A 115,343-nucleotide genomic window follows, 5' to 3' on the forward strand; every position below is an offset into this window, starting at 1 on the left:
TCAAAGGTCATCCTGTGCAATATCTGCGTGAAAGGCTCACGGCAGAAGGTGTTTCCACTTGCAAAGCCATACAGCAAGCAACACAGAGCCGCCGCATGAAAGTGGCGGGTGTTGTCACTGTGCGCCAACGCCCGGGCAGCGCGAAGGGTGTTGTGTTTCTCACCATCGAAGACGAAACCGGCATTGCCAATATTGTCGTCTGGCCGAAGATCATGAAGACCTTCCGCCGTGAGGTGATGGGCGCACGGCTCATCCTGATTAATGGGCAGGTTCAGCGCAGCCCGGAGGGCGTCGTGCATCTGGTTGCATCAAAGCTGGAAGATCGTTCAGCGGCTCTTATCGAAATGAGTGGGCGCGAACCGCAAAGGCTCATTGCGCCCTCACAGACGACCGCACGTCACCCACGGAATGTGAAGATCATGCCTAACTCACGCGACTTTCATTAGGATTGAGGTTCACGTTCCGACAACAAACACCGCACAGTAATGGAGTGCTGCACCGACCACGACAAAGCCGTGCCAGATCGCATTCTGAAACCGTAACCGTTCCCAGACATGGAAGATAACACCCAGTGAATAGACCATACCTCCAGCGGCAATCAGCCAGAACACAGCCGGTGGCAACGATTGCACCATGGTGTCATAGATCATCACACCACTCCAGCCGAGCGCCAGATAAAGCAGGATCGACAGCCGGTCGAAACGTCCCGGCATGAAGAGTTTGAGCATGATACCAATAAAAGCCACCCCCCAGACAAAGAGCAGCAGCGGCACAGCCCTGTCACCCATATGCACTGCGAAAGGCGTATAGGTTCCGGCAATCAGCAGATAGATTGCAGAATGATCGAAGCGACGCAAAAACCATTTGGTCGGCGAAACAGGCCAGATATTATAAACAGCCGAGACACTAAGTGCTGCCAAGAGGCTTGCGAGATAGACCCCGGATGAAATCGACGTGGCCGCTGGCATATTCGGCAGGAAATAAATTAGCATCGCGATGGCACCGGCAAGTGCCAGCGTGACGCCCAACACATGAACGACACCATCGGCCCAAAGCTCCGCGCGGTCATATTTCCATTTGACTGAATAAGGCAGCCTTACATCCATCGCGCTTTTCCATGTTCACAAACCAAACTTGTGATGACATCAGATTGCAGCGTCAAGATGACAGCGTGTCGTTTGGTTTTTTACTGAGCGGCAGGCGCGAATGAAGCCTGAACAGGTGTAACGCCCGGCAGGGGCACAGCGTCGCCTTGTGGGAGAACTGCTGGTTCTACCGAAGTTGCGGCTGCCGCAACCGTTGGGCCATTGCGCTTCAGGCTACCGTCGAGACCAGTTTCCTGCAAAAGCCCCTTGCGCTTGGCATCGTAATAATAGCCGCGTGCATAATAACGGACTGCCTGACTTTCATCACCACCAGCCACCTTATAGGCACCCGACAGATAACGAACGGCATATTTCAGATTGGTCTCCGCATCGAGCAGCCCCTTGGGGTTGCCCTTATACCCCATACCGCGCGCAGTCGGATGGCTGATCTGCATCAGACCCCAGTAAGGACCGTTGCGCGCGCCGGGATTGAAGCGGCTTTCGCGATGCACCACGCGGCGCACCAGACGTTCCGGCACATCATAAGCAACCGAATATTTGGTAATCAGATCATCAAGACCTTCAGGTGCATGGTCCGGCGTTTCAAATGCCATACTGGTTGCAAGAGAAGCGGGCGACGTTGCGGCCTGCGCACTGGCAAAAGCAAGCATCGGTTCAGATTGTCCGCGAACACCCGGAATCGGTACAACCGATGGAAGCACGGGATTTTCAAGCGATGCAACGGTGTCCGTGCCCGGAGTGGCGTTCGCAGCCGCAACTGCTGTGGTGCCTGCGGCAGGGGTGACTGCGTCGCCGGTTGCCGTTGTCGCGGCGACAGTCGTGGCGGTCGCAGACGTTTCCGTTGGAGTGATCAGCGCGGTTTTTGCAGTCTTGCCATCATTTGTCGTGTTGCATGCACTCAATGCAAAAGCGCACCCAAATAGCAGCGCGCCTTTAAAGAGCGGAAGAACGAATGGTTTTGAAAAAGACTGAAATCGCATGATCAACCGACCCTATGAATCAAAATCTTGTTCGATGCGTTTTTCGAGTTCAACCAGATCGTCTGGCAAAGGCATACCTGTCGCTTTGAGCGTATTAAGCTTCTCGCGAACGATTTCACGAACCTCGTGAACGTCCTGCGGCTGGTTTACCATCTGCTCAAACAGCAGAGCGATCTCTGCCTTGATGTCCTCGAATGCCATAAGATCCTCTTGGCTTAACAGGCGCAAATAAGGCCCGGTTCAGTCAATATTCTTTCAATCGATGACAGTGATGTACCACGCTAAATGCGCAAAGCGGAAGCCCTGAAAGTCAGGCAAGCGTCAAAATGAATATTTCAACGCGTAACAGAGCCATGCTCCGGCTCATAGAATTCGCGGCAACATCGTGTCTATCGCATTGAATTCATGCGCAAAAATTCCAAAGTCATCAAAGCCGATCCCACCATTTGGATCAAACAGATAAATGCTCATCCAGATCAGCGCCACAGTCAGCACAATCGCCAGAATCGTCAAAAGCAGAAGGCGGCGACCGAGAGCGGCCTTGTAGCGCGCTCCCTCAGGTGGAATCTTATTCATCATCAATCGTCATTCGTGGCGTTCAAATCTTCAGGCGGTGTACCATGTTCCGGCGCAGCTGCAAGATAGCCCTGATGCACAAGTGCTTTTCGCAGAATCAGAATAATTGCCTCGGTCTGATTGATGCCTGGATGCGTCTCGTTGATGAAGCGCTCAAGGGCGTCATGAACGTCAGTCGGCAAATAAATACTCATCATTCCTCCGTGATCAGACGACTTTGACAATAATCGAACCAATGCCGCTCACAGCCCCCTCCAGCACGTCGCCGCGCTGAACTGCACCAACACCCGCAGGTGTGCCTGTATAAATAAGGTCGCCGGGTTGCAGTTCAAACAGTGACGAAAGATAGGAAATCGTCTCGGCAACCTTCCAGATCATCTGATTGAGATCGCCAGACTGGCGGGTTTCACCGTTGATTTTGAGCGAAATCTCAGCCGATTCGGGATGGCCAATTTCCGAAGCGGGCACGATGGCCGAGCACGGTGCGGAATGCTCAAACGCTTTTGCAACTTCCCATGGACGACCAGCTTTTTTGGCCACGGCCTGCAAATCGCGCCGTGTCATGTCGATACCCACCGCATAACCAAACACATGATCGAGCGCTGTTTCGACCGCAATATCCTTGCCGCCCGTTTTGAGTGCAACAACCAATTCTATCTCGTGATGGACATCTTCGGTCTTTGGCGGATACGGAAAGTCACCGCCATCAATCACCAGACTATCAGGGTTTTTCTGGAAGAAAAATGGCGGGTTACGAGTAGGATCGCCGCCCATTTCAATGGCGTGCTCAGCATAGTTCTGACCGACGCAATAAATGCGGTGCACAGGAAAGCGCGCTTCTGTTCCCCTAACCGGCACGTAAGGCTGCGGCGAAGGCTGAAAAACATAGTTAGTCATGAAAAGCTGATCCCGTGAAATGTAAATGAGGTTTTTATCATGCAGGCAAGAATCACCACCTGCAAGCCTTACCCGAGCAATTTTCCGTCATGAACTATGCCGTTTTGACAACGTAATTCGCATCGCGTGAGGATGAGACAACGAGTTTTGCATTCGGAATATCATTGGACAGTGCGCGTTCGCGTGCGGCATCGGGCGTATGCCCATGGTCAAGCCAGCGCTGAATAAGTCGGCGTTCAAGCTCGGCCAAAGGGACATCGAGAAAGATCGTCATATCGAAGAATGGCGCAAGTCGGGTCCACGGTTGCTGATTGAGCAGCAGATAATTGCCCTCGACCAGCAAAATCCGATGATCGGTACGCACGATAGACGCACCGGCACGCGCAAGGTCGAGTGTGCGGTCGAAAACCGGAATGACAACATCTTCCGATGAGTTTTTGAGACGCTCCAGAAGTGTGGCAAAGCCTTCGCAATCAAAGGTCGGAGGAGAGCCTTTGCGGCTGCGTAAGCCGCGCTCATCCAGAATCGCATTATCGAGATGAAAGCCATCCATCGGTACAATGACCGTTGGTCCTGACTCACCCTGATTGATTGCATCGCGGAGATATTCTGAAATCGTGGACTTTCCGGCTCCCGGAGGACCAGCGATGGCCACGATCAGTCGGGCATCCAATTGGGAAAGCGTTGATAGAATTTCAGCGGGCAGGCTTTCCGCTTGGAAAGGCTTCATATGGCGTCATCCGGAATGAAAAACAGAACTGTTTCTGCACAACAGCACACAGTTTGTTATTTTCAAACAATAAGTTTGATCTATCTTGTCTTGCAATGAGCGCAAAGACTGATCACTTGCTATTTCAAATCATTGAATCGAACGGGAAAAATATGACCGTCAAGACAGTTGCCACCACGCCCTTTCAGGATCAGCAGCCCGGTACATCGGGCCTGCGCAAGAAAGTGCCGGTTTTCCAGCAGCCCCATTATGCCGAAAATTTCATCCAGTCGGTTTTCGATGTGCTGGATGGTTTTGCGGGCAAGACCCTTGTGGTGGGCGGCGATGGACGCTTCTATAATCGCGAAGTGATCCAAAACGTCATCAAGATCGCAGCCGCCAATGGCTTTGGTCGCATCATGGTTGGTCAGGGGGGCATTTTGTCTACGCCTGCCGCTTCCAACATGATCCGCAAATACAAGGCTTTTGGTGGCCTCATTCTGTCAGCCAGCCACAATCCCGGTGGCCCGACCGAAGACTTCGGCATTAAATACAATATCGGCAATGGCGGTCCTGCGCCTGAAAAGATCACCGAAGCGATCTTTGCGCGCTCCAAGGTTATCGATCATTACAAGATCATTGAGGCCGCGAATGTTGACATCGATAAGCTCGGAACCTCCAAGATCGGCGACACCGAAATCGTGATCTTTGATCCGGTCACGGATTATGCCGAACTGATGGAAAGCCTGTTCGATTTTGACGCGATCCGCGCCATGATCAAAGACGGCTTTGCACTGAAATTCGACGCCATGCATGCGGTTACCGGACCTTATGCCAAGGAAATCTTTGAGCGCCGTCTTGGTGCGCCCGAAGGCAGCGTGATGAATTTCGTGCCGCTGCCTGATTTTGGCGGGCATCATCCCGACCCGAATCTCGTTTATGCCAAAGAGCTCTACGATCTGCTGATGTCGGATCATGCGCCGGATTTTGGTGCGGCGTCAGACGGTGATGGCGACCGCAATCTCATCATCGGACGCGGTATTTTTGTAACCCCTTCCGACTCACTGGCATTGCTTGCGGCCAACGCACATCTTGCACCCGGCTATAAGGATGGCATCAAAGGTATCGCCCGCTCCATGCCAACCAGTGCCGCAGCCGACCGTGTTGCAGAAAAGCTCGGCATCGGCATCTATGAAACGCCGACCGGCTGGAAGTTCTTCGGCAATCTGCTTGATCATGGCAAGGTTACGATCTGCGGTGAAGAAAGTTCCGGCACCGGCTCGGACCATGTGCGCGAAAAAGACGGGTTGTGGGCTGTCCTGCTCTGGCTCAACATTCTGGCCGTGCGCAAGGAAAGCGTGAAGTCAATTGTTGAGGAACATTGGGCTCGCTTTGGCCGCAACTATTATACCCGCCACGATTATGAAGCGGTTGATTCTGACATTGCAAAAAAGCTGGTTGCTGATCTGCGTGGCAAGCTCGGAAGCCTGCCGGGGACAAGCGTGAACGGTCTGAAAATCGAAAAGGCCGATGATTTCGCCTATCACGATCCAATTGATCATTCGGTCAGCGAACATCAAGGGATCCGCATCTATTTTGAAGGCGGTGCACGTGTTGTTCTGCGTTTATCGGGGACAGGTACATCAGGCGCAACTATCCGCATCTATATCGAGCGCTATGAATCCGATACCGCCAAGCACAATCTCGACACGCAGGAAACGCTGGCAGTGCTGATTGATGCTGCTGAGCAAATTGCTGAGGTCAAAAAGCGCAGCGGACGGACTGAGCCAAGCGTCATCACATAATGAAAAGGGCCCTCACGGGCCTCAGACTGCTGACAAACCCGTCGATTTTTTTGGCGGGTTTTTGGTGTTTTGGGAGTGCGTGTTCAGATGGTGTTTTCGGGGCTGGGTGGGCGGAGTTTGAAGTGGGCTTGAGAGCCCTCATCCCCAGGCTGGTTTTGGGGGGGTCGTCATCGCCATTGCGATCTTCCTGATATTCTGGGCGCTCGCTGCAAGCAGGCATTGCCATCTGACCTGGATGAGACCGCGAAAGAGGCATAGCGGTGCCCGTGTAGCTGTTTGGCATCGGCAAACGAGCGTTCGACCGTCTCTTTGCGCCGCTTGTAGATCACCTTGCCCCACGTCGTCTTGCGGTTCATGTCGGTGCGCTCTCGGGCATCAGCTCAGACATGCCGGGTAATGGTCCGCTCCGCCTTGGCGTTTGCGGTGCACGATGCCAGAAGCGGGCAGTCGCAGCACACTGACGGGTCCGAGCGGTAGTGCTTGTAGCCGTTGCGGTCGGTGGTGGCGTAGCTGAGTAACTGGCCTTGAGGGCAGCGATAACCGTCCGCCTCGGGCTCGTAGACGAATTTCGATTTGGCGACCATCCCCTCTTTGGGCGGGGTCGGCCTGCGATAGCCGGTCACGCCGAGGATTTGCCTGCCCTCCAGACCTCTGGCCCCTCCAGACCTCTAGCAATGCCTGCCGTGGCATAGCCGGCATCCAGACCGACTGCGCCGACAGTGAATTCGAAGCGTTCACGCTGCCGGTCCAATCGTTCGAGATAGACGATGGAGTCATGCACATTGGCTGGCGTCACATAGGTATCAGTGATTATGGCATGGCGGCCATCGACCGTGCGGTGATCGAGATAAAAGAAACCCTTAGGCTTACCGTCGCGGACCATGTAACCGCTATCGGGATCGGTACGACTGACCTTGGTTTCCTTCACCTCAGCTTCGCGTTCCTTGTCCTTCAACGGCTTCTGGCCGTGCGCCACACGCTCGGCCTCAATCGCCCGGTCGAGATCGGCCCAGTAGTCGGCTCGCGACTTCTTCAGCATCACCAGATCGTACTTGCCCTTGTTGGCATTGGCCTTCAGATGGGTCGAATCCGTATAGAGCACCGTGCCATCCACCAGGCCATGGCGGATCGCCTGCTCCACGATCGCATCGAAGATGTCCTGCGCCACGGACGTGTCGTTGAAGCGGCGGCGACGGTTCTGGGAAAGCGTCGAGGCCTCGAAGACCGGGTCCGTCAGCTTCATGCGCAAGAACCACCGATAGGCGACATTCACCTCGATCTCGCGCACCAACTGACGCTCCGAGCGCACCCCGAACAGGTAGCCGATGAACAGCGCCTTGAACATCAGCGTCGGATCGAGCGGCGGCCGACCGTTGTCGGCGCAGTAGAGCCTCGCGACGCGATCATGAATGAAGGAGAAGTCGATCACCGCGTCGATCTTGCGAAGCAGGTGATCCTTCGGCACCAGGCTATCTAGTGTCACCATCTCGAGAGCCGTCTGTTCGGGAGCGGGTTTCTTCAACATGGCCCAGAGAATCATAAACCCCCAGCTCGCGCCAGGGGTTTGTCAGCAGTCTGATGCTCCCCAAAAGGGAGCATTTTTCTTTCAGATCAGGCGGCTTCTTTGAAAGGCACGCCTGCCAGTTGGGCAAGATGACCGCCAAGGTCAGTGCCTGCGCCTGCTGCATTGATGGTGTCAAAATAATCATGCCAGCCTGTTGCAGTGATTCCGGCCAGAAGCATGTCGAGAGCGGCTTCATCCGGGAAACGCCAGATGGCAAAGAAGCTCTGCTCGGGAGCGTAAGGCTTGGTGGTATCAACTGGACCCAAGGCCAAAGCTTCAACGCCCAGTGCTGCGAGACCGCCCATGCCTGCACCGACTTTTTCAAAGAAAGCCTGCCTGCCTTGCGCATCGAGCGTCAGCCAACTTGTCTTGGGTGAGTAAAGTTCGGCGAGGTAATAAGTCATGACAAGTCCCTTAGGGTTTCACTGATTTTAAAAGACTGGCCTGCATCGGTCCGGCTCCAGACGCGGCGCAAAAGGGTGCTCAGCAGTTGCTGTTCGCCGGTTGAAAGATCGCTCATCAGGCCCGCGATCCAGGCGGTATGTTGATCAAAAAGCTCTTGTGCCAATCGCGCACCTTCGGGTGTAAGCCTGACTGTGAGCTTGCGGCGATCCTGCGTATCTGCATGACGGGTGAGAAAGCCATCACGTTCCAGCCCGTCGAGAAGGCCGGTAATGGTGGCGCGCGTCACGCCAGCGCGTTCCGACAGCTCGTGTGGCGACAGGCCGTCAGTTGCATTCTGCAACAAAAACAGCAGCACAAACTTGCCTTCGGAAAGCTTGTGGGGGCCGAGCCTGTTCGCGCAGTCGCGATCAATGGCTGCAGCCAGCGACAGGATTTCAAAACAGGCCTTCAACGCGCCGGTTGAGGGAGCGTTGCGGCGTTCCAATTCGCCCAGAAGGGCATGATGCTTTTGCTCAATAATTTCCATACGGCGACATATAATACGGTGCCGTATTAAATGCAAGTGGTTTAAGCAGAGGGGGTAGGTGGTGGGTCTTGATTGAGTGGAATATACGATTTATATATGTTTCATATATTGGTGATAGAATAGAATTATGGGTATCGTAAAAATCAGCGACGAACTGCACGAAGAACTGCGCAAGGCGAGTGACGTTATGTGCCGTTCGATCAATGCGCAGGCAGAATACTGGATGAAGATCGGTATGCTGGCGCAGGCTAACCCTGAACTCTCGTTCAATGAAATCGTGCAGATGCAGTTGCGCGCCGCCCATCTGGAAATTCCGATTCTGGCGGTTCAGTCATCATGATCAAGACACAGGCTGAAGTGGAAAAGATGGCGGCTTCGGGCGCGCTGCTGGCGTCTGTCTTCACGCTTCTCGACAACACGCCACTTGTTGGCATGAGTACCATGCAGGTCAATGATCTGGTCGAGGATTATATCACCCACGAGTTGCGGGCGCGTCCGGCCAGCAAGGGGCAATATGATTTTCCCTATGTGCTCAATGCCTCAAGCAATGAAGTTGTCTGCCACGGTATGCCGTCCAATGACGAAATCATCGCCAATGGCGAGATCATCAATTTCGACATTACGCTGGAGAAGGACGGCTATATCGCTGATTCCGGCAAGACCTATATGATTGGTGATGTGGCTCCGTTCGCTTCACGTCTGGTGCGTGTGACCTATGAAGCGCTGTGGAAGGGCATCGCCGCTGTACGACCCGGTGCAACGCTGGGCGACATTGGTTATGCCATTGAGCGTCACGCAAAGCGTCATGATTATAGCGTGGTGCGTGAATATTGCGGCCATGGCATTGGCCGTGAAATGCATGAAGAGCCGCAGGTTCTGCACTTTGGCAAGCCGGGCACAGGGGCTCGTCTGCGTGAAGGCATGGTGTTCACCATCGAGCCAATGCTCAATCAGGGCACAGCCAAGGTAAAGACCGAAAAAGACGGTTGGACCGTGGTGACGCGTGATGGAAAATTGTCAGCGCAGTTTGAGCATACGGTGGCTGTAACGTCGAATGGCGTGCGGGTGCTGACCTTACGTCCCGGCGAAGAAAAGATGCTTGGCTCTATCAGTCATGCGGTATGATGATCACCCGATTTTACCTGCCAGCAAAAGGATAAACATAATCGTTACGCCGATACTCATTCCGCTTGCCAGAATTGTTCCTAAGATTACCGGCACGAGTTTCTGGAACGAAACATAGGGCGAGATTTCCAGTTGAAAATTCGACCGGATTTTTTCGGGCGTAAGACAGGTTATCTCGTAATCGCCAGCTGCTGAACATTCAAAATTGCCAAGCACATGCGAAGCGTAGCCGCGCATATCCGTGCATTTGACGCTGAGCAGAGAACGGCTGGTAGAACGATAGGCGACAGCTGCGCCGCTTGGCTGTGACTTGATTGCAAATTGCGTTGAGAAATAAGCGATGCCTGTGACAATCGTCAGCGGCGGAAAAACGATACTGAGTGTGTATCGTCCGGCGTTTGGCAAATGAACGACATGTGGCTGGCCATCGGCTTTAAAGCGATGACGGACTGTTGGCATGATAATGCCCCAAAGGACAGAAATGCACCGTACCAGTAGAAATAGGCCGAGCAGAATGCAAAGAGGCATCGCAAGATAAAGAAACACGGCCCAGGCTCCGTTTCGTTCTTGAAAAGAAAAAGCCCGCCGGGAGGCGGGCTTTTATCTTTATCCTATCGGCTTAGCGACGGTCGCGTGCAGCCAATGTGCGCAGACGAAGCGCATTGAGCTTGATGAAGCCGGCTGCGTCCTTCTGGTCATAAGCGCCCTGATCGTCTTCGAATGTCACGAGCTTGTCGGAATAGAGCGACTTGTCCGATTCACGACCGGTCACAATCACATTGCCCTTATAGAGCTTAAGCGTGACTTCACCTTCGACGTGGCGCTGGCTGAGGTCGATTGCAGCCTGCAACATTTCGCGTTCTGGCGAGAACCAGAAGCCGTAATAGATAAGTTCTGCATAGCGTGGCATCAGCTCATCTTTCAGATGTGCTGCACCACGGTCGAGCGTGATCGATTCGATGGCGCGGTGTGCAGCCAGCAGGATCGTGCCGCCTGGTGTTTCATAAACGCCGCGGGATTTCATGCCAACGAAGCGGTTTTCAACGAGGTCAAGACGACCAATACCGTTGTCACGGCCATAATCATTGAGCTTGGCAAGCAGCGTTGCAGGCGACAGACGTTCGCCATTGATCGAAACCGCATCACCCTTTTCAAAGCCAATCTTGATGATGGTTGGTGTGTCTGGTGCGGTTTCTGGCGAAATCGTGCGCATATGCACATATTCCGGTGCTTCGATTGCCGGATCTTCCAGAACCTTGCCTTCGGATGAGGAGTGCAGCAGGTTTGCGTCAACCGAGAACGGCGCTTCGCCCTTCTTGTCTTTCGCAACAGGGATCTGGTGCTGTTCAGCAAATTCGAGCAGATGTGTACGGCTCTTGAACGACCAGTCGCGCCATGGAGCGATGATCTTGATGTCGGGGTTCAGTGCATAAGCAGAAAGCTCGAAGCGAACCTGATCATTGCCCTTGCCGGTCGCGCCGTGTGCAATCGCATCAGCGCCGGTTTTCTTGGCGATATCAATCAGGTGCTTGGAGATCAGCGGACGGGCAATCGACGTGCCGAGCAGATAGACGCCTTCATAGACAGCGTTGGCGCGGAACATTGGGAAGACGAAATCGCGCACGAATTCTTCGCGCACATCCTCAACGAAGATTTCCTTGATACCGAGCATTTCCGCTTTCTTGCGTGCTGGTTCAAGCTCTTCGCCCTGACCGAGATCGGCGGTAAAGGTAACGACTTCTGCATTAAGCTCAGTCTGCAACCATTTCAGGATGATTGAGGTGTCGAGACCGCCCGAATAGGCAAGAACGACCTTTTTAACGTCTTTCAGCTTGCTCATAGTTCACTTCCGTCTGATGCGATGAAGGCTTGTTGCAAGTCTTTTATCAGTTGCGAAGCCGCGTGCAACCCGGATGGCTATCTCTTATCAAAAATCCTATGGCGGCTTATCTGAATTCGCGTTAGCTTGCCGCGAATTTCTGGAGTCTCTTTCGATGTCTTTTCTGACAAACCTGACTTTCATTCCTGAATGGACCATCTTCGTTCAGTTCGTGATTGCCACTGCCATTTTATCCATCACACCGGGCCCGGACATGACGCTGTTCGTTGGTCGTGCTTTGTCTGAAGGCAAGGCCGCTGGTTTTGCCTGCATGGCAGGGGCCAGCACGGGCATCGTCATCCATACAAGCATGGTGGCGCTCGGCCTGTCCGCGCTGATCCTTGCGTCTCCGGCAGCTTTTACGGTCTTGAAAGTGGTGGGCGCTGTCTATCTTGTCTGGCTTGCCGTGCAGGCAATCCGCAAAGGCTCAGCCTTTTCGCCGGAAAAGAATGGCGGGAAGAAGCATACGCTGGTTCAGAACTGGGCTACAGGGCTTGGCATTAATCTGCTCAATCCGAAGATCATCCTGTTCAACATGACCTTCCTGCCGCAGTTTGTCTCGGCCAGTGATCCGCATGCGATGGGAAAACTGTTCTTCCTCGGCCTGTCCTTCATTCCACTGGCACTGCCTTTCACCATTCCTATGGTCGTTGCAGCGGACAAATTTGCGGGTCTTCTTAAGAAGAACCCGACTGTGACGCGAATTGTGGACTGGCTTTTTGCAGGCGTGTTCTCAGCCTTTGCGCTGAAAATACTGACCGCGCAGGCAAAGTAAAATCATTGAGCCGGGCGGGCTAAAAAACGCCCGGCATTGCGCCCGGCAATCAGCCAATAAACAAACCCGCCCACGATTCCTGAACAGGCAAAAGCGCCCGTCAAAAGAATGATGCCAGCGTCGATCGGCTGGTCATTGACGGTGAAAATTGATCCCGCTCCTATAGCAATCAGTCCGATAATCAGACCGCCGATGGAATAGGGCAGCGATGATTTCCAGCCGCGAACTTCGCTGACCACAATCAACGCCAGTGCCGGGAAAAAGCTGAAACCGCCCGCCATAACAGCAAGCACCGGCCCGCCCACAAGCACCGCAGCGTAAAAGCCAGTCATATCCCAGCCATTACGAATTTCAGTGAACACATCCTCAAAAAATGGGTCCGACAGTGCATAGCCGAGGACGTCAACCTGGCTATACAGAATAGCCGCCAGAAAAAATCCAGCGGCCAGAACGGCGATGCAATAGCCGAAAACAATAACGGCAAAACGCATGATGTAATCGAATGTATCGGTCACCCGTGCTTCATCTCCGTTAGTTATTCTCCATGCCCGGCGATCATCATGGCTTCGAGTGCCAGACGCTCGGTCTTGCGCATACGCTCTGATTCCGATTTCAGCTGACCGCATGCGGCCAGAATATCGCGACCGCGCGGTGTGCGGATTGGTGAAGCATAGCCTGCAGCATTCACATAATCGGCAAAGCGTTCAATATGCTCCCAATCCGAGCACTGGTAGTTGGTGCCGGGCCAAGGGTTGAATGGGATCAGGTTGATCTTGGCCGGTATGCCCTTCAGAAGCTTCACAAGGAGCTTGGCATCTTCCATACTGTCATTGATGTCTTTGAGCATCACATATTCAAAGGTGATGCGCTTTGCATTCGACAGGCCTGGATATTCGCGGCAAGCTTTGAGAAGCTGTTCCAGCGGGTATTTCTTGTTGATCGGCACCAGAAGGTCGCGCAATTCATCACGCACTGCATGCAGCGAGATTGCCAGCATAACGCCGATTTCTTCGCCGGTGCGATAGATTTCAGGCACAACGCCAGAGGTCGAAAGCGTAATACGACGCTTGGAAAGCGCCAGCCCGTCGCCATCGGATGCAATCAGGAGAGCCTTCTTCACTTCCTCGAAGTTGTAAAGCGGTTCACCCATGCCCATCATCACGATGTTGGTGACTTTGCGGCCTTCAGCAGGCACGATAGCGCCGTCCGGTGTGTCGGTTTCCGGGAAATCGCCCAGCCGATCACGCGCAGTCAGCAGCTGCGCCAGAATTTCTTCCGATGTCAGATTGCGCACCAGCTTCTGCGTGCCCGTATGGCAGAACGAGCAGGTCAGCGTGCAGCCAACCTGTGAGGAAATGCAGAGCGTGCCACGGCCTTCTTCAGGAATATAGACACATTCGATTTCAACAGGGCGTCCAGCACCGCGTGGCGGAAAGCGGAACAGCCATTTGCGCGTTCCATCCTGCGAGATTTGCTCTTCAACCACTTCCGGGCGCGCAATGGTGAAATGCTGCGCCAAAAGAGCGCGCAGATCTTTGGAAATATTGCGCATATCGGCAAAATCGGAAACGCCGCGCACATAAAGCCAGTGCCAGAGCTGCGCAATACGCATCTTGACCTGCTTTGGCAAGACGCCAATCTTGATCAGCTCATCAGCCATTTCCTCACGCGACATGCCGATGAGCGACGGCTTTTGCTCCATATTTGCGCGCACATGGCGGGCAAGCTGGTCACGCGTATCATCAATGGTCAGGTCGAACGAAATGGACATATGTTTTCAACTGTTGAGGACGCCGCATAAAACGCGCCGGTAAACACGATCTGTTGCATGGATATATGGGCTCGTTCATCTGAAATGCGAGCCTGTTGCGCGCGCTCATAGCACACAATATTGCATCCGTCATCCCGCAGTCTGTCGCGGCAAACATGCATAAGTGAGGATACGACCTCAAAAGAAAAGCCGGAGCAAAGCCCCGGCTAAAGAGTTTAAAGCACACCCCGAAAAGTGGGAACCGGCTTTCGGGATGTGCGTAAAAGTAAAAAGTGACCGATTGGCTTATTTGCAATTCTGAATGGCTGCGAGTGCTGCCGAGATGCCTTTGAGCGAATAGGTGTAATTTGTCTTCGTGCCGCGTTTGGACTGTGCCTGTACTTTCATCTCCGCGCCGCCACGCATCGCTGCGATCAGCTGCGGCTCTTCTGCTGCATTTTCCATCCAACCGGACTTGCCATTCACGAACATCGTGAAATTGCGATTGCCCACGGTCACAGTAACCTTGGCATTTGCATTGGTGTTCAACTCATAGCCAGCCATGAACTGTGGCTCGAGGTTGACGTTTTGGCCCGGCTTCTTGCTCACGAGGAAAAAGTTATCGCCATGATCAACATTGGCGGGTGCTTTCTGAGTCGGAACGGACAGGACATAGCAAACCTTGCCATTGGCAGACTGGTAGCTGTATGCGCCCCAAGCGTCGAACTGCTTAATCTGGGTCGGTGTCTGGGCGAGTGCTGAGCCTGCCATTGCAATCGTGAACACCGAAGCCGCGACGATCGATTTTCCAAGCATGATTTTTTACCGGTTCTCTTTCGTTTGCTTCAAAGTCGAATATCGGGATGTCGCCGTTCAACACGCCGCCCCGTTTGATGACCCTTAATGTGCCTTAATCAGGGTTACCAAACGGTGAAGTTTTGAAAGAAAACTTGAACGAGTGGGCCGAGGCCCAAAACCTGTTAATTTGACGGACATGGCACCTGAAATGACAAGAGCTGCGAGGAGAGACGTGAAGAGCGGGGTGTTTCCCCCGGTCAAGCGGCTCGACATAGCAGATCGCCAGTCATTTCGGTGTCCGGAGGATGTGACCCATCCGCCCGGCTACTTTGTCAAAGAAGCTCGAAAATGAACCACATTTCCTTCGCTTCTTCTCCTCGTATCCAAACGGATGGCCTCACACCATTTCCGTCAAATTAACAGGTTCTGGGCCTTAACCCCCACGATCCCGTTGCCAAGTTCAATGAAAAGAAAGCGGCAAGAGTTTGTCATATCGCGTCAATTCCCGATCAGCGATGTATTCTACCGTAACAAATTTGTGAAACAGACTAAGCGGCTTCGCCGTCGTCACGCATTGCATCGCGGGCTGCAATTCTATGCGCAGGCGTTATGTGTGTGCGTACAGCAGTCAGTGCTGCCATTAGAACGGCAACATCGTCGGTAAAACCAATCCCCACCAGCATGTCGGGAATAATGTCAAACGGCAGCACGAAATAGGCAAGTGCTGCCATCAGCGTCATGCGAACCCGAGTCGGGGTCTTTTCATCCAGCGCGCAATAATAAGCCGCAACAACTTCGTCCATGAAAGGCACCATCCGACCAGCACGACGTGCAGTCTTCCAGAACCCCTTTTTCACACGTTCGCTACGCTTTTCGTGGTCGCGCTCACTTCCGGGGGCTAGGATATCATCAATCTTGGTGCGATCCATAGTCAGTACTCCTGTCAGCCAGAGAGAGGGCTGTCACCACAAGAAGATGGGATTATTTCTCGTCATTTTCAAGTTTTCTACCCGATGAGGCAGCGGTAGCCCCTGCCAAAACCATCAGCTTCACCACGCCTCCCAAATCACCGGATTATGTATTTGCCCTCTTGGGGCTGAACACGATCTGATGGAGTGGAGCTATTCAATGCATTTAACTGGTTATGGCGAAAACTTTGTGCGCAGTGACCGGTCGAGCCAGTTCTATCGCGGACATCAACTTGCAGCAGCACAGGATATTGGTGATCAGGTCGATATCGATGTGAAAGACGGCATTTGTTATGACATCACGGCCTATATGCGCTTCCTGCTTGGAGCTGGCATTTCCGAGCACACTTTACGCGGCACATCAGGGCAGAACTGGATACCGTTATTAAATTTCCGGGCTGGCGAATTGTGGAATGGCTATTCATCGCTGCCCTATGGGCGCGCCATCGGCTTTTACGATGTAAGAGCGGGCCACATTTTCCATTCGGCCGTTTCGGTCGGAGATGTGTTTATTCGCAGTATAAAGGGCGGGGAACTCGGCCAACATTGGAGTGATCGCGTTGATCTGACCAAAGCACTGCCATACATCGCGAGAAACCGCGACGGCAGTTTCAATTTTCAGAAAAAGACGATTTTCGTTTATATTTCAAAGGTGTAAATGCGTTAAGCGATCGCATTCATTTTGCGCGCAAGCTTAATGTCTAGTTCCGTAATGCCGTTCTCGCTATGCGTTGAAAGTGTCACATCAACACGATTATAAACATTGAACCATTCCGGGTGATGGTCGAGTTTTTCGGCATAAAGCGCTGCCCGCGCCATAAATCCAAAAGCGGCATTGAAGTCTTTGAACTTGAAACTCTTGCTGATTGCATCTCGGTCATCAAGCTTGTGCCAGCCTTCAAGCTCGCTGAGAGCTTGTTTCAGTTCTTCTTCTGTCAGCCTGTTGCGTGCCATCACATTTCGCCTATGTTGCGGTTCTGATTATAACTTATCATAGCCGCGAGAGTTCCGTGACCCAATCAGCCCCAACCAGTATTCTGTTCGTCTGTGCAGGCAATATCTGCCGTTCTCCGCTTGCAGAAGGCGTGATGGCGCAGGTTCTGGCTGAGCGGCGCATTGATCATGTGCTGATCGATTCGGCAGGCACGAATGGCTACCACACCGGCGAAGAACCAGACGAACGCTCCATCCGGGTTGCTGCAAAGCATGGCCTTGATATTTCTGAACAATCTTGCCGCCAGTTGACTGCAAGTGATTTCACCCGCTTTGATCTCATTCTTGGGATGGATCGTTACAATATGCGCATGATTGCGCAGCGTCAGCCTGCGAACACAACCGCGCGTATCGGACTTTTCACCGAAATAGCAGAGGGCAAAGCGGTGGAAATCCCCGATCCTTATTATGGAAATATCGGGGATTTCGAGCAGGTTTACCGGATGGTGCTTGCCTCTTCAAAGGCGTTGGCCGACCAGTTCTGGCGTGATGCAGGCACCAAAGGCCAGGCTTCTTCGACTATGTAAGGACCGCCACCCACAGAATCGCGCGATGACATCAGTACGAAGCGACCCACCTTAAACGGCATTGTCGAGAAATTGCCGCGGGACGAGAGATATTGCACGACATCCTCAATGCGTGGATTTTTTAACCGTGCCAAAGTCACATGGGGTGTGAATTTGCGTGGATCGGCGGGAATTCGAAGCCGCTGGCAAATACGCTCAATTTCCCCTTGCAATGCGTTGAGTTCAGGCGAGGGGGACACAGCCGCATAGATGCTGTGCGGTTTTTTTGAACCAAAAGCATCGACTCCGGACAGATTGAGCATGAATTCGGGACGTCGTACACGATCCAGTGCATTGGCAACTTCGTCGGCCACATGGCCTTCCACATCTCCAATAAAACGCAGAGTTATGTGGTAGTTTTCGACATCAATCCAGCGTGCGCCTGGGAGGCCGCCTCGTAATAACGAAAGCGAAAGCGCTGCGTCGCGCGGGATTTCGAGGGCAGTAAAGAGACGCGGCATTGAGCATCCTCCTCGAACGGTTCTGAGCCAGAGCGTCGTGTGGCTTGAGCCACGGGAGGACGCTCTGAGTTAGAGTGCCTGTGCATCGATCAGCAAAAAAACGAATCTCTTTTTCCTCATCAATGTATTTCTCAGCGAATCATTCTTCGCCCTCTTGGGCAAGCTGTTTATGCTTGACGATTGTGTCAGCCGCCCGATGTCCCCGTCTTTTGTTCCGCTTCGAGGACTTTTTCGATTGTTGGCATGAAATTGCTGACCATGATTTCCACGCCCTTTTCATTCGGGTGCATGCCGTCTTCGAGCTGCAACTGCTTTTGTGCAGCAACTCCATCAAGGAAAAATGGATACAGCGGCACGCCATATTTTTGCGCAAGCTTCGGATAGATCGGGTTGAACTTGTCGGCATAATCTTTGCCCATATTGGGCGGGGCGATCATGCCAGCGAGAATCACCGATATGCCGCGTGTTTTGAGACGCGAGAGCATTTCATCAAGGTTCTTCTCGGTAATGTCGGGTGCAATCCCACGCAGCGCGTCATTGGCTCCGAGTTCCAGAATAACGAGATCTGTACCATCGGGAATAGACCAGTCGATGCGCGCCAGACCGCCGGTCGTGGTGTCGCCTGACACGCCAGCATTCTCAATGCTCACCTCATATCCTTTGTCATCGAGCGCTTTTTCAAGTTGCTGTGGGAAGGCGGCATTTGAAGGCAGAAGATAGCCCGCCATAAGACTGTCGCCGAAGCCAACAATTTTGAAGGGTGCCAGCTGTTCGGTTGGCAATGCGTCTTCAAGCCCCGTAGGTTCTTCCTGCGCACGCGCAGCGGTAGCGATAAAAGACGCAGCTACGACAAAAATCGATAACCAAACCATGATCGAGTGTTTGAAACGCATCGTTAGCAACCCATATCTAGCTAATTGGTGGTGGATCCACCTACATGATTCCTTCTTGCGCAAAACAAGATCATTTTTGTGACGCGCTTTGGCTCTTAATATTCATATAGGAAGAAAAACGCGTGACGGAACAGGTGACTTCGCTAAATCATGGCCCGATCATCGAGCTAGAGAATGTTCATCTGACTCTGGGACATGCGGCATCATCCGTGCATGTGCTCAAAGGCGTCTCGCTATCAATTGTCCAAGGTAAGTCTGTCGGCATCGTTGGTCCGTCAGGATCGGGCAAGTCCACACTGTTGATGGTGCTGGCTGGCCTTGAGCATATCGACCGAGGCATGGTGAAAATCGCGGGCGAAATCATAAGCCAAATGACCGAGGATCAGGCAGCTGCATTTCGCGGCGCCAATATCGGGATTGTCTTCCAGTCCTTCCACCTCATTCCAAACATGACGGCACTGGAAAATGTCGCCGTGCCGCTTGAGCTTGCAGGCCGCAGAGATGCGTTTGAAGTTGCCGAACGCGAATTGCGTGCTGTTGGCCTTGGTGAGCGTCTTACGCATTATCCATCGGAGCTCTCGGGTGGTGAGCAGCAGCGCGTGGCAATTGCCCGTGCACTTGCGCCAAGCCCTAAAATCCTGATTGCCGATGAACCGACCGGTAATCTCGATACGGCAACTGGTCGCCAAATTGCTGATCTTTTGTTTTCCAAACAGCGTGAGAATGGCCTGACCATGGTTCTTGTCACGCATGATCCCTCGCTTGCTGCTCGTTGCGATCAGGAAATTCCGGTGCGTTCAGGCCGCATTGAAGGGCCTTCGCAACAAGAGCCGGTCCTTGAAACAGCGGTGGCAGGCCGATGAGCAGGCTTGCTTCCTTCTCGCTCGCTCTGCGCTTTGCGCTGCGTGAAATGCGCGGCGGGCTTTCCGGCTTCTATATCTTTCTCGCCTGTATCGCGCTGGGTGTCGCTGCCATTGGTGGCGTGAATTCGGTTGCTCGCTCCGTCAGCACTGGCATTGCAGCCGAGGGACAGAGCATTCTTGGTGGCGACGTGAGCTTTGCGCTTAACCAGCGCGAAGCAAGCGCTGAGGAGCGCGCTTTCATCGACAGCCAAGGCAAGGTCGCCGAAAGTGCTACCATGCGCTCCATGGCGCGTCTGCCGGATGGGTCGGATCAGTCGCTGGTCGAAGTGAAGGCGGTTGATGCTGTCTATCCGCTTTATGGCACGTTGAAAGTAGTACCTGAGCTTTCGCTTGATGACATGACGAAACAGCAGGACGGAGCCTACGGTGCCGCTGTCAGTCAGGATTTCCTCAATCGTATGGGTGTTCAGCTTGGAACGAAAGTGCTGCTTGGTTCTCAAATTTTTGAGCTGCGGGCGCTGATCGAAAGCGAACCTGACCTTCTGTCATCGGGCTTTAATTTTGCGCCGCGTTTTCTGGTTTCGATGGATGGCCTTCGCGCGTCTGGCCTGATCCAGCCCGGAAGCCTCGTTGATCATATCTACAAGGTGGCTTTGCCTGATGGCGTGTCCGATTCTGCAATCGCGCAATTGCGCGAACGCGCTACCGCCGACTTCCCCGACGCTGGCTGGAACATTCGTTCGCGCAACAATGCAGCACCGGCATTGACTGCCAATATTGAACGTTTTTCGCAGTTTCTCACGCTGGTCGGCCTGACCGCCTTAATCGTCGGCGGCGTTGGTGTCGCGAATGCCGTGCGTGCCTATCTTGATGGCAAGCGTGGCGTGATTGCGACGTTTAAATCGCTCGGCGCACCGGCGCGTTTTGCTGTGCTGGTCTATCTGGTGCAGATCATGGTCATCGGTTTGATTGGCATCCTGCTTGGTCTGGTGCTTGCCGCGATCATTCCGTATGCCGCCGCTTGGGCGCTTGCCAATTATTTGCCCGTTGCGGGTGGCGGTGGTTTCTTCCCGCAAGCGCTTGCTCTGGCGGCGGTCTTTGGGCTGATCACAACGCTTGCCTTTGCCATTATCCCGCTTGGCCGGGCGCGAAACATTCCAGCGACTGCACTGTTCCGCGAACAGGGGTTTGAGCAACGCGGATTGCCGCCATTTTTCTATCTGGCGCTTGCGGTTCTGCTGATTGCTGCTCTTGCAGGGCTCGCGCTTTACGTCGCTTATGATCGACGAATCGCTGCGATCTTCATCGTCTCATCCATTGCTGCCTTTGGTGTTTTGCGGCTGGTCGCGGATGGGATCCGCTGGCTGGCGCGTCGTGCGCCGCGTACACGCTCAACCGCCTTTCGTCTGGCGATTGGCAATATCTATCGCCCCGGCGCACTAACCCCTTCTGTTGTGCTTTCGCTTGGTCTCGGCCTCACGCTGATGGTGGCGATTGCGCTGATCGACGGTAATCTGCGTCGTCAGGTGACGGAGAATATCCCTGCACAAGCGCCGGACTTCTTCTTTGTCGATATTCAGAACAACGACATTGACGATTTCACCAAGCTTGTGAGCGGCATTGTGCCGGATGGCAAACTTACCTCCGGCCCGATGCTGCGCGGTCGTATCGTTGCTTTTAACGGCACCAATGTTCGTGACATGACCATTCCGCCGGAGGCTGCATGGGTGCTGCGCGGTGATCGTGGCATTACCTTTGCCGACAAAGTTCCTGAAAACTCGACGCTGACCGAGGGCGAATGGTGGCCGGAAAATTACTCCGGCGAGCCGCTTGTTTCTTTCGCAGAGCGTGAAGGCAAAGAGCTTGGGCTGAAGCTTGGCGATACGGTTACTGTCAATGTGCTTGGCCGTAATATCAATGCCAAGATTGCAAGCTTCCGGCAGTTGCAATGGGAAACATTGGCGATGAATTTCGTCATGGTGTTCTCGCCCAACACGTTTGCCGGTGCGCCTGCCACATGGCTTGCCACGCTGACTATTCCTGATGGTCAGAAGAATTTGGCTCCCGATGTTTTGCGGCAGGTTACAAAAACATGGCCAGCCATTACCACTGTGAGTGTGACGGATGCGCTTGATGTGGCGAATGATCTGATCAGCCAGCTTGCAACGGCAATACGCGCGGCAGCTTCGATTGCGCTTGCAGCTTCAGTGTTGGTGCTGGGCGGTGCTCTGGCTGCGGGTAACCGCGCCCGTGTTCACGACGCAGTGGTCTTGAAAACGCTGGGCGCCACGCGTGGCACGCTGATCAGCGCCTATATCATCGAATATATGCTGCTGGGTCTTGCAACGGCGGTCTTTGCGCTGGTCGCGGGCGGTGTCGCCGGTTGGTATGTGGTGGTGGAAGTGATGAAGCTCAAAGCACAGTTCCTGCCAGATGTTGCACTGATGACGGTTGGTGTCGCTCTGGTGCTGACTGTCGGTTTTGGTCTGGCAGGTACATGGCGTGTGCTGGGTCAGAAGCCTGCAAATGTGCTTCGGACCTTATGAAGCATTTGTAATGTGGAAGCTTAAAATCGCTTAAGCCTTTGGATCGCATGGATAATGCGATCCGTATTTCAACCAGCATTATCACGATTTTTTTCAAGTAGTACTTGTGTGAGAGGTTTAAAATCCCCATAATAAAACGCAGGCATGCTGGGGTCCCGCCAGCGGCGCCTGGGAGCGGCTCGAAATGAGCCTGACCTCGACACCGGACGGGACAACGCAAAAGGATTTAAGTCATGGCTGACTTTCGCAATATTCAGGCACAGCAGAGGCCGGTAGGTGGCGCTCGGGTTGGTGCCGACATCGATCAGGGGCTCCGCAGCTATATGCTCGGCGTCTACAATATGATGGCAATTGGTCTGGTTGTTACCGGCCTTGCTGCATTGGCTGTTTCATCGCTGGCCGTTACAACCGATCCGTCTGCAGCGGTTGCGCAGATGGCAAACGGCAAGATGCTTACTGCACTTGGTGCTGCTCTTTACACATCGCCGCTGCGCTGGGTTGTTATGCTCGCGCCGCTCGCAGCCGTATTCTTCCTGAGCTTCCGTATTGAACGTCTGTCGGTTTCGACCGCAAGCGCCGTTTTCTGGGGCTACGCAGCGCTCGTCGGTCTGTCGCTGTCGTCGATCTTTCTGGTTTACACTGGTCAGAGCATCGTTCGCACCTTCTTCGTGACCGCTGCTTCTTTCGGCGCGCTCTCGCTCTATGGTTACACAACCAAGCGTGATCTGTCGGCAATGGGCTCGTTCCTGATGATGGGTCTATTCGGCCTGATCATCGCTTCTGTCGTTAACATTTTCCTCGGCTCCACCGCGCTGCAGTTTGCAATCTCGGTGATCGGCGTTCTGATCTTCGCAGGTTTGACCGCTTACGACACACAGTCGATCAAGGAAATGTACTTTGAAGGAGATTCTGCGGATTCGCAGGGCCGTAAGGTTGTTATGGGCGCGCTGCGTCTGTACCTCGACTTCATCAACATGTTCATGTTCCTGCTTCAGTTCATGGGCAACCGTGACTAATCACTTCGGAATAGAATGATGAGAAAGGGCAGCGGAAACGCTGCCCTTTTTGCTTTTCAAACGGGATACTTGGAGTCATGTTACAGCTGGTAATTTCAAACTGAGTCCCGTCCTTTCAACATGCCCCTTATTCGCGATTTCAAATTCACCGACATTGAAGCCATCACGACAATCTATACAGAGGCTGTGCTGAACGGCTCAGGTTCTTATGATATCGAGCCGCCGACACTTGAAGACATGACGCGCCGTTTCGCGAGCTTTGTCGAACAGGGCTTTCCAATTCTGGTTGCCGAAGAAAACGGGCTGGTTCTGGGCTATGCCTATATCAGCTATTTCCGCACTCGCCCGGCTTATCGCTGGCTTGCGGAGGATTCGATCTATATCGCACCCGATGCGAAGGGGAAGGGCGTCGGCAAGCTTCTGCTTGGTGAACTCATCAAACGCGCAACAGCGCTCGGCTTCCGCCAGTTGCTGGCAGTGGTTGGTGATGGCGAGCATAATATTGGCTCAGTAAAGCTGCATGAGAGCCTTGGCTATGTCCATTGTGGCCGCATTCAGGGTTCGGGCTTCAAGCATGGTCGTTGGCTCGATACGGTGCTTATGCAGTTGCCGCTCAATGGCGGCTGTTTGGTTGAACCCGGACCGATGCCGCTGACTGAATAAAAGCGCATCCCAAAAAGTGCGAAGCGGTTTTTGGATAAGATGCGCGTCAAAAAGAGCAGCATCCCAAAAAGTGCGAAGCGGTTTTTGGCTGAGATGCCTTCCTTAATTGCCTACGAGCTTCAGGCTTTTATCGAAAACGCGCAGCACGCGTTCAAGTTCGTGTCCGCGTTTCATAATCAGCCCGCTCGCAGCAATAACAGAATAAACGCCCTGTTTCTGCGCAAGCTTTGGGTTTTTCTCAACACGAAACAACGGAACTTCGCTGGCGCGCCGAAAGATGGAGAAAACCGCTCTGTCAGCAAGGTGGTCGATTGCATAATCGCGCCACGCGCCTGTCGCGACCATGCGACCATAAATATTGAGGATTTTTCCCAGTTCGTGCCTGTCAAAACGAACCGTCGGCGATTGCGGACGTGATGGGCCAAGAGGGATTACTTTTGGCGTTGCCGATATAGGAGAAATGGGTTGCGATGATTGATCTTCATTCGCAGCGCTTGGAATATCCATTGTGTTCCTTTCATCGCGGAATGGGTCGTGAAGGGAATGAGCAAGCGGCAATATCTTGCTTCAGAGTGCTATGGTGATGCTTTTATTAAATCATTGCAAGGTTGTGTTTGTAGGCTAGCGCTCACTCTCTGATTGGTCTATACAAACCACATCCCAATTAGTTGTATATTAGCCGATCACGAAAAGAGAATGTCTGTTCTCAATGGTGATTGCTGGCCACATTTTGGCCTTGTCAAATTCGCATTCCGGCCCGATTCTGTGGCATATATTAGCGCGTTGCCTGAGACGGTTCGGTCCGGGTATGTCCGACCCCAAGCCCCCCGCCCAAAGGACTGCCCGAACCGAACCAACCTCTGACGGCTAGCTGTTCAGACAGCGGCGACATTTCCCGAAATGACAAAGTAATGTTATACGCTGATACGTCACGCTTTGAGGTCAAAGAGCCAGCGAATTTTTCTGCTTGAAGATTGCTGCACCGTGAATAGGCCCAAGAGCCTTTTCACTGTTGCTTTCCTGCAAAAGGACCGCGCAACCGCTCACGTCCTTCCGGGTGAGTTCCGACGCTGGCAGCTCGATTTTCAGCGCTTTGCCATCCCACATGCCGATTGTGTTGATGTCTGTCACGCTATTGCGATAGGTAACAGACTGACCGGCGTTTTCGCCTTTGTCGATCGGGATTGTCACCGAATCGCGCAGATAAAACATCACAATGTGCACAGGCTTTTCCGGCTTTTCACCGGCTGCAATCTCAATCGAAAGACGGCCGTCATCCAGTTTAGTGATCGAAACGGGTACATTGAGCTTGTTGTCTGTGAGATGTGCTTTCACGACTTCAGCGTCATTGCCGTTCATTTCAGCAACACCATTGACGATTGCCTGCGGTGTATAAACCATCTTCGCATTGAATGAATTGCGATAGGCATTCTGGCGGTCAGTATTATCCTGAGAGGCAAGCGTATCGCGCCATCCCATATAATCCCAGTAATTGACGTGAAACGACAGCGCCAGAACGTTTGGATCATCCGCATAGGATGCCAGATTCTTGTCGGCCTGCGGGCAGGATTTGCAGCCCTGGCTGGTATAAAGCTCAAGTACCGATGTGCGCGTACTGCTGTCCTGTGCCTTTGCAGCACCACTCATTGACAGGCATCCAGTGAACGCCATCCCCAGTGCAGCACAAACACAACGCAGACCGGGAGCGCACTCGTCGGAAAGCCATGTATATGTCCCATTGAAAGGGGAGTGGAAGGTCACTTTGGTTTCATCCTGTTATAATTGACGCTGACATCTATTATGTAGGAATTGCGACGATCAATAGGAAGTCACGTTGCAGTGAGTTTTGTCGCAGTTTTTGTCATATGGGTGTTTCGTTTATCCCACGCTTGGGCTTGCTTGCGATAAGTGTGGCTCACGCACAATTATACAACGACGGGACTGAGAGAATATGAGGGCGAGTTTAAGAGAAAAGGCCATCGCTATTTGCGATGAAAAAATCGCGAAGAAGGGCGAGACCGTCGGCATTTTCTTTTATGCATTCTTTGCCAATAAGAACTCAGACCCAGACCTGCTTATGGAAGCAGCGGAATGGTGGATTAAAACCCATAAGCTCGATCACTTTGAAAAAGCTCTCAAAATCAGGGAAATGATTCGTTCGGGGCTATAAATGGAAAAGCCGCCGGAATTCTCCAGCGGCCTTTTTGTTTTATAAACGCGCTGATTAAGCAGCGAGATCACGCAGAACGGTCTGCAAAATACCGCCATTCTTCATGTAGTCGAGCTCGTCCAGCGTATCGATACGGCAGATCAGTGGAACCTTCTTCACGGTGCCATCGGCATAGGTGATCGAAGCTTCAACCTTCTGGCGTGGGCGCACATCGGCAAGGCCTTCGATAGAGACGATTTCGTCACCCTTCAGACCGAGCGTCTGCCAGCTTGTGCCTTCTTCAAATACAAATGGCACAATGCCCATGCCAACGAGGTTGGAGCGGTGGATACGCTCAAACGACTGCGCAATCACGGCCTTCACACCAAGCAGATTGGTGCCTTTTGCAGCCCAGTCACGCGACGACCCATTGCCATATTCGACACCTGCAAAGATGACGAGTGGAACACCCTCGGCCTTATACTGCATAGCAGCATCATAGATCGAGGTTTCTTCCTTCGACGGATAGTGAATGGTGTAACCACCTTCACGTCCGTTTTCGCCCAGCATGTGATTGCGAATACGGATATTGGCGAAGGTGCCGCGCATCATCACTTCATGGTTGCCACGACGCGTGCCGTACTGGTTGAAGTCGGCAATGCCGACGCCGTGGTCAAGCAGATACTTGCCAGCAGGCGACTGGGCCTTGATGGAACCGGCAGGCGAGATGTGGTCGGTCGTGATCTTGTCGCCGAAAAGACCGAGCACCCGTGCGCCCTTAACATCTGCAATCGTGCCAGCCGACTTGCCCATGCCGACAAAGTATGGCGGGTTCTGCACATAGGTCGAATTGTCATCCCATGCATAGGTTTGACCAGCAGGCACCTGTACGGCTTGCCAGTTTTCGTCGCCCTTGAACACATCCGCATATTTTTCAGAGAAGACTTTGCGGGTTACGTTCTTGGCAATGAAATCCTGAATCTCAGCCGATGACGGCCAGATGTCACGCAGGAATACCGGATTGCCATCCTTGTCTTCGCCAAGAGGCTCCTTGGTCAGGTCTTTTGTAACCGTACCTGCAAGCGCGTGGGCAACAACCAGCGGCGGCGAAGCCAGATAGTTTGCCTGAACGTCAGGCGAAACACGGCCTTCAAAGTTACGGTTGCCGGAAAGGACGGCTGCCGCAATCAGACCTTTTTCATTGATGGTCTTGGAGATTGGAGCAGGCAAAGGACCGGAGTTACCGATACAGGTCGTGCAGCCGAAACCAACAAGGTTGAAACCAAGCGCATCCAGATCCTTCTGAAGACCAGCCGATTCAAGATAGGCGGCAACAACCTGAGAGCCGGGCGCAAGCGAGGTCTTGACCCAAGGCTTTGTCTTCAGACCCTTGGCAACAGCATTGCGTGCCAGAAGACCGGCAGCAATCAGCACACTCGGGTTCGAGGTGTTGGTACATGACGTAATCGCAGCAATTGCCACATCGCCATGGCCGAGATCATAGTCTTCACCTTCAACCGGATAGCGCGTGGTCTGGCCGGATGTCTTTTTGTATTCGGTTTCAAGCGAGGTTGCGAAACCCGATCCGATGTTTTCCAGTGCGATGCGGCCTTCAGGACGCTTCGGACCAGCCATCGATGGGACAACGTCACCCATGTCGAGTTCAAGAATGTCAGTGAACACTGGATCTTCTGATCCGGCTTCACGCCACATGCCCTGTGCACGCGAATAGGCCTCAACAAGCGCGATGCGGTCTTCTTCGCGACCGGTCGTGTTCATGTAGTTGAGCGTCTCTTTATCGATCGGGAAGAAGCCGCAAGTCGCACCATATTCCGGGCCCATATTTGCAATGGTCGCGCGATCAGCCAGCGTCATGTTTTCGAGGCCTTCGCCGAAGAATTCGACAAACTTGCCGACAACGCCCTTCTTGCGCAGCATTTGCGTAACGGTGAGTACGAGATCGGTTGCAGTCACGCCTTCTTTGACCTTGCCGGTCAGGCGGAAGCCGATGACTTCCGGCAGCAGCATGGAAACCGGCTGGCCGAGCATTGCGGCTTCCGCTTCAATGCCGCCAACACCCCAGCCAAGAACGCCAAGGCCATTGACCATGGTGGTGTGGGAATCGGTGCCGACGCAGGTATCCGGATAGGCGAGAGTCACGCCGTCTTCTTCTTTGGTCCAGACGGCCTGTGCCAGATATTCGAGGTTCACCTGATGGCAGATGCCGGTGCCCGGAGGAACAACACGGAAGTTCTTGAATGCCTGCTGGCCCCACTTGAGGAAGCGATAGCGTTCGCCATTGCGCTGATACTCGAGATCCACATTGGCCTTGAATGCATTGGGATTGCCAAATTCATCAACGATAACCGAGTGATCGATCACGAGATCGACAGGAACGAGCGGATTGATTTTCTCAGGGTCGCCGCCAAGCGCCTTGAGCCCGTCGCGCATGGCTGCAAGATCGACAACGGCTGGAACGCCGGTGAAGTCCTGCATCAATACGCGGGCAGGGCGATAAGCGATTTCAGCACCCGCTGAACCGCGATCTGTGAGCCATGCTGCAACGGCTTCGATATCCGACTTCTTGACGGAGCGGTCATCTTCAAAGCGCAACAGGTTCTCAAGCAGAACCTTCATGGAAAATGGAAGTTTGGAAATGCCCTTGAGACCGTTCTTTTCGGCTTCGGTCAAGCTGTAATAGACATAGTCCTTACCGTTAACGGTGAGGGTTTTGCGGCTTTTGAAACTATCGATGTTAGACACTTTAGTTCGTCCTCATGCTACTGGCCGGAAAACCAGGACGAACGCCTAAGCTTGCGTTTCAAGGACGCGCCAAGGTGCGGGTGCAGTCATTTCCGCTGTCCGTCCCGAAACCTGTGCTCTTGCAAGCGCCCAGTGTTTGAGATCGGCCAAAATTTGTTTCCACACCGACCGCTGGCATGGTAACTCTGATATAGGGAGTTTCTTATAACGATTCCAGACAGATTATCGTGAACGTCATCCCTTGCGGCAAAATGTTACGTTATCCCGGTCGGCTTTGTCAGGTTGACCCTAGGAGAGAATATGCGGCTTGGGGCCGAAAATCTGACGGGTGAACGTGGTGGCGAGACGATCTTCGCAAACCTCTCTTTTGAATTATTATCTGGCGAAGCACTGATTGTTACGGGTCCGAATGGTTCGGGAAAATCCACGCTGCTGCGGATCATCTGCGGATTGCTTGCGCCTGAATACGGCAAGATCACGCTCGTTGAAGCCCAAACCACGCTTCCCGTTCAGGCAGCGTCCCATTATCTCGGACACCAGAATGCAATGAAGCCCGCTTTGAGTGTGCGTGAAAATCTGCTGTTCTGGAAAAAGTTTAATGGAGCAGCGGCACTCGATATTGATGAAGCGCTGGAGGCGGTCGGTTTGCCAGGCGTTGAAAATCTGCCGTTTGGCTATCTTTCGACGGGTCAAAAGCGTCGCGTTTCCATCGCAAAACTGTTGATCAGCCACCGTCCGCTCTGGATTGTCGATGAGCCGACTGCTGGCCTTGATAAGGCATCCGAGGCGCGCTTCGCAGAACTGATGCGAAACCATATGCGTGACGGCGGCATGGTGATTGCAGCAACACATATTCCACTCGGCCTCGAAGGTGTAAAAACGCTCGACATGGCGCAATATTCGCCCGAGGTCGCGTGATGCTGGCACTGTTTCTGAGAGATTTGCGGTTGAGTTTCCGTGCTGGCGGCGGCGCGCTGATCGGCATCCTGTTCTTTCTGGCGGTGATTTCGGTGATGCCGTTTGGCGTCGGACCTGATCTTAATCTGCTATCGCGCATTGGCCCGGCCATGCTGTGGATCGGCGCTTTGCTGGCGACACTTCTTGGCCTCGACCGGCTGTTTCAGGCAGATCGCGATGATGGTTCACTCGATCTGCTGCTCATCGGCGCAGACCGGCACATGCTGGCTTTCACAGTTTTTGTGAAATGCTTTGCCCATTGGGTAGCGAGCGTTTTGCCGCTGGTGATAGCTTCGTCCTTGCTGGGACTCTTCATGAATATGGACGCGACGGCAACGGCCGCAACCACGCTCACACTTCTGGTTGGAACGCCTGCAATCGCCTTTATCGGCGCAGTGGGTGCCGCCCTTGCGGTCGCTCTTCCACGCGGCGGTTTGCTGGTTTCGGTGATCGTGTTGCCGCTAACCATTCCAGTGCTCATTTTCGGCGTGTCTGCTTCTTATGGCGCGACAGATGCTGTGGCACCTTTCTTTGCACCGTTTCTTATTCTCTGCGCACTGACTTTATTCTTTGCAGTTTTGGGGCCGATCGCTGCGGCAGCTGCACTAAAAACGTCAGCGGATTGAGCATGATCCCGAAAAGTGGGAACCGGTTTTTGGGCCAGATCATGCTCGGCAGAGTGTCGCAGTTGATTGCGGTCAATTGAACGGCTTAACGCGTCAGGTATAAGTGTAAGTCATGACGAATGAGATTGCGAAAACCACAAGCTGGCTTGATCTGGCAAACCCCACGCGCTTTCTTGGCTTTGCAGGCCGGATTCTGCCGTGGCTGGCTATCCTTTCAGCGCTATTTCTGGCTGCAGGGCTATATATGGTTTTCCTTTCGCCTGATGACTATCAGCAGGGGTTGACGGTCCGCATCATGTATATCCATGTGCCTTTCGCATGGCTTTCCATGATGTGCTATTCGATCATGGCAATCTCGGCGCTGGGTACACTGGTCTGGCGTCATCCGCTGGCCGATGTCTCCATTCGTGCAGCCGCGCCTTTGGGAGCGGTGTTCACAGCATTGGCACTTGCAACTGGCTCGCTCTGGGGCAAACCGATGTGGGGTACATGGTGGGTGTGGGACGCGCGCCTAACCTCCGTGTTTGTGCTGTTCCTGATGTATCTTGGCATTATCGCGTTGTCGCGCGCTATGGATGATCCGGCAAAAAGCGCCAAGCCGGTTGCTGTGCTTACACTGGTTGGCTTCATCAATATTCCGATCATCAAATTCTCGGTCGACTGGTGGAACACATTGCATCAGCCCGCTTCGGTGTTCCGCATGGATGGTCCGACCATTGACGGCTCCATGCTGCGCCCTCTTTTTGTGATGGCCATTGGTTTCACACTGCTGTTTTTGACCTTGCATATGATGGCCATGCGCAATGAAATCTGGCGTCGCCGCGTGGCAATGATGAAAAAGCTTGCCGCACGCAATGCAGATCGCAGCCGCCTGAAAAGAGAGCGCTCTGACGCGCAAGGGGAGGCTGTACAATGAGCCATTTTGCTTATGTGATGACGTCTTACGGGATTGCGGCAGCAGCCATTGCTATAACGATTGGCTGGATACTGATTGATCAGCGTATCCAGAAAAGCGAGCTGAAGCGGATTGAGGCGAAGGGCGTGCGCCGCCGTTCAGACAAAGCATCCGGTTCTGCACAATGACTGAAGCGACAAAGAAACGCGCAACCTGGGTTGCGCTGCTGCCGTTGATAATTTTCGTCGGTCTTGCTGCAATTTTTGCGGTGCAGCTTTTATCCGGCAAAGACAACACGACCATTCCGTCCGCACTGATCGGCAAGGATGCCCCACAAACCAATCTCCCGCCCGTGGAAGGTCTTTTGCAGGACGGCACACCTGTGCCGGGCCTTAACAGTGAAGACTTCAAGGGCAAGCTCACACTGGTCAATGTGTGGGGATCATGGTGCGTTCCATGTCGTCAGGAGCATCCGATGTTGATGGAAATCGCCAAGGACAAGCGCATCCGGGTGGTGGGCCTGAATTACAAGGATCAGCCCGAAAACGCTCGCCGTTTCTTGGGCGATCTCGGCAATCCATTTGCCGCAGTCGGCGCCGACCGCGCCGGACGCTCAGCTATTGAATGGGGCGTCTACGGCGTACCTGAAACCTTCCTCGTCAATGCCGAAGGAAAGATCGTCTACAAGCATGTCGGGCCATTCACGCCGGAGTCGGTCAAGAATGACCTGATGCCTGCGGTGGTAAAAGCATTAAATAATACGCATTAAATAAATTTGTATTTTGAAATTCTGTATTATGTAACAGTTTTATTGCGTTGATTTTTTATTATATTTCATTTTGTTATTTATAATAAAAAGGTCAATTGTTATGAATGTTTTCAAGTATGCGTTTACAATATTCTTTTTTTCGATGGCAGGTATGTCTTACGGATCTAATAATATTTATGGTTATTTTCCTCCAAACGATCACGGAAATTATATAAATTTGAATTATTTTTACAATACACAAGCTCCTGAGAGTAATTTACTTATTATTGAAAGTCGCTTTAAATTTGACAAAATTGACGTATCTCCACGTTGAACAAGGTTTGTTGCAACGCAGTTTTATCTATCTTCAAACTTGCCTGGTGTAAGTGGCGGAGGGGCGATGTATATGGGAGTAAATCCTACTCAGAAATCGCAAAACTACCCCGGTCAGGTTCACTTTTCCTACTTTGGAAATAGCGAAGGAACCACGATGAGTAAGAACTGTAACAAAGGCGCGGATAATGGCGATGGAATTTCTTGCGCAATTAATTTGCATACGAACGAAGGTTACACGTATAAATTGAATAGTATTGTTTGGGAAAATTCTCAATCAAATACAATTGTTACTGGTTTAGTCGAAGTTTTCGATGAGAAAGGGGTTAGTTTAGTTAAAAAAACAATTGGAGAGATTTCATTTCCTCAGGGTGGCTTACTGCTTTCGAGCCCTATCACGTGGGTCGAAGGAACAGCAGATCCTTGTGATCAAGTATCCGATACAAAAATTACATTTTATCCATTGAGTGTAAGGAATGTAAACGATAAGTTTGGTAACAAAGGAACTTATCAACTTGCTATGAAAGATCCAGTTAACAATGCATGCGGCGTAAAAACTTGGGCCGCGCCTGACGGTATTGGCACGACTATGGAATATCCTGCAACCCGATAACACGATCAGAAGTAAAGGGCTATCTTGCCCTTTACTTCACCTTTATTCAATCAGGCAGTTTCCGCACTGCACCCTTGGCAGCACTGGTTGCCATGGAAGCGTAGGCTTTCAGGGCCGTTGAAATCTTGCGCTTGCGCTGTTCCAGTGGCTTCCAGCCTGTTTCATTCTGCTCGGCACGGCGTTGGGCCAGCGTTGCATCATCAACAGCCAGATGGATCGTGCGGTTTGGAATATCGATATCGATGATATCGCCTTCACGCACCAGACCGATCGTGCCGCCTTCAGCTGCTTCCGGCGAAACGTGACCAATCGAAAGACCCGATGAGCCACCCGAGAAACGTCCGTCGGTGATCAGCGCGCAAGCCTTACCCAGACCCTTCGACTTGAGGTAGCTGGTCGGATAGAGCATTTCCTGCATACCTGGACCGCCACGCGGACCTTCATAGCGGATCAGCACAATGTCGCCAGCCTTGATCTTGCCGTTCAGAATGCCGAGCACGGCCGTGTCCTGGCTTTCAAAAATGCGGGCAGGGCCGGAGAATTTCAGGATGGAATCATCCACGCCTGCCGTCTTCACGATGCAGCCATCTTCTGCGAGATTGCCGTAAAGAACCGCCAGACCACCATCCTGACTAAACGCATGTTCTTTCGAGCGGATAACGCCCGTTTCACGGTTCGTATCAACGCTGTCAAAGCGGCGTTCCTGAGAGAAGGCCACCTGTGTGGGTACTCCGCCCGGTGCAGCCGAATAGAACTTATGCACCATTTCGCTGTTGGTACGGGTCACGTCCCAATGATCAAGCGCCTTGCCCATGCTTTCGCTGTGCACGGTTGGCAGGTCAGTATTGATCAGGCCTGCCTTGTCGAGCTGGCCGAGAATGCCCATGATGCCGCCGGCACGATGGACGTCTTCCATGTGAACTGTGTTGTTGGCGGGTGCGACCTTGCACAGAACCGGTACACGACGCGACAGGCGATCAATGTCCGCCATGGTAAAGTCGATTTCAGCTTCCTGTGCAGCAGCAAGAAGATGCAGAACCGTGTTGGTCGATCCGCCCATGGCAATATCGAGTGTCATGGCGTTTTCAAATGCCGGGAAGCTTGCGATCGAGCGTGGTAGCACGCTTTCATCGTTCTGCTCATAATAACGGCGCGCAAGATCGACAACCAGATGACCAGCTTCGACAAAGAGACGCTTGCGGTCGGCATGCGTTGCGAGCGTTGACCCGTTGCCCGGTAACGACAGACCAAGCGCTTCGGTCAGGCAGTTCATCGAGTTGGCTGTGAACATGCCTGAGCACGAACCGCAGGTCGGGCAGGCGGAGCGTTCAATCGCCTTGACTTGATCGTCTGTATAATGATCGTCAGCCGCTGCAACCATAGCATCCACGAGATCGAGCTTCTTGACCTGATCGTCCCAGATAACCTTACCGGCTTCCATCGGGCCGCCCGACACGAAAACCACCGGGATATTAAGACGCAGCGATGCCATCAGCATGCCGGGCGTGATCTTGTCACAGTTGGAAATGCAGACCATCGCATCGGCACAATGGGCATTGACCATATATTCGACCGAGTCGGCGATCAATTCACGCGATGGTAGCGAATAGAGCATGCCGTCATGGCCCATCGCGATACCGTCATCGACTGCAATGGTGTTGAATTCCTTGGCCACGCCACCCGCGCTTTCGATTTCGCGCGCGACAAGCTGGCCCAAGTCTTTCAGATGCACATGGCCCGGTACAAACTGCGTGAATGAGTTCACCACAGCAATAATCGGCTTGCCAAAATCCTCATCTTTCATGCCGGTGGCGCGCCATAGGCCGCGCGCGCCAGCCATATTGCGGCCGTGGGTGGTAGTACGCGAACGATAAGGAGGCATTTTCAAACCTTTTAGGAACTGTTCTAACTTTCAAGTCGGTATGACAGAACCTTTTCCGCAGAGCAAAGCGCAAATTGCCCCAGAGACTGCACTGGCGCACTATTTTGAAGGCACGTTGCATTCCACGGAAGATTCAGGCGCGCAATGAAAATTGCAGACACCGACGCAGTTAATCTAACATAAAATTGATATAATGCAAAAGATTTAAAGCTTTAAACGTAAGGAAATTTCTTAAAGCTCATTTGGTGCAAAGGCCATGGCATCATCGAGCAGCGCATTTGCGGTTTTCATCCGCTGTTCCGCAGCCAGACGAAACTCTTGCGGCAAGCGGTCAGGGTGGTTCTGTGCTGCAAAACTGCGTCTCAAGCGTTGTAGCTCAATACGCTTCATGTTGGAATGAAGACCGAGCTCTGCGCTTATCTGTGATGAGGACTGATGTTTCATACGCTGTGTGAGTTCGACATTTTGTTGATCGGGAGCGACAGCGTTATGGATAGTGTTTTCGACATCAAACAGATCAGGGCGCCCCGAAGATGCGTTCAAAGGATTCAAATCAGCTGCAAATATCGCTGAAGCACACCTTGCCTGGGTGTCACGTGATAACGCGTCCTCAATCTCAGCTGGCTCTGTCTGTTTAAGAACAGTCGCGAAGTCGGGAAAAAGACCACGCATTACAGACGTTGAGCCATTTGAGGTGATAAGGCCGACGCCAACGCACGCGTCAACACATATGGCGGTACTGGCTTATGAAAAACAGGTACTTCGGGATACCGCGACGAGAGATGTGGCGGAAATCCACCACCGGTGTGAATAACGACGAAAACGTTGCGGCTCTTCAACCTGTCAAGAATAGGTTCAAGATCACCGTCGGCCAAATTTACATCAAGAATTGCAGCATCAACATCTTGTTTGTTGATAAGATCAATTGCCTGTTTAACTGTGCCTACGGGGCCGACAACAGTGCCGTTGGCATCTTCCACAGTAGCGGCTACGTCAAGAGCGACGAAAATTTCGTCCTCAACGACCAGTATCCGCCTTTGTTCGAGATTGTCCATCGTCTTTCCAATGTCGCTTTCTGTTTAGTTTTCAGTAAACCCGTTTGCGCGGGCTATCACAGAAACAATGCGCAAGGACACAGGGAGGTTCCCTGAGCAAAAAGTATAACCCTTGAATGGTGAATCAAATCTTTACTGCGCGCGATGCTGACGATCTGTCATTTATACAAATCGCCAAAGCTTGCTTCGTAGCGCTAAAACGCTGTGAAGGTGAGTGTGGTGAGCGAGCGCACAATGTGCGGAATATTCAACACATTTTCATTGATGAACTTGCCGATATCGTCGCCTTCTTTCACATAAATTTTTGCCAGAAGATCATACTCTCCGCTGGTGGAATAAAGCTCTGATACGATCTCACGCTTATACAAAATATCTGCAACGTCATATGTCTTGCCAGGCGCGCATTGCAATTGCAGGAACACAGGTTTCATATTTCTTCCTTTCGCCAACGGCCAGCCAAGATCGACCAGCATTGTTGGCTCGTTATCTCGACTGGTTTCAAGCATGGCCATATAGCTTAAATTAAGTGCGTTTGATAGTTTTCAGCTTGCTGGTTGATTTACTGAATTGTGTTTTTAACCGATGAGAGAGATAAGATTTTATGGATGTCGAGATAAGAAAATAATTGATGCTTTATGTACTGCCAGCCGTTCTTATTGTTTTTTCATTGGCCTTTGTCATCGTTTGGGGCATCGATAGACGGCGCACTTATCTGTTGTGGTGCGCCCTGTGCTTTTCCTTCATCGGTTTAGCTATGCTTTCACAGCTGGTTGATATTCCGGCTGATGATGCCTTCAACACAATGTTGACAGCGACCATCTATGTCTTGGGTATCTTGGCAGGCGGACATGGTATTCTTCAGAGATCTGGCCTCCGCATTCCTTTTTGGTTCTGCAGTGCCAGTCTCGTTTGTATTTTTAGTGGCGTCGTCTATTTCCTATATGTCTCACCGAGCCTGATTGGCCGGGTATATGTTGTTAATTTTGGTCTTGCTTTCATGATCTTGACGATCGTGTGGTTTTTGAGACGTCTAATAAAGGGAACGACTGCCGATAGAGTGACGCTCGGCATGCTCCTCCTCGTTGCTTTACAGTTTTTCCCACGGACTTTGCTGACAGCTCATTCTGTTTCCGGTGAAACGGCAATCGATTTTGCCTTTACGCCGTTTTGGCAATGGACTGTATTTTCAACAGCAGTTGCATCGCTGATCGCCGGATTGGTGTTGTTCGCGGCCGTTGGTGCTGATCGCTTGAGCGAACTCGCGCATGAACGCGACAGTGATCCGCTAACAGGTCTGCTCAATCGTCGCGGGTTTGAAGAGCGTATGCGGGCGGCCGAGCGCAGCAATCTTTCCGGGTGGATTGTTGCTTGTGACATTGATCATTTTAAAACGATCAACGATCTCCATGGCCATGCAGTGGGCGATGCTGTGTTGAAAGAGTTTTCAGATATTCTTCAATCTTATTCTGGTGATCGCAATTTAACGGCGCGTATCGGAGGTGAAGAGTTTATTCTTTATCTCGACGATATGCCTTCCGATGAAGCCTTAGCTCTGGTGGAGACAATTCGCGAAACTGTGAATAATCGACAATTTGCGCGTTTGTCGGCAGATGAGCGTGTTACGTGTAGCTTCGGCGCTGCTAAGCTCGACAGTCAGGGGCATTTCTGGAAGACGGTCGAAGCGGCGGACAAGATTTTGTATGCTGCCAAGGAAGCAGGAAGGAACCGAACGTTCTTTGGACCATGATACTGTTTAATGTACTAAGTAATTTATTGATAAAAGTTTTTTCGATAACAATGATGTGAGTGTCGACGAAGACCCACAAAAATATGCTAGTATGGCGAACGCAAAATTCGTATCATTTTGAAGCAGTTCTCTGAGCGAATTTCGGGTTCGAAGCCATACTCGTAAACTTGTGAATCCCGTGTGGTTTACGGATTTGTAGCATACCCATTCAAAATTAAAAAAAGTGAGTTTCTTGGAGTCCAATGAATTTTCTATCCATCTTGTTTTCCCGTTTGACCGCGACAGGTCTTTTCTCTCTCTGCACTCTATCACTCGTCGTTTCTCTCAATGCTCCCTCTGTGGCAATGACTGCGCTCGAAAAAGCGCAGCTTGAGAAGCTTGATCCTTCAACACGTCTTGAGCAGCGCTGTGATGTCGAGGCAATGGAACAGATCAGCCGTGATGTGCGAAAGTTATCGGTCGATAAGGTGCTGGCTTATGCCTTTTCTGATCCGCTTACCGGTAAAAACTCTATCAAGGCCAATGGTGCAGCCTTCCGCAGTGGCGAGCATTGGTACAAGCTCGCATTTGTCTGCAAGACTGCTGATGATCATATCAGCATCACGTCCTTCGATTATGAAATTGGCGACGAAGTTCCACAGAATCAATGGGACAAGCATTACCTCGTCCCCTGATGAGATTTTATTCTTCATTATTGTCTGCGCGGCAGGCTGCGAGTATCGTCACTTCCTTCGCTGAATCATCAGCTTCAAGATGCGTTAAAACAGCCTTTCCGTCTTTTTCATTCCAGCGATAGCTGTCCTGTTCATCCATAGCGACATATTTTTTCAATGCATCGTGCCATTGCAGTGCAACCATTTTTCCCTCGGCATCGAGCACTGCAAAGGCTGGCTCTTCACCGGCATGGATATAGGTGACCGGAACGACGACACCGCGTTCACAAATATAGTCAGTTCTAAAAACTGAATCACGGCTGATCGTCTGGGCCAAAACGGGTCCGGCGGTCAGAAAAGCCGCACAAAATGCGATGATCATGTGTTGAATTTTACGTTTCATGATGACCTCTGCTGTCATGTGAGTTTTATGCCAGTCGCATTGTAATATGGCGATATTTTATTGTGGTTTAAGAAAGCCGTTTCACGGTTAAGCGCACAAGTACCGAAAACCAATAAAATTAAAATTTTCAATATTCTAATGGAACCGAAATCACGGTCGCCCGTTGTAAGTCTGCTGGTCATTAGATCGGCAGGGGCCCGGAAGAAATTTGCCCCCGCAATCCCAATCCGGGTCCCACTTTTTCAAGGTTGTAGTTCGATTTAAGAACACATTTCTCTTTCTTCATTCTATAAATGTTTCTTACCTCCACCCCCAACTATCGGGATGGATGGTTGGAAAATTATTCCTTACAGTCTAGTTTGATCGCTCAGAAATTTCGTACTGCGTTTGAATAACAGAATCCTTATGGCATCCTGTGAGACATGACCTCTGATATTCTTTGCGGAATGAAACGCGGAGAGGTGGACCCGAACATGTTGAAGAAAACATCAAAATTTTCATTCGCGCTTGCAGCTTTTGTTGGCACTGTGGCGCTTGCTGGCACCATTCAGGCCAGTCATGCCGATCAGACATTGCTGAACGTATCCTATGATCCTACACGAGAACTCTATAAGGATTATAATGCGGCCTTTGCCAAACATTGGAAAGACGAGACCGGCGAGACGGTCACGATACGGGCATCACACGGCGGCTCAGGCAAACAGGCCCGTTCCGTGATTGACGGTGTGAAGGCTGATGTGGTCACACTGGCACTGGAAAGCGATATTGACGCTATCGCCGAACATTCGGGCAAGATCGACAAGGATTGGCGCAAGCGGCTTCCTGATAATTCATCCCCTTACACGTCAACGATTGTTTTCCTTGTCCGCAAAGGCAATCCAAAAGGCCTCAAGGATTGGGGTGATCTGGTGAAGGATGGCGTCGAGGTTATCACGCCAAATCCTAAGACATCCGGCGGTGCGCGCTGGAATTATCTCGCGGCATGGGCATGGGCGCATAAAGAATATGGCGGCGATGAAGCCAAGATAAAGGAATATATCGGCGAACTCTTCCGTCATGTGCCGGTGCTTGATACGGGCGCACGCGGTTCCACCACGACCTTTGTGCAGCGTCAGTTGGGCGATGTGCTGCTGGCCTGGGAAAACGAAGCCTATCTTTCCGTTGCCGAATTTGGTGACGACGCCTTTGACATCGTCGTGCCGCCGCAATCCATTTTAGCAGAACCACCCGTGGCACTCGTTGACAAGAATGCTGATGCGAACGGGACGCGCAAGGTTGCAGAAGCTTATCTCGAATATCTCTATTCGCCGGAAGGCCAGGCGTTGGCTTCCAAGCATTTTTATCGCCCATCCAAGCCCGATGTTGTTCCTGCTGACCAGAAGCGTGAATTCCCGCAGTTGCAGCTTGTGACGATTGATGATCCAATCTTTGGCGGATGGGCTAAGGCGCAGCCCTATCATTTTGGTGACGGCGGAACATTCGATCAGATTTATAAGCCAGCAAAATAGGCAAGGTCAGTACGACCAATAAAAGGGAACATAACAATGTCTTCTCACCCTGCACCGGTCAGAGCAGGGTGGCATTTTAGAAAACCGAGCGTCATTCCGGGCTTTGGACTGACTCTCGGTTTTAGTGTCGCCTATTTGACTCTGCTTATTCTTATTCCGCTGGCAGCTTTGGTGCTGCGTTCCACTGATGTGGGCTTTGCAGGATTTTGGAAGATCGTGACGGATGCACGCACGGTGGCGGCGCTTGAAACAAGCTTCGGCACTGCTTTTATCGCAGCGCTGGTCAATGTGGTCTTTGGTGTCATTCTTGCATGGGTGCTGGTGCGCTATCGTTTTCCGGGGCGTCGGTTCATCGATGCCATTGTCGATATTCCCTTTGCACTCCCCACAGCCGTCGCTGGTATCGCGCTGGCCTCTATTTATGCGCCCAATGGCTGGATTGGCAGTCTGCTTGCGCCGTTTAATATAAAAATCGCCTTCTCTCGCGCTGGCATCGTCGTGGCACTGATCTTTATCGGTCTGCCATTCGTGGTACGCACTGTGCAGCCGATCATGGAAGAAATCAGCCGGGAGGTTGAAGAAGCGGCGGCCACTTTGGGCGCATCGCGCTTTCAGACCATCTGGCGCGTGCTGTTACCAAGCCTCCAGCCCGCCATTCTCACAGGCTTCGCACTGGCTTTTGCGCGTGGTGTTGGTGAATATGGTTCCGTCATTTTCATTGCCGGCAACACGCCTTATGTCTCCGAAATTACCCCGCTCCTGATTGTGATCCGACTGGAGGAATATGATTACGCGGGCGCAACCGCACTCGCGACTGTCATGCTGGCGCTGTCATTTGCCATGTTGCTGTTCATCAATCTGATCCAGTCGTGGACAAGAAAGAAGTACGGCTATGGCGTCTAACTCTTCCACGCGCAGCGCTGTGACCGAAAGTTTGCCGACGCGCATCATTCTCATCGGCATAGCCCTTCTGTTTCTTGCGCTTTTTCTGATCCTCCCAGTCATTGCTGTCTTTGTAGAGGCTTTCCGCAAAGGCACCGGCGAATATCTGGCGGCATTGGTTGAACCGGATGCGATTGCTGCGATTAAACTTACACTTCTGGTCGCCGTGATCTCCGTGCCGGTCAATCTGGTTTTTGGTGTCGCTGCTGCCTGGGCGATTGCCAAATTTGAGTTCAAGGGCAAGGCGCTTCTGACCACGCTGATTGATCTGCCATTTTCGATTTCGCCGGTGATTTCCGGTTTGGTGTTTGTGCTGCTTTTCGCGAGCCATGGCCTGATCGGCCCCTGGCTTGAAAGCCACAATATCCAAATTCTTTTTGCCGTCCCCGGAATTGTTCTGGCAACCTTGTTTGTAACATTTCCCTTTGTGGCACGCGAATTGATCCCGCTTATGCAGGAACAGGGCAGCGGTGATGAAGAAGCGGCCATTTCGCTGGGCGCGAATGGCTGGCAGACCTTTCGCTACGTTACCCTGCCCAATATCAAATGGGGCCTTCTCTACGGCGTCCTGCTTTGTAATGCGCGTGCGATGGGCGAATTTGGGGCGGTTTCGGTGGTGTCAGGGCATATTCGCGGTCTGACCAACACCATGCCGCTGCATGTCGAAATTCTCTATAACGAGTATAACTTCGTTGCGGCCTTTGCCGTGGCATCGCTGCTGGCCTTGCTGGCTCTCGTGACACTGGCGGTTAAAGCGTTTCTGGAGTTGCGCTATGGCGATGAACTGGCTGGCAGTAACGGGCATTAACACTTAGATTAGATACAAGAGAATAAGCCGCCCGGTTTTGTTGACCAGTGGCGGTAGGGGAAAGGATCTGGAATGGAAGTTCGTGTCGCCGGTGTGCGTAAAGAGTTTGCTCGCTTTCCGGCATTGCATAATGTTTCGCTTGATATTCGCTCATCCGAGTTGATTGCTTTGCTTGGACCGTCTGGCTCCGGCAAGACAACTTTGCTGCGCCTGATTGCTGGTCTGGAAAAGCCAACTGATGGCGCCATTTATTTTGGTGATGAAGATGCCTCGCACAAAAGCGTGCAGGAGCGGAATGTCGGTTTCGTGTTTCAGCATTATGCGCTGTTTCGCCATATGACGGTTGCCGACAATATCGGCTTTGGCCTTAAGGTTCGTCCAAGCCGCACGCGCCCCGAAAGTGCAGAAATCCGCCGCCGCGCGCTTGAGCTTCTTGATCTCGTGCAGCTCAAAGGCCTCGAAAACCGCTACCCGTCTCAGCTCTCTGGTGGTCAGCGTCAGCGCGTCGCTCTTGCCCGCGCCATGGCGATTGAGCCGAAGGTGTTGTTGCTCGATGAGCCTTTTGGCGCGCTTGATGCGCAGGTGCGCAAAGAGCTGCGCCGCTGGTTGCGCGAAATTCACGACAAGACCGGCCATACCACTGTTTTCGTGACGCATGATCAGGACGAAGCCCTTGAGCTGGCCGACCGGGTTGTTGTTATGAGCCAGGGGCGTATCGAGCAGATCGGCACGCCGGATGAGGTCTACGACAATCCGAACTCGCCGTTTGTTTACGGCTTCATAGGCGAATCGAGCACTTTGCCCGTGCGCATTGAGAATGGTGAAGTCTGGCTTGCAGATCGTAATATTGGCCTCAGGGTCGAGAACAAGGCTGACGGCGAAGCACAGCTTTTCTTCCGTCCGCATGAAGTTGAACTGCTTGATGGTTGCGGCGGTTGTATCGCTGGTACTGTGATTGCGAGCCGCAGATCAGGCGGCAAGCGCCGTGTCGAATTGGAAATCGGTGGTGCGCGAGAGCGGGTTGAAATTGAAATCCCTGCCGAACATCCTGCGTCGGAAAAAAGTCGCATCGCCTTTCGTCCGCGTTATTGGAAGGTTTTTGGCCGCGAAGACGCTGAAAATGCATCAAATGTACTCAATAAGGCTTCATAAATCTGCCGCGCAGCCGATTTATTCTCTCAAATCATCATCCGCATCCTGAAGGGGGTGCGGATGTTTTTGTATTTGGTACAGTCTTGCTCGTTCTCTAAGCATTGCTAAGAACTTAGACTCTGAGTGGTATTATTTTTATTTTCAGTATGTTAGAGTTGTGGAAACCGCATATTTCATAACGCAACATTACCAATGGGAAAGATTTGTGCGTTGCGATTTAACCGATTTGAATATCAGCACAATCCGTCGTCGTATTTTGGTCAAATGATACAGACATTCAGGGAACCGATTATGGATACTGTCGTTTTCTGAACTGAGCCTAGTATTCACCCGCCGTATTCAACTCATTTCCTCCCGAAAGGCTGTTAAGGCACATGCCGGAATTGTCTTCTTCGCCGTCAAATTCATCCATCGTCGATCGCAAGACTTCGGATCAAATTCCGCCAGAGCAACCTTCTCCTATACGAGCTCTTTATAAAAGCGACGATGAGCTGCGCGAACTCGCTGCATCTGTCGCGCGGGGGGATGAGCTGCCATTGCCCGGCTATCAGTCCTTCGAATTTGATGAGCGCTTGTCCGAAAACGGCAAGCTTATATTGCATGCCTATCGTTCGTCGGATGCGGCATCGCGCGCAGGCGAAACCATCACTCCGGCGGCACAATGGCTGCTCGATAACCACTATCAGGTGGATAAGACGGCGCAGCAAACCCGACGCGATTTGCCCCGTAAGTTTATCCGGCAGTTGCCGACCTATGCCGCACAGAAAAATATGCCGCGCATTTTTGCGCTCGCTTGGCTTTATGTCGCGCATACAGACAGTAATTTTTCGCTCAAATCGCTGACAGCGCTTGTGCAGGGGTTCCAGACGGTCGAGCCGCTCAAGATTGGTGAATTGTGGGCACTGCCATCGGCTGTGCGCTATTTCCTGATTGAGAATGTGCGCCGTTTGGCGCTGCGTGTTGATCGCGCACGCAATATGCGCAATCTCGCCAACACCGCAGCTGACCGCATTGTAACTGCTTCCGACGCGTCGGAACTGGAGACGGTTCTTGCGCAATATTCGCAGGCCGCCCGCGATAGCACTTTTGCTACGCATCTGCTTTATCGTCTGCGCAGCGCTTCCACCGATACTTCCGCTGCTTCCCTATGGCTTGAGCGCATCCTCGAGCAGGAAGGCAGCAACGCCGAAGATGCGATTGTCGAAGAACATGCCCGCCAGTCCACTGGCGGCGTCACGATGGGAAATGCGATCACAAGCCTCAAGCGCATTGACGATATTGACTGGGAAACATGGTTTGAAACAGTCAACGAAGTCGATGCGATCCTGCGTGATCATAGCGATTTCGAACTGCTCGATTTCCGCTCGCGCAATGCCTATCGTGTAACGATTGAAAAGCTCGCTCGCTATTCGAACATGAGCGAAATCGACATCACCTGGGCAGCGCTCAAACTGGCGGAGCAGAGCAAGGTCGATGACGACCAGCCCGAAGGCAAAGGCTCTATCGCCTATTATCTGTCTGGAGATGGCCGCGAAGAACTTGAAAAAATTTGCGGCTATAAAGCGCCTTTCGGTACGAAAGCTCTTCGTTTTTATCGCGGTCTTGGCTTGCTGGGTCTGTTTGTGCCGACTGCGATCTTCACCGTTATCATTCTGGGAATCGTACATTACTGCATGATGAAGGCGGGCCTTTCGGCTGATCTGCGTACGCTTTTCACCCTGCTTGCACTGTTCCCGGCGATGGATGCCTCCTACTCGCTGTTCAACGCGCTTGTGCCGCGCTTCGTGGCACCGACGCGCCTTATCGGGTTTGAATATAAGGAAGGTCTGCCTGCCGAGGCGCGTACGCTCGTTGCCGTGCCGACTCTGATCACATCGCGTGATTCCATTGACGAGCAGATCCGCAATCTGGAAGTCCATTATCTGACCAATCCGCGTGGTGAGATTTATTTCGCCCTGGTGAGTGACTGGACAGATGCGAAGCAGGAAATCACGCCTGCTGACATGGAAATCTATGAATATGCGCGTGAAGAAATCGCCAAGCTCAACGAGCACTATACCGGCGATGATCAGCCGCGTTTCTTCCTGCTTCACCGCCGCCGCCTTTACAATGAGAAGCAGGGCTGCTGGATGGGCTGGGAGCGCAAGCGTGGCAAACTGCATGAGCTGAACCTTTTGCTGCGTGGCGATCAGGATACAAGCTATTTCCCAGCTGATGCACGTCTGCCAAAAGACATCAAATATGTGATGACGCTTGATGCTGATACGCGTCTGACACCGGAATCGGTCACCCATCTGGTCGGCAAGCTCAGCCATCCGCTGAACCGACCTGTTTTTGATGAGAAGACGGGCCGTGTTGTGCGCGGTTACGGTATTTTGCAGCCGCGCGTTACGCCATCACTCACGACCGGCGATGAAGCCTCGTTCCTCCAGCGCGTTTTTTCCGTCAATCGCGGTATCGACCCTTACGTCTTTGCTGTTTCGGATACGTATCAGGATCTGCTTGGCGAAGGCACTTTCACGGGTAAGGGTCTCTACGACATCGATGCTTTTGAAAGAGCGCTGAAAAATCGCGTTCCTGAAAATACACTTCTCAGCCATGATCTTCTCGAGGGCGGCTACGCCCGGGCGGCCCTTGTCAGCGACGTTGAAGTCGTTGAAGATTATCCGACTGGATATAATGTTGATGTTTCGCGCCACCATCGCTGGGCGCGTGGCGACTGGCAGCTTTTGCCGTGGCTGTTTTCGACACGCCGGGCTGTGAGCAACGTTACACGCTGGAAAATGATCGACAATCTGCGTCGTTCGCTCTCCCCTATTATGTGGTTGCTTGCATCTGTCGTTGGTTGGACCATTCTGCCGATCGGTGTCGCCGCTGTCTGGCAGGCATTTTTGATCCTCAGCATGTTTGTGGCGCCAACTTTGGGCATCGTCACCAACCTTATTCCGTCGAATATGGATTATTCGCTGAAAGGGCATGCGCAATCAGTCCTGACAGATATTGCGCTCGGGACAGCAGATGTTGCACTGCGGACCACCTTTATAGCCCATTCGGCATTTCTGATGGCTGACGCCATTGCACGCACGATCTATCGTCTTTTCGTCTCGCATCGCGATCTGCTGGAATGGAAAACAGCAGCGCAGGCGAAATCGTCGCCGGATACGTTGCTCTATTATTTCCAGCTCATGTGGCCTGCTATGGTCATTGCAGCTATTGCGCTTTTCATTCCGCTCGGTGCCGAAAGTCATGCAGCGCTTATCGCAGCGCCGTTTGCTGTTATCTGGTTTGCTTCGCCGCTGATTGCCTGGCTGGTCAGCCGTTCTGCGAAGCCGCAGGATACGCTCGAAGTTCTCTCCTCCGACAAGGCTGATCTGCGCCGCTATGCGCGTCGCACATGGCGCTATTTCGCTGAATTCGCCAATGAGGAAAACAACCATCTGCCGCCGGATAACTTTCAGGAGGACCCGGCACCGATCGTGGCACAGCGCACATCGCCCACCAATATCGGCGTCTATGTTTTGTCGGTCATCGCTGCGCGCGATTTCGGCTGGATCGGCTTTGACGAAACGCTTGAGCGCATCGAAAAGACTGTCACCACGCTTGAAAAGATGGAGAAATATCAGGGCCATCTCTACAACTGGTATGAAACAAATACGCTGACACCGATGCGTCCGCTCTATGTTTCTGCGGTTGATAGTGGCAATTTGGCTGGCCATCTTGTGACCCTTTCTTCGGCACTCGAAGAATGGGCGGAAGCGCCAAGCGTCTATGTGCAAGGCGATCTCGACGGCATTCTCGATGTGAATGACGTTCTTGAGGAAGCCATCGCACAGATTCCAGATGATCGCCGTATCCTGCGTCCGCTTCGTCGTCGTCTGGAAGAGCGGATTGCCAATTTCCGTCGCGCCGTTCGCACCATCAAAGAAGAGCCGGAAACCGCATCTTTCCGCACGATCAATCTGTCGCTTTTTGCGACCGATATTGTGCGCCTGATGGAAGAGCTCGACGGTGAGATTGAAACACCGGCAAGCGCTGAAGCCCGAGAATGGGCCAATATTCTCGTCGATACCTGCAAGGCGCACACGGACGATTCCGTTGGTGAACGCAACACAGACGATCTGCGTGAGCGTCTGCGCAATCTGGCAGGACGTTCGCGTCAGCTGGCATTCGACATGCAATTCGGCTTCCTTGAACGCAAGGAGCGTCGTCTTCTGTCCATCGGTTTCCGCGTACAGGAAAACGAACTGGACGAAAGCTGCTACGATCTTCTGGCTTCCGAAGCGCGTCTTGCAAGCCTGTTCGCCATCGCCAAGGGCGATGTTCCGGTTGAGCATTGGTTCAAACTCGGTCGCCTTCTGGTGCCCGTGGGCTGGAAAGGGGCTCTGCTCTCCTGGTCTGGCTCGATGTTTGAATATCTGATGCCACCGCTGGTCATGTCCGAGCCGCTTGGTTCGCTGCTTGATCAGACCAACAAGCTCGTGGTGCAGCGCCAGATCGATTATGCCACCTCGCGTGGTCTGCCATGGGGTATCTCGGAAGCTGCCTTCAATGCGCGTGACGCGCATATGAATTACCAGTATTCCAACTTTGGCGTGCCGGATCTCGGCCTCCAGCGTGGCCTGTCGCGCAATGCCGTTATCGCGCCTTATGCAAGCTTGCTTGCCGCGCAGTATCAGCCAGCCGCAGCCGTCGCGAACTTGAAGCGTCTGGCAAAGCTCGGTGCGCTGGGTCGCTATGGCTTCCACGATTCGGTAGACTTCACCCCATCGCGTGTGCGCGAAGGTGAAACCTGCGCGGTCGTGAAGAACTACTATGCTCACCACCACGGCATGTCGATTATCGCGGTCAACAACGTGATTTTCGAAGGCCGTATGCGTGAGCGTTTCCACTCCGACCCGGTGATCGAAGCAGCAGAACTGCTGTTGCAGGAAAAAGCACCGCGCGAAATCCCGATGATCTACGCCAAAACGGAAAATCCGATGCGTGTGGATTCGGGTGGCTTTGATGATGCCCCAATGCGGATCATTGATGAGCCATTCAAGGCACCGCGCACCACACATATGATGTCGAATGGCCAATATGCGCTCATGGTCACGGCCAATGGTTCCGGCTATAGCCGCTGGCACAATTGGGATATCACGCGTTTCCATGCCGATGCATCGGAAGATCTGCAAGGCAGTTTCCTGTTCCTGCGCGATATGGAAAGCGGCTACTGGTGGTCGGCGACCGGTGAACCAGTCCGCAACCCGGACGAAGAAACCAAGACTGTCTTCACCGAAGATAAGGCGGAGTTCTACAAGACCGCCGGTGATATCAAGACCGTTGTGGAAGTGATTGTGTCATCGCAATCCGATGGTGAAGGCCGCAGGCTCGACATCATCAACACGTCGGCGCGTGATCGCGTGATTGAAGTCACGTCCTATTCTGAACTGGTGCTGACCGACAGCGACAGCGATGCCGCTCACCCGGCATTTGCCAAGATGTTCGTTGAAACGGAAATCGCAGATAATGGCTCGACCATCTATGCGAAGCGTCGCAAACGTGCACCGTCCGACCCGGATATTCATGTCGCACATTTCGTTACAGATCTGTCCGGCTCAGTCCGTGAAACGGAGGTCGAAACCGACCGCCGTGCTTTCATCGGGCGTGGCCGTTCGCTGCGCGATGCGAGCGCCTTTGATGAAGGTGCAAAGTTCACTGGAAGTCAAGGTTGCGTACTCGATCCGATTGCATCTGTACGCACGCGTGTCCGCGTTCCTGCGCATAAGAAGGTCAGTCTGGTTTTCTGGACATTTGCGGGCGGTAGCCGCGACGCGGTGGAACATGCTGTTGCAACCCATCGTCATCCGGAAACTTTCGTTCGCGAATATTCGCTGTCATGGACGAGTTCGCAGGTGCAGCTTTACCATATCGGCATCAAGCCAGCGGAAGCAGCCGACTATCAGAAGGTTGCTGCCTATCTGCTCTATCCGGAGCGGACCATGCGTCAGCCGCCGGAAACCATCGCTGCGGGTCTTGGCAAACAGTCAGACCTCTGGCCGATGTCCATCTCGGGTGATTATCCGATTTTTGCACTGCGCATCGATAATGAAGCCGATCTCGACGTATTTCGTGGCGTCTTGCGCGCCCAGGAATACTGGCGCAGCAAGGGCCTCACGGTAGACGTTGTGGCGGTGAATGAACGCGCCTTCTCCTATGCGCAGGATACGCAACGCGCGATTGACTGGATCATCGAGGGCTTCCGCGCCCGTGGTGGTGGTCAGCCACATATTTTTGCTGTCCGTCGCGATCAGATGAGCGAGGAGAGCTATAATACGCTGCTTGCTTCCGCGCGTATCGTGATGCACGCCCAGAACGGCTCGCTTGCAGAACAGTTGCGCCGCAGTGAAGAACTGACCGTCGATCTGGCTGCGCGCGGCGATAGCAAGACTCCTGCCGTGCAGCAGGGGCTTGGCGCTGCCGGTCTTGCACCGGCGACAATCGAACGTGGCACCGAAGAACGCCGTCTGATTGCCAAGCCAAAGCCTGTTGTGCGTCCGGCACCAACCGGCGATGATCTCCAGTTCTGGAATGGGTACGGTGGTTTTGCACAGGATGGCAGCTATGTTGTGCGGATCAACAATCGCACGACCACGCCACATCCTTGGATCAACGTGATTGCCAATCCGAATTTCGGTTTCCATGTCTCGGCAGAAGGGTCAGCCTTCACCTGGGCAGGTAACAGCCGCGATTATCAGCTTACCCCTTGGGCGAATGATCCGGTCACAAATCGTCCGGGCGAAGCGATCTATATTCTCGACCGCGAAACCGGACGTAGCTTTGCGCCAACAGCAAGTGTGCTCCGTGATGAGGCCGTGACCTATGAAGCGCGTCACAGCCATGGCTACAGCACATTTGCTGCCCAGCATGGCGAACTGGCACTCGAACTCACCCATATTGTCGATGCTGAAAAGCCTGTGCGGCTTTCCCGTCTCACAATCACCAATAAGGGCCGTTCCAAGCGCAAGCTGCGTGCCTATGGCTATGTCGAATGGGTGCTGGGCAATGCCCGCGCCAAGAATGTGCCGTTCATCGTGCCTTCGCAGGATGAAGAACTGGGTGCACTCTTTGCAGGCAATCCATATCACCCGGACAAGTCTGGTCAGGTGGCTTTCTTTGCTGCGAGCGAAAAGCCACAATCTGTGACGGCTGATCGTGGCGAGTTTATCGGCTCGACCGGCTCGGTTGATCGTCCTGAAATCGTGCTGGCTGGCAAGACATTGTCCAACACGGTTGAAGCTGGTCGCGATCCGTGTGCGGCTCTGGCTATTGACGTAGAAGTGGGACCGGGCGAAAGCCGTGAAGTGGTGTTCCTGCTTGGTAATGCTGCCGATCAGCAGCAGGCAAAGGCGCTTGTCGCAGAAAGCCGCATGGCATCGTTTGAAGAAAAACTTGATGAGGCACGCAAACATTGGGAAGGCTTGTTCAATCGCGTACAGGTCAAGACACCCGATCCGGCATTCGATCTCCTGATTAATGGCTGGTTGCCCTATCAGGCGATTGCCTGCCGTATCTGGGCACGTGCAGCCTTCTATCAGGCCAGTGGTGCCTTTGGCTTCCGTGACCAGTTGCAGGATACGCTGTCGCTCCTGCTAATTGATCCTTCACTGGCTCGTGCGCAGATCCTTAATGCTGCTTCGCGTCAGTTCCCGGAAGGTGACGTGCAGCATTGGTGGCTGCCAGCAACTGGTGCCGGTGTTCGCACGCTGATCTCGGATGATGTGGTCTGGCTTGGTTATGGCACGTCGCTTTACGTGCAAACAACTGGCGATCATGCGATCCTTGATGAAAAGCTGGCGTTCCTGAAAGGCCGCTTGCTTGAAGAGGGTGAACATGACGCGTTCTTTGAGCCGGAAATTTCTGATCAAACCGTGAGCCTCTATGAGCATTGCGCGCTGGCGCTTGATCTTGCGATCAAACGCACTGGCAAGCATGGTCTGCCATTGATGCTCGGCGGCGACTGGAACGACGGCATGAATCTTGTTGGCGTGAAGGGCGAGGGCGAAAGCGTGTGGCTCGGCTGGTTCCTTGCTTACACATTGCGTCAGTTCATCCCGATTGCCGAATCCCGCAAGGATGCCCGCGCGCGAGCATGGGCTGACCATCTCGAAAGCCTGACCAAGGCGCTTGATCGCGATGGCTGGGATGGCGAATGGTATCGCCGCGGCTTCTTCGACAATGGTTCTCCACTTGGTTCAAAAGACAGCGACGAGTGCCAGATTGATGCGATTGCGCAATCGTGGAGCGTGTTGTCTGGCGTTGCCAATCCATCGCGTTCCGAGCAGGCCATGGCTTCGCTTGAAAAATACCTGCTCGATGATCAGGGTGAATTGCTGCGTCTCTTCACGCCGCCATTCGATAAAACAGTTCAGGAGCCGGGTTACATTAAGGGCTACCCGCCGGGCGTTCGCGAGAATGGCGGTCAATATACCCATGGTGCAACATGGGCCATTCTTGCACTCGCCCGTATGGGCAAGGCCAAGGAAGCATGGCGCCTGTTCTCGATGATAAGCCCGGTCAGCCACGGCCGCAATCCGGATGTCTATCGCGTTGAGCCTTACGTGATTGCAGCCGATATTTACTCGGTCGAGCCGCGTCGCGGACAGGGTGGCTGGACCTGGTACACGGGTTCCGCTGGCTGGTTCTATCGTGTGGCAACCGAAGGCATTCTTGGTGTGACCAAGCGCGGCGACCGTCTGCATCTTGATCCGGCCTTGCCGCCGGAGTGGGATGGCTATGAAGCAGAACTTCGCTTTGGTGCAGCGCTCTATCGTGTGAAGGTCGTTGTGGGTGGCGAAGAGAAGGGGATCAAGCTCAATGGTCTTAAGCTGGCCAATAGTGCCGAGGGTGTGCCGATTGAGCCTGACGGTGAACACGACATCATAGTAGAGCTTCCCAAATCTGAATGAAGCATTTAAAAAGGCGGGTGAAAAACCCGCCTTTCTTTCTGGCTGTAATCGCTTTGGGGGGATTATAGCCCATGCTCATGCAATGGAGGCCGCCATGGCCAAAACCGATATCGCGCGGCGCGTCTTTAACCACGCATGGAAGCTCGACCCGATTGTTCGCAGTCTGCTGGATACAGATTTCTACAAACTTCTGATGCTGCAGATGATCTGGGGGCTTTACCCCAAGGTGGACGCGACCTTCTCGCTGATCAATCGCACGACCTCTGTGCGCCTCGCAGACGAGATTGACGAAGGCGAGTTGCGCGCGCAGCTTGATCATGCGCGCACGCTTCGCTTTACCAAGAAAGAAATGATCTGGCTGGCGGGTAACAGCTTTTACGGTCGCAAGCAAATTTTCCAGCCCGAGTTTCTTAACTGGCTGCATGATTTCCAACTGCCGGAATATGATCTGCGCCGCAAGGACGGGCAGTATGAGCTGCATTTCCATGGTCCCTGGTCACACACCACCATGTGGGAAATTCCAGCACTCGCCATTATCAACGAACTTCGCTCGCGGGCGGCGATGAAAAACCTTGGGCCATTCTCGCTCGATGTTCTCTATGCGCGCGCTAAAGCCAAAATGTGGAGCAAGGTCGAGCGGCTGCGCGAATTGCCCGATCTCAAAATTTCCGATTTTGGCACCCGTCGCCGTCATTCGTTCCTGTGGCAGCGCTGGTGCGTTGAGGCGCTGAAAGAAGGCATTGGCGACGCCTTCACCGGCACAAGCAATGTGCTTCTTGCGATGGATAATGATTTGGAAGCGCTTGGCACCAATGCGCATGAATTGCCGATGGTGCTGGCAGCGCTTGCTAATACAGATGAAGAACTGCGCACAGCACCTTATCGCGTGTTGCAGGATTGGAACCGCTATTATGGCGGCAATCTTCTCATTGTTTTGCCCGATGCCTTTGGCACGGCTGCTTTCCTGCGCAATGCGCCGGACTGGGTTGCTGACTGGACAGGTTTCCGTCCTGATAGTGCGCCGCCGATTGAAGGTGGTGAACGGATTATCGAATGGTGGAAGTCGCGCGACAAAGACCCACGCGAAAAGCTGCTGATCTTCTCGGATGCGCTCGATGTCGATACGATTGAGGAAACCTATCGCCACTTTGAAGGCCGCGTGCGCATGAGCTTTGGCTGGGGCACCAACCTCACGAATGACTTTGCCGGATGCGCGCCGACAACGATCCATGGCCTTAAGGCCATATCGCTGGTTTGTAAGGTGATCGATGCCAATGGACGCCCGGCGGTCAAGCTTTCGGACAATCCGCAAAAGGCGACCGGCGATCCAAAAGAAGTGGAGCGCTATCTCAAATTCTTTGGTAATGAAGAGCGGGTGGAGCAGCTCGTCAAAGTCTAGAGCGCATCCCGAAAAGTGCGAAGCGGTTTTCGGAACAAGATGCGCGTTAAGACAAACAATTAAAACGCCGATCTGATTTAATCAGATCGGCGTTTTAATGAGCTGCGGTTTTACTATTCCATCAGGCGCGCTGTACCCGAAAGGCGGATTGATCCACCGCGTTCCAGACCGATATCTGCACGAAGATGACACGGTATTCCCATGTCTTCGCCCTGAAAGACTTCAATGGAGCCACCATGTGGCCAGCCCAGATCGCGTAAATAAGCTGCGAAAGCCGCAGTTGAAGCGCCGGTTGCAGGATCTTCATAGACGCCACCCGAGGCAAATGGATTGCGACTGTGGAAGCGTGTGGGCGTTTCGGCGTTTATCAGCAATATGGTTGTCCAGCCCTGACGGCTCATCAGAACGCGGCCGCGCTGCAAATCGTAATGCATGGCGGCAAGCTTTTCGCGTGAGCGCAAAGGCAGAACGATATGGTCGGCTCCGGCATGGATGAGTGCAGGCGGGATGCCCGGCACAAGATCATCTTTTTCATAATTGAAAAGCGCCAGCGCCTGTTCGATTTCCATATCGGTTGCAGCACGATTACGCGTTCCCGGTGATTGCAGGCTGGCGGCAAACAGCTCGCCTTCCTTGCGACCTTCCACGCTGATTTCGGTATTGTTAAGCTTCAGCGCAAAGCGTCCATCACCCTCACGCATTGCAAGTGCTGCACCCAGCGCAATTGTGGCATGGCCGCAGAACGGAATTTCCGTTTCCGGCGCAAAGTAGCGCACGCGAAAGCCTCCGGCTTCCGGCATGGCAAAGGCTGTTTCCGAAAAGCCAACATCCTTTGCAATTTTCTGCATGTCCTCGGCTGAGGGCATCTTCTCAGATATCATAACTCCGGCGGGATTACCGCCCTGATTGCCCTGCGAGAAGGCAGCTATACGCAAGACGTTCAATGATTGTCCCTCGCTTGAATTCGATTCTCTTTCGCCCTCGTCCAATAGAAGGCGCTAAATGATTGAGGTCAAGGGCAGGGACGTGTCCGTTCACACGCTAGTTCAATCTTTCATTTCCACCGCCCATGGCGGATTGGCTCCGGCGCGGGAAACCGTAACAGCTGCCGCTCGCACGCCGAGCGCGACGGCGGCATGGATCTGGTCTTCATCAAGACGTGCAACCGCTTCTTTGCTGAGAAGTCCCTGGTGATACAGGCTTGCGAGGATCCCCGCATTGACCGTATCGCCAGCGCCAACCGTATCTACCACATCGACTTTAACGCCGGGCACGCGAACAGTCGCCTTTGCCGTGTAGGCATCTGCACCATGGGGGCCTTTGGTGATGACAATCAGCTTTGGGCCACGTTCCAGCCAGCGTGATGCAATCTCGTCATGGCTCCCTTTTTCGCCAAACCAGTCCAGATCTTCATCGGAGAGCTTCACAATATCGGAAAGGGCAATCATGCGTTTCATCCGGGCAAGATGTTTTTCACGGTCCGCGATAAAGCTGGAGCGGATATTCGGATCCAGGAACATCACGCGGTTCTTGGCTTCCCGCGTCATCAACGCTTCATAGACACTCCCGCATGGCTCTGAAATCAGGCTGATGCAGCCAAAAAGCATGGCTTTGATCGCATCATTCATGGGCGGAATATCGCTTTCGGAGAGCATCCGCAGCGCTGTGTTCTCATCATAAAAGGCATAGCGGGCCTGTCCATCCACCAGTCGCACAAATGCGAGTGTCGTCGGGCGGTCCGAAATGGCGGAATAGGAATAATCGACGTTGGAGTGCGCAAGCGTGTCGCGCAGCACATCACCGAAAAAATCTGACGAAAGCCCGGAAAAGAAACCAGTCGGGACATTCAAACGACCAAGCGCAATAGCCGAATTGAAAACCGATCCACCGGCAAGTGGCAAAAAGGCTGTCTCGCCGGACGTTGTCTCGCGTGGCAGCATGTCAATCAGGGCTTCACCGCAGCATAGGATCATGGGTAAACTCGGCTGTTAAATCGATTGAAGAGTAAGATAAGCACAAAAGCGCGGTGTTATTCAACGCCGCGCTCTGGAAAATTATCACACGTGCTGGCCGCCATTGATATGAATTTCCGAACCCGTCACATAGGATGAAGCTTCGGAGCATAGATAATAGATTGTTTCTGCAACTTCTGAGGTTTTGCCAAGGCGACGCATCGGCAATTGCTCGACAAGCTTCTCTGTACCTGGTGACAGGATTGCAGTGTCGATTTCGCCGGGTGCAATCGCATTCACACGAATGCCATGCGGACCAAAATCCGAAGCCATTTCGCGGGTGAGCGCGGCAAGTGCTGCCTTTGAGGTGGCATAAGCGGTGCCAGCAAAAGGATGCACGCGGGATCCAGCAATGGAGGTCACATTGACGACCGAGCCTTGCGCGGATTCCAGTTCCTTGAACAGGCCGCGCGCCAGCATAATGGGCGCCATGAAATTCACCTGAAACACATCTCGCCACACGGCCATCGGTGTTTCAATCGAATTCAGCCGTTTTCCACCTTCTGCCTTTGGTGAAATACCGGCATTGTTGACGAGTGCATGCAATTTGCTGCCATTGGCCTCAAGGCGGCGACGGATTTCAGCAATGGCTTTGCCAACGTCTTCCTGATCCGCAAGATCAACCTTGATGTGATCTTCCGGTCCTGCGGGCCATGGACAGTTCTCAGCGAAATCCTGACGCGAACAGGTAATGACGCGCCAGCCAGCGCGTGAAAAACGTTTGACCGTTGCATGACCAATGCCACGGCTTGCCCCTGTCAACACAAGGGTTTTACGATCCAGGTCTGACTTGGGAGCATCAGACCGGGACGCATCGGTGTGGGAAGCTGTAGACATGAAAACCTCACTCTCAATCCTTGAATAGACTACAGCATCGGCCCAAAAATCGGAATCGATTTTTGGAAAGCACGATGCGTAATTTCAACAGCTTAGAGCGTCCTTTGTGCGCCCCGTTGGGCGCACGGCGCACTATACCGCTCAGGATTTCGAGCGGATTTAAACAAACAGGCAGTTAGCTGCTTCACTTGATCGCGATAAGGGCCGGTATTAACGGCCCTAAGAGAAGATCACTGCGAATTGCCCATGATGATATCGAGAAGCGTGGTTGAATCACGGTTCTGCTGCGGCTGCCCGCCAACATTTCCTGGAGGCAATGGTGCGCCATTGTCATTGACCGGATAATTGGCAGGTGTGCCGGGCTGCTGACCTTGCTGAACCGTATTACGGGCAGGGGAGTCGGGTGCTGGTGGCCAATAGCCATCATCGCCATTGCCAGCCAGTGGCTGTTCGCCATAGCCGCCTTGCGGAATCATACCCGGTTCATACGGATTGTTTGGATCGATGCCGTCGCTGCCGCCGGGGATGATGTTCTGAATGTCGTAATGGCCGGGAAGCTCGGCAACAGGCACGCCCTTGTGGGCTTCCTTCATAAAGGTTTTCCATGCGGCAACAGGCAATGTCGAGCCGAAGACGCGCTTCATACCCTTGCCGTCATCATTGCCGAACCAGACACCTGTGGTGAGATTGGCGGTGTAGCCAACAAACCATGCATCACGAAAATTCTGGCTGGTGCCGGTTTTGCCCGCGGCTGGCCAGCCGAAGGCGGCGCGTTTTGCCGTGCCGTCTTCCACTGTCCTGCGGAGCATCGCGTTCATCATGCCGACATTGCGTTCATCAATCACACGCGGGCCGATGCCATCCTGTCTTTGATAAAGAACTTTGCCGTCTGAATCGGTGATCCTTGTGATGAAATAGACCGGGGCCCGATAGCCGCCATTGGCGAATGGAACATAGGCATCAGTCAGTTCCAGAAGCGAGACTTCGGATGTGCCCAGTGCGAGCGAGGCATTGGGCTCCAGCTTCGACTGAACGCCGAGGCGATGGGCCGTGTCGATCACAGTCTGTGGGCCGACTTCCATCACGAGCTGTGCTGAAACGGAATTAAGCGAGTGGGACAATGCGGTCGCCAGCGTCACCTCACCCATATATTTGCCATTGTCGTTGCTTGGCGTCCATTTGCCAATCCGCACGGGCGCATCATTGCGTACAGAGTCCGGTGTGCGCCCCTGTTCCAGAGCCGTCAGATAAACGAAAGGCTTAAAAGATGATGCTGGCTGACGACGCGCATCGGTCACGCGATCAAACTGGCTGGCAGCATAATCATAACCACCAACCAATGCGCGTACTGCACCCGTACCATCGATCGAAACGAGCGCGCCCTGGCTCACATTCATCTTCTTGCCGTTTGCAGTAATTTGATCCTTGATCGCTTCTTCACCAGCACGCTGAAGGTTGAGATCGACAGTTGTTTCAACAGTGATGTCGGTTTTGGTCTCGCCGATGAGGGCCGGAATTTCGGCCACAACGCGGTCGGCAAAATAGTTTTCAGAACCCTGCCAGTAAGAGGCCGCACGTGCTGGTGGCTCGCTTTCCGCAATTGCCACCTGACGATCATCGATCATGCCTTCTTCACGCATGGCACCAAGCACAAGCTTGGCACGAGCGCTTGCTGCTTCCGGGTCGCGTGCGGGCGAGAGACGTGACGGTGCCTTGAGAAGACCGGCAAGGGTTGCCGCTTCCATCAGGTTCACATCCTTGGCCGACTTTCCGAAATAGCGGCGCGATGCGGCATCAACGCCGTAGGCACCCGACCCGAGATAAACGCGGTTGAGATACATCTCCAGTATCTGCTCTTTGGTGTATTTATGCTCAAGCCAGAGAGCGAGCATCACTTCCTGCACCTTGCGTTCCAGCGTACGGTCCGGTGAAAGGAACAGGTTCTTGGCAAGCTGCTGGGTCAGCGTTGATCCACCCTGCACGGCGCGGCCAGAGGTCACATTGGTCACAATTGCGCGCGCCAGACCAATTGGATCAATACCGAAATGTGACATGAAGCGGCGGTCTTCGATCGCCATGACGGCTTGCGGAATAAAAGGTGACATTTCATGCAGGCCCACTGCCTCACCGCCCGTTGTGCCACGATTGGCAATCAGATTGCCTCCGACATCAACGATACGCACATTTGGCGGACGATCGGGAATGCTCCAATCGGTCGTCGGTGGCATCTTGGCTGCGAAATAGACGAGCATACCGGCGAATGCGATCCCGCCCCAAAGGCCAAGCACCAGGCACCAGTAGAAGGCACGGCGAACGAAGCCAAAAAAGCCGCCGCGCTTTTTTGGCTTGCGGCGTGAACCACGCGGTTCGCGTTTCTCAGACTGCTTGCCGCTGCGCTGCGTTCTGGCCATGCGCTCCTCATCATCGACGCGAAACACGTCTTCTTCCTCTTCCTTTTTCGGCGCATTGCCGAAGGAAGGTTCGATACGTCCGTTTCTACCGTCTCGCGATGCCATATCTGCTTAAATCCACCCGCCTGCATATTTTTATGTTGTTTATCGCCTGAAGTGTAAATGCGGCAGTTTAAAGGGGAGTAAACTCAGCATTCACAAAAAAACAACGTTCCAACAGCGCAAAAAGAAAAGGCCCCGCAAATGCGAGGCCTTTCCAAAAAATGCTCTAATCAGATTAGAACTTGTATGCAACGCCGAGACGAATTTCGTTGGATTTGAACTTGTCACGAACAGTCGCGCTGTCGATTCCATCGCTGAATGTGAAGTCCTTACGACCGTAATCGGTGTAACGGTATTCGAGGCGAACAATTACGTTATCTGTTGCTGCATAATCAACGCCTGCACCAGCGGTCCAGCCGGTAAGGGTCTTGCTCTGCGAGCTGCTGAAGGCATCTGCATCGCCAGACGACGAAAGTGTATTCTTAACCTGACCGAAAGCTACACCACCAGCGATGTAAGGCAGGAAGCGATCAACTGCGTAACCAGCGCGGGCACGAACAGCACCCGACCAGCGCAGCTTGCTTTCGAGGCTGTCGGTTACAACGCCATCAGTTTCCGAGTAGCTGTCCTTGAGGTTGTTGTAGGTTACGTCACCGTCGATACCTAGAACAACGCTGTTGCCGAGATCGAAGTTGTAACCAGCATACAGACCACCGAGGAAGCCGTCTGGCTTGATGTTAATTGCACCAAATTCGCCGTCCTGGCTGAAACGCGACTTACCCCAGCCATAGCCAATCTGGCCACCGAGATATGCACCGTTCCATGTGAACGATGGTGCAACAACCACTGGAGCTGGTTCTTCGTAAACGATAGCATCAGCTGCCTGCGCGCCAGTTGCTGCAACAAGAGCTACGGTCGATGCGAGAAGAAGTGACTTGAGTTTCATAATAAACCTCATCAGGGGAAACGGGAAAATTCAATTCGTTGACCCTAATATAAGCGATCCCTCTTCAAAGTCTGTAGCAAGAAAGACACAGTCAGTTACTAGTCGCAAAAGTTGCGGTTTAGCGTGCGTTTACGCCAAAAAGCTGCTGCCTTTGGTTATCAAAGTATTAAATTTAGGACTTTAGCTGCCGAAAGTGAGGTTGCGAAAGCCATCTCGACGTTCGGTGGCGAGGTATTCTGATTGACGGAAATTACCCTATGTCTAGCGAACTGCACTGTTAGGCGATTTCGCCAGTAGATATTGATTGGGTTTTCACGACGTCATCATCGGCTTCAAACATGTGCGATGCGAGAATATCAATTTCATCGTTTCGCAGGAAGCAAAATACAGTTCGTAATTCTGTGTTAAGTTTCGAGATTTCTGAATCCAAGTGCTCCTTGTTTGGTGGTAAAGCATCTCGGGTAGGGCATTTCGGAAAAATAAAACCCACCCTAATATCACAATCTTACGGTGGGTGTTATTAGACTGGTCGAATAAGTTCGACTTAAAATTTGTATGCAACACCAAGGCGCAATTCATTCGTCTTGAATTCGTTTTTAAATTCGGTATTCGGGAGATAGAAACTATAATTTCCCTTGCCGTAGTCTGTATAGCGGTATTCCAGACGAAGAATGACGTTGTCGGTAGCTGCATAATCTATACCTGCGCCAGCAGTCCAACCTGTCAGGGTTTTGTTCTGGCCAGAATCGATTACAGAAGAACCAATTGCGTTTTTAATTTTTCCGAAAGCGACACCGCCAGCAATATACGGCATCAAACGATCAATCGCATAACCTGCGCGCGCACGAACGACTCCTGACAGGCGCATACGGCTTTCAAACGTTTCCGTGCCCTGCTTGGTTTCGGCGTTTAGATTATTATAGGTGACATCGCCGTCAATGCCGAGCACGACATTATTGCTCATGTCAAAATTGTAACCTGCATAAAGGCCACCAATAAAACCGCTTGGCTCAACTTTGTAGTAATTGTCCAGTGTAGATTTTGCCCAGCCATAGCCAACCTGGCCACCAATATATGCCCCGCCCCATGAAAATACCGGAGCGCTGATGACAGGAGCTGGCTCATGGTAGTTGATAGCATCAGCTGCATGGGCGCCCATTGCACCAACGAAAATGAAAGTCGATGCCAGAAAGATTGATTTAAGCTTCATGAAAAACCTCATCGGAGCAAAAAGAATAATCAAATACTGTTCTAGTTAGGCGTGTTTCTCGGGTTGTGTCTGTAGCAATAGGGTCACACTTAAGATTAAGTATTAAAAGTTGTATAAAAGACATTATTTTTTCTATTTTAAATTGTATTTCTGTATGGGTCATATCGCAATCCTGCGTCGCCCACCCAAACAGGATGTTCTTGCTGATGCGATTGCGATAAGCAGATGACCACGAAAACGGCGTTTGGAGCAAGAATGCGGGGCACGGACCGGACCTCAATGCGAATCGATTGGGTCGATATAGCCAAGGGGATCTGCATCATTTTTGTTGTCATGATGCATTCTACGCTGGGTGTGGAGAAGGCGGCGGATGCGCAAGGCTGGATGCATTATGTCGTCGCTTTTGCCAAGCCGTTTCGGATGCCGGACTTCTTTCTGATTTCCGGTCTGTTTTTGAGCCTCGTCATCGACCGGCCATGGCGGCGGTATCTCGACCGTAAGGTTGTGCATTTTCTCTATTTCTACATTCTCTGGCTGACGATCCAGTTTGCTTTCAAAGCACCGGGCATTGCCAGCGAGGCCGGAATTAGCGGTGTAATGGAAGCCTATCTCATGGCGTTTATTGAACCATTTGGCACGCTTTGGTTCATTTATATTTTGCCGGTTTTCTTTGTTGTGACGCGACTTTTGAAACGCGTGCCAGTCGGCGTGACTTTAGCTATGCTGGCAATTCTGGAAATCCTGCCTATCCATACGGGCTGGGTGATGATCGACGAATTCTGCGCGCGTTTCGTTTACTTCTTTGCAGGCTATGCCTTTGCGAAAGCGATTTTTCGCTTGGCAGACTGGTTGCGTCAACGCCCGCTTGTGGCGGTTGTTGGCCTTCTTATCTGGGGCTTTGTGGAATACAGGCTGGTCTTCATGCCCGTACCGGAAAGTCTTGCAACACTGATTACCCCTGCCGGTGATCTGCTGAATGGACGCGGGGCTGTGAGCGATCTGCCAATTATTGCGCTGGCTCTTGGTTTCGTGGGCGCATTGGCGATCATAGCGATTTCAGCGCTGATTAACCTCATGTCCGATAAAAACTGGCTGCATCGCGGTTTGAGCTGGCTGGGAGCCCATTCAATCGTCGTTTATCTGGCGTTCTTTTTGCCAATGGCGATTGCGCGAACTGTGCTGCTTAAAATTGACATCTTCGATGTCGGGACAGTTTCATTACTAACGACAGCAAGCGGCGTCATTGGGCCGGTTATTCTTTATGGGCTTATTCAATGGAGCGGCTATGGAAAATTCCTGTTTCGCCGTCCCGCATGGGCTTCTATCGAGCGCGAACCGGAAAAGAAAATGGCGGCTGACGCCGCCATTTAATAATTTACGCGTGAGCGAAAATATCCGTTTCAGGCCAGCCCATCAGATCAAGCTCTGAGCGGGTTGGCAGGAATTTGAAACAGGCTTCGGCTTGTTTGGTGCGGCCATCGCGCTCAAGGCGCTGTTCAAAAACTGCCTTCAAGCGATGCAGATAAAGAACGTCAGATGCCGCATATTCAAGCTGTGCCTGCGACAGAACCTCCGCCGCCCAATCCGATGATTGCTGCTGCTTGGAGATCGAAACCTCAAGTAACTCGCCGCAGATTTCCTTCAGACCGTGGCGATCCGTGTATGTGCGCGTCAGCTTGGATGCGATCTTGGTGCAGAACACCGGCTCCGGCATGGTGCCAAAGGCATGCGCCAAAACCGCAAGATCAAAGCGGCCAAAATGAAAGATTTTGGTTATCGCTTTGTCTTGCAAAAGCTTGACCAGATTAGGCGCTTCCTTCTGGCCAGCTTCAATCTGGATCACGTCTGCGGTGCCGTCGCCGGGCGAAATCTGCACCACGCAAAGCCGGTCGCGATGTGGGTTAAGGCCCAGCGTCTCGGTATCGATTGCAACCGAATCCACCTGATAATGCTCAAGGTTCGGCAGATCGTTTTTGTGAAAACGAATAGTCATTTAGTCTTCCTTACTTTGCGGCGATAGCCGCCATAATACGGGCCCAAGAGCGTTGACCTTTATGGAAAGACGTCAGCTCATATTTTTCATTGGGCGAATGAATGCGGTCGTCTTCAAGGCCGAAGCCAACAAGCAGCGATTCCATGCCAAGGAATTTGTCGAAATCACCGACAATCGGGATCGATCCGCCCATGGCGATCAGCACCGCTGGCTTTGGCCATTCATCTGAGAGTGCGTCTTTGGCTTTGGAAACCAGAGGTGAATCATAAGGCAGCTGAATGGCTGGCGAGCCACCATGCGGGTGGAACTCGACCGAACAATCGGCTGGCAGACGCTCTTCGACGAAAGCGCGGAAGGCTGCGCGGATTTTGACTGGATCCTGCTTATGCACGAGGCGGAATGAAACCTTAGCAGATGCTTCCGCTGCAATAACGGTCTTAAAGCCTTCGCCGGTGTAGCCGCCGATGATGCCGTTGACTTCGGCAGTCGGGCGCGCCCATGTCAGTTCGAGAACGCTGCGGCCTTTTTCGCCCGAAGGAACCGAGAGTCCAATCGGCCCAAGGAAGTTTTCAGCCGTGCGGCCAAGGCTTTCCCATGATTGCAAAATCTGTGACGGTGTTTCTTCCACACCTTCATAGAAACCCGGAACCGTAACGCGTCCGGTTTCATCATGAAGATCGGCAAGGATTTTGCTCAAAATATGGATCGGGTTGGCCGCGGCACCACCAAAGAAGCCCGAATGCAAATCGCGGTCAGCCGCCTTGATAACGATTTCTTCGCCAACCAGACCACGCAAACCGACGCTGATCGCTGGTGTTTCTTCATTCCACATGGCTGTGTCGCAAACCAGCGCCACATCAGCCTTTAGTTCCTGTTTATTGGCATCAAGGAATGGTTTGAGCGATGGTGAGCCGGATTCTTCTTCGCCTTCAAACAGCAAGGTTACTTTGACAGGCAGATTGCCGTTAACTGCCTTATAAGCGCGGCAGGCTTCAACAAAGGTCATCAGCTGACCCTTGTCGTCAGAGGTTCCGCGACCGGTCAGGATTTTGCGACCATTGCCAACGTCTTTGATAGCAGGTTCAAACGGATCGTTTTCCCACAGATTGAGCGGGTCAACCGGCTGCACATCATAATGGCCATAGAACAGGACATGCGGCGCATCAGCGGTGGCGCCGTCATGGTGGGCGACAACCATCGGATGGACCGGTGTGTCGCGCACGCTTGCGTCAAAACCAATGGACTTCAAATCCTCGACCAGCCATTCGGCAGCCTTACGGCAATCGGCTTTGTAAGCCGGATCGGTCGAAATCGACTTGATCCGTAAAAGATCGAACAGATGGTCGATACTCTTGTCGAGATTTGCGTCGAGATGATTGAGGACTTTATCGAGTGATTGCGCGGACATGGATATTTCCTGACGAGTCGTAATACTGCGCGCACAGTACAACTGCGAAGCTCAAGAAGAAACCCAGATTAGATCGCAAAACCGAGAGCAGAAAATGAATTGGCCGTCGTGGTGAGGGGGTTACCACAACGGCCATATCACTACACTCACAAACGACAGCCCGGAGAGGGGATTTAGGCTGTCGCTTACAACCGGTTTCCAACGGGGGACGGGTCAGAAAACCGGCGATCAACGTACTGTCGATGACCTAGAATTGGCCCTCCAACTGTGGCTATTCAAGGGCATTTTAGATTACAAATTCGTAACATAAACGTTATCGGATTGAGAGCTTAGCGTGAACAGGGGGTGAAAAAACTCACCTTTCAAGTGGACACTTGTTTCTCCTGACACAAGGCCGGTTTTCTTTATGCTTGGTTTCCTCTAATCCTAAGCCATGAAAAAAGGCGATCATCTCTTTCTCGTTGACGGCTCGGGTTATATTTTCCGCGCTTATCATGCCCTGCCACCGCTGACCCGTAAGTCGGATGGCTTGCCGGTGGGGGCCGTGTCTGGCTTCTGCAACATGCTGTGGAAGCTGTTGAAGGATGCGCGCAGTACCGATGTGGGTGTGGTGCCAACGCATTTTGCGGTCATTTTCGACTATTCGTCGCAGACTTTCCGCAAGGAAATCTACCCTGAATATAAGGCCAATCGTACCGCGCCGCCCGAAGACCTGATCCCGCAATTTGGCCTGATCCGTCAGGCAACCCGCGCTTTCAATCTGCCTTGCATCGAAAAAGAAGGCTTTGAGGCGGACGATCTGATCGCGACCTATGCCCGTATCGCGGCGGAAGCCGGCGGCGATGTCACCATCGTATCGTCTGACAAAGACCTGATGCAGCTCGTGACACCACAAGTGTCGATGTATGACGGTATGAAGGACAAACAGATTTCGATCCCGGAAGTGATCGAAAAATGGGGTGTACCGCCGGAAAAGATGATCGATCTGCAATCGCTGACCGGTGACAGCACCGATAATGTTCCGGGCATTCCCGGCATCGGCCCGAAGACCGCGGCGCAATTGCTGGAAGAGTTTGGCGATCTGGATACGCTGTTGGCACGCGCGTCCGAGATCAAACAGAACAAGCGCCGTGAAAACATCATCGCCTATGCCGATCAGACCAAGATCGCACGCGAACTCGTGACGCTGAAAGTCGATGTGCCGCTCGATGTTGATCTTGATGGTCTGGTGCTTGAACCGCAGAATGGTCCGAAACTCATAGGCTTCCTGAAAGCGCTGGATTTCACAACGCTGACGCGCCGCGTGGCGGAAGCAACCGACACGGATGCGTCGGCAGTTGAGCCTTGCCACATCGAAACCGAATGGGGAGCAGACGCGCACGGCCCGGACGTTGATGTGCCTGCAAAGCCAGAGGCTGCGACATCGTCGGAAACCGCAGCTTCGCCCTCCGCCGATACTGCGGAAGCAAGCGGCTACACGCCGAAAGCGCTTGCCGCAAAGCGTGCATCGGATGCTTTGGCGCAAAAAATCGACACGACGGCCTATACCTGCATTCGCGACATTGAAACGCTGAATAATTGGCTCGCGGAAGCTGTTGAGACGGGTCTGGTTGCTTTTGATACGGAAACCAATTCGCTTGATCCGATGCAGGCAGAGCTGATCGGCTTCTCGCTGGCGCTTGCGCCCGGTAAAGCCGCCTATATCCCGCTCCAGCATAAATCCGGTGCAGGTGATCTGCTCGGCGGCGGTATGGTTGAAGGTCAGATACCGCTCGATAAGGCGCTGGCGGCGTTGAAGAGCGTTCTTGAAGACGCATCCGTTCTCAAGATCGCGCAGAATATGAAATATGACTGGCTGGTCATGCGTCGTCATGGCATCAACACCGTCTCCTTTGATGATACGATGTTACTGTCCTATGTATTGGATGCCGGCATCGGCGGTCATGGCATGGACCCATTGTCCGAACGCTGGCTGGGACACACGCCCATCGCCTATAAAGAAGTGACTGGCAGCGGCAAAGGCGCCGTCACCTTCGATATGGTCGATCTTGATCGTGCAACGGCCTATGCCGCTGAAGACGCTGATGTGACATTGCGTCTCTGGCAGGTGCTGAAACCGCGTCTGGCGGCAGAAGGGCTCGCGTCGGTGTATGAGCGTCTTGAACGCCCGCTGGTTGATGTGCTTGCCCGCATGGAAGAACGCGGCGTCTCGGTTGATCGTCAGGTGCTCTCCCGCCTGTCGGGCGACCTTGCCCAGTCTGCGGCACGTTTCGAAGATGAAATTTACGAACTGGCTGGTGAAAAATTCAATATCGGTTCGCCCAAGCAGCTTGGCGATATTCTCTTTGGTAAAATGGGGCTTCCCGGCGCATCCAAGACCAAGACCGGCCAATGGTCGACCTCCGCGCAAGTGCTGGAAGATCTGGCTGCCGAAGGCTTGCCTCTGCCCCGCAAAATCGTTGATTGGCGTCAGCTGACCAAGCTCAAGTCCACCTATACCGATGCGCTGCCGGGTTATATTCATCCGCAGACGAAGCGCGTACACACATCTTACGCCATGGCTTCCACCTCAACCGGGCGCTTGTCTTCGTCTGAGCCGAATTTGCAGAACATTCCGGTGCGCACGAGCGAAGGCCGCAAGATTAGAACGGCTTTCATTGCAGAACCGGGCAACAAGTTGATCTCTGCCGATTATAGCCAGATCGAATTGCGTGTGCTGGCGCATGTCGCCGATATTCCGCAGCTGAAACAGGCTTTTGCCGATGGCATCGATATTCATGCCATGACGGCTTCTGAAATGTTTGGCGTACCTGTTGAAGGCATGCCGTCAGAGGTACGCCGCCGCGCCAAAGCGATCAACTTCGGTATCATTTACGGCATATCGGCTTTTGGTCTTGCCAATCAGCTGTCCATCCCGCGTGAAGAAGCAGGGCAATATATCCGTACCTATTTTGAGCGGTTTCCGGGCATCAAGGACTATATGGAAGCGACCAAGGCTTTTGCGCGCGAACATGGCTATGTCGAAACCATCTTCGGTCGTCGCGCGCATTATCCCGACATCAAAGCATCCAATCCGCAGGTTCGCGCCTTTAACGAACGTGCGGCAATCAATGCACCAATTCAGGGCTCCGCAGCTGATGTCATTCGCCGCGCCATGATCCGTATGGAGAAGGCGCTGGCAGATGAGAAGCTCGCCGCCCGTATGTTGTTGCAGGTGCATGACGAATTGATCTTTGAAGTGCCTGAAAACGAGGTCGAAAAGACGATCCCTGTTGTCCGTCATGTGATGGAAAATGCAGCCATGCCAGCCGTGTCGCTTTCCGTGCCATTACAGGTCGACGCGCGTGCAGCGCATAACTGGGATGAGGCGCATTGAGGGCTTAAGCGGTTGACGTTTTAAGCCCGAGCCTATAGGTAGACGCTAATTATGGTGCTTCGGTAGTCGTCAGGAGAGTTGTGAACAAAAAGCTTCACAACCGATGGGTATGCGGCTTGTGAAGCTTTTTTGAAAGTCACTCATGTCCCTACCTGACACAATCGCTCCGGCACTTTCCGGAGCATTAGCCGCTCGCGGTTACAATACACTCACCGCTGTTCAGAATGCCGTTTTGGCTCCTGAAACACTTCATGGCGATTTGCTTGTTTCTGCGCAGACAGGCTCCGGCAAGACTGTTGCTTTTGGCCTTTCCATGGCATCGACCATTCTTGGCGACGAACTGCGTTTTGATCGTGCGCAAAATCCATTTGCGATGATTATCGCACCAACGCGCGAACTTGCTTTGCAGGTTCGCCGTGAACTTGAATGGCTTTATGCCGATACGGGCGCGGTGATTGCTTCTTGCGTTGGTGGTATGGATATTCGTTCCGAGCGCCGTGTGCTTGAACGTGGATCGCATATCGTTGTTGGCACGCCGGGTCGTCTGCGCGATCATATTTCGCGCCGTGCGCTTGATATGTCGGAACTGCGCGTTGTCGTGCTCGATGAAGCTGACGAAATGCTCGATATGGGTTTTCGCGAGGACCTCGAATTCATTCTTGGTGAAGCACCGGAAGATCGCCGCACATTGATGTTCTCGGCAACCGTGCCAAAGCCGATTGCACAGCTTGCAAAGCGTTTCCAAAAAGACGCGCTGCGCATTACTGCTGCTGGCGAAGCTGGTCAGCATGCCGATATTGATTATTTTGCTATGCCGGTTCCGCCACAGGAACGCGATCATGCAATCATCAACACCCTGCTTTATTACGATGCGCAGAACTCGATCATTTTCTGCTCGACGCGTGAAGCTGTAAAGCACATGGCAAGCCGCCTGTCGAACCGCGGTTTTGCAGTTGTGGCGCTGTCGGGTGAATTGAGCCAGGCCGAGCGTAACAATGCGCTTCAGTCGATGCGCGATGGACGTGCCCGCGTTTGCGTTGCGACCGACGTTGCTGCACGCGGTATCGATCTGCCAAATCTTGATCTGGTTATCCATGCCGATCTGCCGAACAATCCTGAAACCATGCTGCACCGTTCGGGCCGTACAGGTCGTGCGGGCCGCAAGGGCACTTGCGTTCTGGTCGTTCCGTTCTCGCGCCGTCGTAGTGCCGAGCGTCTTCTGAGCCTTGCAAAGCTTGATGCGCAGACTGTTCCTGCTCCGGGTATTGCTGCCGTTCAGGCCAAGAACAATGAACGTATTCTCAATGGTGAAGCTTTCAGCCAGCCGATTGATGAAGAACATCAGGATCTGTTGAAGGCGCTGACCGAGCGTTATACGCCGGAACAGATCGCGAGCGCTTTCCTCAATCGCGAACTCTCAGCATTGCCTGCTGCGGAAGATATTTCTGACGCGCCTGTTCATCCGATTTCCAGCAAGAAGCCGCGTGAGCGTTCAGAGCGTGGTGATCGCCCGGAACGGGGCGAACGTCGTGACCGTGGCGAGCCGGGTGAGCGTTTCGACCGTAATTCTTCATTTGATGGCGTATGGTTCTCGGTTTCTGCCGGTCGTAAGCACCGCGCCGATCCAAAATGGCTTCTGCCGCTCATCTGCAAGGCAGGTGACGTATCGAAGCGTGACGTCGGTTCGATCAAGATTTTCGATAATGAAACGCGTTTCGAAATCACCGCAGCCAAGGCTGATGAATTCCGTCGTTCGGTTGAAGAACGCGGGACCGGCGAAAAGGGTCTGGTGATCCGCACTGCAGTTGCAGGCGCTGGTGGCGATGCTGCTCCGCGTGAAGGCAAGCGCGATTTCAAGCCACGCGGCGACAAGCCAAGAAGCGATTTCCGTGATGGCAATCGTGACAACGCTAAGGGCAGCTGGTCGAAGCCGAAAGGCGACTTCAAGAAAGATGGTTTCAAGAAGGACGGCAAGAAATTCGGTGATGGGGGCTTCAGCAAGAAGCGTCGCGGCGAATAAGATAATCCCATAAAAAGAAAAGCCCGGTATGAAACCGGGCTTTTCTTTTAGATATGATACTTCCCGAAGAGCAGAGGCGCGCTTCGGGAAGTATATTTTAAACGTCCAGATTGGCGACGCTCAGGGCGTTTTCCTGAATAAATTCGCGGCGCGGTTCAACTTCATCGCCCATCAGGCGCGAGAACAGCGAATCTGCATCGGTCGCATCATTGACCTTGACCTGCAGCAACGAACGCACATTCGGATCAAGCGTTGTTTCCCAAAGCTGTTCGGCATTCATTTCGCCCAAGCCTTTATAACGCTGTAGCGTCAGGCCCTTGCGACCTGTCGCAAAAATCGCGTCAAGCAGCGCCATTGGACCGGAAAGCGTATCGCTCTTGTCCTTGCGGCGCAGCACAGGCGGCTCTGCAAAGACTTCGGCAATGCGCGAGGCAACGCGGTCGATCTGTCTGGCATCGGCAGAACCAAGCAGCGCCATATCGAGAATGGCAACATCTTTCACACCGCGAACCATGCGCTCGAAACGATAGCCGCCGTCGTCTGTCACGTGTGCAGTCCAGCCGCGCTCGGTTTCTTCCGAAATCATGTCGAGACGCTTGGCAACCGTTGCAGCGGATGCCTGCGCCGTCGCATCATTCGCGGTGGAACCAGGGTTAAGCAGTCCAGCAATTGCCGCCTGCTCAACAATACGGCGATCATAACGTGTATGTAGGCCACCCAAAAGCTGACGCAGCGTGCGGGCATCCTCAACGACAGACCGAAGATCCGGTCCGGCGCGCACTTCTCCGCTTGCCATTTCAAGAGCCGCTTCTTCAAGGCCGGTTTCGATGAGAAAGTCTTCGAATGCAGCTTCGTTCTTGATATATTGTGATGACTTGCCGCGAGACACCTTATAGAGGGGTGGCTGTGCAATATAAATATGACCGCGCTCGATCAGTTCCGGCATCTGGCGGAAGAAGAAGGTCAACAGCAATGTGCGAATATGCGCACCGTCGACGTCAGCATCCGTCATGATGATGATCTTGTGATAGCGCAGCTTGTCAGGATTGAAGCCGTGCGATTCATCCTTGCCGATCGACGTGCCGAGCGCTGTGATCAGTGTACCGACCTGATCGGACGAGATCATACGGTCAAAACGAACGCGCTCCACATTGAGAATCTTACCGCGCAGCGGCAGAATGGCCTGGTTTTGGCGCGAACGACCGCTCTTGGCGGAGCCACCAGCAGAGTCACCCTCGACGATGAAGATTTCTGATTTCGCCGGATCGCGTTCCTGACAGTCCGCCAGCTTGCCGGGAAGCGACGTCACGCTCAGATTGCTCTTGCGGGTGATGTCGCGTGCCTTGCGCGCTGCTTCACGCGCGGCAGCAGCCTGAATGACCTTTTCAACAATGGTCTTGCCGCCTGCCGGATGTTCTTCCAGCCATGTCGAAAGCGCTTCATTGACGAGACTTTCAACAACTGGACGCACTTCCGAAGAAACCAGCTTGTCTTTCGTCTGCGACGAGAACTTTGGATCAGGAACCTTGACTGAAAGAACAGCCGTCAGACCTTCACGGCAATCATCGCCAGTGAGACTGACTTTTTCCTTCTTGGTCATGCCCGATGCATCGGCATAGCCTGTTACCTGACGCGTCAGCGCGCCACGGAAACCGGCCAGATGCGTACCGCCATCGCGCTGCGGAATGTTGTTGGTGAAGCACAGCACCTTTTCGTGGTAGGAATCATTCCACCACATAGCGACTTCAACGGTCATGCCGTCTTTTTCGCTCTTGATATAGATCGGTGTTTCCAGAAGCGACTTCTTGCTCTGATCGATATATTTTACGAATTCGACAACACCGCCATCATAATGCAGTTCATGCTCTTTGATGTCGGCATGGCGGCGATCGCTCAGCTTGATGCGCACACCGGAATTGAGAAACGCCAGTTCGCGCAGGCGACGCTCCAGCGTGTCGTAATCGAATTCCACCATGGAGAAGGTTTCAGGCGAAGGCAGGAAGCTGACTTCCGTGCCGGTATCGCTGCCTGCATCACCAACCACCGCAAGCGGAGCATCGGCCACGCCATGCGTGAAGGTCATTTCGTGTATTTTGCCAGCCCGACGCACTTTAAGCCTGAGCCAGATCGACAGTGCGTTCACAACAGAAACGCCCACACCATGCAGACCACCGGAAACCTTATAGGAATTCTGGTCGAACTTACCGCCGGCGTGCAGCTGGGTCATGATGACTTCAGCAGCCGAAACGCCTTCTTCCTTATGGATATCGGTCGGAATGCCGCGACCATTATCGGTCACGGTGCAGGAGCCGTCGGCATTGAGCGTCACAGTGACAAGTGTCGCATGGCCCGCCAGCGCTTCGTCAATTGCGTTGTCGACGACTTCATAAACCATGTGATGCAGGCCAGAGCCGTCATCCGTATCGCCGATATACATGCCCGGACGCTTGCGAACTGCGTCGAGGCCTTTCAGAACACGAATGGAATCCGCACCATATTCGGCAGGGGCTTCAGAATTCATCTCTGGAGTCTCGGTCATGAAAATCTTTCGCAAATGTGCCGCGAATGCAGCCTTAAATCCTGCTGCTTATCCAGCATAAAAACTCATGTCGAATCACTCGACAAACATGGCTTTAATATAGGCGTTAACGGTGATTTTTCCAAATTTTAAGGCCAAAATTGCCGGGGATTGCGCTCAATTCGCTTCAGATGATGATAGGCGATTATTGGTACTCTTTGGAACTGCCACAATTGGCGCTTATATTGGTTTCCAGCAGGGGCGTTCTCGATAACGAGGAGCACTTTATGGACATTACAACGGCAATAAATGAAGCCGCGCAACCATTCATCCCACCGGCACCGCGTCCGCGCGAAAAGCCGGTTGGACGCTTCGAGATGATGCGGGTGGTTTATAAAAATCCGCTCGAATTGTGGGGCGAGCCTTCGTACAATGAGCCATGGGTTTCCGTAAGTTGGCTTGGCATCAAAACCATCATTGCCAATGATCCCGGTCTCATCCGTCATGTGCTGGTCGATAATGCCGCAAACTACCCGATGTCCGCCATTCGCCAGCGGGTTTTGCGCCCCCTTTTGCGCGATGGATTGCTGACCGCTGAGGGCCAAGTCTGGAAGCGGTCGCGCAAGGCCATGGCACCCGTGTTCACGCCGCGCCATATCGGTGGCTTTGCGAGCGCCATGCGAAACCGGTCGCTGCAGTTTGTCGAGCGATACAAGACCAATGGTCTCATCACCGATGTCGCCCACGACATGACGCTGCTCACCTATGATATTCTCGCGGAAACGCTGTTCTCTGGTGAGATCGCCGGTGATCCCAATGATTTTGCGCGCCAGATCGACAAGCTTTTTGAAACCATGGGCCGCGTCGATCCATTTGATCTTCTTGGCTTGCCGGACTGGCTGCCACGCTTTACGCGCCTTCGCGGTAACCAGTCGCTCGGCTTCTTCCGAGAACTGGTATCTGATACCATTGCCTTGCGAAAGTCGCGAATGGAGAGAGGCGAAGACGTCCCCAATGATTTTCTGACCTTGCTTTTGCGCGCCGAAGGGCCCGACGGTTTGAGCCGCGGCGAGATCGAAGATAACATCATCACCTTTATCGGTGCGGGGCATGAGACAACAGCCCGTGCGCTGGGCTGGACACTCTATCTGTTGGCCAAAGCACCACAGGAGCGCGAACGGGTTGAGGCCGAGATCGATGCGTTCTTTGCGGGAGGCGGACATGACCTGCCGCCGCAGGAATGGTTGGCAAAACTGCCTTTCACGCGTGCCGCTTTTGAGGAAGCGATGCGGCTTTATCCGCCGGCACCGTCAATCAATCGCGAGGCGGCCACGGATGACACCTATGGCGATCTGAAAATCGCGAAGGGGACGGCTGTTCTGGTCATGCCTTGGGTGATTCATCGTCACAGGCTTTATTGGGATCAGCCGGATGCTTTCATGCCGGAACGCTTCTGGCCCGAAAATCGCGACAAGCTCGACCGCTTTCAATATCTGCCCTTTGGTGCTGGTCCGCGTGTCTGCATTGGTGCGAGTTTCGCGCTTCAGGAAGCGGTGATTGCGCTTGCAACCTTGCTTGATGGCCGTCGCTTTGACGTGTTGGAAACCACAAAGCCATGGCCAGTGCAGAAACTCACCACCCAGCCGCAGGGCGGCCTGCCGATGAAAGTTACGAAACGCTAATCGATTGCTGCACCAATGGCGATCCGGGCAAGACGTGGATATTCGGGGTCGGCCAGATTGCTGATGGTTTCAAGCTCGATAGGGCTGTACCATGCAAGCTCAGAATGTTCATCGCAGACATTGCGCGGTTCACCAACCGCTCCAAGCTGTGACTTGAAAAATATGGCAGATGGAATCGCCATAGAGATCAGGTTTTTTCTCATCAATTGCGCCGATCTCACGGAACTTGATCGGGCGAATGCCGAGTTCTTCGCCCATCTCCCGAACCAGCGCCTCTTCCAGTGTTTCACTGGGTTCGACATGGCCACCGGGCGTGTCCCAATGATTCGGCCACGCTTTTTTCCATGGCGAGCGAAGTCCCATCAGGACTTTTTTGTCAGCATTCACCAGCAATGCGCCGACCGTGACAACTTTCTTCTTCTTCGCCATGTTGATCCTTCAACAGCTTTATCTGCTAAGACGTTCCGCATGCCATTTGAGATGATCATCCATGAAGGATGAGATGAAGAAATAGGAATGGTCATAGCCTTCGCGCATGTTGAGCGTGAGCGGGATTCCAGCCTTGCGGCAAGCCTCATCCAGCAGCCAGGGACACAGGCCTTCCTCAAGGAACACATCGGCTTCGCCTTGATCAACCAGAAATTCTGAAAAGCGTGCACCATCCTCAATCAGCAGCGTCGCGTCATAGGCACGCCATGCGCGCTCTTCAGAACCGAGATATTTTTCCAGCGCAGGCTTTGACCAGTCGGCTGTAGAGGGCTGCACAATCGGTGCGAAAGCCGATGCCGATTTGAAACGATCAGGGTTTTTAAGCGCGATGGTCAATGCACCATGTCCACCCATGGAGTGGCCAGTGATGGCCTGACGCGACATATCAAGTGGAAACTCAACCGCCACCAGATCGGTCAGTTCCTTGGTGATGTAGCTATACATCTGATAGTTTTTGGCGAAGGGCTCCTGCGTCGCATCGAGATAGAAGCCGGCACCTTTGCCGAATTTCCAGTTTTGCGGCTCGTCTGGCACGTCATCACCACGGGGGCTGGTGTCAGGACAAATAACGGCAATTCCCAATTCTGCGGCGATTTGCCGATATTCGCCCTTGTCCATTACATTCTGATGCGTGCAGGTCAGGCCGGAAAGATACCACAGCACAGGCACCGGACCATCCTTCGCCTGCGGTGGCAGGAATACGGCGAATGTCATTTCGCATTGAGTGATCTCGCTCTTATGGCGATAGACGCCCTGCGTTCCACCAAAGCATTTTGCGGTCGAAATCGTTTCCATGAGAGTTCCTGCTGTTTATCCGCTGCCGAGTGCGACCACGACATTCACTGTTGCCGCAACAAGGACCGTATTGAAAAAGAATGACACAACGCTGTGCAGAAGCGTTACTTTGCGCATTGCGGTGGTCGTAACATTGGTGTCGGACGTCTGTGCCGTCATGCCGATGACGAACGCATAATAGGTAAAATCCCATCCTGAAGGCGCTGGGGTTTCAGGAAAAGCAAAGCCGCCAGAATGTTTGCTCACATGAGCGGTATCTTTTCCCGCAGGTTCGGTTGGCTGCCAGTACAGATGGGCATAATGAATGGCAGTCATCATATGGATGGTGAACCAGCCGAGCGGAACAGATGTGAGGGTCACAACCAGTGAAAACAGATCAGCTGCTGGCTTCTGATTGATCAGAACGAACAGCGAGACAATTGCAACGACAACCGTGGCAAAGGTCACCAGAAAAATGATCCATATCGGTTCATCTGCAGTCGCCGCATGTTTCTTGAGATATGCTGCGCTCAGTCTTGGCATGGCCGTCAGAGCAAGCGCCAGATACAGCGCGAAAAAACAATTGGCTCCAATGACCGGGGCAAGTGGGCTTTTAAGAAGCCAGGCGATGATGAAAGCTGTTACGCCGCCAATCGCTGCGAGATAAAACGACATATGACGACGCAGCAAAAACATCACGCGGCGCTTTCTTGCGGTTCTAACCGCATATCGACATGCGGAATGCCATCTTCGAGATATTCGTCCGAAATCGCAACAAAGCCGAACGAGCCATAGAATTTCTGCAAGTGGCTCTGTCCGCCAAGTTCGATGGCAATGCCCGGAAAGCGGTTTTGAGCAAAGGCGACCGCCTCTTTCATGAGACGCTGACCAAGCTTGTAACCACGATAATCGGCTGCCACGACAACACGGCCGATCTTCACCGGCTTACCATCCTGTTCTGGTGACAGAACCCGCAAACTTGCCGCGAGTTCCGCACCATCGAGAAGGCGCAGATGAAATGCGTCATAATCCTTGCCGTCGATTTCGGGGTAAGGGCAATTCTGCTCCACCACGAAAACATCCACGCGCAGCTTCAGCATCGCATAAAGCGCGCGTGGGGTGAGATTATCGAGTTCATCCCAATGGGAGATGAAAAGCTTTTCGCTCATCAGTAGACAATCACCGAGCGGATCGATTTGCCTTCATGCATCAGATCGAAAGCGGTGTTGATTTCATCCAGCGGCATGGTGTGGGTGATCAGGCTGTCGATGTCGATCTTGCCTTCCATGTACCAGTCGACGATCTTCGGCACGTCGGTACGACCGCGCGCGCCGCCAAAAGCTGTGCCTTTCCAGACGCGTCCCGTGACGAGCTGGAATGGACGTGTGGCTATTTCCTTGCCTGCTTCAGCAACCCCGATGATGATCGATTCACCCCAGCCACGATGGCAGCATTCCAGCGCCTGACGCATCACATCGGTGTTGCCGGTGGCATCAAAGGAATAATCCGCACCGCCATCGGTCAGATCCTGAATGGCCTGCACAACCTTGTCATTGCCGATTTCGCGCGGGTTGATGAAGTCGGTCATGCCGAACTTCTTTGCCATTTCCACCTTGGATGGATTGATGTCGACGCCGATGATCTTGTCCGCGCCAACCATGCGTGCGCCCTGAATGACATTAAGACCAATGCCGCCCAGACCAAACACCACGACATTGGAGCCCGGACGAACCTTAGCCGTATAAATAACCGCGCCAATGCCGGTGGTCACGCCGCAGCCGATATAGCAGATCTTGTCGAAAGGCGCGTCTTCGCGGACCTTGGCGACAGCGATTTCTGGCAGAACGGTGAAGTTCGAGAAGGTCGAGCAGCCCATATAATGGAACACTTCGCCGCCATCGCACGAAAAGCGCGAGGTTTTGTCAGGCATCAGACCCTGACCCTGCGTAGCGCGGATCGAGGTGCAGAGGTTTGAACGCTGTGACAGGCAGGTTTTGCACTGGCGACATTCCGGCGTGTAAAGCGGGATCACATGATCGCCCGGCTTCACGGAAGTCACGCCTGCGCCCACTTCACGCACAATGCCTGCACCTTCATGGCCGAGAATGGCCGGGAATTTGCCTTCTGAATCAAGGCCGGAAAGCGTGTAGGCATCGGTGTGGCAAACGCCGGTCGCCATGATTTCGACCAGCACTTCACCGGCGCGTGGACCGCCGATTTCAACGGTTTCGATGGTGAGCGGCTTTTTTGCCTCCCAGGCAACGGCTGCGCGTGACTTCATGACGATATTCCCTTCAATTTCAGTGTTCGTTTATGCGCCTATTTCAGATAGGTGCGCAAAATCCGCATGATTTCGTCGATCTCTGCATCGGGATCTGCCACAGCATCGCGCGCTATCGTCTCACGAGCTTGGCCGAATGTCTCGCGAAAATGGCTTTCCAGCACTTCCGCCATCAATCCATTGGCAGCCCCGCGCAACGCCGCAATCTGCTGCAAGAGTGCAGCACATTCCGTGCCTGCTTCCACCGCGCGCTCCAGCGCCTCGGCCTGGCCTTTGATGCGGCGCAGGCGCGTCAAAGCGCGCTTTTTGTCTTCCGGTGAATGCGGCATGGAATCTCCCGATTTTCACGAAGCCTATATACTATAGGGGAGTATGTCAATTGCTCCGGAAATGCCTTTTGCGAGAATGGTTTTCTCCGCAATTGGCGTGGCCCGAATCTTAAGCCTCAAGCTTGAGATGCAGCAGCGGATAGGGGCGTCCCTGATCATCCGTTTCCGAGCGACCTGTCTCAACAAAGCCCACATGGCGATAAAAGCCCACGCCTTGCGTGTTCTGCTCATTCACGTCGACGGTCAGAGTGCCCCGCTTTTTCGCGTGCGCAATCATATGTTTGCCAATACCCTTGCCGCGCTGATCAGGCGAAATGAACAGGCTGTCGATATTGTTATCGGTCATGCCCATGAAGCCAACCGGCTTACCGTCATCCTCAATGACATCGACTTCTACATTCGGCAGATATTGCTCACCGACCAGCTTTTCGAGCTCGATGAAATCTTCGCGGCTTAGAAAGTCATGCGTTGCCAGCACGCTTGCGCGCCAGATGGCAGTGAGGGCGGGGGCATCCGCCGGTTTAGATTTTCGGATATGGATCATCATCGTTCCTTGTGGGATAAGCACCAAAGCAACGCCTTTATAATACGGAATTTCATTTGACGAGTCTGCCCGATCTTCCCGTTACCCGCATTCTGCCGCAGCTTGATACCGCCTTTGCCTCCCACGCAAGTGCAGTTCTGGTTGCCCCTCCCGGCGCGGGGAAGACGACGCTGGTGCCACTGCATTTTCTGGATGCTGGCTGGCGCGGCGACGGCATGATTGTGCTGCTCGAACCACGTCGTCTCGCCGCCCGCGCTGCCGCGCGCCGCATGGCGCAGTTGCTCGGCGAAGAGCCAGGCGAAACAATCGGCTATCGTATGCGCCTTGAAAGCAAGGTCTCGGCCAAGACCAAAATCCTCGTCGTCACTGAAGGCGTTTTCGCGCGGATGATCCTTGATGATCCTGATCTCAAGGGCATCGCCGCTGTTCTGTTCGATGAGTTTCATGAGCGCAGCCTCGATGCCGATTTTGGTCTGGCGCTGGCGCTCGATGTGCAGGCCGCTCTGCGTGACGACCTCAAGATACTCGTCATGTCGGCAACACTGGATGGTGCGCGGGTGGCCTCACTTTTGGGCGATGCGCCCATTATCGAAAGCGAAGGCCGGACTTTTCCCGTCGATATTCGCCACCGCGAGCGCAAGCCTGACGAACGCATCGAAGATGCTATGGTGAAAGCCATTCGCGAAGCGCTGGCGGATGAAACCGGCAGCATCCTTGCCTTTCTTCCCGGTCAGGGCGAGATTGAACGAACGGCTGGAATTCTGGAAAAGTTTCTGCCTGCCAATATCATTCTGGCCCCACTTTATGGCGCGATGGAAGGCCGTGATCAGGACGCGGCAATCAAGCCAGCGCCCGCAGGTCATCGCAAGGTTGTGCTGGCAACATCGATTGCCGAGACTTCCATCACGATCGATGGCGTTCGGGTTGTGATTGATAGCGGCCTTGCCCGCCTGCCAAAATACGAACCCGCCACCGGCCTGACCCGCCTTGAAACCGTGCGTACTTCGCGTGCAAGTGCTGATCAGCGCGCTGGTCGTGCCGGTCGTACCGAGCCGGGCATCGCCATCCGTCTCTGGCATCCGGGACAAACGGCCTCGCTGCCCGCTTTCTCGCCGCCTGAAATTCTGGAAGCTGACCTCTCCGGCCTCGTGCTCGATGCGGCTGCATGGGGCGTGACTGATCCGGCAACATTGTCTTTGCTCGACACGCCACCATTGCCCGCGCTCAAAGAAGCCAAGGCATTGCTTAGCCGGCTTGGTGCACTTGATGAGGCTGGACGCCTGACCGCAGATGGTGAGGCGATGCGCTCACTGGCCCTGCCTGCACGCTTGGCGCATATGGTGGCGGAAGCGGGCAAACGCGGCGAGGCTTTGCGGGCGGCAGAGCTTGCCGTTCTTCTAACCGAGCGCGGTCTTGGCGGTAATGAAACCGACCTCGACACGCGCATGTCGCGGTTTCGCAATGATCGTTCTGATCGTGCGCAACGCGCCAAAGGGCTGGCGAAACGTCTGGCTGCTAATGTGCTGAGCAAAGGTGAAGCTGCCGGTTCCAGTGTTGGCCGAATGTTGATTGATGCCTATCCAGACCGCATCGCGAAGGCGCGCGGCCAAACCGGGCAATTCCTGTTGGCCAATGGCCGTGGCGGTGAGGTCGATCCGGCTATCAGCCTGAGCCGTGCGCAATGGCTGGTGGTGGCCGATATGTCGGGCAAAGCTGGCCGCGCCCGCGTGCTCTCTGCGGCTGAAGTCTCTGAAACCGAAATCCGTGCCGCACTTGGTACGAAGATAGAAAGCGGAAGACAGGTTGTCTACGACGCGGAAAAGAACGCACTGCGCGCCCGCGAGGCCGTGCGCATCGGTGCAATCGCTTTGTCGGAAAAGCCGCTTGCCGCCCCTTCCGGTGTGAGCGCCGATGAAGGCGTGATCGCTGCGGTGCGCGAACATGGACTGCAAATCCTGCCATGGGGCAAAGAGGCTGAAATCCTGCGCCGTCGTCTTGGCTGGCTTTATCGTGGCCTCGGTGATCCGTGGCCGTCTATGGATGATGACAATCTCATTGAGCGTCTTGATGAGTGGCTTTTGCCATTTCTTACGGGTGAAGCGCAGCTTAACCGTATCCCGGCCCATGCGCTTAAAAATGGCCTGATGAGCCTTGTGCCTTTTGATATGCAGCGAAGCGTTGATAAACTGGCGCCAACACATTTTACCGTTCCGACCGGCTCGAATATTCCGATCCGCTATGATGCTGAGGAACCAGTCCTCGCGGTGCGTGTGCAGGAGCTATTCGGCCTTGGTATCCATCCGGCCATTGCCAATGGCAAGGTTCCGCTTTTGCTGGAACTGCTTTCGCCTGCCCACCGCCCGATCCAGATCACGCGTGATCTGCCGGGCTTCTGGCAAGGTTCATGGGCTGATGTGCGCACCGATATGCGTGGGCGTTATCCGCGTCATGTCTGGCCGGAAGATCCCGCGAATGCGCAAGCTACCAGCCGCGCCAAGCCACGCGGAACCTGACGCCGATCAGGAATGCAGAACGACATGGACTTCGTCCTGATCGTGGATGTTGAGATTGTCGCGGATGTGCTTGTCCGAGATCAGCTCAATGCAGTCGTGCATATGCGATCCGATGCGCCGGAAAATCCATACATTCATAGAGCGGGAATGTGCGTGAAGCGTCGCACGCCATGCCTGTCCAATGCCGCGGCGCGGCTTGAAAAGCTTACGGCGGAGGCTGTTGTTCAGAATTTCATGCTGCGGGATGACGATACTCGGCGGTACGAGGCCGCGATCCAGCGCTTTTAGCTGCTTGCGACGGCTTTGCAGAATGGATGGATATTGCATGATCTGCACATTCAGAGAACCCGATGCAAAGCGAACTGGCCAATCTTTGGGTGAATTATCCAGTTGCTGTTTTCCTGGAATCACGAGCTCGGAATGTTTTCCAAGCCCGGACGATATCTTCCCCCTGAAGACAATCATGCTGCGCCCTCCATCCTTTTGCAGATCGTCCCGTTATAAATCTTTCATAAAATTGACACAATTGCTTATCGTTGAAATTCAAATAAATGTGAATAATTATAATAAGATCGTGTAAGAATGTAGATGATATTAATGTCATTGTAGGATGCAATTATCTTTATTAAAAAAATTAAATTTGATATTATATTGTTTATAAAGAATGGTGGAATGTAAATTTATTAATGTTTTTCTTAAATCTATAAGGACCACATGTGCTGTTCTGTAGATAGTAGTATGTATCCATTTTCATCTACATTTAGATACTTTCCATCGGACTTAATGTAGAAATGATTTTGAGCGATCCGTTCAAAACTAAAAAATATCTTTTTGATTTTTTCTGCTTCGGTATCGCAACCAACTACCCCATTCTTTTTTCCATGAGATATGGCTATGGCGCGGGTTCCAGACGCGAAGGGAGCGAAGAGAAACCCACCATTCTCCAATGAATCTGTGTTCCATATAAATAATACGTTTGGAGTAGATGAAATTTCCTCTTCACTTATAGTGAATAAAGCTGTTTCACCATTGTCAACAACCTTTGAGAACGTTACAAGTATTTGATTTGTTGGTATTGATTTAATGTATAGTTTCATAATTTTGTTTCCAGTGATCGTATTTGACTAATCATTTATAAGAAATCGGATTTTTGTTTATTAGGCATTGTGATTTTCCAGTAAGGCGATAAACGCTTTATGTGAGCCGTTTTGACGCAGCTTGTCTTAATTTGCGAAACGCTTGATGAGGTCTTAATGCACGCAGAGTTCGATAATCGCGCTTCCAATCTTTCACGCAGACCGCGCCTCACCACATTGGTGCGCCTGCGCTGGCTGGCCATTGCAGGGCAGACGGCAGCCGTCATGTTTGTGGCGCTTTATCTGCAATTTAGCTTCTCGATCAGTATTTGCCTTGCGTTAATCTCAGCTTCCGCATGGCTCAATCTCTATCTCGCCTTTCATTTTCCAAACAATCATCGTCTCAATCCGTCCGCCGCCAGTATCGTGTTGGCCTTCGATGTTCTGCAACTGGCAGGATTACTGTATTTAACGGGTGGCGTGCAGAATCCTTTCATCATTCTGATGATCGCGCCGGTTATCATCTCTGCGACTTCACTTTCAGTCCGGCACACGCTGGGGCTAGCCTTGCTGGCCGTGTTCTGTACTTCGTTTTTGATATTCTATCACCGCCCATTGCCATGGTATCCGGGTGAGACGCTGGTACTGCCATTTCTCTTTGTGGCAGGCATTTGGTGCGCGATTGTTTCGGCGCTCGGTTTCACCGGTGTCTATGCCTATCGTATTGCGGAAGAAACGCGTCAGCTGGGCGATGCCCTGACCGCGACCGAACTGATTTTGCAGCGCGAACAGCACCTGACCGCGCTTGATGGGCTTGCCGCTGCTGCTGCGCACGAGCTTGGCACGCCGCTCGCCACCATCACGCTGGTGGTTAAAGAAATGCAGCGCACTTATTCAAAAAAGGCGGATAGCGATCCTGCACTGGCAGAAGATATTGCGCTGTTGCAATCCCAGGCCGCGCGGTGTCGGGAAATCCTGCAACGTCTGACCAGCCTTTCTTCGGAAAACGAAGAGCATATGTCACGCTTGCCGTTCTCCTCACTGATCGAAGAGGTGATCGCGCCGCATCGCAACTTTGGTGTCGCGCTTGATGTTTCCAAGCTTGATGGGCCCAAGCCTGAACCTGTTGTACGGCGCAATCCGGGTTTGCTTTACGGCCTTGGTAATCTGATTGAAAACGCCGTTGATTTTGCGCGCAATGAGGTCAACGTGACATGGGGTTGGACGGACACCAATGTCACTGTTCTCATCCAGGATGATGGTGAAGGTTTCAAACCAGAGATTCTTGACCGAATCGGTGAACCTTATATGAGCAGCCGTGATGGCAGTCAGAATGGCGGCGGTGGGCTTGGTCTGGGACTTTTTATCGCAAAAACCTTGCTTGAACGCTCTGGTGCACAAATCAGTTTCAAAAATCGCAAAAATCCTGGCCAGGGAGCCGAGGTGAAGGTCGTTTGGCCACGTTCTGCTTTCGCTCTAAGTTGATGAATATGCTGGATAATCCATCTTTCGCTATCGAAAGAATTGGCGAGCAATAAAGGGTCCATCTAAAATCATTTTTATATGGAAAACCTAAAAAAGACTTTGCGAAAACAACAGTTTGCCTTGTTTCTATTTGTCAATTTTTTGCAAGGATTGCTTCAACAATTCAATGGCTATTTGACTTTTTGACGCAGGGGTATCAATAAAGGAACAAAAATACAGGCAGGAAGCACCCCATGGAAGACTTGAAGCAGGAAGACACCGAAGCCATTGGCAACGATCCAACCCTTCTTCTGGTTGATGATGATAAGCCTTTCTTGCAGCGCCTTGCTCGCGCCATGGAAGGTCGGGGCTTTCAGGTGACAACTGCGGAATCCGTTGAAGAAGGCATTGCGGCTGCAAAAGCTGCGGCACCTGCTTATGCTGTGGTTGATATGCGCTTGGGTGACGGAAACGGGCTTGATGTGATCGAAGCCATCCGCACACGCCGCACCGATACGCGTGCGATTGTGCTCACCGGCTATGGAAATATTGCAACTGCGGTGAACGCCGTAAAGCTTGGCGCTATTGATTATCTTTCCAAGCCTGCCGATGCGGATGAAGTGTTTGCTGCTTTGACCCGACGTCCGGGAGAAAAGGTTGCACCACCAGAAAATCCGATGTCGGCTGATCGTGTTCGTTGGGAACATATCCAGCGCGTCTATGAGATGTGCGAGCGCAATGTTTCCGAAACCGCGCGTCGTCTCAATATGCACCGCCGTACTTTGCAGCGCATTCTGGCAAAGCGCGCGCCTCGTTAATCAATATCGGTCTCCGGCACGTCTACACCTGCAAGCTCTGCCAGCGTTAGCCGCGCAGCACCTGCTCTGGCAAAGCGCAACATCAGCGCTTTGCGCGATGCACCGGAAAGTTTGTGTTCCGGTGCATCGCGCAGAATTTCTGCGCCATAGCCATCCGATAAAATGAAGCCGCAATCCTGCGGGAAGATTTCCCTTGGCACCGAAGGATGTGTCGCAAAAAACAGCCGGTCACAGTAAGCTCGATAGTCTGGCCACTTTCGGTCAGCCTTCCAGTCTTCAAGGGAAGATTTGATTTCCACGATCCATATTTCGCTTTTGCGACCGACGGCAATCAGGTCTGCGCGTCTGCCGGACGCCAGAGACAATTCCGGCAAAGTTGCCAGCCCCATTTCCAGAAACAGACGCTGGACGCCGCGACGGACAAGCATCGCATTTTCGGATTGTCTTCCGTCCGAAAGTGGATGCGTTTTATGGGGAATCACGATGGGCATACATGCACTTTAACGCCCAAAAACCGCATATTTCAAACGAATAAGCCTGAAAACCTGCGGCATTCCAGTGTTGAGAATTTGGAAAAGACGGCGGAAAAATGGCATAATCATGGATTTTTCAATTTACGGTTAACGGCTGGTTAATATTCCTTCGTCAAGCTTGCGGGGGAAATGAGCGATTCGCTCCTGACGATGGACCATCTCACTCTGGGAGAAATTTATGAAGTTTCGCGCCTTGCAGCTGACGGCAGCTCTTCTTCTTGGTGGCGCCCTTGCTGGCTGCTCCACAGTTGGCGGCACGTTCTATACAGCGTCCTATTCTTCTGTCACGGATGCCGGTTATACGATCCCCGCAATTCCAAATGAGAAAATTCCGCAGCAATATCGCCGTCAGATCGTCAAGTATCAGACCAGCGAAGCGCCGGGCACAATCATCGTCGAAACCGGCGAAAAGTTCCTCTATCTCGTGCTCCCGGACGGCAAGGCCATGCGCTATGGCATCGGCGTTGGTCGTGAAGGCTTCGGCTGGAATGGTACTGCACGTGTTGCGATGAAGCGTGAATGGCCGACATGGACACCGCCTGCACCGATGATTAAGCGCCAGCCGGAATTGGCGAAATATCGCAACGGTATGGGGCCGGGCCTCAAGAACCCGCTCGGCGCACGCGCACTTTATCTTTACAATAAAGGCGGCGACACTGGCTATCGCATTCACGGAACACCAGAGTGGTGGTCGATTGGGAAGGCTATGTCGTCGGGCTGCGTTCGCATGATGAATCAGGATATTCTTGATCTTTACGAGCGCGCCGAGCAGGGCGCCAAGGTTATCGTCCGATAATAGCAGATATGAAAAAGGCCGCTGAAAAGCGGCCTTTTTTTGAATTCAGTTCAGATTAAATTTGCTCAACCTGCTGAACTTCCGGCACGAAATGGCGTAGAAGATTCTGAATGCCGTGCTTGAGCGTCGCGGTCGATGATGGGCAGCCAGAACAGGCACCCTTCATATGCAGAAACACGGTGCCGTTTTCGAAACCGCGGAATGTGATGTCGCCCCCGTCCTGCGCCACAGCTGGGCGGACGCGGGTTTCAATCAGTTCCTTGATGGTTTCAACGATTTCCACATCGGCTTCATCAAAAAATTCTTCTTCACCGTGCTCGTCGCCTGCGCCAGCTGCAGCGTTGCCTGCCATGACATCGGCGCCTGACATGAAATGTTCCATGATCGTGCCGAGGATTGCTGGCTTGAGGTGCTGCCACTCGCCGTCATCCTTGGTTACTGTAATAAAATCAAAACCAAAGAAGACGCCGGTCACGCCGGGAACGGCGAAAAGCTTGGCCGCAAGCGGTGATGTATTACCCGCACTCGCCGCATCGCGGAAATCAGCTGTACCTTCAGGCATCACGACCTTGCCGGGCAGAAACTTGAGGGTTGCCGGGTTGGGCGTAGTCTCGGTCTGGATGAACATGTCCGTTCTCCGCTTTCAATATCAGAAATTTTTCGTAAGCATGGATACGCGTGCAGGCTGGTTTTGCCAAGAACGGTCCTACATAATCTGTCATCAATATAGGGTGATTATGTCACCGCATCAATGTCTTCATCTGAAAGGCCGGATGGAATCACGGTCACGGGGATCTGAAACTGGGCGCGGTTGGCCAGAGATTGCACGAGAGGGCCGGGACCTTCATTGCCCGATCCTGCTGCCAGAACCAGAATGGCAATATCCTGATCTTCTTCGATAAGACTCGGTAGTTCTTCGGTTATACGGCCTTCACGAATGATCAGTTCTGGTTCAATGCCCTGTTCTTCGCGCACTTTTGCGGCGAATTTCTCGAGCGTAGAACGGGCACGTTCCTCAGCTTCAGCACGCATGATCTCGCCAACGCCGAGAATTTGCTGGAAGTCTGAATTGTCGATGACAAAGAGCATCACGAGAGCGCCACTTGTGTTTTTTGCACGGCGCGCGGCATAGGTAACGGCGCGCCAGCATTCCGGCGTCTCGTCAATCACGGCAAGAAACTTGCGTCGGTGGCCGGCTTCCCGGCTAAGTCGTTTTGATACCATGGCGATAATGTGGCATTGCAAAGCGCTACCCGCAAGCGGGTAGCGCTGTAATTTAAAGAGGACTTGCTGAGATTTTGCCTATGGCGTGCCGAAAATTGTGATCAACGAGCACCGGCGCGCAGAGGATCGCAGTTTGCAGGCTTACAGAGCCGGAATATCGGCGGGTCTAGTCTTGGAGCCAGCCGATAATATCCCGCACATGGCGCATATTGGTTTCGGCAATCGCACTTGCACGCTCGCCACCATCTTTCAAAACGTTGTCGATATGGGCAGGATCAGCCACCAGACGGCGCATTTCGTGGGTGATCGGCGAGAGTTTTGAAACAGCCAGATCAGCAAGGGCTGCCTTGAATTCGGAGAACTGGCGTCCGCCAAATTCAGCCAGAATGTCTTCCTTCGATTTTGACGAAAGGGCTGCATAGATGCCGACGAGATTGTCGGCTTCCGGGCGACCTGTGAGGCCATCAAGTTCCGTTGGCAGACCGTCCGAATCGGTTTTCGCCTTGCGGATCTTTTTGTTGATGGTGTCTTCGTCATCGATCAGGTTGATGCGCGACAGGTCCGACGGGTCGGATTTCGACATTTTCTTGGTGCCGTCACGCAGCGACATGATACGCATGGCCGGACCCGAAATCATCGGTTCGGTCAGCGGGAAGAAGCCAGAAACCTGTTCATCTCCCACCTGCATGTCGACGCCGATGCCAAGCGAGGCAATACGGTCGGAATAGTCGTTGTTGAACTTCTGCGCGATATCGCGTGTCAGTTCGAGATGCTGTTTCTGGTCTTCACCCACAGGCACATGCGTTGCGCGATAAAGCAGAATGTCGGCAGCCATCAGGCTTGGATAAGCGAAGAGACCAAGCGATGCATTTTCACGGTCTTTGCCAGCCTTGTCCTTGAACTGCGTCATGCGGCTCATCCAGCCGATGCGCGCCACGCAGTTGAACACCCAGGCAAGCTCGGCATGCTGGCGCACGCGGCTCTGGTTGAACACGATGCTACGCTTGGGGTCGATACCCGCAGCCAGAAACGCTGCCGTCACTTCGCGGGTCGACTGGATCAGTTCGGCCGGATCAGGTGAGACGGTCAGCGCATGCATGTCTACAACACAGTAGATACATTCCTGCGTCTCCTGAACCTCGACCCACCGCTTGATGGCACCCAGATAATTACCGAGGTGAAGGTTTCCGGTCGGTTGAACGCCGGAGAAGACAAGCGGTTTGAACGTGCTCATGATTATATCCTGATGTTGGCCTTCGCCGGTGGAGAGCGAAGGTGTTTGATGACTTGCCTTTTCGCAGAGCCACAATCCGCTTTCAAGGAGAATTATGTGTCTGTACCGGCTTCCTTCTTCGTGCCACCGCGCTTGATGCCTCGTCGGATCATCGCCGTGTTCGCGCCACCAAGCCCAAAGGCCAGCGCAAAATAGACGACCATCGCCGCTATAACCATGGCCGCAAGAGTTCCGGCGCGTACGCCAAATGACGACGCTGATGAAAGCTCATGCGCAAAATAGCCGATGGCAAAATGAATGCCAGCCGCCATCACGCCGGCTGCAATCAGCAATCGCGGAATACGGGTGAGCAGCGGAATATCATTGCCCCAATGACCACGCTTTATCAGCATTGCAAAGAGCAATGCGGCATTGATCCAGCCCGCTGTGATCTCTGCAATGGCGATGCCGGTTGGTCCCATACGCGGAAACAGCGTGAGGGCGAGGGTTATATTCATCGCAACCGAAATGGCTGCAAAGATCATGGGTGTGCGGGTGTCTTCGCGCGCAAAGAAACCCGGAAGAAACGCTTTGATCAGCACATAAGCTGGCAAGCCGATGCCATAAATCGCCAGAATGCTTGAAACAACAAGTGTTGATTCTGCACTGAACTGTCCGCGTTCAAACAACAGTCGGACAATCGGTTCTGACATGACGAGAAGGGCCGCCGCAGCCGGAAGTGTGAGAAACAGCGTGAACTCAACCGATCGATTTTGCAGGTTAGAAGCTTCCTTCATGTGCCCGCCGCGCAAAGCACGCGACAATTCCGGCAGAAGCACGGTCGCAACCGCAATCCCCACTACGCCGAGAGGCAGTTGGTATATCCGGTCGGCATAAACAAGCGAGGAAACTGCACCCTCCATGCCCGAGGCGATATTGGTGTTGATCAGCAGATTGATCTGCGTGATGCCACCAGTAATTGCGGCTGGAAATGCGAGAACAAGCAGACGTTTGACGCCGGGCGTCAGGCGCGGGCGCCGGAACCCGATTTTGATACCTGCGACGCGGACATCGATCCAGACGATGGCGAGCTGCACCAGACCTGCCGCCATTACGCCCCATGACAGCGCATAGCCGACGGCGAGCGCGTCATATCCCTGCCACCAGCTGAAGGCGAGAACCGCAATGAGGATGATGTTGAGAAAGACCGGCGCTATGGCTGCCGCGAAATAGCGATGCAGCGAATTGAGCATTCCGGCCATCATCGATGCCAGCGACATACAGGCAAGATAGGGGAACATGATCACGGCGAGCCGCACGGTATTGTCAAATTTCACCGGGTCATCAGTAAAGCCCGGCGCAATGACTGTGCGCACGATAAACGGCATGGAGAGTTCCATGGCAATCGTGATGAACATCAGCACTGTGAAGAGGACGCCGAACACCTCTTCCGAAAAGCGACGCGCGCCGTCTATGCCATTGTTCTCGATTTCTTTTGCAAACAGCGGCACGAAGGCAGCGTTGAACGCGCCTTCGGCAAACAGTCTGCGGAACGTGTTTGGGAACCGGAAGGCCGCATTGAACGCATCCGCGACTGGCCCTGTGCCGAGTGCCGCTGCCATAAACATTTCACGCGTGAAACCGAATATACGGCTCATCAGCGTGCCAGAGGCAACGGTTGCGAACTTTTTGACCAAACTCATTCGATTAAAATACCTATATTATGCTGCTGCACGGCCATTGGTCTTAGCGGTATTTTCGCCACTAAGAACGGCAGTAAGTTTGCGTCTGATATTGCCCTGCCGCGTTGCGTTTGAAATTTTGTGGCCGACGAGATCAGTAACATAGAAGCTGTCGATCACCTTTTCCCCGAACGTGGTGATATGCGCCGAAGCAATATCCAGTGACAAGTCAGAAATAAGGCCCGTCAATTCTGACAAAAGGCCGGGGCGATCAAGCCCCTCCACTTCAATCACGGTGAATTTGTCGGAAAGTGTGTTGTTTATTTCCACACGCGGCTCGACTTTGAATGCCTTTGCGCCGCGTTTTGGCTTTGTTCGTTTGGCCAAAACATCGGGCAGATGCGCTTTGCCGGACAGCACATCCTCAATCACCTTGCCCACACGTTCGGCACGGCGGCGTTCGTCTTCGTCGGTGTCAAACTCGCGGCTGATCAGAATTGTATCAAGCGCGCGTCCATCGCCGGTTGTGAAAATCTGCGCATCAACAATATTGCCGCCAGCGGCAGCACACGCGCCGGTGATGATCGATAAAAGGCGCGGATGATCCGGCGCAAGAACGGTGATTTCCGTGACTGCTTCAAATGTATGCGGCTTGGCCATGGTAGCCAGCGCACGATCGTTGCGGTCCGCTTCGCGGATGAAATGCGCGTGGCGCACCTGATCATCAAGGCTGACCGTGAGGAAATAATTGGTGTAATGCAGGCCAAGATAGGCGTTGCGTTCGGCTTCTGACCAGTCACTCAATTTTTCGGCCAGCGCTGCGCGTGCCTGCCTGTCGCGATCTGCACGCGGAAGTTTTGAGAAGCCACCCGTAAGAACCAATTCGGTTTCAAAGAACAGCGTGCGCAGCAGCTGGCCTTTCCAGCCGTTCCAAACACCGGGACCCACACCCTTGATATCGCAGACCGTCAGGATCAGCAGAAGCTTCAGCCGTTCCATCGTCTGAACCGTATCGGCGAAATCGACAATCGTTTTGCGATCATTGAGATCGCGTGACTGCGCAATCATGCTCATGGTCAGGTGTTCGCGCACCAGCCATTCGACGGTTTCAGTTTCGGATTTAGAAAGGCCGAAGCGCGGGCAAAGTTTTTTGGCAATGCGTGCGCCGGCAATCGAATGATCCTCGGGGCGTCCCTTGGCAATATCATGGAGCAGCATTGCCACATAAAGAAGATTACGGTCGCGTTTGAGTGTGGAAATCAGTTGATTTGCAAGCGGATGCTCGTTTTCGAGATCGCCATGCTCAATCTCGGAAAGCACGGCAATGCAGCGCAGCAGATGCTCATCGACAGTGTAATGATGATACATGTTGAACTGCATCATCGCGACGATCTTGCCAAAATCCGGGATAAATTTGCCCAGCACGCCCGATTCATTCATCCGCCTGAGAATGAGTTCGGGATTGCGCGGCGAGGTCAGAACTTCGAGAAACAGCCTGTTGGCTTCCGGATTCTCACGCAGGTCCGCATTGATGAGTTTCAGCGAGCGCGTGAGCTGTTGCATGGCATCGGGATGAAATTCCAGCCCGAGCTTATCGGCCAGATGGAAGATGCGGATAATGTTGACCGGATCGCGTTTGAACACATCAGCATCGGCAATATTGATGCGATGATTTTCAGAGATAAAATCGTTTGTACCAGCGAGCTTGCGCTTGCGGTTGGAAAAGGTCAGGAAGATGCGATTAAAGCCCGGAACATGCTTGGCCTGCTGTTCTTCGAGCGCCGCACAAAGAATGCGCGTGAGATCGCCCACGTCTTTTGCCACGAGGAAATAATGCTTCATGAAGCGTTCGACATAGTTCTGGCCGGGATGGGCGGTATAGCCGAGACGCTGCGCGATTTCCGGCTGAATGTCGAAGGAGAGGCGTTCTTCTGCCTTCAGCGTTGCAAAATGCATATGGCAGCGCACGGCCCAGAGAAAATCTTCCGCCTTGTTGAAAAGCCTCAGCTCCGCGCGTGACAACACGCCGAGCTTGACGAGTTCTTCCTTGCTTTTGACGCGGTAGAAATATTTGGCGATCCAGAACAGCGTATGCAGATCACGCTGACCGCCTTTGCCTTCCTTGACATTCGGCTCGACCAGATAGCGGGTTTCACCTGCCTTACGATGACGGTTATCACGCTCGGCAAGCTTGGCCTGAATGAATTCTGGGCCGGTATCCTTGACGACTTCTTCGTCAAAACGTGTGACGAGAGAGCTGAAAAGATCGCGATTGCCGATGATAAAACGCGCATCCAGAATGGCGGTGCGGATGGTCATATCTTCGCGCGAAAGGCGAATGCATTCGTCGATATTGCGCGTGGAATGGCCGACTTTCAGCCCCATATCCCACAGCATATAGAGCATATATTCCGCAACCTGCTCACCCCACGGCGTCTGCTTGTAGGGAAGCAGAAACAGAAGGTCGATATCAGACCCCGGCGCAAGTCCGCCGCGCCCATAGCCCCCCACAGCCACAATCGCCATGTTCTCTGCTTTGGATGGGTTGAGTGCCGGATAGACTTTTGTGCTGGTGAATTCAAAAAGCGCGCTGATCAGCGTGTCCATCAGATAAGAAAGACGCCTAGCACAAAGCGTGCCACCACCATCCTTCATCAGCATGTTTTCGGCGTTGCCCCGACCGCGTACGAGCGCATCTTTGAGCGCATGCAAAACCACTTTGCGAACGGGGAGGCTTTGGTAGCTTTCGTCAGCTGAGTCCGCGAGCTCGTTAATCTTGCGACGCAATGCGTCTGGATTGACGATGTCTTCAAGCTTCAGGTCGTGTGCGCTCATTCGGCTCGTGTGTCCGGCTTGCCATAGCGCCGTGCGTCCGATTGGACGCACAAAAGACGCTATGCATTGTTGAATTTACCTCGCGTGCTTTGCAAAGCACGAGACGTAAGAGGAAACTGACAGAACTATCCTATAGCCGGTTTTAAATTGTATGAATATTCAAAAGAAAAGGCCGGGGATTGCCCGGCCTTTATTATTCCAATTGGTTTGTTCAGTTGCCAGCATTATAGGCGGCAATGGCCGCCATATTGACGATATCGGTATCTTTGGCGCCGATGCTGACGATCTGCGCTGGTTTATCGAGACCAACGAGTAGCGGGCCGATAATCGTCGCGCCGCCCAGTTCCTGAAGCATATTGGCTGCAATCGATGCCGAGTGATTGTCAGGCGTGACGATGACATTGGCCGGACCGGACAGGCGGATGAAAGGATACCGTTCCATCAACTTCGGGTTCAGCGCCACGTCAACACTCATCTCGCCGTCAAATTCGAAATCGACATGACGCGTATTGAGGATGCGCACGGCTTCCTGAATACGCGTTGCGCTTTCGCCGCCCATATGGCCGAAGGTCGAAAATGCGGTGAGTGCAACACGCGGCACATAGCCCATCCGGCGTGCCATGCCTGCGGCTTCAACAGCGATATCGGCAAGTTCTTCGGCCGTTGGCTTTTCGTGCACGGCAGTATCCGCGATGAACACAGTGCGGCCACGGCAGAGCGCAATGGAAACACCCACCAGACGATGACCCGGCTTTGAATCAATCACACGGCGCACATCTTCAAGGCCTGTTGCATAGTTACGGGTGATCCCCGTCACCATGCCATCTGCATCGCCAAGGGCAACCATACACGCCGCAAAATGATTGCGGTCATTGTTGATCAGGCGATGGCAATCGCGTGTCAGATAGCCTTTGCGCTGGAGTTTTTCGTAAAGGTAATCCGCATAGACCGAATTGCGGCTTGAAAGACGCGCATTGATCACTTCAATGCCCGGACGGTTGAGGTCAAGGCCAGCTTCCTTGGCGGTTTCAGCCACACGTTCTTCTCGGCCCACAAGGATCGCCGTACCAAGGCCCTGATTGACGTAGGAAACGGCAGCACGCATCGTTGGCTCTTCTTCGCCTTCGGCAAAGACAATGCGCTTTGGCTGACGGCGCACGCGCTCATAAATGCCGCGCAGCGTGGAGGCAATTGGATCGCGACGGGCGAGCAGTTCCTGCTTATAGCCCTCAATATCTTCAATCACGCGCCCGGCGACCCCGGTTTCAATCGCCGCTTTTGCAACAGCTGCCGAAACGGTTGCCAGCAAACGCGGATCGAACGGAACGGGAATGATATATTGCGGACCAAAACGCGGACGGCTGCCCTGATAGGCGGCAACCACATCATCCGGCACGTCTTCGCGTGCCAGTTCCGCAATCGCATGGACGGCTGCAATCTTCATCTCGTCATTGATCGTGGTGGCACGCACATCGAGTGCGCCACGGAAAATATACGGGAAACCGAGAACATTGTTGACCTGATTTGGATAATCCGAACGGCCTGTGGCGACAATGGCATCGTCACGCACTTCGGCCACGTCTTCCGGTGTCACTTCCGGGTCCGGATTGGCCATGGCGAAGATGATCGGATTGGGTGCCATCGAGCGCACCATTTCCTTGGTCAGAGCGCCCTTTGCCGAAACGCCGAAGAAAATGTCTGCATCTTTCATCGCGTCTTCAAGCGTGCGCTTGGACGTTTTGATAGCATGGGCCGACTTCCACTGGTTCATACCTTCTTCACGGCCCTGATAGACGACGCCTTTGGTGTCACAGAGGGTGACGTTTTCGGACGGAAAGCCGATGGCCTTGATCAGCTCAATACAGGCAATGCCTGCCGAGCCGGCGCCATTGCAGACGAGCTTGGTATTCTTGATGTCGCGGCCCGTCAGTTGCAGCGCATTGATCATGCCTGCTGCGGCAATGATGGCTGTGCCATGTTGGTCATCGTGGAAAACCGGAATATCCATCACTTCGCGCAAGCGCTGTTCGATGATGAAGCAATCCGGTGCCTTGATGTCTTCGAGATTGATGCCGCCGAAGGATGGGCCGAGATAGCGCACGGCATTGATGAATTCATCAATGTTTGTCGTATCGACTTCCAGATCGATGGAATCCACATCCGCAAAGCGCTTGAAGAGGACGGCCTTGCCTTCCATGACGGGCTTTGAAGCCAGTGCGCCCAGATTGCCAAGACCAAGAATGGCGGTGCCGTTGGAAATGACCGCAACCAGATTGCCCTTGGCCGTATAATCATAAGCCGTGGCAGGGTTTTCGGCGATTGCCTTGACGGGTACTGCGACGCCTGGCGAATAGGCCAGAGACAGGTCGCGCTGCGTGGTCATTGGTTTGGTGGGATTGATTTCCAGCTTGCCCGGGCGACCGTGAGCGTGAAAGTCGAGCGCTTCCTTCTCACTGGCTGTGGGTGTGCGTTCTGGCGTGTTGCCCTTCGGCGTCGAGACTGGCATGTTCCCTCCGGTTTCTTCTGCGGGACGATTTCGATAACGCCAGTCCGCGGGAGTGTAAACAACGCATTTTGGAATAGATATTGATCCGAAAAAGCATGATATCGATATTATTATGTCTTTAAATGGATTTAAATCGCAATAAATGAAGGTTTGGCATGGAAGCGAAGGTCGAAGAAGAACAGTTGGAAGCGGATGAAAATAACACGCAGGAAACCGTTGTTCGCCTCACGCCCATGATGGAACAGTATATTGAGATCAAAGCTGCGAATGTTGATTCGCTGCTTTTCTATCGTATGGGCGACTTTTACGAGCTGTTCTTCGACGATGCGGTTGAAGCCTCCAAAGCGCTGGGCATCACGTTGACCAAGCGTGGCAAGCACCTCGGTGACGATATTCCGATGTGCGGCGTGCCGGTTCATGCTTCCGATGACTATCTGCAAAGACTGATCGCCAAAGGCTATCGCGTTGCGGTGTGTGAACAGATTGAAGACCCGGCGGAAGCCAAGAAACGCGGCTCGAAATCGGTGGTCCGCCGCGATGTGATCCGGCTGGTAACCCCCGGTACCATCACCGAAGAAAAGCTGCTTGATCCATCCGAAGCCAATTATCTGATGGCGCTGGGCCGTACCAAAGGCGACGGCGCGTTGGCGCTCGCATGGATCGATATTTCGACAGGCACGTTCCGCGTTTCGGAAACGAGCGAAGACCGGCTTTTTGCCGATGTTGCGCGGGTGGACCCGCGTGAGTTGATCGTGGCGGATACGGCTTTTCACGATGCTGATCTGCGTCCGACGTTTGATCTTATCGGCAAGGCGGTTATCCCGCAGCCTGCAACCCTCTTTGACAGTGCGGCTGCTGAAAATCGCATTCAGCGCTATTTCAATGTGGCGACGCTGGATGGTTTCGGGCAGTTCAGCCGCTCCGAGCTTTCCGCCATTTCCGGTGCCATTGCCTATATTGAAAAGACGCAGATTGCCGAGCGTCCGCCGCTGATGCGACCTGAACGCGAGCAGGAAGGTGGCACGATTTTCATCGACCCTGCCACCCGTGCAAGCCTTGAAATGGCCCGCACCATGTCGGGCAATCGCGAGGGGAGCTTGCTCAAAGCTATTGACCGCACGGTCACAGGCGGGGGAGCGCGTCTTCTTGCCGAGCGTCTGACGGCTCCTCTGACCGATCCCAAGGCGATTGCGGAGCGTCTTGATGCTGTTTCATGGTTTTTAAGCGAACAATCAATTTGTGAAGCAATTCGACTGGAGCTTAAAGGCGTACCGGATATGCCGCGCGCGCTTTCGCGTTTGGCGGTTGGTCGTGGTGGTCCGCGTGATTTGGGTGCCTTGCAGCGGGGTTTTGAAGCCTCCAACGGCATCGCTTCTATACTTGAAGGCACAATTCTGCCCGATGAATTGGCTGCAGCGCGTGAAGCCATTGAGACATTGCCGGTGAGCTTTGCGGCCCATATCGACCGCGCACTTGCCGACGAAATGCCGCTGTTAAAGCGCGATGGCGGCTTCGTGCGCGAGGGCTACAACACAGAACTCGATGAAATGCGCGCGCTGCGTGATCAGTCGCGGCGTGTCATTGCTGGACTTCAAGCCGACTATATCGAGGAAACCGGCATTAAAACGCTGAAAATCAAGCATAATAATGTACTTGGTTACTTCATTGAAGTGACGGCCAATAATTCCGGCACCATGACCGATACGGTCGAAGCCAAAGGCCGTTTCATCCATCGTCAGACCATGGCCAATGCCATGCGTTTTACGACCACCGAACTGGCCGAACTGGAAAGCAAAATCGCCAATGCGGCTGATCGGGCGCTTTCCATCGAGCTTGCAATCTTTGAAGAACTGACTGCCGAAGCAGTCAGCCATGCCGATAGCATCCGTGCTGCTGCTGCAGCACTTTCTGTTTTCGATGTGTCTGCTTCACTCGCAGTGCTTGCCGATGAGCAGGGCTATTGCCGTCCGCTGGTCGATGACAGTCTGTCTTTCAACATCGTCGCTGGCCGTCATCCGGTGGTGGAGCAGGCGCTGCGCCGTCAGGCTGCCAATCCGTTTGTGGCCAATGATTGCGATCTCTCACCGCAATCAGATGGCGGAAATGGAGCAATCTGGTTGCTGACTGGCCCGAATATGGGCGGTAAATCGACCTTCCTGCGCCAGAATGCGCTGATTGCGATAATGGCGCAGATGGGGTCGTTTGTGCCTGCGGGTTCTGCGCAGATCGGCGTAGTGGACCGCTTATTCAGCCGGGTTGGTGCATCGGATGATCTGGCGCGAGGCCGTTCGACCTTCATGGTGGAAATGGTTGAAACTGCCGCCATTCTCAATCAGGCGGGCGAGCGTTCGCTGGTCATTCTCGATGAGATTGGTCGCGGTACGGCAACCTTTGACGGGCTTTCGATTGCCTGGGCGGCGGTTGAATATTTGCACGAGAAGAACCGCTGCCGCGCATTGTTCGCAACCCACTTCCATGAAATGACGGCACTTTCTGAAAAGCTCGACCGGCTGTCGAATGTCACCATGCGGGTGAAGGAATGGGACAATGATGTCGTGTTCCTGCATGAAGTGGCAAAGGGGGCGGCGGACCGTTCTTATGGCGTGCAGGTTGCGCGTCTTGCTGGGCTTCCCGAAGCTGTCGTCAACCGTGCACGCGATGTTTTGCATCAGCTCGAAGCCGGTGAAACATCGGGCAAGGCTGACAAACTGATCGATGATCTGCCGCTGTTTTCAGTCGTGCTGAAACAGGAAAAGCCAAAGCCGCAAGCGAGTGCAAAAGACAGCGAGTTGTCCAAGGCTGTGGCTGACATCAGCCCGGATGAGCTGACGCCGCGTGAAGCGCTTGAGCTGATTTATAAGCTCAAAGAATTGGCGGGCAGAGCGTAAAATCAAAAAGGCGAAGCTGGTGCTTCGCCTTTTTATTTATACAAAACGATTGGCATCCGCACCGTAATAGGTGATGTAACGGCTGGAAATGCGCTCAATCGGCAGGATGATGAAAACATCCGTTGTGCCAAAAGCTTCATCAATTACTGCGCCATCGCCGATCATCGCACCAAGACGCAAGTAGCCTTTCACCAGTGGCGGCATCGAGAACAGTGCAACCTTGGTGTTGATAGCTTCCTTCGGCATTAAATCCATTGGCTGATAGCGATGTGGCAGCGCGCGCACATCCCAATCAGGCGTTGCACGGCAATTCTGATGCAGGAACGACAGTCCCAGCGCATGTGCAGCTGGCACGGCTCCATGGAACGATGCACAGCCAAACATCACATCAATCGAATGACGACGGCAATAGGCCCATGCACCCTGCCAGAGCAGCTCAACGGTACGCTTGGAGCGGTATTCCGCTTTAACGCAGGACCGGCCAAGCTCGAGAAGTCTCAAATCAGGGCGCGAAAGCGCGAGACGCTGCACGTCATATTCATCTGCCGAATAAAAACCGAGCGCTTTTTCGGCCTGTTCGCTGCGCATCAGGCGATAGGTGCCAACGATCTGCTGGTGTTCAGGGACAGGAAGGGCAGTGTCATAAACAAGAAGATGATCGCAAATGGCGTCGAAGCGGTCTGCATCTCTCAGTTCAACTTCTTCAATGCTTTCCTTGCGGGCACCCATTTCTTCGAAGAAGACGCGAAAGCGCAACTCCTGCGCCGCTTCTATGGCATCGCGGGAGTTGGCCAGCCGAACTTCAAGCGAACCGATGCGTCCCAGAACAATGGGATCGCCATTGGTTGCGAAGAGTGCCTGCTGTGCTTCTATACCCGACATGATCGTATCATCGATGATTTGCTGGCTCATTCCAAGCAGAGTTGACATGATGATTCGCTCCTGATCCTGTTATTCACGCATTCCTGAATGGCTTGCTGCGGTAAAGGATGATTTGTTTCATACCCGCCATAGCAATAAGCATTGAGTGCTACGCGAGGATGACAGAAGCGTGTCACCAATGTGTCAAATGGTTTGAACCGAACTTATCCCCTTCAAAAAACTGTTAAATTTGAATTCAAACTAAGCGAAAGCCCCTGTGCAATCAAGACTTTCGCTTGGGCTGCAAAAAACAACCAACAAAAATGGTTAGCGTGCTGCTTTTTCGCGCCGCCATCCAAGAAATTCTTCCAGAATGATCAGTGCCGCACCGATGGTGATAAAAGTGTCCGCCAGATTGAAAACAGCAAAAGACCATGTCGGCAGATGGAAGAGGATGTAATCGACCACATAGCCGTGCATGACACGGTCGATCAGATTGCCAATCGCACCGCCCACAACAAGCGCAAAGCCATAGCGCGCAAAGATGCGATTGGATGGATTGGTCCACCAGAGATAGAGCACGAAAACAATGACGGCTGCGGTAATTGCGACCAGTCCCCAGTCGTGTAGCCATGCCAGCATCGAGAATGCGATGCCTTCATTATGCGTGCGAAACAGCGCAAGAAACGGCAGAATATCAATCTGCTCGTGATAACCCATCCGGGTTTCAACGAGATATTTGACGCCCTGATCGATCAGAACCGCAAAGAAGACAACGAAAAACGATGACAGGACGGCGTGGCGCTTCATCCGCTAGTTCTTTCATCAAGGGTGAGGGCATCGCGGCGAATTTCATAGAGCATGACGCCAGTTGCAATCGCCAGATTGAGCGAATCAGCCCGGCCCGCCTGCGGAATACGCGCAAGCTTGTCACAGCTTTCTGCCAGATTGTCCGGCAGTCCCTGCTGTTCATTGCCCATCATCAGAATGACCGGCTTTTTGGCATAAGGGATCGTGCGATAATCGACAGCACCTTTCAGATGCGTGCCCACAAGAAGCCCTGAAAAGCCTTTGCGCCAGTTGAGAAACTCGGATTCCGTTGTCTTATAAAGCGGCATCGAGAACACCGAGCCCATGGTGGCGCGCACGGTTTCCAGCGAATAAGGATCGGTGGTGTCGCCAATCAGGATGATGCCCTTGGCACCAACCGCGTCGGCGGTTCGGATAACAGTGCCAAGATTGCCGGGATCACGCACACGATCAAGTGCGATGTAAACATCATTGCCTTTTGGCTTGAGGCTTGCAAGCTGCTGATATTGCTGCTCGAAAACGCCAACCACCATCTGCGGATTATCGCGGCGTGTGATGGCAGCCATGATCTTTTCAGTCACTTCCAGCACCAGTCCGCCTTTGGCAAATGTGCGGGCTGCAACTTGCTCAACCATCTTGTTGCCCTTGCCCGATTTGGCAAAAACAAGCGTCTTGATGCGCCAGTCCTGCTCAAAGGCATCAATGACGAGCTTCAAGCCTTCGGCCAGAAACACGCCCTGCTGGTCGCGAAACTTTTTCAGCGCGAGCGAGCGCAGATCTTTGACAATCGGATTTGTCAGGCTTGTGACTTCTTTTACCTGACCGACGCGTTGGCCTGAATGCTGGCCCGAATGTGAATTGCCGCTTTTGGAAAAATCGTCGTCTCGGCTCATTTTGCTACCCAGCGGCTGAACATGGAGGTGGAAAGCGCACGCTTTGAGGCACGTTCGCGAAGAATAAGTTCGCCCGATTCGACCGTTCCGCCAAGCCCGGTGAAGCGGTCGCGGACCAGTTCATGAATGGCAAAAAAGGAAGCGCGGATCGAATAGGCGGTCAGAATGACGGCCAAAGCTTTTGGCGAAAGGATCGCACGGCAGGTATCGACCATTGCAGGCAGATGTTCGAACAACTGCCAGACTTCACCGTTCGGACCACGGCCATAAGCGGGCGGATCAAGCAGGATGATGTCATAGGTGCTGCCGCGGCGCTCTTCGCGCTGCACGAATTTCATAGCATCTTCGCAGATCCAGCGGATTGGCTTGTCCGATAGTCCGGCCATGTCCTGATTTTCGCGTGCCCAGACGATTGCTTTCTTCGATGCATCGACATGGGTGACTTCAGCGCCAGCGCGTGCAGCGACAAGCGAAGCTACACCTGTGTAACCAAACAGATTAAGCACTTTTACAGTGCGGCCCGACTTGGCTGCATCACGGATAAGCTTGTCCATATAGGACCAGTGTGCGGCCTGTTCCGGGAACACGCCGACATGACGGAACGATGTGAAACGGCCATGAAATGAAATGCCGTCATGCTGCATCGGCCATGTTTCGCCGAGTTGCTCACCAATCGGCAGCTTTGGAAATGCCCAGCGGCCCATGCCTTCTTCATCGGTATTGCCGGTAAAGACTGCGTCGGCTTTGTCCCATTCGCATTTGTCGAGGCTTGGAAGCCAGATGGCCTGACCTTCCGGGCGGATGATGCGATAGGGGCCGTATTGTTCGAGCTTGAGACCATCGCCGCTATCAAGCAGCGCATAATCATCTGATGGCTCAGTTTCCAGAATGACAGGTGCGCGTTCGCCGGGAAGCTCGCCTTGATACGCTTTGATTTCGCGCGCAGGGCTGGCTGCAACGTGCTTTTCTTCAGCGGGCTTAACAGGTGCCTTAGCGAATTGCGGGCGTGGCTTTTTAAAGAACGTGCCCTTGTCGTCAGGCTTGTTCCCTTGTCTTGAAGCCGAACGCGGTTCTTCATGCTTTGCGCGGCCTGAACCGCGCTGCTCTTTACCGCCTGTTGGCTTTCGGCCTTTTCCTTTTGGCGCCTTCACCCGAAACTCCGTTTATTATTTTGGGTTTAGGTAGGGCAAATGCTGCCGGAACGAAAGTGAAAAAACGAAAAGCCGCAATCAGACCTTGGTGAGAGTGTTAGACGCGTGGCGTTTTTCGGCTGATTCGGCGCGTTCGAGAAGCTGTGAGGCTTCTTTTTTATAATAGCGACCACGACGGCGGTGCTTGCCTTGCGTCAGCCAAGTCACGGCAGCACCAATCAACGCGCCAACGATGAGCGCGCCAAACAGCCATATAAACAGCGGCGCCTGATAGGTCAGTGCTGGATTTCCGGGATTGAACGGATCAATTGTCAGGCCAATCGTTTGACGATTGGCCACCGACAAGGCGATCAAGATGATCGCTAGCGGCACAAGAATGACAATTGTTATGACGCGCTTTGCCACCATGACAGATCAGATGGCGCCGTTGAGACGGTCGCGCAGTTCCTTACCCGTCTTGAAGAACGGAACCCACTTTTCTTCGACGTCCACCGTGTCGCCGGTGCGTGGATTGCGACCGCTACGCGCTGGCCGGTTTTTCACTGAGAATGCGCCAAAGCCGCGAAGCTCAACGCGATTGCCTTCAGCAAGGGCGGTTGTGATCTCATCAAAAACCGCTCCAACGATGTTTTCAACATCGCGCTGGAAAAGATGCGGATTACGGCTGGCGATAATCTGAACGAGTTCTGATTTGATCACGGCTTTTAACCCCTGTGGTTATGGTGTCCAACAAACGGACTCAATTATTTGCCGGGTTGTTGCCCGGCTTTCCGTCAACGTGCCAAACGGAGAGAAGTCCGTCAAGGAAGATACGATCTTTAGCGATTTCATTAAGTAATCCATTGGCTTCCTGAGGCAAGCCCAGAAGTTTTGCGCCAGCATGAATAATGAGATCGCGCAGCGAAAATCCGGTGTCTGCGCTGACCGGCTTCCATTCAAGTTTCGGCAGATCTTTGGAAATGCCTTTGCTTGTCAGCCAATCAATCGCTTCCTGCTCTCCGCCCAACCCGTCAATCAGCTTTTTCTCCAGCGCCTGACGGCCCGTGAAAACTGCACCATTGGCGAGCGCCAGCGCTTCTTCATGTGTGAAAGAGCGGCGTTCCTGCACAATGCCGACAAACCAGTCATAGGAATCCATGATCATGCTGCGGATCATGGCTTTGGCTTCTTCGCTTGCCGGGCTGAAATAGTTCGGCTCTGCTTTGAGAGGAGAAGACTTGATAGCCTCAACCTTCACCCCAATTGTATCAAGCAGTTTTGACAGATCGGGATACTGGAACAACACACCTATCGAGCCGACAATTGAGGTTTGATGCGCAATAATATGGTCTGAGCCAGCGGCAATCATATAGCCGGCAGAAGCCGCAAGTGTACCAACTTGGGTGACGACTGGCTTGTTTTTGGCGATTCTGCGCACGGCCTCATAAATTGTTTCGCCACCAACGGTGGTGCCGCCGGGAGAATCAAGAATGAGGATTACGGCTTTCACATTGTCGTCATCGGCAATCTTGTTCAGACGCTTGAGAAGCTCTTCATTCTCAAAAATAGTGCCTTCGATGCGCACTTTCGCAACATGCGGCGTGGCAAAATTTGTTCCGCGCATGGAATAGGAGGCGATGCCAGCGATCAATAGAGCCAGCAGAAGGAGAAACGCCACGCGCCAGACAGTCAATTTACGGCGTAACTTGCGTCTTTCGATCAGGGCTTCGGCATCTTGAGCCATTCGGTTGGTCCATTCATTCAACAAACACGATAAATAATAATTGATGCCTTTTATTATATGGTTCGCAATTGGGGAAGGTGGCGCGCTTCCCTTGTGCTCGGACTGGAGACTATAAACAAATTTAGTTTTATGTTAACAAGGAATTGATCAGGCTATCAGTTAGTTCTGAAAAGACCAGAATATGTGGTTTTTCCAGTGTCTATGCCTGTTTTGCATGGCAGGTGCGTTGTTTTGTGGTCTGTAACAGGCTTGAGTAGCAGGCTATTCAACCCCAAATAAGTCATATTGAGCCGAAATAGCATTCGACGAAAGATGTTGATCCTAAGATTTTCGTAACCAGTTGAGCAATAAAGCGAGCTCAAAGGCTGACGAAAAGCCTGAAACGATTGAAAGAGACTATGAGCGTTGACACACCACATATACATGTTTCGCGAGGAGCTGCCGCGGCAGTTTCTGAAAGCGCGGGCATGCGTTTTGGCGCGTCTGAAAAGGCAGCCTCAATTTTTCGTGCTGCCCAACGTCATTCGGTCCGCGTGCGTGTGCTCAAGATTGCTTTGCCTGTTGCTGCTGTCGCGCTTGGCGCAGTCTTTTCCTGGTATACATTTCTCGCGACGCCTGCCACGCCTGTAAAGGTCGAAGTGAACAATGGTGGCGAGAGCGGTAAGCTTGTTATGACTAATCCGCAGCTTAATGGTTATACGAAGGATAATCGCCCTTACTCAATGGTTGCTTCAAAAGCTGTGCAGGATGCCAAGAATAGCGGTTCGATTGCGCTGGAGGGCATTTCTGCAGAGCTACCGGTTGGCGAAAAGGGCAACGCGAAGATTGAAGCTGCATCCGGTGTTTACGATAATGCAAATGGTCGTTTGCAACTTGATAAGGATTTTACTGTTACCACTGATGAAGGCTTACACGCCGTCATGCGTAACGCAGATGTCAATCTCAAAACTGGGCAAGTGAAAACCGACAAGCCTGTTGATATCCGCAATGGTAATACGCAGATAAGTGCTGATACTATGCAGATCAAAGAGAGCGGCAAGGTACTCATCTTTGAAAACAAAGTGCGTGTAGTGATTGACGGTGATGCAGTTTCAGGTGACAAAACGCCCGAAAGTGATCACGCGGGTTAGTTTCCAAAAAACAAGCGCACATTCGTGGCGCGTTTTTGGAGAATTGTGATCCGGGTTTTGCGCAGTCAGATATTTTATCTGGCTGCGTTAAGTTTAAGATCAGGGCCTATGAATTATGGTCTGATGTATGGTTTTGAAAGGTTGATCGACTTTTCAGAACGGTTTAAGCGTCAGACAGTTATGAATTGCGCTGGACCTGATCCCGAGGTGGGTCTTTAGGGGAAGTAAAGCGATGGAACGCGAGACGGGCACGATGAAAAAGAGCTTGAAGACCCGCACGTTGCGGATGGGATTTGCGGCTTTGGCGCTCGGTCTTGTTGTTGTATCCGGTGTAGCGTCGGCTCAGGAGGGCCAGCAGGTTCCCTTCGGTAGCCTCAAGCTCTCTGATGGCAAAAACCCTATAAAGATTGATGCCGACAAACTTGAAATGCTCGACAAAGAAGGCAAGGCTATTTTCACAGGCAATGTTGCTGTGATGCAGGGCGATGCGCTTTTAAAATCCGGCAAGATGATCGTCTTTTATAACAAGGATGCACAGGGTGAGGGCGGTAAGCCCGCTGGTGGTACTGCCGGCCTGAGCGGTTCTGGCATTGATCGCCTCGAAATCAGCGGCAAGGTTTATTTGAAATCCGGTACGCAGGTCGCGACGGGTGATACCGGCACTTATGACGGTAAAAGTCAGGTCATGGTTTTGCAGGGACAGAAAGTTGTCCTTACTGACGGCGATAATGTCGCTACCGGTTGCAAGCTGACGGCCAATATGGGCACCGGCAAGGCTTTCCTTGAAAGCTGTAAGGGTCAGAGCAAGGGTCGCGTTTCGATCATTATGTCGCCCAAGGATCAACAGCAGGGCGGCGCTGCGCCCAAATCGAATTAACCGGAGCGCACGTGGGATTGTTCTGGAATAAGAAAGCCGACGAGCCGCAGGCCGTTTCTGAAAGTGCTACACCTTCATCTGCTGTGGACGGTATGATGCCTGCACAGCCGGGTAAAGAAACACGCCTCAAGGGTACTCTGGTGGCGCGTGGGCTTTGCAAGAGCTACCGCGGACGTCAGGTCGTCAACGGCGTGTCTTTTGGTGTTCGCGCTGGTGAAGCTGTCGGCATTCTTGGCCCGAACGGTGCCGGTAAGACGACGTGCTTCTATATGGTGACCGGCCTTGTTCCGGCAGATGCCGGTTCAATCGAGATTGATGGCTTCGATGTAACGTCGATGCCAATGTATCGTCGTTCGCGCCTCGGCATTGGCTATTTGCCTCAGGAAGCATCGATCTTCCGCGGTCTTTCGGTCGAAAATAATATCAAAGCCGTGCTGGAAGTGGTCGAAAAGGACCGCAAAAAGCGCGCGATGGAACTCGATGCTCTTCTGGAAGAGTTTCATATTTCGCATCTGCGCAAAGCTGCTGCAATTTCGCTGTCGGGTGGTGAACGCCGCCGTCTCGAAATTGCCCGTGCTCTTGCGTCGCGCCCGAACTTTATGTTGCTCGATGAGCCTTTTGCGGGTGTTGACCCGATCGCGGTTTCCGATATTCAGCAGCTCGTGCGCCATTTGACCAGCCGTGGCATTGGCGTTCTGATCACCGACCACAATGTGCGCGAAACACTCGGCCTGATTGACCGTGCTTATATTATCCATGCGGGTCAGGTGCTGACCCATGGGCGCCCGGCAGAAATCGTCGCAAATCCTGACGTGCGCAGGCTCTATCTCGGCGATCAGTTTACGCTTTGATTCTTCCGCGTTTCCACAAGCATGTGGAAACCGCTTCCCTCCTTCCTGTGTATGACGCGACAACTGCCTCAGCAGTCGCGTCATTTTTGCGACTATTTTCCTCTTTTCTCGAAAAAACGCACATTCAGAATTGACAAGCAAGGTTCATACCAGTTTTGATGAACTGCACGCTTTAATTGAAAACAATTCAGGAACATGTTGCGTGCCAGCTCAATTGCCGTTCGGGAAACGGGGGGATTACGCACCGCATGGCTCTGTCGCCAAAGCTTGATTTTCGTCAGTCGCAATCGCTGGTGATGACACCGCAGTTGATGCAGTCCATCAAGCTGTTGCAAATGACGCATATTGAGCTGGAACAATTTATCGACATTGAGATCGAGAAAAATCCGCTTCTGGACAGAATAGAAGCTGCAAACGACGATTTTGCAGAGCCTGAAACTGCGAGCGATAGCGCAGACTCATCGGATGCTTCATCCGATGAAGACTGGTTTAAGACTGACAGCGTGGCCGACGCGCAGAATCTTTCATCGACCTTTGACAGCTCGTTAGAAAATATTTTTCCAGATGATCCCGGCCGCTCCGATGATGCGGGGTCCATGCTTGATCCGCAGTGGAAAACTTCCGGTGGGGATAGTGGAGGCGCAGGCGGCAGCTATGATATTGATCAGCTTACCGCGAGCCGCCCGTCTTTGAATGAGCATGTTGCTGAGCAGATTGCCCTCTCATTCAGCAATCCAGCTGATCGTTTTATCGCCACAGCGCTGGCCGATGCACTCGATGAAAGCGGTTATTTGCGCGCCGACACATCGTTGCTCGCGCAAAACCTCGGCGTTGAGACCGAACATGTTGAGTGCGTGTTGCATGCGGTGCAAGGTTTTGATCCGGCGGGCATTTTTGCACGCGATCTGCGCGAATGTCTGGCGATCCAGCTTCGGCTGAAAGATCGATATGATCCAGCAATGGCGGCTTTGATCGATAATCTTGAGCTGCTGGCGCGGCGGGATTTCGCTTCGCTCAAGAAGCTTTGTGGTGTCGATCAGTCTGATCTTCTCGATATGTTGAGTGAAATAAGGGCACTTGATCCTAAGCCCGGCACACAGTTTGAGGTCTCGGTTGCTGATGTGATTACACCTGATGTGCTGGTGTCGCCGACAAGTGATGGGGGGTGGGCAATTGAGCTTAACCCTGATGCGATGCCGCGCTTGATCGTTAATAACGAATATTATGCCGAAGTCAGCCCTTCCGTGAAGGCGGACGAAAAAGCATTTCTGTCTGATTGCATGCAGTCCGCAAGCTGGCTGGTGCGCAGCCTTGATCAGCGTGCGCGAACGATTCTGAAAGTCACACAGGAAATCGTGCGTCAGCAGGATGGCTTTCTTCGCGATGGGGTCACGCATCTCAAACCTCTGAATCTGCGCACTGTTGCCGATGCAGTCGGTATGCATGAATCAACCATCAGCCGCGTGACGGCCAATAAGTTCATGGCAACCACGCGTGGCGTGTTTGAGTTGCGCTATTTTTTCAATGCATCCATTGCTTCTTCAGAGGGGGGTGATGCCCATTCATCCGAAAGCGTGCGTCATCGTATCCGTCAGATGATTGATGCAGAAAAGCCTGATGACGTGCTTTCCGATGATGCAATTGTTGATGCGTTGAAAAAAGACGGAGTGGATATCGCACGCCGTACAGTCGCAAAATACAGGGAAGCGATGAATATTGCCTCATCGGTTCAACGCAGGCGTGAGAAAAAAGCCAGATTATCCGCAAGATGATCAAGGGTATTCGTAGCTGATCAGAATGAAGTACGCTTTTGGTAACGTTATGGAATCGTTCTGGAACTTCCATAATCACTAGAATCTGGCTTTATTTAAATTTGCTTTTTCCTAATAGACCGGGCGCATTACATAAGAAGTGACCAACAGAGGCCGCGATTGACAATTGACGTTTCAGTCAATAGAAGCCCGGCTCGCATAACGATATGCACCTGCAATAGCCGGATTTCCGGTGTTGACCGTTTAAACGAAAGGCAAGGTAATATTTCGGGAAACGCTTCTGCGTTTTCTGCGTTACATAAAAGAACGATGTGCAGTGAGCCATCCCTGATGATGAATGGGGAAATTACTCGAATAGCCTTGAAAATGAGCCCATTCTGGAAAGCAAGGCCTGCTTATCTGGAATATGTGAAACGAGGCTAAAATAAGCACAGGACGAAAAGCAAAATTGATGCTGGTTCGCTTTGCGCTTCGCTCACCATGTGGTTAGACTACGTCCTGTTGTGTAACGCAAATGAGGTGTACCAAATGACTCTGCGTGTATCTGGAAAGCATATGGACGTCGGCGAAGCTTTTACGACTCGGATCGTTGACCGGGTTAATGATGCGGTCGGCAAGTATTTTGATCATGGCTTTTCCGGGCAGGTAACGGTCACCAAGTCCGGATCGCGCTACAGCGCAGATTGCACTTTGCATCTTGATAGTGGTGCCACTCTTCAGAGCACCGGAGATGCACAGGACCCGCAACTGGCGTTCGATGCGGCGGCTGACAAGATTGAAACCCGGTTGCGCCGTTACAAGCGCCGGCTGAAATCGCGTCCTGCCACTGCACCAAATGCGATCTATGATGATGTGGCATATCGTGTTATGGCACCGCTGTCGGAAGAAGAGGAGGACCTTCCGGTGGATTACGCGCCAACTATTGTTGCGGAATCGTCTGTTGCTCTTCGCACCCTCTCGGTCGCGTCGGCAGTTGTGGAACTTGACCTGATTGAAAACCCGGTTCTGGTGTTCCGCAATGCAGGCAATGATGAAGTTAATATCGTCTACCGTCGTGCGGACGGAAACATTGGCTGGGTTGATCCGTCAACGGTAACCCGCCAGTCCGCGCCACGCGCCTGACGGCAAACCTGAAGCGCACGCAGTGGATGCTGTCGTGCGCTTCCCTAAACCGGGCCTTAAATGGCTTGATTGAAGAAGGAACGGAGAGAATGGATCTTAGTGATCTGATTCAGCCAGGGGCGATTATCCCTGCGTTGAAAGCCAGCTCCAAAAAGCAGCTTTTGCAGATTTTATCTGAAAAGGCTGCGGAACTGACCGGTCTCCCTGAGCGTGAAGTTTTTGAAACAATTCTCCAGCGCGAACGCCTTGGTTCGACTGGCGTTGGTAATGGTATCGCCATTCCACACGGTAAGCTGGCGAGTATTGATAAGATTGCCGGAATTTTTGCGCGCCTTGAAACGCCAGTGGATTTTGAAGCACTGGACGATCAGCCTGTTGATCTCGTTTTCCTGCTTTTGGCACCGGAAAACGCGGGCGCTGACCACCTGAAAGCCCTGTCCCGCATCGCACGTATGTTGCGCGATGCCGATACAGTGGCCAAGCTGCGCGGCACACATGACGCGCAGGCGCTTTATTCATTTCTTAAAGCACAGCCAGCCACCAGCGCGGCCTGAGTTTGACGAATCTTGAATTTAAAAAAACCGCCGTTCCGGGAGAACGGCGGTTTTCTTATAACTAAAGTTGCCGCTTCGGCAGGTCTACTGCAAAGTGACTGTCCGCAGTTCGTGTTCCTGTGCCCCCTGAAGAGCTGTGGCTCGGACATCGGAGAGCACAATCGGCTCACCGCTCGCGCCAAACAGCGCCCAAATTTCTAAACCCGGAGCAATCGGTGGCAGCGCAGGGAAAGAGCGGGAGAGGTCGTCGGACCTGATCTTGCGCACATAGGCCAGTTCGCCTTCACCCAGATGCGCGAATTCACGATCAGTAAGAATATGTCTGTTCATCATCGTAGCCTCCGTTCTAGCGGCATATCATTTGCGATCATGGCGCTTAAGAGCTTAATAATTCTTTATAGCGGTCTTAGCATGAATCCAGTCTGAACCGGATTCAGTCTTTCACTGCTATATGAATACGTTTGATCAGCCGTTCTGGTTCAGGTCTATCAAGATCAATCGCCAGTAGACCGTTTTTCAGATCGCATGCCACAACCCGCATTCCGTCCGCCAAAACGAACACGCGCTGAAACTGTCGGGCAGCGATGCCGCGGTGCAGAAATTCGCGTTCGGTGTCGTCGGTCTGGCGTCCGCGGATAACAAGCTGGTTGTCTTCCGTCATGACTTCGAGATCGTCGCTGGCAAAGCCCGCAACCGCCAGCGTGATACGCAGGCGTTCAGAACCGGTCTCGCCGCGCAGGCGCTCGATATTATAGGGCGGGTAGCCTTCGCCGGATTTGGCAATTCGTTCCAGCGTCTTTTCCATCGTGTCGAATCCGAGCAGTAACGGGCTCGAAAACGGTGTCATTCGTGTCATTGCATCAGTCCTTATTGAAGCGACCGTTATGGAAAGCACCCTTGCGGCGTATCTTTCACTCAACTGATATGGCTTGTGAAAAGCCCGACTTCAAGAGCCGAATTTCGATTCCTTTCCTCAGTCTATCTTTAGATCGTAAATCAGTGATGCTGGAGGAAAAAGCTGGCAAAAGATGTGGAGAGCCTATCTTCTGGCCTGTGCCAGTGCATCACGAAAAGCGGTTGCGAAGCTTTCACGATCATCGGGATTGAGAAAACCACCAATAGGGACACGCTTCTCGCGGCTTTCGACATGCATCGACGTGATACCGAATTCTGGTTTGCGGGCAATCCTGAACCGCGACCAGAAGGGGTGAAACTCATGCGCAATCATTTTGCCGGAAGGCTCATATTTGCGGATATGTAGCGCTAAACGGGAGACGGATATTTCTTCCCGTGCATTGGCTGATCGATAGTTCCAGCGAAAGGCCAAATAAATTGCCAGCACATCCAGGCCGAAAAATCCGATGATTGGCCAAGCGCCGATTGACCAGAACAGGATACACACAAAAAGCCAGCATAGGATCAGCGCGCTCATCAGCACGCGAAAACCTGTTCGCCCCAGCGAGCAATAGGGCGTCAGCAGTGCACTGAAAATTGGTCTGTCAAAATTATCCGGATTTGCGCCGTCTGGATGTTGCATGGGGTCGACGTCCTGTGGGGGCTGCGTCAAGCTGCTAAGTTTTTTCCAAAGCCAAGTGCCAGTATAGAGACAAAATGGAAAACGCCAAAATCAAATCCCCCGTGAATGTTGCAACACCCGCTCGTCGTCCGCGCCGGGTGGCTGGCACGCTTTATACGGCGGATGAGATTCATGAGATTTTCCGTCGCTTTTCGATATTGCGACCTGAGCCGAAGGGCGAACTTGAGCATGTGAACGCTTTCACGCTGCTGGTGGCGGTGGTTTTGTCGGCACAGGCAACTGATGCTGGGGTCAACAAAGCGACCCGTGCACTTTTTGCGATTGCCGACACGCCGCAAAAGATGCTTGCGCTGGGCGAGGAGGCGGTCGGCAAATATATCCGCACAATTGGACTTTGGCGCAACAAGGCTAAAAACGTTATTCTTTTGTCAGAAGCACTGATCCGCGAGCATGGTGGTGAAGTGCCGGATGATCTCGATGCTCTGGTGAAATTACCAGGCGTTGGCCGCAAGACGGCCAATGTGGTTTTGAGTATGGCGTTTGGGCATTCCACCATGGCTGTCGATACGCATGTTTTACGTATCGGCAATCGCATGGGGCTTGCACCAGGAAAAACGCCGGAGGCTGTGGAAGCCATTCTGATGCGGGTGATCCCAAAGGAATATCTGTTCCACGCGCATCACTGGCTCATTCTGCATGGGCGCTATACGTGCAAAGCGCGTAAGCCAGAATGCGAGAAATGCGTCGTCGCCGATATTTGTAAATATCCGGGCAAAACCTGCGATGTTCCGGCAGCGCTTATTCCGCTACCGCCGCAGTTTTAGAACTTCACGCTGCGAAATCGCTTTGTGGAGATGAATCATCATCGCAGCCGCAAAGAGCGGTGTGAGCAGATTGACAATCGGGATTGCCAAGAAGCCAGCAATCACAAGTCCTGCGGCAAATATCGTGACACTATATTGCGAGCGTAGCGCCTTCGCTTCTGCTTCTGAGCGATAGCGCATGGCAGCAAATTCAAAAAATTCCCGGCTAAGCAAATAGGCGTTGATCACAAAAAAGGCGATCAGATTGATCCCCGGTATGAACAGCAAAAACAGCGCTATGATATTGCCGAGGATGACAACGCCTAAAAATTTGAGCGATGCTACGATGGAGCGCCCAAGTGGTAAGGCTGTTCCTTTAGGCTCGCCCGGATAATCCTCGCTCTCGACTACATCGGCAACGTCATCGAGAAAAATACCCGCCACTAGCGCTGTGACGGGCGCAATCATCAGCGCGAGCACGAGTGCGAGTCCCAAGCCTGCAACGATAGCGGCCACAATTCCAAGCCAGCCAGCCCATCCGGGCATACCGGGCAGGATCTGCTCCATCCACGGCCATGCGAAGGTAAAAAATAATTGACGAATTGCGACCCATAGACCGATCAGCAGCACGAGCGTCAGACCGAGCGTTTTCCACAAAACTGAGCGGAATTCCGGTGTAGGAAGACGTTTTAGAGCTTTTAATGCCGCTTCAAGGATCATTTTTTGTCCACTTTTCGCAATCTCATGACGTAAAAATAGGAAAGCGCAATGCGCTGCACAATATCCCAAACCCACAGTCCAAAAGTCTAAGTGGGTGGTCAAAGCACCGACAAAGCGTTAAACCGACCCCGATATTTCTGCCGCCAGCTTCGTCACTAAGTGACTGATGAAAACTGGCAGCTGATCAAAGGGGAGTCCAGACCAGCTCATGGCTACATTCGACGTACTTTGCATTGGCAATGCCATTGTCGATATTATTTCGCGCACCGACGATGCATTTCTTGAAACAAATGGCATCATCAAAGGCGCCATGAACCTGATTGATGGCGATCGGGCAGAACTGCTTTATAGCCGCATCAACGGTCAGGTTACGGAAATGTCGGGCGGAAGCGCAGGCAATACGGCTGCGGGCATTGCAAGCCTTGGCGGGCGATCTGCCTATTTTGGCAAGGTCGCTACAGATCATCTTGGCCGGGTTTTTGCGCATGACATTCGCGCACAGGGTGTTGCTTTCGATACACGCCCACTTGAAAAAGGGAGTCCAACCGCGCGTTCGATGATTTTCGTAACCGGCGACGGCGAGCGTTCGATGAACACCTATCTTGGTGCCTGTGTTGAACTCGGGCCGGAAGACGTAGAGAGTTCCAAAGTTTCTGATGCACGCGTCACCTATTTTGAAGGCTACCTCTGGGATCCGCCACGCGCCAAGGAAGCAATCGTTCTCGCTTCCAAGATTGCGCATGAACATGGCCGCAAGGTCGCGATGACCCTTTCTGATCCGTTCTGTGTTGATCGCTATCGTGAAGAATTTCTTGATCTGATGCGCAGCCGCACGGTCGATATTGTTTTTGCCAATGAAGACGAAGCCAAGTCGCTGTATCAGACAAAGACGCTTGATGAAGCAATCGAAGCGATCCGCAAGGATTGTGAATTGTCGATTGTCACACGATCTGAAAAAGGCGCGGTCGTTGTAACGCCCGAGCAGACAATTGAAGTGCCTGCTATCGAGATTGAAGAACTGATTGATACCACCGGCGCTGGCGATCTCTATGCCGCAGGATTCCTTTATGGCTATACGAAGGATCGTTCGCTCGAGGATTGCGCACGTCTTGGTTCACTCGCGGCTGGCATGATTATCCAGCAGATGGGGCCGCGTCCGCTGATTGACCTCAAGGCTGTGGCAACACAGGCCAAGCTCATTTAATCAGGGTACAATCCGGTCGCGCTTGAGCTCTTCCTCGGTGCGACCGGGACGACTTTTATAAACGGGCAGGTTCCAGCCGAAATAAAGCGCACCGCCACGCACGACGAAGGCAGTCAGTGCGGATGCAATTCCGGCATAAATGGGATCGATTCCGAACCGCTCCAGCAAGACATAAAGACATGCACCGGCAAGGGCCGCACTCACATAGATTTCACGCCGCATCAGTACGGATGGTTCACCCGCGACCATATCGCGCAAAATACCGCCAAGTGTTGCGGTGAAGATGCCGGTGACAATGGCAACCGATGGTCCGAAACCGAGTGTCAGGCCTTTTGCTGCGCCAACGACCGTATAGGCGGACATGCCGATAGCATCAAACCAGAGCAGCAGCCGGTAGCGCGATTCAACCAGATGCGCTGTAAAATAAACGAAGATTGCGGCTGAAGTTCCTGCCAGCAGATAAAACGGCTCGATCACCCAGAAAACCGGTGCGCCAAGAAGCAGATCACGGATGGTTCCTCCACCGATGCCGGTTATATTTGCAAGGAAGATGAAGCCGATAATGTCAAGCTGACGGCGCGAGGCGGCAAGCGCCCCAGTAGCCGCGAAGACAAAAACGCCTGCAAAATTTGCAAAATCAAAGACCGTCACGCGCTGGCCTCCCGGCTTCTTTGGAGCCAATATTCGAGAAATAAACACAAAAAGAAAGAGCGGCGAGGCGTCTCGCTGCTCTTTCTCCGATGTTTAAAATGAAGTGCCTGTTTATTCGGCGTTTCCTTCAGGTGCCGCATCGGCAGCAACCTTTGGTCCACCCTTGGAAACGCCAACCATCGCAGGCCGCAGCACGCGATCACCAATCGCAAAGCCCGCCTGAACAACCTGAACAACGGTGTTGTTTGGAAGCTCCGGATTCGGAACTTCAAACATCGCCTGATGGAAGTTTGGATCGAACTTCTGGCCTTCAGGATCGAGCTTCGTTACGCCGTGGCGTTCCAATGCCTGCAGCATCGCGCGCTCGGTCATTTCCACGCCTTCGGCGAGTGATTTCAGATTTGCGTCACTTTCCAGTGCATCCGCAGGGATCGCATCCTGTGCGCGGCGCAAATTGTCGGACACCAACAGCATGTCACGGGCAAAATTGGTAACTGCATAGCTGCGTGCGTCCTGCACATCGCGCTGTGTGCGCTTGCGCAGGTTTTCCATTTCAGCAACCAGACGCAACATCTGGTCTTTCAGTTCTGCATTGTCTGCCTCAAGCGCAGCAATGGTGTTGGCAGCGAGGTTCTCCGCGTCAACATTCTCTTCTTCGACCTCAGCGCGCGCTTCCGCTTTGCGGCTTTTCAGAAAATCGTCGGCAGCACGCTTCAGCGCATCACGATCACGAGGATTGTTGATATCGCGCTGCTCAAGATCGGGGGTTTCCGGTGTGTTTTTTTCATCAGCCATTTTGTGTCTTCCGTCTTGAAGTGT

The 115,343-nt window shown here is 53.1% G+C and carries 108 protein-coding genes and 1 pseudogene (1 of these 109 only partly in view); 43 read left to right on the top strand and 66 right to left on the bottom strand.

Annotation, left to right across the window (positions count from 1 at the left end):
- On the top strand, positions 1-446 hold the 3' portion of the coding sequence (locus RI570_RS07080) for an error-prone DNA polymerase (protein ID WP_313827708.1). It extends 2,791 nt beyond the left edge of the window; only the last 446 of its 3,237 coding nucleotides appear in the window; its start codon lies off the left edge, out of view; the stop codon is at positions 444-446.
- Between the two features lie 9 nt (positions 447-455).
- Here the strand turns inward: RI570_RS07080 and trhA are convergent, their stop codons facing one another.
- The 7 genes from trhA to RI570_RS07115 all read right to left on the bottom strand — a co-directional run bounded on the left by trhA (position 456) and on the right by RI570_RS07115 (position 4,289).
- A complete protein-coding gene (gene trhA, locus RI570_RS07085; RefSeq protein ID WP_313827709.1) occupies positions 456-1,106 on the bottom strand; it encodes a PAQR family membrane homeostasis protein TrhA in 651 nt (216 codons plus the stop codon).
- Positions 1,107-1,186: 80 nt separating this feature from the next.
- Positions 1,187-2,086 carry a lytic transglycosylase domain-containing protein gene (locus RI570_RS07090; protein WP_313827710.1) on the bottom strand — a complete coding sequence of 300 codons (900 nt, stop codon included), beginning with the start codon at positions 2,084-2,086 and terminating at the stop codon, positions 1,187-1,189.
- 12 nt (positions 2,087-2,098) lie between these two features.
- Complete coding sequence (locus RI570_RS07095) at positions 2,099-2,287, bottom strand: hypothetical protein (RefSeq protein ID WP_313827711.1); 189 nt, start codon at positions 2,285-2,287, stop codon at positions 2,099-2,101.
- Between the two features lie 162 nt (positions 2,288-2,449).
- Positions 2,450-2,662: a hypothetical protein gene (locus tag RI570_RS07100; RefSeq protein WP_313828583.1), complete on the bottom strand. Its 213-nt coding sequence runs from the start codon at positions 2,660-2,662 to the stop codon at positions 2,450-2,452.
- 2 nt (positions 2,663-2,664) lie between these two features.
- Positions 2,665-2,856 carry a hypothetical protein gene (locus RI570_RS07105; RefSeq protein ID WP_313828584.1) on the bottom strand — a complete coding sequence of 64 codons (192 nt, stop codon included), beginning with the start codon at positions 2,854-2,856 and terminating at the stop codon, positions 2,665-2,667.
- Between the two features lie 13 nt (positions 2,857-2,869).
- The gene (locus RI570_RS07110; protein ID WP_313827712.1) at positions 2,870-3,559 is read right to left on the bottom strand and encodes a fumarylacetoacetate hydrolase family protein; all 690 of its coding nucleotides are present in this window, start codon (positions 3,557-3,559) and stop codon (positions 2,870-2,872) included.
- A gap of 94 nt (positions 3,560-3,653) precedes the next feature.
- Entirely contained in the window at positions 3,654-4,289 is a 636-nt protein-coding gene (locus RI570_RS07115; protein ID WP_313827713.1) for a nucleoside/nucleotide kinase family protein, read from the bottom strand.
- Positions 4,290-4,441: 152 nt separating this feature from the next.
- On the opposite strand from RI570_RS07115, the gene RI570_RS07120 reads away from it, so the two are divergent.
- On the top strand, positions 4,442-6,073 hold the full coding sequence (locus RI570_RS07120; protein WP_313827714.1) for an alpha-D-glucose phosphate-specific phosphoglucomutase: 1,632 nt from the start codon (positions 4,442-4,444) through the stop codon (positions 6,071-6,073).
- A gap of 138 nt (positions 6,074-6,211) precedes the next feature.
- Here the strand turns inward: RI570_RS07120 and RI570_RS07125 are convergent.
- The 3 genes and pseudogenes from RI570_RS07125 to RI570_RS07135 form a co-directional block, all read right to left on the bottom strand.
- Positions 6,212-7,598, bottom strand: a pseudogene (locus RI570_RS07125) (IS1182 family transposase).
- Between the two features lie 86 nt (positions 7,599-7,684).
- A complete protein-coding gene (locus RI570_RS07130; protein WP_313827715.1) occupies positions 7,685-8,041 on the bottom strand; it encodes a DUF6616 family protein in 357 nt (118 codons plus the stop codon).
- Positions 8,038-8,568, bottom strand: coding sequence for a MarR family transcriptional regulator (locus RI570_RS07135; RefSeq protein WP_313827716.1), 531 nt, complete (start codon positions 8,566-8,568; stop codon positions 8,038-8,040). The genes RI570_RS07130 and RI570_RS07135 overlap by 4 nt, the downstream gene beginning before the upstream one ends.
- 127 nt (positions 8,569-8,695) lie before the next feature.
- On the opposite strand from RI570_RS07135, the gene RI570_RS07140 reads away from it, so the two are divergent.
- Both RI570_RS07140 and map read left to right on the top strand, forming a co-directional pair.
- Positions 8,696-8,908 (top strand): ParD-like family protein, encoded by a 213-nt coding sequence (locus RI570_RS07140; protein WP_313827717.1) that lies wholly within the window; start codon positions 8,696-8,698, stop codon positions 8,906-8,908.
- Positions 8,905-9,693 (top strand): type I methionyl aminopeptidase, encoded by a 789-nt coding sequence (gene map / locus RI570_RS07145; RefSeq protein WP_313827718.1) that lies wholly within the window; start codon positions 8,905-8,907, stop codon positions 9,691-9,693. Before RI570_RS07140 ends, map begins: the two co-directional genes overlap by 4 nt.
- Positions 9,694-9,696: 3 nt before the next feature.
- Here the strand turns inward: map and RI570_RS07150 are convergent, their stop codons facing one another.
- Together RI570_RS07150 and RI570_RS07155 are read right to left on the bottom strand one after the other, a co-directional pair.
- Positions 9,697-10,239: a hypothetical protein gene (locus RI570_RS07150; protein ID WP_313827719.1), complete on the bottom strand. Its 543-nt coding sequence runs from the start codon at positions 10,237-10,239 to the stop codon at positions 9,697-9,699.
- Positions 10,240-10,312: 73 nt separating this feature from the next.
- Positions 10,313-11,533, bottom strand: coding sequence for an argininosuccinate synthase (locus RI570_RS07155; protein WP_313827721.1), 1,221 nt, complete (start codon positions 11,531-11,533; stop codon positions 10,313-10,315).
- Positions 11,534-11,687: 154 nt separating this feature from the next.
- On the opposite strand from RI570_RS07155, the gene RI570_RS07160 reads away from it, so the two are divergent.
- The gene (locus tag RI570_RS07160; protein WP_313827722.1) at positions 11,688-12,347 is read left to right on the top strand and encodes a LysE family translocator; all 660 of its coding nucleotides are present in this window, start codon (positions 11,688-11,690) and stop codon (positions 12,345-12,347) included.
- A 2-nt stretch (positions 12,348-12,349) separates the two neighbouring features.
- On the opposite strand, the gene RI570_RS07165 is transcribed toward RI570_RS07160, so the two are convergent.
- From RI570_RS07165 to RI570_RS07180, 4 genes are all read right to left on the bottom strand, one after another.
- The gene (locus RI570_RS07165) at positions 12,350-12,862 is read right to left on the bottom strand and encodes a hypothetical protein (RefSeq protein ID WP_313827723.1); all 513 of its coding nucleotides are present in this window, start codon (positions 12,860-12,862) and stop codon (positions 12,350-12,352) included.
- 20 nt (positions 12,863-12,882) lie between these two features.
- Entirely contained in the window at positions 12,883-14,118 is a 1,236-nt protein-coding gene (gene rlmN, locus RI570_RS07170) for a 23S rRNA (adenine(2503)-C(2))-methyltransferase RlmN (RefSeq protein ID WP_313827724.1), read from the bottom strand.
- A 285-nt stretch (positions 14,119-14,403) separates the two neighbouring features.
- A complete protein-coding gene (locus RI570_RS07175) occupies positions 14,404-14,913 on the bottom strand; it encodes an invasion associated locus B family protein (protein ID WP_313827725.1) in 510 nt (169 codons plus the stop codon).
- Between the two features lie 530 nt (positions 14,914-15,443).
- A complete protein-coding gene (locus tag RI570_RS07180; protein WP_313827726.1) occupies positions 15,444-15,824 on the bottom strand; it encodes a YkvA family protein in 381 nt (126 codons plus the stop codon).
- 199 nt (positions 15,825-16,023) lie between these two features.
- On the opposite strand from RI570_RS07180, the gene RI570_RS07185 reads away from it, so the two are divergent.
- Complete coding sequence (locus tag RI570_RS07185) at positions 16,024-16,521, top strand: hypothetical protein (protein WP_313827727.1); 498 nt, start codon at positions 16,024-16,026, stop codon at positions 16,519-16,521.
- A gap of 5 nt (positions 16,522-16,526) precedes the next feature.
- On the opposite strand, the gene RI570_RS07190 is transcribed toward RI570_RS07185, so the two are convergent.
- Entirely contained in the window at positions 16,527-16,817 is a 291-nt protein-coding gene (locus RI570_RS07190) for a 4a-hydroxytetrahydrobiopterin dehydratase (protein WP_313827728.1), read from the bottom strand.
- A gap of 56 nt (positions 16,818-16,873) precedes the next feature.
- Here RI570_RS07190 and RI570_RS07195 point away from each other — a divergent pair, with 56 nt between their 5' ends.
- A complete protein-coding gene (locus RI570_RS07195) occupies positions 16,874-17,383 on the top strand; it encodes a low molecular weight protein-tyrosine-phosphatase (RefSeq protein WP_313827729.1) in 510 nt (169 codons plus the stop codon).
- Here the strand turns inward: RI570_RS07195 and thpR are convergent.
- Together thpR and RI570_RS07205 are read right to left on the bottom strand one after the other, a co-directional pair.
- On the bottom strand, positions 17,293-17,883 hold the full coding sequence (gene thpR, locus RI570_RS07200; RefSeq protein WP_313827730.1) for an RNA 2',3'-cyclic phosphodiesterase: 591 nt from the start codon (positions 17,881-17,883) through the stop codon (positions 17,293-17,295). The genes RI570_RS07195 and thpR overlap by 91 nt on opposite strands.
- 185 nt (positions 17,884-18,068) lie before the next feature.
- On the bottom strand, positions 18,069-18,776 hold the full coding sequence (locus RI570_RS07205; protein ID WP_313827731.1) for an arylesterase: 708 nt from the start codon (positions 18,774-18,776) through the stop codon (positions 18,069-18,071).
- Positions 18,777-18,910: 134 nt separating this feature from the next.
- Here RI570_RS07205 and RI570_RS07210 point away from each other — a divergent pair, with 134 nt between their 5' ends.
- The 4 genes from RI570_RS07210 to RI570_RS07225 all read left to right on the top strand — a co-directional run bounded on the left by RI570_RS07210 (position 18,911) and on the right by RI570_RS07225 (position 23,864).
- Positions 18,911-19,639 (top strand): ABC transporter ATP-binding protein, encoded by a 729-nt coding sequence (locus RI570_RS07210; protein ID WP_409558651.1) that lies wholly within the window; start codon positions 18,911-18,913, stop codon positions 19,637-19,639.
- Complete coding sequence (locus tag RI570_RS07215; RefSeq protein ID WP_313827733.1) at positions 19,636-22,185, top strand: ABC transporter permease; 2,550 nt, start codon at positions 19,636-19,638, stop codon at positions 22,183-22,185. Before RI570_RS07210 ends, RI570_RS07215 begins: the two co-directional genes overlap by 4 nt.
- Before the next feature lie 233 nt (positions 22,186-22,418).
- Positions 22,419-23,201: a Bax inhibitor-1/YccA family protein gene (locus tag RI570_RS07220; RefSeq protein ID WP_313827734.1), complete on the top strand. Its 783-nt coding sequence runs from the start codon at positions 22,419-22,421 to the stop codon at positions 23,199-23,201.
- Between the two features lie 120 nt (positions 23,202-23,321).
- The gene (locus RI570_RS07225) at positions 23,322-23,864 is read left to right on the top strand and encodes an N-acetyltransferase family protein (protein WP_313827735.1); all 543 of its coding nucleotides are present in this window, start codon (positions 23,322-23,324) and stop codon (positions 23,862-23,864) included.
- A gap of 102 nt (positions 23,865-23,966) precedes the next feature.
- Here the strand turns inward: RI570_RS07225 and RI570_RS07230 are convergent, their stop codons facing one another.
- Positions 23,967-24,371: a DUF2794 domain-containing protein gene (locus RI570_RS07230; RefSeq protein WP_313827736.1), complete on the bottom strand. Its 405-nt coding sequence runs from the start codon at positions 24,369-24,371 to the stop codon at positions 23,967-23,969.
- Between the two features lie 435 nt (positions 24,372-24,806).
- Positions 24,807-25,541: a thioredoxin family protein gene (locus RI570_RS07235; RefSeq protein ID WP_313828585.1), complete on the bottom strand. Its 735-nt coding sequence runs from the start codon at positions 25,539-25,541 to the stop codon at positions 24,807-24,809.
- Between the two features lie 274 nt (positions 25,542-25,815).
- Here RI570_RS07235 and RI570_RS07240 point away from each other — a divergent pair, with 274 nt between their 5' ends.
- The gene (locus tag RI570_RS07240; protein WP_313827737.1) at positions 25,816-26,034 is read left to right on the top strand and encodes a DUF6500 family protein; all 219 of its coding nucleotides are present in this window, start codon (positions 25,816-25,818) and stop codon (positions 26,032-26,034) included.
- Between the two features lie 54 nt (positions 26,035-26,088).
- Here RI570_RS07240 and acnA read toward each other — a convergent pair whose 3' ends face one another.
- Positions 26,089-28,776 (bottom strand): aconitate hydratase AcnA, encoded by a 2,688-nt coding sequence (acnA, locus tag RI570_RS07245; protein ID WP_313827738.1) that lies wholly within the window; start codon positions 28,774-28,776, stop codon positions 26,089-26,091.
- Positions 28,777-29,076: 300 nt separating this feature from the next.
- Here acnA and ccmA point away from each other — a divergent pair, with 300 nt between their 5' ends.
- From ccmA to RI570_RS07275, 6 genes are all read left to right on the top strand, one after another.
- Positions 29,077-29,694, top strand: a complete 618-nt coding sequence (ccmA, locus tag RI570_RS07250) for a heme ABC exporter ATP-binding protein CcmA (protein ID WP_313827739.1) — start codon at positions 29,077-29,079, stop codon at positions 29,692-29,694.
- Positions 29,694-30,359, top strand: a complete 666-nt coding sequence (gene ccmB / locus RI570_RS07255) for a heme exporter protein CcmB (RefSeq protein WP_313827740.1) — start codon at positions 29,694-29,696, stop codon at positions 30,357-30,359. Before ccmA ends, ccmB begins: the two co-directional genes overlap by 1 nt.
- Positions 30,360-30,471: 112 nt before the next feature.
- Positions 30,472-31,275, top strand: a complete 804-nt coding sequence (locus RI570_RS07260) for a heme ABC transporter permease (protein WP_313827741.1) — start codon at positions 30,472-30,474, stop codon at positions 31,273-31,275.
- The gene (gene ccmD, locus RI570_RS07265; RefSeq protein WP_313827742.1) at positions 31,272-31,442 is read left to right on the top strand and encodes a heme exporter protein CcmD; all 171 of its coding nucleotides are present in this window, start codon (positions 31,272-31,274) and stop codon (positions 31,440-31,442) included. The genes RI570_RS07260 and ccmD overlap by 4 nt, the downstream gene beginning before the upstream one ends.
- Positions 31,439-32,023, top strand: a complete 585-nt coding sequence (locus RI570_RS07270) for a DsbE family thiol:disulfide interchange protein (protein ID WP_313827743.1) — start codon at positions 31,439-31,441, stop codon at positions 32,021-32,023. The genes ccmD and RI570_RS07270 overlap by 4 nt, the downstream gene beginning before the upstream one ends.
- 385 nt (positions 32,024-32,408) lie before the next feature.
- Positions 32,409-32,948 carry a hypothetical protein gene (locus RI570_RS07275; RefSeq protein WP_313827744.1) on the top strand — a complete coding sequence of 180 codons (540 nt, stop codon included), beginning with the start codon at positions 32,409-32,411 and terminating at the stop codon, positions 32,946-32,948.
- 46 nt (positions 32,949-32,994) lie between these two features.
- Here RI570_RS07275 and ilvD read toward each other — a convergent pair whose 3' ends face one another.
- The 4 genes from ilvD to RI570_RS07295 form a co-directional block, all read right to left on the bottom strand.
- The gene (ilvD, locus tag RI570_RS07280) at positions 32,995-34,830 is read right to left on the bottom strand and encodes a dihydroxy-acid dehydratase (RefSeq protein ID WP_313827745.1); all 1,836 of its coding nucleotides are present in this window, start codon (positions 34,828-34,830) and stop codon (positions 32,995-32,997) included.
- A 231-nt stretch (positions 34,831-35,061) separates the two neighbouring features.
- The gene (locus RI570_RS07285; protein WP_313827746.1) at positions 35,062-35,502 is read right to left on the bottom strand and encodes a hypothetical protein; all 441 of its coding nucleotides are present in this window, start codon (positions 35,500-35,502) and stop codon (positions 35,062-35,064) included.
- Positions 35,502-35,885 (bottom strand): response regulator, encoded by a 384-nt coding sequence (locus RI570_RS07290; protein ID WP_313827747.1) that lies wholly within the window; start codon positions 35,883-35,885, stop codon positions 35,502-35,504. The genes RI570_RS07285 and RI570_RS07290 overlap by 1 nt, the downstream gene beginning before the upstream one ends.
- A gap of 194 nt (positions 35,886-36,079) precedes the next feature.
- Complete coding sequence (locus RI570_RS07295; protein ID WP_313828586.1) at positions 36,080-36,316, bottom strand: Lrp/AsnC ligand binding domain-containing protein; 237 nt, start codon at positions 36,314-36,316, stop codon at positions 36,080-36,082.
- Between the two features lie 197 nt (positions 36,317-36,513).
- Here RI570_RS07295 and RI570_RS07300 point away from each other — a divergent pair, with 197 nt between their 5' ends.
- Entirely contained in the window at positions 36,514-37,632 is a 1,119-nt protein-coding gene (locus tag RI570_RS07300; RefSeq protein WP_313827748.1) for a GGDEF domain-containing protein, read from the top strand.
- A 344-nt stretch (positions 37,633-37,976) separates the two neighbouring features.
- On the top strand, positions 37,977-38,306 hold the full coding sequence (locus RI570_RS07305) for a DUF930 domain-containing protein (protein ID WP_409558652.1): 330 nt from the start codon (positions 37,977-37,979) through the stop codon (positions 38,304-38,306).
- A 7-nt stretch (positions 38,307-38,313) separates the two neighbouring features.
- On the opposite strand, the gene RI570_RS07310 is transcribed toward RI570_RS07305, so the two are convergent.
- Positions 38,314-38,688 carry a lysozyme inhibitor gene (locus tag RI570_RS07310; RefSeq protein ID WP_313827750.1) on the bottom strand — a complete coding sequence of 125 codons (375 nt, stop codon included), beginning with the start codon at positions 38,686-38,688 and terminating at the stop codon, positions 38,314-38,316.
- A gap of 473 nt (positions 38,689-39,161) precedes the next feature.
- Between RI570_RS07310 and RI570_RS07315 the strand changes: the two genes are divergently transcribed.
- The 6 genes from RI570_RS07315 to pncB all read left to right on the top strand — a co-directional run bounded on the left by RI570_RS07315 (position 39,162) and on the right by pncB (position 53,445).
- Positions 39,162-40,196, top strand: coding sequence for a sulfate ABC transporter substrate-binding protein (locus RI570_RS07315; protein WP_313827751.1), 1,035 nt, complete (start codon positions 39,162-39,164; stop codon positions 40,194-40,196).
- 36 nt (positions 40,197-40,232) lie between these two features.
- Complete coding sequence (gene cysT, locus RI570_RS07320; RefSeq protein ID WP_313827752.1) at positions 40,233-41,099, top strand: sulfate ABC transporter permease subunit CysT; 867 nt, start codon at positions 40,233-40,235, stop codon at positions 41,097-41,099.
- Positions 41,089-41,946 carry a sulfate ABC transporter permease subunit CysW gene (gene cysW / locus RI570_RS07325; RefSeq protein ID WP_313827753.1) on the top strand — a complete coding sequence of 286 codons (858 nt, stop codon included), beginning with the start codon at positions 41,089-41,091 and terminating at the stop codon, positions 41,944-41,946. The genes cysT and cysW overlap by 11 nt, the downstream gene beginning before the upstream one ends.
- Before the next feature lie 72 nt (positions 41,947-42,018).
- Positions 42,019-43,098, top strand: coding sequence for a sulfate/molybdate ABC transporter ATP-binding protein (locus RI570_RS07330; protein WP_313827754.1), 1,080 nt, complete (start codon positions 42,019-42,021; stop codon positions 43,096-43,098).
- 374 nt (positions 43,099-43,472) lie between these two features.
- Positions 43,473-52,046 (top strand): GH36-type glycosyl hydrolase domain-containing protein, encoded by an 8,574-nt coding sequence (locus RI570_RS07335; RefSeq protein WP_313827756.1) that lies wholly within the window; start codon positions 43,473-43,475, stop codon positions 52,044-52,046.
- A 94-nt stretch (positions 52,047-52,140) separates the two neighbouring features.
- Positions 52,141-53,445 (top strand): nicotinate phosphoribosyltransferase, encoded by a 1,305-nt coding sequence (gene pncB / locus RI570_RS07340; RefSeq protein WP_313827757.1) that lies wholly within the window; start codon positions 52,141-52,143, stop codon positions 53,443-53,445.
- A gap of 113 nt (positions 53,446-53,558) precedes the next feature.
- Here the strand turns inward: pncB and RI570_RS07345 are convergent, their stop codons facing one another.
- From RI570_RS07345 to RI570_RS07370, 6 genes are all read right to left on the bottom strand, one after another.
- Positions 53,559-54,389, bottom strand: a complete 831-nt coding sequence (locus RI570_RS07345) for a PhzF family phenazine biosynthesis protein (protein WP_313827758.1) — start codon at positions 54,387-54,389, stop codon at positions 53,559-53,561.
- Positions 54,390-54,491: 102 nt separating this feature from the next.
- Positions 54,492-55,418 (bottom strand): carbohydrate kinase, encoded by a 927-nt coding sequence (locus RI570_RS07350; protein ID WP_313827759.1) that lies wholly within the window; start codon positions 55,416-55,418, stop codon positions 54,492-54,494.
- Positions 55,419-55,502: 84 nt separating this feature from the next.
- A complete protein-coding gene (locus RI570_RS07355) occupies positions 55,503-56,294 on the bottom strand; it encodes an SDR family oxidoreductase (protein WP_313827760.1) in 792 nt (263 codons plus the stop codon).
- Positions 56,295-56,524: 230 nt separating this feature from the next.
- Positions 56,525-58,810 carry a transglycosylase domain-containing protein gene (locus RI570_RS07360; protein ID WP_313827761.1) on the bottom strand — a complete coding sequence of 762 codons (2,286 nt, stop codon included), beginning with the start codon at positions 58,808-58,810 and terminating at the stop codon, positions 56,525-56,527.
- A gap of 172 nt (positions 58,811-58,982) precedes the next feature.
- Entirely contained in the window at positions 58,983-59,693 is a 711-nt protein-coding gene (locus tag RI570_RS07365) for a porin family protein (RefSeq protein WP_313827762.1), read from the bottom strand.
- A gap of 544 nt (positions 59,694-60,237) precedes the next feature.
- Positions 60,238-60,903, bottom strand: a complete 666-nt coding sequence (locus RI570_RS07370) for a porin family protein (RefSeq protein ID WP_313827763.1) — start codon at positions 60,901-60,903, stop codon at positions 60,238-60,240.
- Between the two features lie 279 nt (positions 60,904-61,182).
- Between RI570_RS07370 and RI570_RS07375 the strand changes: the two genes are divergently transcribed.
- Entirely contained in the window at positions 61,183-62,274 is a 1,092-nt protein-coding gene (locus RI570_RS07375; protein ID WP_313827764.1) for an acyltransferase family protein, read from the top strand.
- A gap of 4 nt (positions 62,275-62,278) precedes the next feature.
- On the opposite strand, the gene RI570_RS07380 is transcribed toward RI570_RS07375, so the two are convergent.
- Positions 62,279-62,896 carry a ribonuclease D gene (locus tag RI570_RS07380; RefSeq protein WP_313827765.1) on the bottom strand — a complete coding sequence of 206 codons (618 nt, stop codon included), beginning with the start codon at positions 62,894-62,896 and terminating at the stop codon, positions 62,279-62,281.
- A 10-nt stretch (positions 62,897-62,906) separates the two neighbouring features.
- Complete coding sequence (locus RI570_RS07385; protein WP_313827766.1) at positions 62,907-64,304, bottom strand: dipeptidase; 1,398 nt, start codon at positions 64,302-64,304, stop codon at positions 62,907-62,909.
- A gap of 433 nt (positions 64,305-64,737) precedes the next feature.
- Here RI570_RS07385 and polA point away from each other — a divergent pair, with 433 nt between their 5' ends.
- Positions 64,738-67,680 (top strand): DNA polymerase I, encoded by a 2,943-nt coding sequence (gene polA, locus RI570_RS07390; protein ID WP_313827767.1) that lies wholly within the window; start codon positions 64,738-64,740, stop codon positions 67,678-67,680.
- 142 nt (positions 67,681-67,822) lie between these two features.
- Positions 67,823-69,700 (top strand): DEAD/DEAH box helicase, encoded by a 1,878-nt coding sequence (locus RI570_RS07395; RefSeq protein WP_313827768.1) that lies wholly within the window; start codon positions 67,823-67,825, stop codon positions 69,698-69,700.
- A 97-nt stretch (positions 69,701-69,797) separates the two neighbouring features.
- Here the strand turns inward: RI570_RS07395 and gyrB are convergent, their stop codons facing one another.
- The gene (gene gyrB, locus RI570_RS07400) at positions 69,798-72,239 is read right to left on the bottom strand and encodes a DNA topoisomerase (ATP-hydrolyzing) subunit B (RefSeq protein ID WP_313827769.1); all 2,442 of its coding nucleotides are present in this window, start codon (positions 72,237-72,239) and stop codon (positions 69,798-69,800) included.
- A 266-nt stretch (positions 72,240-72,505) separates the two neighbouring features.
- Here gyrB and RI570_RS07405 point away from each other — a divergent pair, with 266 nt between their 5' ends.
- The gene (locus RI570_RS07405) at positions 72,506-73,900 is read left to right on the top strand and encodes a cytochrome P450 (protein WP_313827771.1); all 1,395 of its coding nucleotides are present in this window, start codon (positions 72,506-72,508) and stop codon (positions 73,898-73,900) included.
- On the opposite strand, the gene RI570_RS07410 is transcribed toward RI570_RS07405, so the two are convergent.
- The 8 genes from RI570_RS07410 to RI570_RS07445 form a co-directional block, all read right to left on the bottom strand.
- On the bottom strand, positions 73,897-74,082 hold the full coding sequence (locus RI570_RS07410) for a hypothetical protein (RefSeq protein WP_313828641.1): 186 nt from the start codon (positions 74,080-74,082) through the stop codon (positions 73,897-73,899). The two genes, RI570_RS07405 and RI570_RS07410, sit on opposite strands and share 4 nt — an antisense overlap.
- Positions 74,030-74,329, bottom strand: coding sequence for an NUDIX hydrolase (locus tag RI570_RS07415; protein ID WP_313827772.1), 300 nt, complete (start codon positions 74,327-74,329; stop codon positions 74,030-74,032). The genes RI570_RS07410 and RI570_RS07415 overlap by 53 nt, the downstream gene beginning before the upstream one ends.
- An 18-nt stretch (positions 74,330-74,347) precedes the next feature.
- Positions 74,348-75,184, bottom strand: a complete 837-nt coding sequence (gene fghA / locus RI570_RS07420; RefSeq protein WP_313827773.1) for an S-formylglutathione hydrolase — start codon at positions 75,182-75,184, stop codon at positions 74,348-74,350.
- A gap of 15 nt (positions 75,185-75,199) precedes the next feature.
- Positions 75,200-75,859, bottom strand: a complete 660-nt coding sequence (locus RI570_RS07425; protein ID WP_313828587.1) for a DUF1345 domain-containing protein — start codon at positions 75,857-75,859, stop codon at positions 75,200-75,202.
- A complete protein-coding gene (locus tag RI570_RS07430; RefSeq protein ID WP_313827774.1) occupies positions 75,859-76,332 on the bottom strand; it encodes a GNAT family N-acetyltransferase in 474 nt (157 codons plus the stop codon). Before RI570_RS07430 ends, RI570_RS07425 begins: the two co-directional genes overlap by 1 nt.
- On the bottom strand, positions 76,332-77,444 hold the full coding sequence (locus RI570_RS07435; RefSeq protein WP_313827776.1) for an S-(hydroxymethyl)glutathione dehydrogenase/class III alcohol dehydrogenase: 1,113 nt from the start codon (positions 77,442-77,444) through the stop codon (positions 76,332-76,334). Before RI570_RS07435 ends, RI570_RS07430 begins: the two co-directional genes overlap by 1 nt.
- Positions 77,445-77,482: 38 nt before the next feature.
- Positions 77,483-77,773 (bottom strand): metal/formaldehyde-sensitive transcriptional repressor, encoded by a 291-nt coding sequence (locus RI570_RS07440; protein WP_132226856.1) that lies wholly within the window; start codon positions 77,771-77,773, stop codon positions 77,483-77,485.
- A 109-nt stretch (positions 77,774-77,882) separates the two neighbouring features.
- Positions 77,883-78,341 (bottom strand): acetyltransferase, encoded by a 459-nt coding sequence (locus RI570_RS07445; RefSeq protein ID WP_409558627.1) that lies wholly within the window; start codon positions 78,339-78,341, stop codon positions 77,883-77,885.
- A gap of 32 nt (positions 78,342-78,373) precedes the next feature.
- On the opposite strand from RI570_RS07445, the gene hrpB reads away from it, so the two are divergent.
- Positions 78,374-80,830, top strand: coding sequence for an ATP-dependent helicase HrpB (hrpB, locus tag RI570_RS07450; protein WP_313827777.1), 2,457 nt, complete (start codon positions 78,374-78,376; stop codon positions 80,828-80,830).
- A gap of 6 nt (positions 80,831-80,836) precedes the next feature.
- Here the strand turns inward: hrpB and RI570_RS07455 are convergent, their stop codons facing one another.
- Both RI570_RS07455 and RI570_RS07460 read right to left on the bottom strand, forming a co-directional pair.
- Positions 80,837-81,295 carry a DUF120 domain-containing protein gene (locus RI570_RS07455; protein WP_313827778.1) on the bottom strand — a complete coding sequence of 153 codons (459 nt, stop codon included), beginning with the start codon at positions 81,293-81,295 and terminating at the stop codon, positions 80,837-80,839.
- Between the two features lie 236 nt (positions 81,296-81,531).
- Positions 81,532-81,927, bottom strand: coding sequence for a hypothetical protein (locus RI570_RS07460; protein ID WP_313827779.1), 396 nt, complete (start codon positions 81,925-81,927; stop codon positions 81,532-81,534).
- Positions 81,928-82,083: 156 nt separating this feature from the next.
- Here RI570_RS07460 and RI570_RS07465 point away from each other — a divergent pair, with 156 nt between their 5' ends.
- Together RI570_RS07465 and regA are read left to right on the top strand one after the other, a co-directional pair.
- On the top strand, positions 82,084-83,391 hold the full coding sequence (locus RI570_RS07465; protein WP_313827780.1) for an ActS/PrrB/RegB family redox-sensitive histidine kinase: 1,308 nt from the start codon (positions 82,084-82,086) through the stop codon (positions 83,389-83,391).
- Between the two features lie 233 nt (positions 83,392-83,624).
- Positions 83,625-84,188, top strand: coding sequence for a global response regulator transcription factor RegA (gene regA / locus RI570_RS07470; RefSeq protein WP_313827781.1), 564 nt, complete (start codon positions 83,625-83,627; stop codon positions 84,186-84,188).
- Here regA and RI570_RS07475 read toward each other — a convergent pair.
- Positions 84,185-84,679, bottom strand: a complete 495-nt coding sequence (locus tag RI570_RS07475; RefSeq protein ID WP_313827782.1) for an MmcB family DNA repair protein — start codon at positions 84,677-84,679, stop codon at positions 84,185-84,187. The genes regA and RI570_RS07475 overlap by 4 nt on opposite strands.
- A gap of 220 nt (positions 84,680-84,899) precedes the next feature.
- On the opposite strand from RI570_RS07475, the gene RI570_RS07480 reads away from it, so the two are divergent.
- On the top strand, positions 84,900-85,517 hold the full coding sequence (locus tag RI570_RS07480) for a L,D-transpeptidase (RefSeq protein ID WP_313827783.1): 618 nt from the start codon (positions 84,900-84,902) through the stop codon (positions 85,515-85,517).
- Between the two features lie 55 nt (positions 85,518-85,572).
- Here RI570_RS07480 and RI570_RS07485 read toward each other — a convergent pair whose 3' ends face one another.
- The 6 genes from RI570_RS07485 to RI570_RS07510 all read right to left on the bottom strand — a co-directional run bounded on the left by RI570_RS07485 (position 85,573) and on the right by RI570_RS07510 (position 94,977).
- A complete protein-coding gene (locus RI570_RS07485) occupies positions 85,573-86,145 on the bottom strand; it encodes a NifU family protein (protein WP_313827784.1) in 573 nt (190 codons plus the stop codon).
- 107 nt (positions 86,146-86,252) lie between these two features.
- Positions 86,253-86,741, bottom strand: a complete 489-nt coding sequence (locus RI570_RS07490) for a universal stress protein (protein ID WP_313828589.1) — start codon at positions 86,739-86,741, stop codon at positions 86,253-86,255.
- Between the two features lie 166 nt (positions 86,742-86,907).
- On the bottom strand, positions 86,908-87,975 hold the full coding sequence (gene trpS, locus RI570_RS07495) for a tryptophan--tRNA ligase (RefSeq protein ID WP_313827786.1): 1,068 nt from the start codon (positions 87,973-87,975) through the stop codon (positions 86,908-86,910).
- A gap of 92 nt (positions 87,976-88,067) precedes the next feature.
- Positions 88,068-89,657 carry a murein biosynthesis integral membrane protein MurJ gene (murJ, locus tag RI570_RS07500; RefSeq protein ID WP_313827787.1) on the bottom strand — a complete coding sequence of 530 codons (1,590 nt, stop codon included), beginning with the start codon at positions 89,655-89,657 and terminating at the stop codon, positions 88,068-88,070.
- An 18-nt stretch (positions 89,658-89,675) separates the two neighbouring features.
- Positions 89,676-92,471 carry a [protein-PII] uridylyltransferase gene (locus RI570_RS07505; protein ID WP_313827789.1) on the bottom strand — a complete coding sequence of 932 codons (2,796 nt, stop codon included), beginning with the start codon at positions 92,469-92,471 and terminating at the stop codon, positions 89,676-89,678.
- Positions 92,472-92,682: 211 nt separating this feature from the next.
- Entirely contained in the window at positions 92,683-94,977 is a 2,295-nt protein-coding gene (locus tag RI570_RS07510) for an NADP-dependent malic enzyme (RefSeq protein ID WP_313827791.1), read from the bottom strand.
- A gap of 155 nt (positions 94,978-95,132) precedes the next feature.
- Here RI570_RS07510 and mutS point away from each other — a divergent pair, with 155 nt between their 5' ends.
- Positions 95,133-97,865, top strand: coding sequence for a DNA mismatch repair protein MutS (mutS, locus tag RI570_RS07515; RefSeq protein ID WP_313827792.1), 2,733 nt, complete (start codon positions 95,133-95,135; stop codon positions 97,863-97,865).
- Between the two features lie 36 nt (positions 97,866-97,901).
- Here the strand turns inward: mutS and RI570_RS07520 are convergent, their stop codons facing one another.
- The 7 genes from RI570_RS07520 to sppA all read right to left on the bottom strand — a co-directional run bounded on the left by RI570_RS07520 (position 97,902) and on the right by sppA (position 103,303).
- Positions 97,902-98,795, bottom strand: coding sequence for a GNAT family N-acetyltransferase (locus RI570_RS07520; RefSeq protein WP_313827793.1), 894 nt, complete (start codon positions 98,793-98,795; stop codon positions 97,902-97,904).
- A 258-nt stretch (positions 98,796-99,053) separates the two neighbouring features.
- Positions 99,054-99,536, bottom strand: coding sequence for a signal peptidase II (lspA, locus tag RI570_RS07525; RefSeq protein ID WP_313827794.1), 483 nt, complete (start codon positions 99,534-99,536; stop codon positions 99,054-99,056).
- Positions 99,533-100,429, bottom strand: coding sequence for an RNA methyltransferase (locus RI570_RS07530; protein ID WP_313827795.1), 897 nt, complete (start codon positions 100,427-100,429; stop codon positions 99,533-99,535). Before RI570_RS07530 ends, lspA begins: the two co-directional genes overlap by 4 nt.
- Entirely contained in the window at positions 100,426-101,580 is a 1,155-nt protein-coding gene (locus tag RI570_RS07535; RefSeq protein ID WP_313827796.1) for a class I SAM-dependent methyltransferase, read from the bottom strand. Before RI570_RS07535 ends, RI570_RS07530 begins: the two co-directional genes overlap by 4 nt.
- Before the next feature lie 78 nt (positions 101,581-101,658).
- Positions 101,659-101,988, bottom strand: coding sequence for a LapA family protein (locus tag RI570_RS07540; protein ID WP_313827797.1), 330 nt, complete (start codon positions 101,986-101,988; stop codon positions 101,659-101,661).
- A gap of 6 nt (positions 101,989-101,994) precedes the next feature.
- Positions 101,995-102,279, bottom strand: a complete 285-nt coding sequence (locus tag RI570_RS07545; RefSeq protein ID WP_250039129.1) for an integration host factor subunit beta — start codon at positions 102,277-102,279, stop codon at positions 101,995-101,997.
- 40 nt (positions 102,280-102,319) lie between these two features.
- A complete protein-coding gene (gene sppA / locus RI570_RS07550) occupies positions 102,320-103,303 on the bottom strand; it encodes a signal peptide peptidase SppA (protein ID WP_313827798.1) in 984 nt (327 codons plus the stop codon).
- A 398-nt stretch (positions 103,304-103,701) separates the two neighbouring features.
- Between sppA and lptC the strand changes: the two genes are divergently transcribed.
- From lptC to ptsN, 6 genes are all read left to right on the top strand, one after another.
- A complete protein-coding gene (gene lptC, locus RI570_RS07555) occupies positions 103,702-104,433 on the top strand; it encodes an LPS export ABC transporter periplasmic protein LptC (RefSeq protein ID WP_313827799.1) in 732 nt (243 codons plus the stop codon).
- Between the two features lie 232 nt (positions 104,434-104,665).
- Positions 104,666-105,310, top strand: a complete 645-nt coding sequence (locus RI570_RS07560; protein ID WP_313827800.1) for an LptA/OstA family protein — start codon at positions 104,666-104,668, stop codon at positions 105,308-105,310.
- A gap of 11 nt (positions 105,311-105,321) precedes the next feature.
- The gene (gene lptB / locus RI570_RS07565; RefSeq protein WP_313827801.1) at positions 105,322-106,161 is read left to right on the top strand and encodes an LPS export ABC transporter ATP-binding protein; all 840 of its coding nucleotides are present in this window, start codon (positions 105,322-105,324) and stop codon (positions 106,159-106,161) included.
- Between the two features lie 248 nt (positions 106,162-106,409).
- Positions 106,410-107,933, top strand: coding sequence for an RNA polymerase factor sigma-54 (rpoN, locus tag RI570_RS07570; RefSeq protein WP_313827802.1), 1,524 nt, complete (start codon positions 106,410-106,412; stop codon positions 107,931-107,933).
- Positions 107,934-108,461: 528 nt separating this feature from the next.
- Entirely contained in the window at positions 108,462-109,055 is a 594-nt protein-coding gene (gene hpf, locus RI570_RS07575) for a ribosome hibernation-promoting factor, HPF/YfiA family (RefSeq protein ID WP_313827803.1), read from the top strand.
- A gap of 89 nt (positions 109,056-109,144) precedes the next feature.
- A complete protein-coding gene (gene ptsN / locus RI570_RS07580) occupies positions 109,145-109,609 on the top strand; it encodes a PTS IIA-like nitrogen regulatory protein PtsN (RefSeq protein WP_313827804.1) in 465 nt (154 codons plus the stop codon).
- 84 nt (positions 109,610-109,693) lie between these two features.
- Here the strand turns inward: ptsN and RI570_RS07585 are convergent, their stop codons facing one another.
- The 3 genes from RI570_RS07585 to RI570_RS07595 form a co-directional block, all read right to left on the bottom strand.
- Complete coding sequence (locus RI570_RS07585; protein ID WP_313828590.1) at positions 109,694-109,939, bottom strand: DUF1150 family protein; 246 nt, start codon at positions 109,937-109,939, stop codon at positions 109,694-109,696.
- Positions 109,940-110,042: 103 nt separating this feature from the next.
- Positions 110,043-110,465: an Hsp20 family protein gene (locus RI570_RS07590; protein ID WP_313827805.1), complete on the bottom strand. Its 423-nt coding sequence runs from the start codon at positions 110,463-110,465 to the stop codon at positions 110,043-110,045.
- Between the two features lie 183 nt (positions 110,466-110,648).
- Entirely contained in the window at positions 110,649-111,146 is a 498-nt protein-coding gene (locus RI570_RS07595) for a DUF2244 domain-containing protein (RefSeq protein WP_313827806.1), read from the bottom strand.
- Between the two features lie 74 nt (positions 111,147-111,220).
- Between RI570_RS07595 and nth the strand changes: the two genes are divergently transcribed.
- Positions 111,221-111,970 (top strand): endonuclease III, encoded by a 750-nt coding sequence (nth, locus tag RI570_RS07600; protein WP_313827807.1) that lies wholly within the window; start codon positions 111,221-111,223, stop codon positions 111,968-111,970.
- Here nth and RI570_RS07605 read toward each other — a convergent pair.
- Positions 111,953-112,669: a sulfate transporter family protein gene (locus tag RI570_RS07605; RefSeq protein ID WP_313827808.1), complete on the bottom strand. Its 717-nt coding sequence runs from the start codon at positions 112,667-112,669 to the stop codon at positions 111,953-111,955. The genes nth and RI570_RS07605 overlap by 18 nt on opposite strands.
- Positions 112,670-112,877: 208 nt before the next feature.
- Between RI570_RS07605 and RI570_RS07610 the strand changes: the two genes are divergently transcribed.
- Complete coding sequence (locus RI570_RS07610; protein WP_313827809.1) at positions 112,878-113,873, top strand: adenosine kinase; 996 nt, start codon at positions 112,878-112,880, stop codon at positions 113,871-113,873.
- Here RI570_RS07610 and RI570_RS07615 read toward each other — a convergent pair whose 3' ends face one another.
- The gene (locus RI570_RS07615; RefSeq protein ID WP_313827810.1) at positions 113,874-114,524 is read right to left on the bottom strand and encodes a trimeric intracellular cation channel family protein; all 651 of its coding nucleotides are present in this window, start codon (positions 114,522-114,524) and stop codon (positions 113,874-113,876) included.
- A 111-nt stretch (positions 114,525-114,635) separates the two neighbouring features.
- Positions 114,636-115,319 (bottom strand): nucleotide exchange factor GrpE, encoded by a 684-nt coding sequence (gene grpE / locus RI570_RS07620; protein WP_313827811.1) that lies wholly within the window; start codon positions 115,317-115,319, stop codon positions 114,636-114,638.
- Between the last annotated feature and the right edge of the window lie 24 nt (positions 115,320-115,343).

This window comes from Brucella pseudogrignonensis (assembly GCF_032190615.1).
Classification (GTDB): domain Bacteria; phylum Pseudomonadota; class Alphaproteobacteria; order Rhizobiales; family Rhizobiaceae; genus Brucella; species Brucella pseudogrignonensis_B.

Excerpts from the sequence above, each read along its gene's own strand:
- trhA (WP_313827709.1), bottom strand. The coding sequence starts at position 1,106 with ATGGATGTAAGGCTGCCTTATTCAGTCAAATGGAAATATGACCGCGCG.
- RI570_RS07090 (WP_313827710.1), bottom strand. The coding sequence starts at position 2,086 with ATGCGATTTCAGTCTTTTTCAAAACCATTCGTTCTTCCGCTCTTTAAA.
- RI570_RS07095 (WP_313827711.1), bottom strand. The coding sequence starts at position 2,287 with ATGGCATTCGAGGACATCAAGGCAGAGATCGCTCTGCTGTTTGAGCAG.
- RI570_RS07100 (WP_313828583.1), bottom strand. The coding sequence starts at position 2,662 with ATGAATAAGATTCCACCTGAGGGAGCGCGCTACAAGGCCGCTCTCGGT.
- RI570_RS07105 (WP_313828584.1), bottom strand. The coding sequence starts at position 2,856 with ATGAGTATTTATTTGCCGACTGACGTTCATGACGCCCTTGAGCGCTTC.
- RI570_RS07110 (WP_313827712.1), bottom strand. The coding sequence starts at position 3,559 with ATGACTAACTATGTTTTTCAGCCTTCGCCGCAGCCTTACGTGCCGGTT.
- RI570_RS07115 (WP_313827713.1), bottom strand. The coding sequence starts at position 4,289 with ATGAAGCCTTTCCAAGCGGAAAGCCTGCCCGCTGAAATTCTATCAACG.
- RI570_RS07120 (WP_313827714.1), top strand. The coding sequence starts at position 4,442 with ATGACCGTCAAGACAGTTGCCACCACGCCCTTTCAGGATCAGCAGCCC.
- RI570_RS07130 (WP_313827715.1), bottom strand. The coding sequence starts at position 8,041 with ATGACTTATTACCTCGCCGAACTTTACTCACCCAAGACAAGTTGGCTG.
- RI570_RS07135 (WP_313827716.1), bottom strand. The coding sequence starts at position 8,568 with ATGGAAATTATTGAGCAAAAGCATCATGCCCTTCTGGGCGAATTGGAA.
- RI570_RS07140 (WP_313827717.1), top strand. The coding sequence starts at position 8,696 with ATGGGTATCGTAAAAATCAGCGACGAACTGCACGAAGAACTGCGCAAG.
- map (WP_313827718.1), top strand. The coding sequence starts at position 8,905 with ATGATCAAGACACAGGCTGAAGTGGAAAAGATGGCGGCTTCGGGCGCG.
- RI570_RS07155 (WP_313827721.1), bottom strand. The coding sequence starts at position 11,533 with ATGAGCAAGCTGAAAGACGTTAAAAAGGTCGTTCTTGCCTATTCGGGC.
- RI570_RS07160 (WP_313827722.1), top strand. The coding sequence starts at position 11,688 with ATGTCTTTTCTGACAAACCTGACTTTCATTCCTGAATGGACCATCTTC.
- rlmN (WP_313827724.1), bottom strand. The coding sequence starts at position 14,118 with ATGTCCATTTCGTTCGACCTGACCATTGATGATACGCGTGACCAGCTT.
- RI570_RS07175 (WP_313827725.1), bottom strand. The coding sequence starts at position 14,913 with ATGCTTGGAAAATCGATCGTCGCGGCTTCGGTGTTCACGATTGCAATG.
- RI570_RS07180 (WP_313827726.1), bottom strand. The coding sequence starts at position 15,824 with ATGGATCGCACCAAGATTGATGATATCCTAGCCCCCGGAAGTGAGCGC.
- RI570_RS07185 (WP_313827727.1), top strand. The coding sequence starts at position 16,024 with ATGCATTTAACTGGTTATGGCGAAAACTTTGTGCGCAGTGACCGGTCG.
- RI570_RS07190 (WP_313827728.1), bottom strand. The coding sequence starts at position 16,817 with ATGGCACGCAACAGGCTGACAGAAGAAGAACTGAAACAAGCTCTCAGC.
- thpR (WP_313827730.1), bottom strand. The coding sequence starts at position 17,883 with ATGCCGCGTCTCTTTACTGCCCTCGAAATCCCGCGCGACGCAGCGCTT.
- RI570_RS07205 (WP_313827731.1), bottom strand. The coding sequence starts at position 18,776 with ATGCGTTTCAAACACTCGATCATGGTTTGGTTATCGATTTTTGTCGTA.
- RI570_RS07215 (WP_313827733.1), top strand. The coding sequence starts at position 19,636 with ATGAGCAGGCTTGCTTCCTTCTCGCTCGCTCTGCGCTTTGCGCTGCGT.
- RI570_RS07220 (WP_313827734.1), top strand. The coding sequence starts at position 22,419 with ATGGCTGACTTTCGCAATATTCAGGCACAGCAGAGGCCGGTAGGTGGC.
- RI570_RS07225 (WP_313827735.1), top strand. The coding sequence starts at position 23,322 with ATGCCCCTTATTCGCGATTTCAAATTCACCGACATTGAAGCCATCACG.
- RI570_RS07230 (WP_313827736.1), bottom strand. The coding sequence starts at position 24,371 with ATGGATATTCCAAGCGCTGCGAATGAAGATCAATCATCGCAACCCATT.
- RI570_RS07240 (WP_313827737.1), top strand. The coding sequence starts at position 25,816 with ATGAGGGCGAGTTTAAGAGAAAAGGCCATCGCTATTTGCGATGAAAAA.
- ccmA (WP_313827739.1), top strand. The coding sequence starts at position 29,077 with ATGCGGCTTGGGGCCGAAAATCTGACGGGTGAACGTGGTGGCGAGACG.
- ccmB (WP_313827740.1), top strand. The coding sequence starts at position 29,694 with ATGCTGGCACTGTTTCTGAGAGATTTGCGGTTGAGTTTCCGTGCTGGC.
- RI570_RS07260 (WP_313827741.1), top strand. The coding sequence starts at position 30,472 with ATGACGAATGAGATTGCGAAAACCACAAGCTGGCTTGATCTGGCAAAC.
- ccmD (WP_313827742.1), top strand. The coding sequence starts at position 31,272 with ATGAGCCATTTTGCTTATGTGATGACGTCTTACGGGATTGCGGCAGCA.
- RI570_RS07270 (WP_313827743.1), top strand. The coding sequence starts at position 31,439 with ATGACTGAAGCGACAAAGAAACGCGCAACCTGGGTTGCGCTGCTGCCG.
- RI570_RS07275 (WP_313827744.1), top strand. The coding sequence starts at position 32,409 with ATGGGAGTAAATCCTACTCAGAAATCGCAAAACTACCCCGGTCAGGTT.
- ilvD (WP_313827745.1), bottom strand. The coding sequence starts at position 34,830 with ATGCCTCCTTATCGTTCGCGTACTACCACCCACGGCCGCAATATGGCT.
- RI570_RS07285 (WP_313827746.1), bottom strand. The coding sequence starts at position 35,502 with ATGCGTGGTCTTTTTCCCGACTTCGCGACTGTTCTTAAACAGACAGAG.
- RI570_RS07290 (WP_313827747.1), bottom strand. The coding sequence starts at position 35,885 with ATGGACAATCTCGAACAAAGGCGGATACTGGTCGTTGAGGACGAAATT.
- RI570_RS07295 (WP_313828586.1), bottom strand. The coding sequence starts at position 36,316 with ATGAAACCTGTGTTCCTGCAATTGCAATGCGCGCCTGGCAAGACATAT.
- RI570_RS07300 (WP_313827748.1), top strand. The coding sequence starts at position 36,514 with ATGCTTTATGTACTGCCAGCCGTTCTTATTGTTTTTTCATTGGCCTTT.
- RI570_RS07305 (WP_409558652.1), top strand. The coding sequence starts at position 37,977 with ATGACTGCGCTCGAAAAAGCGCAGCTTGAGAAGCTTGATCCTTCAACA.
- RI570_RS07310 (WP_313827750.1), bottom strand. The coding sequence starts at position 38,688 with ATGAAACGTAAAATTCAACACATGATCATCGCATTTTGTGCGGCTTTT.
- RI570_RS07315 (WP_313827751.1), top strand. The coding sequence starts at position 39,162 with ATGTTGAAGAAAACATCAAAATTTTCATTCGCGCTTGCAGCTTTTGTT.
- cysT (WP_313827752.1), top strand. The coding sequence starts at position 40,233 with ATGTCTTCTCACCCTGCACCGGTCAGAGCAGGGTGGCATTTTAGAAAA.
- cysW (WP_313827753.1), top strand. The coding sequence starts at position 41,089 with ATGGCGTCTAACTCTTCCACGCGCAGCGCTGTGACCGAAAGTTTGCCG.
- RI570_RS07330 (WP_313827754.1), top strand. The coding sequence starts at position 42,019 with ATGGAAGTTCGTGTCGCCGGTGTGCGTAAAGAGTTTGCTCGCTTTCCG.
- RI570_RS07335 (WP_313827756.1), top strand. The coding sequence starts at position 43,473 with ATGCCGGAATTGTCTTCTTCGCCGTCAAATTCATCCATCGTCGATCGC.
- pncB (WP_313827757.1), top strand. The coding sequence starts at position 52,141 with ATGGCCAAAACCGATATCGCGCGGCGCGTCTTTAACCACGCATGGAAG.
- RI570_RS07350 (WP_313827759.1), bottom strand. The coding sequence starts at position 55,418 with ATGATCCTATGCTGCGGTGAAGCCCTGATTGACATGCTGCCACGCGAG.
- RI570_RS07355 (WP_313827760.1), bottom strand. The coding sequence starts at position 56,294 with ATGTCTACAGCTTCCCACACCGATGCGTCCCGGTCTGATGCTCCCAAG.
- RI570_RS07360 (WP_313827761.1), bottom strand. The coding sequence starts at position 58,810 with ATGGCATCGCGAGACGGTAGAAACGGACGTATCGAACCTTCCTTCGGC.
- RI570_RS07365 (WP_313827762.1), bottom strand. The coding sequence starts at position 59,693 with ATGAAACTCAAGTCACTTCTTCTCGCATCGACCGTAGCTCTTGTTGCA.
- RI570_RS07370 (WP_313827763.1), bottom strand. The coding sequence starts at position 60,903 with ATGAAGCTTAAATCAATCTTTCTGGCATCGACTTTCATTTTCGTTGGT.
- RI570_RS07375 (WP_313827764.1), top strand. The coding sequence starts at position 61,183 with ATGCGAATCGATTGGGTCGATATAGCCAAGGGGATCTGCATCATTTTT.
- RI570_RS07380 (WP_313827765.1), bottom strand. The coding sequence starts at position 62,896 with ATGACTATTCGTTTTCACAAAAACGATCTGCCGAACCTTGAGCATTAT.
- RI570_RS07385 (WP_313827766.1), bottom strand. The coding sequence starts at position 64,304 with ATGTCCGCGCAATCACTCGATAAAGTCCTCAATCATCTCGACGCAAAT.
- polA (WP_313827767.1), top strand. The coding sequence starts at position 64,738 with ATGAAAAAAGGCGATCATCTCTTTCTCGTTGACGGCTCGGGTTATATT.
- RI570_RS07395 (WP_313827768.1), top strand. The coding sequence starts at position 67,823 with ATGTCCCTACCTGACACAATCGCTCCGGCACTTTCCGGAGCATTAGCC.
- gyrB (WP_313827769.1), bottom strand. The coding sequence starts at position 72,239 with ATGACCGAGACTCCAGAGATGAATTCTGAAGCCCCTGCCGAATATGGT.
- RI570_RS07405 (WP_313827771.1), top strand. The coding sequence starts at position 72,506 with ATGGACATTACAACGGCAATAAATGAAGCCGCGCAACCATTCATCCCA.
- RI570_RS07410 (WP_313828641.1), bottom strand. The coding sequence starts at position 74,082 with ATGGCGATTCCATCTGCCATATTTTTCAAGTCACAGCTTGGAGCGGTT.
- RI570_RS07415 (WP_313827772.1), bottom strand. The coding sequence starts at position 74,329 with ATGGCGAAGAAGAAGAAAGTTGTCACGGTCGGCGCATTGCTGGTGAAT.
- fghA (WP_313827773.1), bottom strand. The coding sequence starts at position 75,184 with ATGGAAACGATTTCGACCGCAAAATGCTTTGGTGGAACGCAGGGCGTC.
- RI570_RS07425 (WP_313828587.1), bottom strand. The coding sequence starts at position 75,859 with ATGTTTTTGCTGCGTCGTCATATGTCGTTTTATCTCGCAGCGATTGGC.
- RI570_RS07430 (WP_313827774.1), bottom strand. The coding sequence starts at position 76,332 with ATGAGCGAAAAGCTTTTCATCTCCCATTGGGATGAACTCGATAATCTC.
- RI570_RS07435 (WP_313827776.1), bottom strand. The coding sequence starts at position 77,444 with ATGAAGTCACGCGCAGCCGTTGCCTGGGAGGCAAAAAAGCCGCTCACC.
- RI570_RS07440 (WP_132226856.1), bottom strand. The coding sequence starts at position 77,773 with ATGCCGCATTCACCGGAAGACAAAAAGCGCGCTTTGACGCGCCTGCGC.
- RI570_RS07455 (WP_313827778.1), bottom strand. The coding sequence starts at position 81,295 with ATGATTGTCTTCAGGGGGAAGATATCGTCCGGGCTTGGAAAACATTCC.
- RI570_RS07460 (WP_313827779.1), bottom strand. The coding sequence starts at position 81,927 with ATGAAACTATACATTAAATCAATACCAACAAATCAAATACTTGTAACG.
- RI570_RS07465 (WP_313827780.1), top strand. The coding sequence starts at position 82,084 with ATGCACGCAGAGTTCGATAATCGCGCTTCCAATCTTTCACGCAGACCG.
- regA (WP_313827781.1), top strand. The coding sequence starts at position 83,625 with ATGGAAGACTTGAAGCAGGAAGACACCGAAGCCATTGGCAACGATCCA.
- RI570_RS07475 (WP_313827782.1), bottom strand. The coding sequence starts at position 84,679 with ATGCCCATCGTGATTCCCCATAAAACGCATCCACTTTCGGACGGAAGA.
- RI570_RS07480 (WP_313827783.1), top strand. The coding sequence starts at position 84,900 with ATGAAGTTTCGCGCCTTGCAGCTGACGGCAGCTCTTCTTCTTGGTGGC.
- RI570_RS07485 (WP_313827784.1), bottom strand. The coding sequence starts at position 86,145 with ATGTTCATCCAGACCGAGACTACGCCCAACCCGGCAACCCTCAAGTTT.
- RI570_RS07490 (WP_313828589.1), bottom strand. The coding sequence starts at position 86,741 with ATGGTATCAAAACGACTTAGCCGGGAAGCCGGCCACCGACGCAAGTTT.
- trpS (WP_313827786.1), bottom strand. The coding sequence starts at position 87,975 with ATGAGCACGTTCAAACCGCTTGTCTTCTCCGGCGTTCAACCGACCGGA.
- murJ (WP_313827787.1), bottom strand. The coding sequence starts at position 89,657 with ATGAGTTTGGTCAAAAAGTTCGCAACCGTTGCCTCTGGCACGCTGATG.
- RI570_RS07505 (WP_313827789.1), bottom strand. The coding sequence starts at position 92,471 with ATGAGCGCACACGACCTGAAGCTTGAAGACATCGTCAATCCAGACGCA.
- RI570_RS07510 (WP_313827791.1), bottom strand. The coding sequence starts at position 94,977 with ATGCCAGTCTCGACGCCGAAGGGCAACACGCCAGAACGCACACCCACA.
- mutS (WP_313827792.1), top strand. The coding sequence starts at position 95,133 with ATGGAAGCGAAGGTCGAAGAAGAACAGTTGGAAGCGGATGAAAATAAC.
- RI570_RS07520 (WP_313827793.1), bottom strand. The coding sequence starts at position 98,795 with ATGTCAACTCTGCTTGGAATGAGCCAGCAAATCATCGATGATACGATC.
- lspA (WP_313827794.1), bottom strand. The coding sequence starts at position 99,536 with ATGAAGCGCCACGCCGTCCTGTCATCGTTTTTCGTTGTCTTCTTTGCG.
- RI570_RS07530 (WP_313827795.1), bottom strand. The coding sequence starts at position 100,429 with ATGAGCCGAGACGACGATTTTTCCAAAAGCGGCAATTCACATTCGGGC.
- RI570_RS07540 (WP_313827797.1), bottom strand. The coding sequence starts at position 101,988 with ATGGTGGCAAAGCGCGTCATAACAATTGTCATTCTTGTGCCGCTAGCG.
- sppA (WP_313827798.1), bottom strand. The coding sequence starts at position 103,303 with ATGGCTCAAGATGCCGAAGCCCTGATCGAAAGACGCAAGTTACGCCGT.
- lptC (WP_313827799.1), top strand. The coding sequence starts at position 103,702 with ATGAGCGTTGACACACCACATATACATGTTTCGCGAGGAGCTGCCGCG.
- RI570_RS07560 (WP_313827800.1), top strand. The coding sequence starts at position 104,666 with ATGGAACGCGAGACGGGCACGATGAAAAAGAGCTTGAAGACCCGCACG.
- rpoN (WP_313827802.1), top strand. The coding sequence starts at position 106,410 with ATGGCTCTGTCGCCAAAGCTTGATTTTCGTCAGTCGCAATCGCTGGTG.
- hpf (WP_313827803.1), top strand. The coding sequence starts at position 108,462 with ATGACTCTGCGTGTATCTGGAAAGCATATGGACGTCGGCGAAGCTTTT.
- ptsN (WP_313827804.1), top strand. The coding sequence starts at position 109,145 with ATGGATCTTAGTGATCTGATTCAGCCAGGGGCGATTATCCCTGCGTTG.
- RI570_RS07585 (WP_313828590.1), bottom strand. The coding sequence starts at position 109,939 with ATGAACAGACATATTCTTACTGATCGTGAATTCGCGCATCTGGGTGAA.
- RI570_RS07590 (WP_313827805.1), bottom strand. The coding sequence starts at position 110,465 with ATGACACGAATGACACCGTTTTCGAGCCCGTTACTGCTCGGATTCGAC.
- RI570_RS07595 (WP_313827806.1), bottom strand. The coding sequence starts at position 111,146 with ATGCAACATCCAGACGGCGCAAATCCGGATAATTTTGACAGACCAATT.
- nth (WP_313827807.1), top strand. The coding sequence starts at position 111,221 with ATGGAAAACGCCAAAATCAAATCCCCCGTGAATGTTGCAACACCCGCT.
- RI570_RS07605 (WP_313827808.1), bottom strand. The coding sequence starts at position 112,669 with ATGATCCTTGAAGCGGCATTAAAAGCTCTAAAACGTCTTCCTACACCG.
- RI570_RS07610 (WP_313827809.1), top strand. The coding sequence starts at position 112,878 with ATGGCTACATTCGACGTACTTTGCATTGGCAATGCCATTGTCGATATT.
- grpE (WP_313827811.1), bottom strand. The coding sequence starts at position 115,319 with ATGGCTGATGAAAAAAACACACCGGAAACCCCCGATCTTGAGCAGCGC.